Annotated in this window: 84 protein-coding genes, 1 tRNA gene and 1 pseudogene (1 of these 86 only partly in view); 48 read left to right on the top strand and 38 right to left on the bottom strand. The window is 70.6% G+C overall.

The window, feature by feature from the left end:
• A protein-coding gene (locus tag WMF20_RS29865) for a hypothetical protein (protein WP_437605297.1) crosses the window boundary here: on the top strand, positions 1-662 show its 3' portion. It extends 601 nt beyond the left edge of the window; only the last 662 of its 1,263 coding nucleotides appear in the window; its start codon lies beyond the left edge, outside the window; it ends in the stop codon at positions 660-662.
• A 474-nt stretch (positions 663-1,136) separates the two neighbouring features.
• On the opposite strand, the gene WMF20_RS29860 is transcribed toward WMF20_RS29865, so the two are convergent.
• A complete protein-coding gene (locus WMF20_RS29860) occupies positions 1,137-1,277 on the bottom strand; it encodes a hypothetical protein (RefSeq protein WP_437605296.1) in 141 nt (46 codons plus the stop codon).
• On the opposite strand from WMF20_RS29860, the gene WMF20_RS29855 reads away from it, so the two are divergent.
• A complete protein-coding gene (locus WMF20_RS29855; RefSeq protein ID WP_437605295.1) occupies positions 1,276-3,060 on the top strand; it encodes a hypothetical protein in 1,785 nt (594 codons plus the stop codon). The two genes, WMF20_RS29860 and WMF20_RS29855, sit on opposite strands and share 2 nt — an antisense overlap.
• Before the next feature lie 442 nt (positions 3,061-3,502).
• Positions 3,503-4,135 carry a hypothetical protein gene (locus WMF20_RS29850; RefSeq protein WP_437605294.1) on the top strand — a complete coding sequence of 211 codons (633 nt, stop codon included), beginning with the start codon at positions 3,503-3,505 and terminating at the stop codon, positions 4,133-4,135.
• Between the two features lie 58 nt (positions 4,136-4,193).
• Here WMF20_RS29850 and WMF20_RS29845 read toward each other — a convergent pair whose 3' ends face one another.
• The 3 genes from WMF20_RS29845 to WMF20_RS29835 form a co-directional block, all read right to left on the bottom strand.
• Positions 4,194-9,128, bottom strand: coding sequence for a translocation/assembly module TamB domain-containing protein (locus WMF20_RS29845; protein ID WP_437605293.1), 4,935 nt, complete (start codon positions 9,126-9,128; stop codon positions 4,194-4,196).
• A gap of 202 nt (positions 9,129-9,330) precedes the next feature.
• Positions 9,331-9,615 carry a hypothetical protein gene (locus tag WMF20_RS29840; protein WP_437605292.1) on the bottom strand — a complete coding sequence of 95 codons (285 nt, stop codon included), beginning with the start codon at positions 9,613-9,615 and terminating at the stop codon, positions 9,331-9,333.
• A gap of 39 nt (positions 9,616-9,654) precedes the next feature.
• Positions 9,655-9,819: a DUF1328 family protein gene (locus WMF20_RS29835; protein WP_044988936.1), complete on the bottom strand. Its 165-nt coding sequence runs from the start codon at positions 9,817-9,819 to the stop codon at positions 9,655-9,657.
• Positions 9,820-10,191: 372 nt separating this feature from the next.
• Between WMF20_RS29835 and WMF20_RS29830 the strand changes: the two genes are divergently transcribed.
• Together WMF20_RS29830 and WMF20_RS29825 are read left to right on the top strand one after the other, a co-directional pair.
• On the top strand, positions 10,192-11,499 hold the full coding sequence (locus WMF20_RS29830; protein ID WP_437605291.1) for a DUF362 domain-containing protein: 1,308 nt from the start codon (positions 10,192-10,194) through the stop codon (positions 11,497-11,499).
• Between the two features lie 411 nt (positions 11,500-11,910).
• A complete protein-coding gene (locus WMF20_RS29825; RefSeq protein ID WP_129577614.1) occupies positions 11,911-12,273 on the top strand; it encodes a VOC family protein in 363 nt (120 codons plus the stop codon).
• A 15-nt stretch (positions 12,274-12,288) separates the two neighbouring features.
• Here WMF20_RS29825 and WMF20_RS29820 read toward each other — a convergent pair whose 3' ends face one another.
• Positions 12,289-14,340: a B12-binding domain-containing radical SAM protein gene (locus tag WMF20_RS29820; RefSeq protein WP_437605290.1), complete on the bottom strand. Its 2,052-nt coding sequence runs from the start codon at positions 14,338-14,340 to the stop codon at positions 12,289-12,291.
• Positions 14,341-14,438: 98 nt separating this feature from the next.
• Positions 14,439-16,283, bottom strand: a complete 1,845-nt coding sequence (locus WMF20_RS29815) for a glycoside hydrolase family 43 protein (RefSeq protein ID WP_437605289.1) — start codon at positions 16,281-16,283, stop codon at positions 14,439-14,441.
• Between the two features lie 464 nt (positions 16,284-16,747).
• Between WMF20_RS29815 and WMF20_RS29810 the strand changes: the two genes are divergently transcribed.
• From WMF20_RS29810 to WMF20_RS29795, 4 genes are all read left to right on the top strand, one after another.
• On the top strand, positions 16,748-18,490 hold the full coding sequence (locus tag WMF20_RS29810) for a DUF2169 domain-containing protein (protein WP_437605288.1): 1,743 nt from the start codon (positions 16,748-16,750) through the stop codon (positions 18,488-18,490).
• A gap of 201 nt (positions 18,491-18,691) precedes the next feature.
• Positions 18,692-20,830 carry a type VI secretion system Vgr family protein gene (locus WMF20_RS29805; protein ID WP_437605287.1) on the top strand — a complete coding sequence of 713 codons (2,139 nt, stop codon included), beginning with the start codon at positions 18,692-18,694 and terminating at the stop codon, positions 20,828-20,830.
• A gap of 55 nt (positions 20,831-20,885) precedes the next feature.
• The gene (locus WMF20_RS29800; RefSeq protein WP_437605286.1) at positions 20,886-21,521 is read left to right on the top strand and encodes a DUF6484 domain-containing protein; all 636 of its coding nucleotides are present in this window, start codon (positions 20,886-20,888) and stop codon (positions 21,519-21,521) included.
• Positions 21,518-22,762 (top strand): TIGR02270 family protein, encoded by a 1,245-nt coding sequence (locus WMF20_RS29795; RefSeq protein WP_437605285.1) that lies wholly within the window; start codon positions 21,518-21,520, stop codon positions 22,760-22,762. Before WMF20_RS29800 ends, WMF20_RS29795 begins: the two co-directional genes overlap by 4 nt.
• Before the next feature lie 31 nt (positions 22,763-22,793).
• Here the strand turns inward: WMF20_RS29795 and WMF20_RS29790 are convergent, their stop codons facing one another.
• From WMF20_RS29790 to WMF20_RS29755, 8 genes are all read right to left on the bottom strand, one after another.
• Positions 22,794-23,528 (bottom strand): hypothetical protein, encoded by a 735-nt coding sequence (locus tag WMF20_RS29790; protein ID WP_437605284.1) that lies wholly within the window; start codon positions 23,526-23,528, stop codon positions 22,794-22,796.
• An 84-nt stretch (positions 23,529-23,612) separates the two neighbouring features.
• Positions 23,613-24,206 (bottom strand): imm11 family protein, encoded by a 594-nt coding sequence (locus WMF20_RS29785; protein ID WP_437605283.1) that lies wholly within the window; start codon positions 24,204-24,206, stop codon positions 23,613-23,615.
• A gap of 9 nt (positions 24,207-24,215) precedes the next feature.
• Complete coding sequence (locus WMF20_RS29780) at positions 24,216-24,908, bottom strand: AHH domain-containing protein (protein ID WP_437605282.1); 693 nt, start codon at positions 24,906-24,908, stop codon at positions 24,216-24,218.
• Between the two features lies 1 nt (position 24,909).
• Positions 24,910-25,971, bottom strand: coding sequence for a hypothetical protein (locus WMF20_RS29775; RefSeq protein ID WP_437605281.1), 1,062 nt, complete (start codon positions 25,969-25,971; stop codon positions 24,910-24,912).
• 45 nt (positions 25,972-26,016) lie between these two features.
• The gene (locus tag WMF20_RS29770; protein WP_129577603.1) at positions 26,017-26,487 is read right to left on the bottom strand and encodes a DUF4150 domain-containing protein; all 471 of its coding nucleotides are present in this window, start codon (positions 26,485-26,487) and stop codon (positions 26,017-26,019) included.
• A gap of 24 nt (positions 26,488-26,511) precedes the next feature.
• A complete protein-coding gene (locus tag WMF20_RS29765) occupies positions 26,512-27,594 on the bottom strand; it encodes a DUF2169 family type VI secretion system accessory protein (RefSeq protein ID WP_437605280.1) in 1,083 nt (360 codons plus the stop codon).
• A gap of 94 nt (positions 27,595-27,688) precedes the next feature.
• Positions 27,689-28,501 carry a hypothetical protein gene (locus tag WMF20_RS29760; RefSeq protein WP_437605279.1) on the bottom strand — a complete coding sequence of 271 codons (813 nt, stop codon included), beginning with the start codon at positions 28,499-28,501 and terminating at the stop codon, positions 27,689-27,691.
• Positions 28,502-28,575: 74 nt separating this feature from the next.
• Positions 28,576-30,669, bottom strand: a complete 2,094-nt coding sequence (locus WMF20_RS29755) for a hypothetical protein (protein ID WP_437605278.1) — start codon at positions 30,667-30,669, stop codon at positions 28,576-28,578.
• 277 nt (positions 30,670-30,946) lie between these two features.
• Between WMF20_RS29755 and WMF20_RS29750 the strand changes: the two genes are divergently transcribed.
• A complete protein-coding gene (locus tag WMF20_RS29750) occupies positions 30,947-31,978 on the top strand; it encodes a synaptic vesicle VAT-1 family membrane protein (RefSeq protein ID WP_437605277.1) in 1,032 nt (343 codons plus the stop codon).
• A 594-nt stretch (positions 31,979-32,572) separates the two neighbouring features.
• Here WMF20_RS29750 and WMF20_RS29745 read toward each other — a convergent pair.
• Positions 32,573-37,516: an FG-GAP repeat domain-containing protein gene (locus tag WMF20_RS29745; protein WP_437605276.1), complete on the bottom strand. Its 4,944-nt coding sequence runs from the start codon at positions 37,514-37,516 to the stop codon at positions 32,573-32,575.
• 747 nt (positions 37,517-38,263) lie between these two features.
• On the opposite strand from WMF20_RS29745, the gene WMF20_RS29740 reads away from it, so the two are divergent.
• The gene (locus WMF20_RS29740; protein ID WP_437605275.1) at positions 38,264-40,129 is read left to right on the top strand and encodes a hypothetical protein; all 1,866 of its coding nucleotides are present in this window, start codon (positions 38,264-38,266) and stop codon (positions 40,127-40,129) included.
• A gap of 383 nt (positions 40,130-40,512) precedes the next feature.
• Here WMF20_RS29740 and WMF20_RS29735 read toward each other — a convergent pair whose 3' ends face one another.
• A complete protein-coding gene (locus tag WMF20_RS29735; protein WP_437605274.1) occupies positions 40,513-41,442 on the bottom strand; it encodes a trypsin-like serine peptidase in 930 nt (309 codons plus the stop codon).
• Positions 41,443-41,922: 480 nt separating this feature from the next.
• Here WMF20_RS29735 and WMF20_RS29730 point away from each other — a divergent pair, with 480 nt between their 5' ends.
• Positions 41,923-42,222, top strand: a complete 300-nt coding sequence (locus WMF20_RS29730; RefSeq protein ID WP_437605273.1) for a hypothetical protein — start codon at positions 41,923-41,925, stop codon at positions 42,220-42,222.
• A gap of 127 nt (positions 42,223-42,349) precedes the next feature.
• On the opposite strand, the gene WMF20_RS29725 is transcribed toward WMF20_RS29730, so the two are convergent.
• The 3 genes from WMF20_RS29725 to WMF20_RS29715 form a co-directional block, all read right to left on the bottom strand.
• A tRNA-Thr gene (locus tag WMF20_RS29725) sits at positions 42,350-42,424 on the bottom strand.
• A 48-nt stretch (positions 42,425-42,472) separates the two neighbouring features.
• Positions 42,473-43,363, bottom strand: coding sequence for an alpha/beta fold hydrolase (locus WMF20_RS29720; RefSeq protein ID WP_437605272.1), 891 nt, complete (start codon positions 43,361-43,363; stop codon positions 42,473-42,475).
• A 165-nt stretch (positions 43,364-43,528) separates the two neighbouring features.
• Complete coding sequence (locus WMF20_RS29715; protein WP_437605271.1) at positions 43,529-44,266, bottom strand: peroxiredoxin; 738 nt, start codon at positions 44,264-44,266, stop codon at positions 43,529-43,531.
• Between the two features lie 78 nt (positions 44,267-44,344).
• Here WMF20_RS29715 and deoC point away from each other — a divergent pair, with 78 nt between their 5' ends.
• The 3 genes from deoC to WMF20_RS29700 all read left to right on the top strand — a co-directional run bounded on the left by deoC (position 44,345) and on the right by WMF20_RS29700 (position 47,888).
• Positions 44,345-45,298 carry a deoxyribose-phosphate aldolase gene (gene deoC / locus WMF20_RS29710; protein ID WP_437605270.1) on the top strand — a complete coding sequence of 318 codons (954 nt, stop codon included), beginning with the start codon at positions 44,345-44,347 and terminating at the stop codon, positions 45,296-45,298.
• Positions 45,299-45,390: 92 nt separating this feature from the next.
• Positions 45,391-46,926 (top strand): aldehyde dehydrogenase family protein, encoded by a 1,536-nt coding sequence (locus tag WMF20_RS29705; protein ID WP_437605269.1) that lies wholly within the window; start codon positions 45,391-45,393, stop codon positions 46,924-46,926.
• A 122-nt stretch (positions 46,927-47,048) separates the two neighbouring features.
• A complete protein-coding gene (locus WMF20_RS29700) occupies positions 47,049-47,888 on the top strand; it encodes an aldehyde dehydrogenase family protein (protein WP_437617185.1) in 840 nt (279 codons plus the stop codon).
• A 33-nt stretch (positions 47,889-47,921) separates the two neighbouring features.
• Here the strand turns inward: WMF20_RS29700 and fmt are convergent, their stop codons facing one another.
• Both fmt and WMF20_RS29690 read right to left on the bottom strand, forming a co-directional pair.
• Complete coding sequence (gene fmt, locus WMF20_RS29695; protein WP_437605268.1) at positions 47,922-48,857, bottom strand: methionyl-tRNA formyltransferase; 936 nt, start codon at positions 48,855-48,857, stop codon at positions 47,922-47,924.
• Between the two features lie 126 nt (positions 48,858-48,983).
• Entirely contained in the window at positions 48,984-49,802 is an 819-nt protein-coding gene (locus tag WMF20_RS29690; RefSeq protein ID WP_437605267.1) for a formylglycine-generating enzyme family protein, read from the bottom strand.
• Positions 49,803-50,209: 407 nt separating this feature from the next.
• Between WMF20_RS29690 and lon the strand changes: the two genes are divergently transcribed.
• Positions 50,210-52,663 (top strand): endopeptidase La, encoded by a 2,454-nt coding sequence (lon, locus tag WMF20_RS29685; protein WP_129577586.1) that lies wholly within the window; start codon positions 50,210-50,212, stop codon positions 52,661-52,663.
• 229 nt (positions 52,664-52,892) lie between these two features.
• Positions 52,893-54,074, top strand: coding sequence for an FHA domain-containing protein (locus tag WMF20_RS29680; RefSeq protein WP_437605266.1), 1,182 nt, complete (start codon positions 52,893-52,895; stop codon positions 54,072-54,074).
• Between the two features lie 48 nt (positions 54,075-54,122).
• Here the strand turns inward: WMF20_RS29680 and WMF20_RS29675 are convergent, their stop codons facing one another.
• On the bottom strand, positions 54,123-55,232 hold the full coding sequence (locus tag WMF20_RS29675) for a hypothetical protein (RefSeq protein WP_437605265.1): 1,110 nt from the start codon (positions 55,230-55,232) through the stop codon (positions 54,123-54,125).
• 104 nt (positions 55,233-55,336) lie between these two features.
• Positions 55,337-55,960 (bottom strand): hypothetical protein, encoded by a 624-nt coding sequence (locus tag WMF20_RS29670; RefSeq protein ID WP_437605264.1) that lies wholly within the window; start codon positions 55,958-55,960, stop codon positions 55,337-55,339.
• Between the two features lie 228 nt (positions 55,961-56,188).
• On the opposite strand from WMF20_RS29670, the gene WMF20_RS29665 reads away from it, so the two are divergent.
• A complete protein-coding gene (locus tag WMF20_RS29665; protein ID WP_437605263.1) occupies positions 56,189-56,890 on the top strand; it encodes a hypothetical protein in 702 nt (233 codons plus the stop codon).
• A gap of 21 nt (positions 56,891-56,911) precedes the next feature.
• Here WMF20_RS29665 and tssG read toward each other — a convergent pair whose 3' ends face one another.
• The 5 genes from tssG to WMF20_RS29640 form a co-directional block, all read right to left on the bottom strand.
• Positions 56,912-58,045 (bottom strand): type VI secretion system baseplate subunit TssG, encoded by a 1,134-nt coding sequence (gene tssG / locus WMF20_RS29660; RefSeq protein ID WP_437605262.1) that lies wholly within the window; start codon positions 58,043-58,045, stop codon positions 56,912-56,914.
• On the bottom strand, positions 58,009-59,778 hold the full coding sequence (gene tssF, locus WMF20_RS29655; RefSeq protein ID WP_129577580.1) for a type VI secretion system baseplate subunit TssF: 1,770 nt from the start codon (positions 59,776-59,778) through the stop codon (positions 58,009-58,011). The genes tssG and tssF overlap by 37 nt, the downstream gene beginning before the upstream one ends.
• A 73-nt stretch (positions 59,779-59,851) precedes the next feature.
• Complete coding sequence (gene tssE, locus WMF20_RS29650; RefSeq protein ID WP_437605261.1) at positions 59,852-60,274, bottom strand: type VI secretion system baseplate subunit TssE; 423 nt, start codon at positions 60,272-60,274, stop codon at positions 59,852-59,854.
• Between the two features lie 46 nt (positions 60,275-60,320).
• The gene (tssD, locus tag WMF20_RS29645; RefSeq protein WP_129577578.1) at positions 60,321-60,806 is read right to left on the bottom strand and encodes a type VI secretion system tube protein TssD; all 486 of its coding nucleotides are present in this window, start codon (positions 60,804-60,806) and stop codon (positions 60,321-60,323) included.
• Positions 60,807-60,949: 143 nt separating this feature from the next.
• On the bottom strand, positions 60,950-61,459 hold the full coding sequence (locus WMF20_RS29640; RefSeq protein WP_129577577.1) for an Hcp family type VI secretion system effector: 510 nt from the start codon (positions 61,457-61,459) through the stop codon (positions 60,950-60,952).
• Between the two features lie 532 nt (positions 61,460-61,991).
• Here WMF20_RS29640 and WMF20_RS29635 point away from each other — a divergent pair.
• Positions 61,992-62,909: a hypothetical protein gene (locus WMF20_RS29635; RefSeq protein ID WP_129577576.1), complete on the top strand. Its 918-nt coding sequence runs from the start codon at positions 61,992-61,994 to the stop codon at positions 62,907-62,909.
• Between the two features lie 223 nt (positions 62,910-63,132).
• On the opposite strand, the gene WMF20_RS29630 is transcribed toward WMF20_RS29635, so the two are convergent.
• The gene (locus WMF20_RS29630; protein WP_437605260.1) at positions 63,133-63,819 is read right to left on the bottom strand and encodes a hypothetical protein; all 687 of its coding nucleotides are present in this window, start codon (positions 63,817-63,819) and stop codon (positions 63,133-63,135) included.
• Between the two features lie 90 nt (positions 63,820-63,909).
• Positions 63,910-65,202, bottom strand: a complete 1,293-nt coding sequence (locus WMF20_RS29625; protein WP_437605259.1) for a type VI secretion system-associated FHA domain protein — start codon at positions 65,200-65,202, stop codon at positions 63,910-63,912.
• 192 nt (positions 65,203-65,394) lie between these two features.
• On the opposite strand from WMF20_RS29625, the gene WMF20_RS29620 reads away from it, so the two are divergent.
• The 17 genes from WMF20_RS29620 (at position 65,395) to WMF20_RS29540 (ending at position 91,101) form a co-directional block, all read left to right on the top strand.
• The gene (locus WMF20_RS29620; RefSeq protein WP_437605258.1) at positions 65,395-67,251 is read left to right on the top strand and encodes a transglycosylase SLT domain-containing protein; all 1,857 of its coding nucleotides are present in this window, start codon (positions 65,395-65,397) and stop codon (positions 67,249-67,251) included.
• Positions 67,252-67,297: 46 nt separating this feature from the next.
• Entirely contained in the window at positions 67,298-69,994 is a 2,697-nt protein-coding gene (gene tssH, locus WMF20_RS29615; RefSeq protein ID WP_165374276.1) for a type VI secretion system ATPase TssH, read from the top strand.
• Between the two features lie 63 nt (positions 69,995-70,057).
• Complete coding sequence (gene tssJ, locus WMF20_RS29610; protein ID WP_437605257.1) at positions 70,058-70,849, top strand: type VI secretion system lipoprotein TssJ; 792 nt, start codon at positions 70,058-70,060, stop codon at positions 70,847-70,849.
• Positions 70,850-71,033: 184 nt separating this feature from the next.
• Positions 71,034-72,395 (top strand): type VI secretion system baseplate subunit TssK, encoded by a 1,362-nt coding sequence (tssK, locus tag WMF20_RS29605; RefSeq protein ID WP_129577561.1) that lies wholly within the window; start codon positions 71,034-71,036, stop codon positions 72,393-72,395.
• Between the two features lie 34 nt (positions 72,396-72,429).
• Complete coding sequence (locus tag WMF20_RS29600; RefSeq protein WP_020737975.1) at positions 72,430-73,107, top strand: DotU family type IV/VI secretion system protein; 678 nt, start codon at positions 72,430-72,432, stop codon at positions 73,105-73,107.
• A 42-nt stretch (positions 73,108-73,149) separates the two neighbouring features.
• A complete protein-coding gene (tssM, locus tag WMF20_RS29595) occupies positions 73,150-76,860 on the top strand; it encodes a type VI secretion system membrane subunit TssM (protein ID WP_437605256.1) in 3,711 nt (1,236 codons plus the stop codon).
• Between the two features lie 260 nt (positions 76,861-77,120).
• Entirely contained in the window at positions 77,121-78,140 is a 1,020-nt protein-coding gene (tagF, locus tag WMF20_RS29590; RefSeq protein WP_237244220.1) for a type VI secretion system-associated protein TagF, read from the top strand.
• Positions 78,141-78,259: 119 nt separating this feature from the next.
• Positions 78,260-79,957, top strand: a complete 1,698-nt coding sequence (gene tssA / locus WMF20_RS29585) for a type VI secretion system protein TssA (protein ID WP_437605255.1) — start codon at positions 78,260-78,262, stop codon at positions 79,955-79,957.
• Positions 79,958-80,160: 203 nt separating this feature from the next.
• The gene (gene tssB, locus WMF20_RS29580) at positions 80,161-80,652 is read left to right on the top strand and encodes a type VI secretion system contractile sheath small subunit (protein WP_129577558.1); all 492 of its coding nucleotides are present in this window, start codon (positions 80,161-80,163) and stop codon (positions 80,650-80,652) included.
• Between the two features lie 3 nt (positions 80,653-80,655).
• Positions 80,656-82,140 carry a type VI secretion system contractile sheath large subunit gene (tssC, locus tag WMF20_RS29575; RefSeq protein ID WP_129577557.1) on the top strand — a complete coding sequence of 495 codons (1,485 nt, stop codon included), beginning with the start codon at positions 80,656-80,658 and terminating at the stop codon, positions 82,138-82,140.
• Positions 82,141-82,350: 210 nt separating this feature from the next.
• Positions 82,351-82,941: a TIGR00730 family Rossman fold protein gene (locus tag WMF20_RS29570; protein WP_437605254.1), complete on the top strand. Its 591-nt coding sequence runs from the start codon at positions 82,351-82,353 to the stop codon at positions 82,939-82,941.
• A gap of 436 nt (positions 82,942-83,377) precedes the next feature.
• Complete coding sequence (locus WMF20_RS29565; protein ID WP_437605253.1) at positions 83,378-84,532, top strand: glycosyltransferase family 1 protein; 1,155 nt, start codon at positions 83,378-83,380, stop codon at positions 84,530-84,532.
• Complete coding sequence (gene glf / locus WMF20_RS29560; RefSeq protein WP_437605252.1) at positions 84,517-85,641, top strand: UDP-galactopyranose mutase; 1,125 nt, start codon at positions 84,517-84,519, stop codon at positions 85,639-85,641. Before WMF20_RS29565 ends, glf begins: the two co-directional genes overlap by 16 nt.
• 50 nt (positions 85,642-85,691) lie before the next feature.
• A complete protein-coding gene (locus WMF20_RS29555; protein ID WP_437605251.1) occupies positions 85,692-87,581 on the top strand; it encodes a glycoside hydrolase family 2 protein in 1,890 nt (629 codons plus the stop codon).
• Entirely contained in the window at positions 87,578-88,699 is a 1,122-nt protein-coding gene (gene galK, locus WMF20_RS29550; RefSeq protein WP_437605250.1) for a galactokinase, read from the top strand. The genes WMF20_RS29555 and galK overlap by 4 nt, the downstream gene beginning before the upstream one ends.
• Complete coding sequence (locus WMF20_RS29545) at positions 88,696-90,018, top strand: family 1 glycosylhydrolase (RefSeq protein WP_437605249.1); 1,323 nt, start codon at positions 88,696-88,698, stop codon at positions 90,016-90,018. The genes galK and WMF20_RS29545 overlap by 4 nt, the downstream gene beginning before the upstream one ends.
• 60 nt (positions 90,019-90,078) lie before the next feature.
• Positions 90,079-91,101, top strand: a complete 1,023-nt coding sequence (locus tag WMF20_RS29540) for a hypothetical protein (RefSeq protein WP_437605248.1) — start codon at positions 90,079-90,081, stop codon at positions 91,099-91,101.
• Between the two features lie 40 nt (positions 91,102-91,141).
• Here WMF20_RS29540 and WMF20_RS29535 read toward each other — a convergent pair whose 3' ends face one another.
• Positions 91,142-91,702, bottom strand: coding sequence for an XRE family transcriptional regulator (locus tag WMF20_RS29535; protein WP_129577549.1), 561 nt, complete (start codon positions 91,700-91,702; stop codon positions 91,142-91,144).
• Between the two features lie 88 nt (positions 91,703-91,790).
• Here WMF20_RS29535 and WMF20_RS29530 point away from each other — a divergent pair, with 88 nt between their 5' ends.
• The 3 genes from WMF20_RS29530 (at position 91,791) to WMF20_RS29520 (ending at position 94,105) form a co-directional block, all read left to right on the top strand.
• Complete coding sequence (locus WMF20_RS29530) at positions 91,791-92,594, top strand: SDR family NAD(P)-dependent oxidoreductase (RefSeq protein WP_437605247.1); 804 nt, start codon at positions 91,791-91,793, stop codon at positions 92,592-92,594.
• Positions 92,591-93,616 (top strand): S-adenosylmethionine:tRNA ribosyltransferase-isomerase, encoded by a 1,026-nt coding sequence (locus WMF20_RS29525; protein WP_437605246.1) that lies wholly within the window; start codon positions 92,591-92,593, stop codon positions 93,614-93,616. Before WMF20_RS29530 ends, WMF20_RS29525 begins: the two co-directional genes overlap by 4 nt.
• A gap of 267 nt (positions 93,617-93,883) precedes the next feature.
• Entirely contained in the window at positions 93,884-94,105 is a 222-nt protein-coding gene (locus WMF20_RS29520) for a hypothetical protein (RefSeq protein WP_437605245.1), read from the top strand.
• A 224-nt stretch (positions 94,106-94,329) separates the two neighbouring features.
• Here WMF20_RS29520 and WMF20_RS29515 read toward each other — a convergent pair.
• Positions 94,330-94,692 (bottom strand): annotated as a pseudogene (locus tag WMF20_RS29515) (tyrosine-type recombinase/integrase); the annotation flags it as partial.
• 366 nt (positions 94,693-95,058) lie between these two features.
• Between WMF20_RS29515 and WMF20_RS29510 the strand changes: the two are divergent.
• Positions 95,059-95,406 (top strand): hypothetical protein, encoded by a 348-nt coding sequence (locus WMF20_RS29510; RefSeq protein ID WP_437605244.1) that lies wholly within the window; start codon positions 95,059-95,061, stop codon positions 95,404-95,406.
• Between the two features lie 477 nt (positions 95,407-95,883).
• Here WMF20_RS29510 and WMF20_RS29505 read toward each other — a convergent pair whose 3' ends face one another.
• Positions 95,884-97,095, bottom strand: coding sequence for an IS701 family transposase (locus WMF20_RS29505; protein WP_437604873.1), 1,212 nt, complete (start codon positions 97,093-97,095; stop codon positions 95,884-95,886).
• Positions 97,096-97,328: 233 nt separating this feature from the next.
• Here WMF20_RS29505 and WMF20_RS29500 point away from each other — a divergent pair, with 233 nt between their 5' ends.
• The 4 genes from WMF20_RS29500 to WMF20_RS29485 all read left to right on the top strand — a co-directional run bounded on the left by WMF20_RS29500 (position 97,329) and on the right by WMF20_RS29485 (position 104,434).
• A complete protein-coding gene (locus WMF20_RS29500) occupies positions 97,329-97,694 on the top strand; it encodes a hypothetical protein (RefSeq protein ID WP_437605243.1) in 366 nt (121 codons plus the stop codon).
• Positions 97,695-99,848: 2,154 nt separating this feature from the next.
• Positions 99,849-100,436 (top strand): hypothetical protein, encoded by a 588-nt coding sequence (locus tag WMF20_RS29495; protein WP_148314136.1) that lies wholly within the window; start codon positions 99,849-99,851, stop codon positions 100,434-100,436.
• 844 nt (positions 100,437-101,280) lie between these two features.
• Positions 101,281-102,333, top strand: a complete 1,053-nt coding sequence (locus tag WMF20_RS29490; RefSeq protein WP_437597185.1) for an IS110 family transposase — start codon at positions 101,281-101,283, stop codon at positions 102,331-102,333.
• A gap of 1,159 nt (positions 102,334-103,492) precedes the next feature.
• The gene (locus tag WMF20_RS29485; protein WP_148314137.1) at positions 103,493-104,434 is read left to right on the top strand and encodes a poly(ethylene terephthalate) hydrolase family protein; all 942 of its coding nucleotides are present in this window, start codon (positions 103,493-103,495) and stop codon (positions 104,432-104,434) included.
• A gap of 45 nt (positions 104,435-104,479) precedes the next feature.
• On the opposite strand, the gene WMF20_RS29480 is transcribed toward WMF20_RS29485, so the two are convergent.
• The 4 genes from WMF20_RS29480 to WMF20_RS29465 form a co-directional block, all read right to left on the bottom strand.
• Positions 104,480-104,860 (bottom strand): hypothetical protein, encoded by a 381-nt coding sequence (locus WMF20_RS29480; RefSeq protein ID WP_437605242.1) that lies wholly within the window; start codon positions 104,858-104,860, stop codon positions 104,480-104,482.
• Positions 104,861-104,957: 97 nt separating this feature from the next.
• Entirely contained in the window at positions 104,958-106,511 is a 1,554-nt protein-coding gene (locus tag WMF20_RS29475; RefSeq protein ID WP_437605241.1) for a hypothetical protein, read from the bottom strand.
• 36 nt (positions 106,512-106,547) lie between these two features.
• Positions 106,548-108,182, bottom strand: a complete 1,635-nt coding sequence (locus tag WMF20_RS29470; RefSeq protein WP_437617184.1) for a hypothetical protein — start codon at positions 108,180-108,182, stop codon at positions 106,548-106,550.
• A gap of 20 nt (positions 108,183-108,202) precedes the next feature.
• Positions 108,203-109,306: a hypothetical protein gene (locus WMF20_RS29465; protein ID WP_437605240.1), complete on the bottom strand. Its 1,104-nt coding sequence runs from the start codon at positions 109,304-109,306 to the stop codon at positions 108,203-108,205.
• A 223-nt stretch (positions 109,307-109,529) separates the two neighbouring features.
• Here WMF20_RS29465 and WMF20_RS29460 point away from each other — a divergent pair, with 223 nt between their 5' ends.
• The 4 genes from WMF20_RS29460 to WMF20_RS29445 all read left to right on the top strand — a co-directional run bounded on the left by WMF20_RS29460 (position 109,530) and on the right by WMF20_RS29445 (position 112,900).
• Positions 109,530-110,588 (top strand): RNA polymerase sigma factor, encoded by a 1,059-nt coding sequence (locus tag WMF20_RS29460; RefSeq protein WP_437605239.1) that lies wholly within the window; start codon positions 109,530-109,532, stop codon positions 110,586-110,588.
• Positions 110,589-110,621: 33 nt separating this feature from the next.
• Positions 110,622-111,602, top strand: a complete 981-nt coding sequence (locus WMF20_RS29455) for a helix-turn-helix transcriptional regulator (protein WP_437605238.1) — start codon at positions 110,622-110,624, stop codon at positions 111,600-111,602.
• A gap of 85 nt (positions 111,603-111,687) precedes the next feature.
• Complete coding sequence (locus WMF20_RS29450) at positions 111,688-112,227, top strand: RNA polymerase sigma factor (RefSeq protein WP_437605237.1); 540 nt, start codon at positions 111,688-111,690, stop codon at positions 112,225-112,227.
• A 112-nt stretch (positions 112,228-112,339) separates the two neighbouring features.
• Positions 112,340-112,900, top strand: coding sequence for a sigma-70 family RNA polymerase sigma factor (locus tag WMF20_RS29445; protein ID WP_437605236.1), 561 nt, complete (start codon positions 112,340-112,342; stop codon positions 112,898-112,900).
• 711 nt (positions 112,901-113,611) lie between these two features.
• Here WMF20_RS29445 and WMF20_RS29440 read toward each other — a convergent pair.
• The gene (locus WMF20_RS29440) at positions 113,612-114,667 is read right to left on the bottom strand and encodes a hypothetical protein (RefSeq protein WP_437605235.1); all 1,056 of its coding nucleotides are present in this window, start codon (positions 114,665-114,667) and stop codon (positions 113,612-113,614) included.
• Positions 114,668-115,343 lie beyond the last annotated feature (676 nt).

Here is a 115,343-nt window from a genome sequence, read left to right as displayed (position 1 = left end):
CGGCGTCGCTGGCGCAAAAGCCGGCGGCGTACGCCGAGGCGGCGCAGCCGGCCGCAGCGCCGGCGCCGGCCGAGATGGCGCAGCCGATGGCGGCGCCTGCGCCGGCCGAGGCGGCGCGGCCGGCCGCAGCGCCCGCGCCGGCCGAGGCGGCGCGGCCGGAGGCGGACCGGTCGATCGCGCCGGCCAGGCCCCGTACGGCCGCGCCGCCCGCGAGGCCGGACGCGCCGCGGCGGGAGCGCGTCGCCAGCGCGCCGCCCGCGGACGGCGCCGAGACCGCCGAGGCAGCGCCCGCGGAGGCGGAAGTCTCGCCCGCGCCCGACGCGGAAGGCGCGCCCGCGCCGGAAGCCGCAGGCGCCGCCCTCGCGGACGGCGCGGCCAGCCCGGCGGCCTCGCGAGAGAGCCGGCTGCGTGAGGAGCTGACGCTCCTCGCCGACGCGCGCGCGGCGCTCCGGCGCGGCGACGCCGCCGGCGCGCTGCTGATCGCCGAGCAGGCGCGGCTCCGCTTCCCGGGCGGCGCGCTGGCCCAGGAGCGAGAGGCGCTCACCATCGAGGCGCTCTGGCACAGCGGCCAGCGCGCGGCCGCGGCGCAGCGCGCATCGGCGTTCCTCCGCGCCTACCCATCCAGCCCCCACGTCTCCCGCCTCCACTCCTTCACCCAATAGAGGGGGGCGATTCCGCTTCGGATACGGGCCCATCTCGACGTTTTCGGTGCTCGGCGTACTGGAGTACGCCTGTGCGCCGAAAACGCCGATATGGGCCCGTCTCCTGTGCGGAATAGCCCCCCTCTGGACGCGCTGTTCGGAAAGAGGGGAGAGGGGCGGCAGCGCGAGAGCGGGGGCATGGAGGGCGCGGGGGGGTGCGTGCTTAGAGTGTCAGCGATTTGAATTCTTGGATCGTGAGGAGCGATTCTCGCGGAGGGGACGACGTCTCGGGCGCGGGTGGGGGAGGGCGCCGGAGGTTTGTTGAAGGGGAGATACTTTTTGAAATGGGGAGCGGGGCGAGCGTCCCTTCACGCTCTGTCACAGCAGGCTTTCGGCGGCGGCTCTCGAGGCCGCTCATGGAGGAGCCATGTCATCGAGGCTATTGAGGACCGTATCGCCCTTTGTCGTCGTGAGCGCCGTGTCGCTCGCCGCATGTCAGGTGGAGATCTCGCTCGGAGCGGCGAGCACCAGCTCGTCGTCGAGCTCGGGAATCGGCGGCAGCGGCGGAGGCGGCGTCGGCGGGGGCGACGTCGGCGGGGGCTCTACCAGCATCGCCACCAGCACCAGCTCGGGCATGCCAGGCTTCGATTGGCCGGAGTTCACGCCGGACAAGGTCGACCTCCTGTTCGTGATCGACAACTCCGGATCGATGGCGGACAAGCAGCAGATCCTGCGCCTGGCGACCGCCGACCTCGTGTCCAACATCGTCAACCCGATCTGCGTGAACCCGAGCGGCGAGCCGGTGGGCGTCGCCGAGCAGCCCGCGACCGGGTTCGAGGCGTGCCCGGCAGGCACCTCGCGCGTGCGCAACCCGGTGCACGACATGCACATCGGCGTCATCAGCAGCAGCCTCGGCGGCCACGGGTCGGGCGCCTGCCCCGCGACGACGTCGCCCTCGAACGTCGATATGGCCCACCTCCTCGCGCGCTCCAACGAGGCGAGCTCAACGAACGATCTGCCCACCTACCAGGACAAGGGCTTCCTCGTGTGGGATCCGGCCGGAGCCCACGATCCGGCAGGAGACTCCGATATCCCGACGCTCTACAGCAAGCTCAGCGCCATCGTGGACGGGGTCGGGCAAGCGGGGTGCGGCTTCGAGGCGCCGCTGGAGAGCATGTACCGCTTCCTCGCCGATCCCGAGCCCTACGAGCGGATCGAGCTCCAGGGCGATTTCGGCACGCCGGTAGGCGTCGATGAGACGCTCCTGACGCAACGGCGGAACTTCCTCCGGCCGGACTCGCTCCTGCTCATCGTGATGCTCTCCGACGAGAACGATTGCTCGATCAGGGACGAAGGCAGGAACTACCTCGTCGCCGAGACCAGAAATGGCTTCAGGCTCTGGCGGCCGCGGAGCGAGTGCGCCACCGACCCGAACAGCCCGTGCTGCAGGTCCTGCAGCCAGAACCAGGACGGGTGCCCCTTGGACACGGCCTGCACCGGCTCCGACGGGTTCCCCGCCAGGCTCTCCGCGGCCGAGGATCCGGTGAACTCCCGGTGCTGGGACCAGAAGCGCCGCTTCGGGTTCGACTTCCTCTACCCGATCGAGCGGTACACCAACGCGCTCTCGTCGCCATACGTGACCACGCGGGCCGGAGACCTCGTGCCGAACCCGATCTTCACCCACCCCGACGACGGCAACATCCGGACCCGCGGGCCGCAGCACGTCATCTTCACCGGCATCGTCGGGGTGCCGTGGCAGGACCTCGCGCGCCAGAACGCCCTCGGGGCCCCCGACCTCGATGCGGGCCTCGACGAGCAAGGCAATCCCGTCGGCGGGCTCAAGAGCGCCGCCGAGCTCGGCTCCCCGGTGGCCGGCAGCTCCTACAACGTCTGGGACCTCGTCATCGGCAATCCAGTGAACAACGTCCAGCCCGCGGACCCGTTCATGATCGAGTCGATGGCGCCGCGCTCGGGCGCGAACCCGATCACCGGCGACGCGATCGTCCCGCCGTACGCCACGGGGTGGAACGCGATCAACGGCCGCGAGTACACGATCCCGGTGGGGAGCACCGGCGACCTCCAGTACGCTTGCATCTTCGACGTCGAGGAGCGCAGCTGCGAAGGAAACGCCCAGAGCTGCGACTGCAGGGATGTCCAGGGCCAGGTCATCGACAACCCGCTGTGCGCGCCGCAGGAGGGGAACGACCCGGCGGAGGCCAGCGCGCGGACGACGACGCAGGTCAAGGCCAAGGCCTACCCCGGCATCCGCGAGCTGCGGGTGCTCAAGAGCCTCGGGGATCAGGCGATCGCGGGCTCGATCTGCCCGGCGCAGACGAACGATCCCGACAGCGAGCAGGGGGATTTCGGCTACACGCCGGTCATCCGGGCGGTGCTCGAGCGGCTCGACGCGTCGCTCTGACCGCGGCAACGGCCGCGACCGCGTCTCGTGACCCACGCCCGGACGGCGCGCCTCCTGCGCGCGCCGCCCGGGCGCGCCACCCATGCCCCCCAAGGGAAGGGCCTCCGCCCCTGAGGCCCCGAGATCCTCCCGTCAAGCCGTTGGCACAACTGCCACACAGCAAGACATCCCGATCGCGGTGATCGCGCTCGATGCCGGGAGCTCCGCGCGAAATTCAGCGCTTTCCACTGGCACCGAAGCTGCCTCAGGGCGGGCGCATGGTGGGACGCGGCCCCTCGAACGACGCGCTGCTCGAGAGCGCAGACCGCAGCCGCGCTGCAGGTGGCGCGGACGATCACACCGGGGACGTCATCGTCGGCAGCGCCCGCGCGAGAGGCTCGCGGCGCGGCCGCCGCTCTGGTGGCCGCGCCGGATTTCGGACAAGCACAACGCGGAGGTTCTGATGCGCCACATAGGACTGGGGCTCTTGCTGATCGTGATCGGGCTCGTGGGCTGCGACCCAGGGGGAGACGGCGGCGACACCGGAGGAACGACGGACCCGCCCGGCGCTCAGGCGTGCGGCGGGTTCCTCGGGACGGGCTGTCCCGACGGGCTCGAGTGCGTCGATGATCCGGCCGACGACTGCGACCCGGAGCACGGCGGGGCGGATTGCCCCGGCGTGTGCGTCGAGCCGAAGCCGACGGCGCCGGCGTGCGGCGGCTTCGCGGGGCTACCGTGCCCCGAGGGGCTCGTGTGCGTCGACGACCCGAGCGACGACTGCGATCCGGAGCACGGCGGGGCGGACTGCGGCGGCATCTGCGTGGAGCCGAAACCGACGCCGGCGTGCGGCGGCTTCGCCGGGCTGGACTGCCCCGACGGGCTCGTGTGCATCGACGACCCGTCGGACGGCTGCGACCCGGAGCACGGCGGGGCGGATTGCGGCGGCATCTGCGTGGTGCCCGAGCCCAAGCCGGTGGCGTGCGGCGGCATCACGGCGCGCCCGTGCCCCGAGGGGCTCGTGTGCATCGACGACCCGGGCGACGACTGCGATCCGGCGATCGGCGCGGACTGCGGCGGCATCTGCGTGGAGAGGTGAGCCGGCCCGCGCGGGGCGCGCCGCCGTCACGAGGCGCGCGCCCCGCGCCGGATCGCGCTCAGTACCTGTGCTTCCAGAGCAGGTCGAGGGTCGTCGCCGGGCTCTCGCCCGTCGCCATCCCGGCCCGCAACGACCAGTCCCGGCGGAACCGCCACTCGAGGCTCACCTCGGTGCGGGCCCGGGCGGCGGCGGGGCTGCTCGGCGAACCGGCCCCCTGCCCCTCCCCCCCCGTGGGCCCCGCCTCGTAGCTCGCGCTCGCGGTCACCTGCTGCCCGAGCTGATAGCCCACCGTGGTCTTCAGCGCGCCCTGATCGGTCGTGTCCAGCTGCGTCTCGAAATTCTGGAGCGGGCCGATGCTCTGCAAGATCAGGTTGATCTGCGCCGACGCGAGCCCCGTGCCCGCGGCGGCCGCGACCCCGCCGGCCGCGTTGCTGCCGCCGCCGGAGCCGGGCTCCGCGGTGGACGTGCCGCCCGCCAGCGTCCCTTCCGCGTACTGCTTGCCGAGCAGGAGCTCCGCGATCACCTCGTTCTCCGGGCGCGGGGGCTCCGAGCGGAACGTGATCTTCTCCTCGGTGATCGGGTTGAGCTTCCCCTCGTAGTCGATGTAGATGCGGGTCCCCTCCGGCGTGTCGTGGAACGCCGTCACGTTCAGGTACGGGTTTGACGGATCCCCCTGCAGCGCGACGACGCCCGGCTCGATCTCGAACTCCTTGCCGATCACCTCGAGCTTGCCCGAGAGGATCTTCACGTTGCCCTCGATCTGGGTCTCCCCCGCGACCTTGATCCGGATCGGGTGCTCCGGATCCCCGGACAGCGAGGCCTGCACCATGTCGCCCTCGACGCCGATCCTGCCGAGGCGCACATCCATGACGAGCGGCGTGCCGCCCGCGCGCTTCTTCGCCCCCTCGGTCGGCTCGGCCGGCGCCCGCCGCGCTTCGTATTCCTCCCGGCTGAGCGGCGCCGACGTGACGATGTCCTCGTTCTCGCCGAGCGGCTGCACGCTCCGCCCGATCGTGGGCGGCAGCGTCAGGTTGAGCGTGGGCACGTCGACGCGGACGGCGATCTGCTCGTCCCGGCTCTCCGCCGCGACCACCACCCGGCCGCGCGCGTCGCCCATGGGGACGCCCTCCAGCGCGATCGGAAGGTCCCGGCCCTCCGGGATCTCGAGCTCGGCGCGGGCGCTCCGGAACGCGAACCCCTCCATCTGGAGGGTCGCCTTGCCGCGGACCAGGCCGCTGCCGGCCTCGGCGCGGATGTCGTCGATGCGCAGCTCGCCGGAGGGGCTCGCCGTGACGCGGAACGAGGCGTTCTCGAACGGCTGGCCGATCGTGGCCACGTGGACCAGGCCATCGGTGAGCCGCATCTGGCCCGAGAAGCCCGCCTGCGCGCCGAGCCCGAGCCGCACCTCGCCGTCGAGCGTGCCGTCGAGCCGGTTCACCGAGCCCTGGACGAACGGCTCCAGCGCCGCCAGACGGAAGCGATCGACCGCGAGCGACACCTCGGCGTTCTTGTCGTCCGTGAGCGTCGGGATCGCGTTCGCCTCCCACCTCACGGGCGCCTCCGCCTTGGCCTCGAGCCGGCCGCCGTCGCGCCCCACGAGGCGCACGTTCGCCACCGCCGCGGTGCGCCCGGCGTCGCCCGGCGGCGCGATGTCGAGCGACACCTCGGCCGTCTCGTACCGCACGTCGGGGCCCAGCGAGAGACCCGGGAACTGGAGGCGCGCCTCGACCTCGGGGGCGGCCTCGAACAGGCCCCGCACGGCGACCTCGCCGCGCGCCTGACCGCCGATCTGCATGTCGGCGAGGACCGGGATCTCCGCGAGCGGCAGGTCCGCGATTTTCGCCTCGAGGCTCCCCTTGCTGAGGAGCGGACCGCCCCCTGCGCCGCCCAGCAAGGCGCCGGCGTTCGCGCCGACCTTCGCCTTCGCCGTCATGTACGTGCGCGCGCCGCGGAACGCGTACGCGTCGAGCGCGGCGTCGCGCCCGTCGTAGACGAGCAGCGTGTCGAGCCGGAGCTTGCCGAGCGGCGAGCGGTCCCCGGTGCCGCCCACGTTCGTCGCGGTCGCGCGGGTCACGAGCCGGGGATCGGCCATCGTCCCCGCGAAGTACACGTCGAGGCCCGCGGAGCCGGAGAGCACCGGGGTCCTCTTCCCGAAGGCGGCCAGCTCGGCGAGATCGTTGAGCCGGCGGCGCGGCACGCTGAGGTGCGCCGCGACCGGCATCCGCGGGAGCGCCGCGACCGGATCCGAGAGGAGCGCCGGGAGATCGGCGTCGAACCCGGCCGAGAGCTCCGCCACGAGCTGGCGATCGAACACCGACATCGTGACGTGCGCGTCGCCCGTCTTCGCGTCGAGATCGCCGGCGATCCGCGCGTCGAGCTTCCTCGACACCCACGCCGGCGCGCCCGTCGTCTCGTCGATGGGGCCCGCCGCGCGCAGGCCCTCGGTGCGGATCAGGAGGTCCCGCACCGACGGGAGCCGCTCTCCCGCCTCGCGCGCCACCGCGAGGCGCGCGGTGAGCCGGCCCGCGAGCTCGCTCAGGGCGACCGGGACCGGCGACGCCTGGGCCAGGCACCCGAGCTGCCACGCGTCGGCGTCCATGCGCGCCGAGCCGGTGACGGTCTCCCAGGTGCGCCCCGAGAGCAGCGGCCCGCGTAGCGCCTTCGCGTCGCCGTCGATCAGCACCCGCGCGATCGCGCCCTCGCACACCGGGGGCGGCGGCGTCTTCGGCCGCCTCGCCAGGTCGCCGACCGTGGCCGACGGCTCGCCCGGCGTCGCGCCCTGGCGCAGCGCCTCCCGCGAGCGGGCCGGCGGGGGCTCGGGCGGCGCGATCAGCCGGACCAGGCCGTCGGCCTTCAGCGCCTCGCCCTCGACGCGCGCGGTCATGTTCATCGACAGCCGCGGCGCCACGCCCGGGATGGAGCCGTCCTCGAGCTCGATGAGCGCGTGCCCCGCGCGGCGCTTGCCCCGGCCGTGCATCGACACGTCGACGTTGGCGAGGCCCCCGACCCCGAGCGGCACCCCGGCGATCTCGGCGATGCGCTCGAGGTCGATCGCGGTGCCGCGGAGGTCGCCCTCGACCTCGCTCCCGACGAGCGCCAGGTTCCCCTCGAGCTCGCCCACGCCGTCGCCGCGCAGCTCGAGCCCGCGGAGGGCGATCCCGCGGTCCCACGCGACGCGCGCCGCCCGCGCGGTCATCTGGTCCTCGCCGCGCGCCACCTCCACGCGGATCCGCCGCGCCTCGCTCCGCTCGATGTCGAGATCGGCCGAGGCCGCGATCCGGCGCTCCGCGCTGGCCAGCGACGCGCGCACGCGCGGCGCGGTGACGGGCCCCGCCACGCTCGCCGCGACGCTGCTGAACGCGTACTGCTGCGCCCGGAGATCCGCGCCCCGGAGCGTGCCCTCGATCGTGAGCTTGTCGAGCGGTCCTCGGGCCTTGGCCCGGACCTCGCCGCGCCCGAGCCGCAGATCCGACCCGACGCGGAGCCCGGCCACGCGCACGGTCGCCTTGGCGTCGAGCTCGTCGTTCTTGAGCGCGCCCTCGACGTGCAGCGCGGCGCTGCCGTGGATGCCGCTCGGGACGTGCTGCACGGCGCCGAGGGACGGGATCTCGCTCTGCGCCTCGAACTGGATCTCCCCTTCCTTGGAGAGGGCGACGGTGGCCTCGATGGGCGCGCCGGGCTCGTGGATCGTCGCGGCGGCGCGCAGCGCGCCGCGCTCGAAGGTCGCGCGCGCCTCGGTCGCCGGCACGCGCTGCCCCACGACGAGGAACGGCTCCGTCTTCGCCTCGGCGACCACGCGCGGGCCGCCCTCGTCGTCGAGGTGGATCTCCCCGCGGGCCTCCGCGCTCACCCGCGCGGCCGGGGCCGCCCCGGCGAAGGCGCGCGGGTCGAGCTCGGCGATCCGGATCTCGGCCGTGATCCGCTTCGGATCGAGCGCGTCCAGCCGGGCGCGGGCGGTGATCTCGCCGGTCACCGCGTCGTCGGTGACGAGCGGATCGAGGACCGCGACGCGCGCCGTCACGGCGAGGTCCGAGAGCGCTCCGTCCGCCGTGACCAGGACCGAGATCGGCCGCGCGAGCGGCGCGCTCGGGTCGATCGCGAGGACCGCCTCGGGCGTCACGCGCGGCGACGCGACCCGCGCCGAGAGGCGCTCGTCCTTCAGCGTCCCCTCGGCCGTGAGCGGGATCGCGCCGACGTTCCCCTCGAGCTTCGCGGTGAGCGCCATGGGCGCGTCCGTGGGGACGTCGACGTCCCCGGAGACGCGGGTCACCTCGAGCGGGACCGGCAGGAGCCGCCGCTCGGCGATGCGCACGCGCTCGAGCGCGTACCGGCTCCGGTCCGCGACGACGATGCCGCCGGCGAAGTCCTCGATGGTCGCGTCGATCGGGCGCTCGGGGGCGAGCGTGCCGTGGACCGAGGCGCGATCGAGGACGACGCGCGAGAGCTCGAGGCGGAGCGGCCGCCCCTCCTCGGCGGGCGGCTCCTCGGACGGCTTCGGCGTGAACGCCTCGGCGAGGGTGAGCGCGCCCTGCTCGTCCTGCTCGAGCAGGACGTCCGCGTCGGCGACGCGGACGAGCGGGATCGTGATGGCGAGGTCGCCGTCGCCGAGCAGGAGCTCTCTCACGATCGAGAGCGCGTTGAACTCGGCGTGGACGCCGCCGACGCGCAGGAGCTCGGTCCCGCTGGGGTGGCGCACCGTCACCGTGGAGACGTCGGTCGCGAAGAGGCCGAGGCGGTCGATCCGCGCGATCTCGATCTGCCCCTCCAGGCTCGAGCGCAGGACGTCGTTGACGAGCTGCCGTGTCAGGTTGCGCGCCCCGGCGGTGTTCAGGTGAACGACCGCGCCGACCCCCACCGCCGCGACGAAGACGCCCCCCAGGCCGATCACGCTGGCCGTCACGGAGGCCGCGCGGGCGAGCGCCCGGCGGAAGCGGCCCTGCCGGTGCGGGGCGGCTGCGCTGGGCACGGGAGGATGGGGGGGCGGTTCGGACATGGGGATCAGCTAGGGATGGACCGCGGGACCGCAGCTCTGGGAGGCCGACGAACCGACAAATCCGGGGAGACCCGACGGCCTCATGCAGATCTCCCCGAGATCGCGACGGCCGTCCAGCCGGTGGCGGGCGAGGCGCGTCTCTGCCGTGCGCGCGCCCGCCACCGGCTGGACGGCGGGCGCCTGCGGCCTGCTGCGGCCCGTCCTACGCGCGCGGGAAGTCGTGGCGCGGGACCTCGTAGGGCGACGGGTCGGGGATCTCGGGCGTGGGCGTGGGCACCGGCACCTCGGGCTGATGCGTCCTCGGCCCCGGATCCCCGCCGGGCCGCTCCGTCCCGGGGAGCTGGATTTCGCGGTCCGGCGAGGTGTGACCAGGCGAGCCTGGGTTCTCCGCCTTCTCGCCGGGAGGGCTCACCATCGGCTGCGGCACGCCGGGCCGGACGGGCTCACCGTTCAGCTCTCCGTTTGATTGCTGCGACGCGTTCTTCATGGCTCCACCTTTCCTTGGATCACGCCGGGACGCGGCGGATCACGACGGGACGCGGCGCCCCAGCGCGAGCGAGATGACGGCGAGCACCAGGAACGCGACGAACAGGATCTTCGCGATGGACGCGGCGCTCGCGGCGATACCGCCGAACCCGAAGATGGCAGCGATGATCGCGATGATGAAGAAGGTGACAGTCCAGCCGAGCATGATGTCCTCCAAGGGGTCTCAGGGGGTCGATCCGTTGTCTTCGTGGGGACGACCTCAACGTGGTTCTGTTTGCAGCTGATTGCAGCCCCCGTGCCGACGGGCGGCAGCGACCGGTCCGAGGCGTGTTTTCGCGGCCTCTGCGCGCGCGCGGCGGCGCGGCGTCGAGCTCGGCGCCGCCGCTTCCGTCCGGGGGCCGGCGCGGCTGCCTCTGCCGTGGGGCATGATGCCCCGACCGTGACACCTGTGCGGGCGCGGTCCGGGCGCGCGCCGCGCCGCGCAGCTCCGCGCCGGCCGCGCTGCACGGAGGCTCCACACGGATCCCCCGCAACTTCCCGGATCGGGCGACTCGGGACGAGCTATAACGACCCGGCCATGCCGAAATCCAAGGTTGCTGTGATCCGCACGTCCCCTGCGACGGTGCTATCGGACTACCACCGGCTGATGAACTTGGCCGGTTACCAGGATGTGATCGCCAAGGACGCCGACACGGCGCTCAAGGTGAACATCTCGTGGCACTTCTTCTACCCGAGCTCGTCCACGACGCCCTGGCAGCTGGAGGGCGTCATCCGGGCGATGACGAAGGACGGGTACTCGAAGGACCTGATCCACGCCTGCCACAACCGCACGGTCGTGATCGACGCCCACCTCGGCGAGCGCGAGAACAAGCAGGTCGACGTGGTGCAGGCGCACGGCCTGCGCAACGTCCACCTCTACGAGGGGGAGGAGTGGATCCCGATCGGGGACGCGGTCGGGGATCTCCGGAAGAAGTTCCTCTGTCTGAACGAGGTGTACCCGAAGGGGTTCTCGATCCCGAAGCGCTTCATCGGGGAGAACATCATCCACCTGCCCACGGTGAAGACGCACATCTTCACGACGACCACGGGCGCGATGAAGAACGCGTTCGGCGGCCTGCTGAACGAGCACCGGCACTGGACGCACCCGGTGATCCACGAGACGCTCGTGGACCTCTTGATGATCCAGAAGAAGATCCACCGCGGTGTCTTCGCGGTGATGGATGGCACCTTCGCGGGCGACGGCCCCGGGCCGCGCTGCATGGTGCCGCATGTGAAGAACGTGCTGCTCGCGTCGGCGGACCAGGTGGCGATCGACGCGGTGGCGGCGAAGCTGATGGGGTTCGACCCGATGCGCGACTGCAAGTTCGTGCGGCTCGCGCACGATCTCGGCCTCGGGACGGGCGACGTGCGCGACATCGAGCTCGTGGGCGACCTGGACGCGGCGAACGAGAACTGGAACTTCGACGGGCCGTTCAAGGAGATGACGTTCGCCTCGCGCAACCAGCACCGCATCTACTGGGGACCGCTGAAGAAGCCGGTGGAGTGGTCGCTCAAGACCTGGCTCGCGCCGTGGGCCTACGTGGCGTCGGTCACGTACCACGACATGTTCTGGTACCCGCGGTACGCGAAGGAGAAGATGGCGCCCGTGCTGGAGAGCCCGTGGGGGCGGCTGTTCGCGAACTGGGGCAAGGTGCAGCCGGACGCGGAGGGGCGCGGGTATCCCGAGGTCGGGTCGTCGAGCCCGGATCTGGTCCGCACCGGGGTGCGGCACTTCCTCGAGGGCATGCGCCTCGTGGGGATGGCGGTGGCGGAGTCGCCGGAGATCCAGGTCCGCAAGCGGGCGCGCGCGCAGGCGGCCGGCGGGGGCGGGGCGGCGGCGGTGTAGCCCCTCGGGGCCGGGTCCCGAGCGCAGCGCTCGCCGGGGGCGGTACCTTTCATCCTCCTGCACGGAAGCCCGGCGCCGGCACACTCCGGCGCTGAGCTTTCGCGCAGGAGGGCTCCGTCTCTTTTCGCCGCGCGGCTTGACGCTCCCGTCCGCCCGCGCTTTCATAGGGGTGTCGAAAAAGGCGGACCGGTTCGGTGAGCCCGGTCGCTTCCCGCAAGGGAGCTCTGTCCGACGCACAAGCGCCAGGACCCACGACGAGCAGGACGCAGTCTGCGCTGCGCCTGGTCGGGGCATCCATGGGCGAGCACATCCATCACCAGCATCCTGCGGGAACGCCCGCCGGCACACGCCGGCGCCGGACGGGTCGCGCATGGTGGGTCCCGACCTTTCAACCCCCTGAAAGGACCCGACATGCATCTCAACCACCTCGATCTGTGCGTACCCGACGTCCGGGAGACCAGCGAGTTCTTCGAGCGGTTCTTCGGCTTCCGATGCCAGCGAGAGAAGGGGCGCGACGCCCTCGCCATCCTGCAGGACGAGGCCGGCTTCACGCTCGTGATCAGCCGGCTGCGCGCCGGGGACCCGACCAGCTATCCGGCCCAGTTCCACGTGGGCTTCCTGCTCGAGAGCGAGGCGGCGGTCCAGGAGGCGTATGACCGGATGAGGGAGGCGAACGCGGAGAACGTGTCCCCGCTGCGGGACGTCCGCGGCGGGCCGGTGTTCTACACGCGCGCTCCCGGCGGCGTGCTCGTCGAGGTCAGCCACCGCGGCTGACCGCCCGACCGGCGCTCAGCGCGCCGCGCTCGCCGCGTGCGACGGGCGCCGCCCCGACGTCACGGCCGGCGCGGCGCCCGCGACGAACCTGACGCGCACCGGCTTCGGCCGGAGCGGCGGCAGCGAGCGCGCGAGCCGCTCGTAGGCGTCGCGCCCCACGCGCCGCTCCTCGTGCACGAGCGTCGCCCAGATCTCCGCCTCGCGCGCCTCCGCCTGCTCGGCCGCGCGCGGATCGAAGCGCAGCCCGCGCTCGATGGCCGTCGCGCCGGGCACGCCGCCCTCGGCGCGCCGCGCCGCCCGCTCCCGGAAGACGCCCGGCCCGAAGCGGTCGTACTGGAGGATCGTGTGCGCCGTCGACACCGCGCCGGCCCACGGATAGCTGCGCAGCGTCCAGCCGCGCGACAGGTCGGCGAGCCGCTCGTCGACGTCGGCGCGCTCGGCGTCGGTCTTCCACGGCTCCCGCGGGACGAAGAACAGGCCGAGCCCGAGCTCGTCGCCCTGGAGCTCGAACACCTCGTCGATGCCGAACCGCTCGGGCGCCTGCGCGACCAGCGAGCCGTGCGTCAGCCCGAACTCGCCGACGATGTACACGGCGAGCGCCTCGCGCCGCTCGCGCAGGAAATCGAGCGTCGCCACGGCCTCGGCGTGCGTCTCGGTGGGGAAGTCCGTGAAGCACATCGCCTCGGCGGCCACGCCCGCGGACGCGAGGTGATCGATGACGTCGGAGACGACCTCGACCGGCGCGCCCTTGTCGATGAGGCCGAGGACCCGCGGCGACGCCGACTCGACGCCGAGCGCGCACGCGACGGCGCCCGCGCGGCGCAGCACGTCCGCGCGCTCCCGCGTGAGGTACTTCTCCGGCTTGAGGTCGGTCGTCCACCGCACGTCCAGGCCGGCGTCGAGGATCGCCTGCGCCATCTTCACGAGCGTCTTCGGCGCGACCGAGTCCTGCGACAGGTAGAAGTGGCGGGTGCCGTGCCGCGCGGCGAGCGCCCCGAGGTGCGCCACGATCGTCTCGACGGCGCGCTCGCGGTACGCCGCGGTGCCGACCTCCGCGAGCCCGTAATGGCAGAACGTGCACTTGCCCCAGTAGCAGCCCCGCGTCGGGTCGTACGGGAGCACCAGCGCCGGCGCGAGGTACGCCCCGAGCGGGAGCCCATCGAAGTCGGGCGCCGGGAGCGCCTTCAGGTCCTCCATGCCGTGGCCGGGCGTCCAGCGCGCGCCCATGAGCCGGTCGCGCGCCACGACGTTCGGCACGTCCCGCAGCGGCCGGCCCTCGTCGAGCGCGCGCGCGAGCGCGAGCAGGGTGTGCTCGCCCTCGAAGAGGCACGCCGAGTCGAACGGGCCGAGGGCGCGCGCGAGCCGCTCGCCCGAGAGCCGGAGGAGCAGCTGCGTGACGCCGGGGCCGCCGCACGTGACGTGCGCGCCGGGCAGCGCCTCCTTGATCTTGCGCGCGAACGCGTAGGCGGGCTGGAGCTGGCCCGGGAAGCACACGGAGAGGCCGACGACGTCGGCGCGCGCGTCGCGGAGCCGGGGCACCAGCGCCTGCTGCACCCAGGCGTCGAACGGATCGTGCTCCGGGCGGCTCGACCGGGCGATCTCGTCCATCGACATCAGGCCGAACGGCGTCCGGTACGCCGTGAAGTCGAGCTTGAGGGGGTGGTGCGTGGCGGACACGACGCCGAGCGCCGCCTCGATCGTCGCGACCGCGCGGGCGTAGGCGTCCGGGTCGTAGAAGCCGCCTTCGGCGCGGAGCGTGGCCTTGGCGGCGTCGACCGCGCCCGGGACGGCGTGCGCGTCGCCGCGCGCGCGGGCGAGGGCCAGGTACTCGAGCTGCTCGGCGTGCGGGAGCGCGGCGCGCCGGTCGAGCTCGCCGAGGCGCGCCTCGAGCCGGTCGAGGAGCCCCGCCATGCGGTCCTGGGTGAGGAGCGCGTCGAACGCCTCGACGTTCGCGTCGACGGGCAGCACCTCCACGCCGTTCGCGCGGAGGAAGCCGGTCAGCATCGGCACCGCGAGGTACGGCGCCGTGGGGTCGCAGGTCGGCGGGTAGACGAGCGCGATGCGCATGGGGGGCGGCGGTCTAGCACAGGCCCGGAGGAGCGTCCGGGCCGGTCGACCTCGTCACCCGTTCAATCGGTTCAAAGGCAGAGCTCGCGCCGATCGGCTCACGGCTGCTCCGTGTAGGCATAAAGGCCGATGTAGGTCCCGACGAAGCCGCCGGCCTGCTGCGTGCTCAGGATCTTCCCGTCGACCTCTTCCAGGAGGCTGACCCACGCCCCGGGCTCACGCGCGTAGGAGAAGCTGTAGGCGGCGCCCTGCGCCTCGATCTTGAGGTGGATGGGCGCGCCTGCGGAGAGATCGAGCGGAGCCGAGGCGATCACCTGGGGTTCGCCGCTCGCGCTGCTCCCGGCCTTCTTCTGCAGCTGGATGACCGGCTTGCCGTCCGCCAGCGTGACGCCCAGGAAGTAATAGAAGTCGTCGTTCTGGAACGCGACCAGCCCCGCCGCGTCCCCGGGCGCTGACGGCAGGTACTTCATGGCCGTGGAGGCGGAGGCCCAGCCGTGCTGCTGCCGCCGGCCGACGAACGACGGTTGCTCGCGCCGCCCGAGGTGGGCAGCGCGCGCCTTCAAGGTCAGCCACCCGGGCGACGCGGTGAGATCGTGCCATTGCTCGACGGGCGTGCGGATGAAGTTCCAGGCCGGGGCGAGCTCGTCGCCGTCGAAGTCGTCCCGGTACGTGAAGTTGCCGCTCCTCGGGGTGGCCGGCGTCGGCTGCGGCGGCAGGGCTGGGGCGTCGTGCACGTAGGGCACCGTCTCGGTGCCCGCCGTGATGACCGGCCAGCCGTCGACCCACCGGACCGGCATCAGGAACGTCTCGCGGCCCGTGTTGTAGAGATCGCCCTCGTAGGGCCGGGTGCCCAGAAAGACGGACCACCAGTCGCCGTTCGGCAGCTGAACGAAGTCGGCGTGGCCGGTGGAGGTCACCGGGAAAGGCCGGTTGCGATCGAGGTGGCGCTGCGTGAGGATCGGATTGCCCGCGTAGGGCTCATACGGGCCGGTCGCCGACGCGCTGCGGAACACCACCTCGGAGTGCTGATCGCCTGTGCCGCCCTCGGCGGCGATCAGGTAGTAGGTTCCATCCACCTTGAAGATGTGGGGGCCCTCGATCCAGATCGGCTTCTTCGAGATGTCGACGCCGCCGTCGACGATCACCGATCGCGGGCCGACCATCTTCTGCGTCGCCACGTCGAACTCCTGGATCCAGAGCGCTCGGTGGCCGTCGTAGAGCGACGCGCCAGCCGGCGGGCCGTTGTTGACGACGTAGGCCTTGCCGTTGTCGTCGAAGAAGAAGGAGGGGTCGATCCCGTCGACGCTGTTGAGCCAGATGGGGTCCGACCATGGCCCCGCCGGGTCGGTGGCGGTCACGAAGAAGTTGCCGCCACCGCCGATGAGCGTGGTGACCATGTAGAACACGCCGTCGTGGTACCTGATCGACGGCGCGAAGATGCCCTCGGAGATCGCCTGGCTGTCGAGGTCGAGCTGCGAGGGGCGGTCGAGCACGTGCCCGAGCTGCGTCCAGTGGACGAGATCGCGGCTGTGGAAGATCGGGACGCCGGGGAAGTAGGAGAACGACGAGTTGACGAGGTAGTAGTCCTCCCCGACCCGGCAGAGGCTGGGATCAGGGTAGAACCCTGCGAGGATCGGGTTCGAGTACTCGCCTTCCCCCGCCGTGAACTCCTGATAGACCGGGTCCTTGCCCTCGTACTCGAACCAGCGGAACTGCGGGTTCTTGTTGGGGGCCACCGAGCTATCCGGGTCGGTGCCGCCGGCGCCGCCGTCGCCGCCGGCGCCGCCGTCGCCACCGGTGCCGCCGGTGCCGCCGTCACCGCCGTCGCCGCCGGTGCCGCCGTCGCCGCCGGTGCCGCCGTCACCGCCGGTGCCGCCGGTGCCCGAGCCGGGGCCTTGATCGCCGCTCGTAGGGGGTGCGTCCTCGCTGGTGCACCCGCTCACGAGGAGCGCCAGCAGAGCGAAGGCGACGCGCGCAGCGCGCCGATGGGAGCGCCCCGCCAGCCGTCGGCCTCCATCGACGGACACGAGCTTGCCAGAAACCCCGGACGACCGGGCCTGACTCGGCTCGCTCTCATGACCAACCAGCGCATCCCCGCGCCTCCATTCACTTCCAGGAGGGGCACCGATCGCGGACAAGCTCTTCATGAAGAACACCTCGCTGGTCAGGCTGGACCCGACCACGTCAAGAACATCGGCGAGCCTCGGGACTCGCCGGCAACGACCAAAGGTCGCCCGGAGAGTACTGAAACCTCCGCATGAGTAAACCCTATGAATCAGCTCGAGCCAGGGTCGGATCACCCGGCGGCCCGAGCAGCCGGCAGATCGCCTCGTGAACGACCCGGGCGGGGGCGCGACTCGTCGCTGGATGCCCGGGGGGGTCGTGAGGCATGCTGCGTCGAGCTTCGATGAGCCCATCCACGCAGCACGTCGCGATCACCCCCCTCGGTCCTGCCGAGGCTGCGGCGGTCACCTGGCTCCTGCGCGGCCAGCTCCATGTCACCATCGTCGTGAAGGCGACGTTCGCGCTCGTCCCCGAGGGGCGCATGTCCCTCATGAAGCCGGAGCCCGTCGCGCCGGACGAGCAGCCGGATCCGTCGGGTCGGTGGCTTCGCACCGCGGGCGACCTCGCGCCGTACCGCGCGCAGTGTGACGTCGTGGTGACCGGCCACGCGGAGCTGCCGCCGGGCTTCTCGTCGCCGGAGGTGATGGTCCGGCTCACGGTGGTGCAGGGCGGCCAGGTCCGCATCGACAAGCAAGCGCAGCTCGACGGCTCCGTGCGCGTCGGCGCGGGTCGCTCCCATGTTCGCATCGACGGCATGGGGCCGCTCTCCCGCGCGTCGCCGCCGCGCAGTCGGCTGCTCGGCGGCGTCGACGCGCGCCGCCTCGCGGGCCTCTGGCTCGACATCCCCGAGGGGCTCGACGGGAGCTACTTCCAGGCGGCGCCGGCCGATCAGCGCCTCGGCGCGCTGCGCGGCGACGAGTGGATCGTGCTCGGCGGCATGATCGCGCAGCGGCCGAAGCTCCGGACGCAGCTGCCGGAGGCCCGCGGCGCCGCGCGGCTCTACCGGAGGCACGGCGCGGCGCCGCGGGCTGGAGAGCCGATCGCGCTCCGCGCCGATACCGTGCACGTCGACGTGGATCGGCGCTGCTGCTCCGTGGTGTGGCGTGGCCATCGGCCCGTGGAGGCCGCGGAGCTCGCGTCGCTGCGCGTGCTCGCGGGCGTGGAGCTCCCGGGGCAGCCGGCGGCGTGGGCCGATCCGTTCGGCGCCGGCGGCGCGTCCGCCGCGGGCGCCGCGCCGCCCGAGGCGGCGTCGCGGCGAGGCGACAGGGGCGGCGCGCTGCAGGGCACGAGCCACCTGAGCCTCGAGGAGGCGGCCAGGGTGGTCGCGGCGCCGGTGACGCCGTTCGATCCGTGGCGCGCTCCGGCCCGCGCGGCGCGCTCGAGCGCCGCGCCGCCGGCTGCGCCCGCTGCCGCTGCCGCGCATCGCTCCGAGGGGCCCGCGCCGCGCGCCCGCGAGAGCGATGCGCCGGCGGAAGCGGCCCCGGTCGCGGGGGCTGCTCCGCGCGGGGAGCGCGCGCCGCGTGGTGAGGCTACGCCTCGTGGCGAGACCGCGCCGCCCGGCGAGACCGCCGTGCTCGGGGAGACCAGCCAGCTCAGCCTCGAGGAGGCGGCCAGGGCGGCCGCCTCCTCCTCGACGCCGTTCGGCGCGCGCCGCGCGCCAGCCGCGCCTGCGCGCGCGGCTGCGCCTCGCCCCGCTGCGCCGGCGGCGTCGCACCCGGCCGCCGCCCCGCGCGCAGCGGCGTCCTCGCCCGCGCGGCACGGCGCCCGCGAGCTGCTCGGAGAGACGAGCGCGCTCAGCGTCGAGGAGGCGGCGAAGGCCATCGCCTTCGCGGCGACGCCGTTCGACGCCCGGCGAGCGCCGGCCGCCGCCGCTGCCGAGCCCGCGCGCCGCCCCGCCTCATCGAGCGCGCCTCCGGCCCCGCCCGCGCCCCTCGCGCCGGCGCCTCCCGCCGTGGCGCCGGCCCAGGCGGCGCCGCCCCTCGTTCAGCCACCCGGCCTCGGCGTCGGCGATGCGCGCGGTCTGCCGAAGGGGCTCGGCGCGCAGTTCCTCGCCGCGATGGCCGACGTCGATCTGGCTTCCATCTAACGGGACCGGAAATGGCGGCGCGGCGCCGTCCCGGCGCGCGGCTCGACGGCGCGCCCTAGGTCATCGCGGCGTCTCGCCGGCGTCGAGGGCCGTCGTCCATTGCGGTCGAGCGGGCGTCGCACGTAGGATGGCATCCGGCTGAATGCTGCCCGCGGTCCGTCCGCGCATCCGCTCGGCTCGAGTCTGCTCAAGGGAGAGTCCATGCACTTGTTTCAGGTCGACGGACTGGAGCACGAGCTCCGTGTGACGCAGTTCGAGGGGCGCGAGGGCATCTCCGAGCTCTTCCACTTCGATGTCCTCGTCGCCTCGCCGGAGAAGGACATCGCGTTCACGGACGTCGTGGGCAAGCCGGCGCTGCTCACCTTTCAGATCGGCGAGCAGCCCCGGTTCGTCCACGGCGTGGTCGCGAGCTTCGAGCAGGGCGAGGAGGGGAAGCGGCTCACGGCCTATCACGCCACGATCGTGCCCGACGTCGCGCGCCTCAAGCACCGCCGGAACAGCCGGATCTACCAGGCGCTCACCGCCCCGGAGATCATCGAGAAGGTGCTGCGCGCGGCCGGGATCCCGGGCGAGGGCTACCGCTTCTTGCTGAGCGGGGTTTACCGCGCGCGGGAGTACTGCGTGCAGTACCGGGAGAGCGACTTCGCCTTCGTCTCGCGGCTGCTCGAGGAGGAGGGCATCTGTTACTACTTCGAGCACGGCGAGGGCGGCCACGTGCTCGTGTTCGCCGACAGCCCCTCTGCGCACGGGCCGATCGCGGGGGCGGGCACCGTCGTGTTCCGGCCGCAGCTCGGCGCGCTGTTCCAGGGCGAGCACGTCTCCCGTTTCCGGTACGTCGAGCGGGTGCGGTCGGGGAAGGTGACGCTGCGCGACTACAACTTCAAGAAGCCCGGCCTGTCGCTCGAGAGCAACGCCCAGGCGGACGCGGACGACGACCTCGAGGTCTACGATTATCCGGGCGACTACGACGCGCCCGGCGCGGGCTCGAGCCTCGCCAAGATCCGGCTCGAGCAGCTCCAGACCTCGCGCAGGACGGGCAGCGGCGAGAGCGTCTGTCCGCGCTTCGTCCCGGGCCAGACCTTCACGCTCGCGGAGCACGGCCGCGACGCCTTCAACCGCGAGTATCTGCTCGTCTCCGTGCACCATCACGGCCACGAGCCGGTGGTGGACGCCGTCACCGACAGCGACGTCCCGGCGTACGGGAACCGGTTTCAGGTCATCCCTTCCGACGTCCCTTACCGTCCGCCGTCGGTGACGCCGTGGCCGACGATCAAGGGGATCCAGACGGCGATCGTGGTCGGTCCTCCTGGCGAGGAGGTCTATACGGACGAGCACGGCCGCATCAAGGTCCAGTTCCACTGGGACCGGGAGGGCAAGAAGGACGGCCAGAGCTCGTGCTGGATCCGCGTGAGCCAGGTCTGGGCCGGCGCCGCGTGGGGCGCGGTGTTTCTGCCGCGGATCGGCCATGAGGTGGTGGTCGATTTCCTGGAGGGCGATCCGGACCGGCCGCTCGTGGTGGGGAGCGTCTATCACGGCACCAACGTGCCGCCGTACGCGCTCCCTGCGGAGAAGACGAAGAGCACCCTCAAGTCGAACAGCTCGACGGGGGGCGGCGGGTTCAACGAGCTCCGGTTCGAGGACAAGAAGGGCTCAGAGGAGATCTTCCTGCACGGCCAGAAGGACTGGAACATCGCGATCGAGCACGACAAGAAGCAGTGGATCGGGAACGACGAGATGCTCGATGTCGCCCACGACCGGAGCAAGGTGGTGGGGAACGATCAGAGCGAGGAGATCGGCGGCCACAAGAGCATCGACGTCGCGAAGACCCACACCGAGACGATCGGCGAGGACGAGACCCTCTCGGTCGGCGGCGACAGGGCCGTGAGCGTGGGCGGGGATCACACGGAGTCGGTGTCGGGGAGCCAGTCGATCGACGTGGGCAAGGGCCAGAGCGCGTCGATCGGCGAGAACAAGAGCGAGTCCGTGGGGGGATCGAGCTCGGAGAGCGTCGCCAAGGGCAAGTCGACGAGCGTGGACGAGGGCTACACCCTGACGGTGGGCAAGGACATGACGGTGACCATCGGGAAGAGCGCGAAGGAGGACGTGAAGGAGAAGAAGACGATGATCATCGGCGAGAAGCTCGCGATCCAGTGCGGGGACGCCACGATCACGATCGAGAAGAACGGCAACGTCACCGTGCAGGGGAAGAAGATCACGGTGAAGGGCGAGGGCCCGGTCCGGGTCGAGGGGAAGAAGCTCGACGTGAAGAGCGAGGGGGCCGTGAACGTCGAGGCCTCGGGGAACGTGAAGATCAAGGGGAGCAACGTCGGGGTGAACTGAGGCGGGCAAGGGATCGCGGGCGCTTCGAGGCGAGCGGGAGCGGAGGAGCAGGGCGATGAGGGACGATGGGCGGGCGCCGGCGGCGGAGCAGGGCGGCGAGGTGATCCTGATCGAGGAGGAGGGCGGCGAGGCGGCGGCCTCCGGCGAGGCGGGGGCGGACGGGGCGGCGGGTGAGGCGGACGCGCTCGAGGGCGCGGAGGGGCTGCTCGAGCTCGTTGTCGCGGCGCACGAGGAGCGCGCCGCGGCGGAGGCCGCGAAGGCCGGGCCGATCGACGGGGTCGTGGTGGGGCGGATCGTGGGGTTCGGGCAGAACGGCGATCCGCTCGTCGAGGCGGCCGTCCTGGGAGGCGGCGGGGGCGTCCCTGCGCGCTCGATGACGGCGCTCGGGCCGGAGGACGAGGGGCGGGAGGTCGCGCTGCTGTTCGAGGGCGGTCGGCGCGACAGGCCGGTGGTGATGGGGCGGATGCACGCGGCGGGGGACGGCGCGAGCGCGGCGAGGCGCGACGGCGCGACGGCGACGGCGGACGGCGAGCGGCTGGTGCTCACCGCGGAGAAGGAGATCGTGCTCCAGTGCGGGAAGGCCAGCATCACGCTGACGCGGGCCGGCAAGATCCTGATTCGCGGCGCTTATTTGCTCACGCGGTCCTCCGGGGTGAACCGGATCCAGGGCGGCTCGGTGCAGATCAATTGATCTCGACGATCGACGCCGACGTTGTCGAGCAGCACGCCTCCGAGGCGGCGTTCCTGTGGTCGTACCGGGACGCGGCGGTGCTGGACCCGCTGTATGATCTCGAGAGCCTCGGTGAGCTCGACGAGCGCCTGGAGGCGCACGTCGATGGCCTCCGGCTCGCGGGCGACGCGGGGTGGGAGATCTGCAGGGCGGCCATCGACGAGGAGGAGCCGGGGAGCCTGTTCGCGCCCATGGTGCTCGCGGTCGAGCGGCGGGATCTGAAGGGCATCGCCGAGGTGCTCGACGTGGGCGGGGCCGCTCCGGCGCTCGCGCGGGCGCTGGTGTCGGCGCTCGGCTGGGTGTCGTTCTCGAAGGCGCGGTCGATCCTTCCGGGGCTTTTGTCTCACCGGGTCGGGCCGGAGCTGTACGCGATCGGGATCGCGGCGTGCGCGGTGCAGCGGCAGGATCCCGGGGCGGCGCTGGGATACGCGGTGACGTCGAGCGATCTGCGCCTCAGGGCCAGGGCGCTGCGCGCCGTGGGCGAGCTCGGGCGGGCGGATCTCCTGGACGAGGTGCGGGGCGCGCTGGGCAGCGAGGACGAGGCGTGCCGCTTCGCGGCGGCGTGGTCGGCGGCGGTGCTCGGCGACGCGGCGGCGCCGCGGGTGCTCGGGGCCATCGTGGATCGCGGCGGGCCGTTCGCGGAGCGGGCGTGCGCGATGACGATGCGGCGGATGGATCCGGCGGTGGCGTCGACGTGGCTGCGCGCGCTCGCCGGGGCGCCGCGGGGGGCGCGCGCGGCGCTCGCGGGGGCGGCGGCGCTCGGGGATCCCGCGCTGATGCCGTGGGTCCTCGAGTGCATGGGGACGCCGGAGCTCGCGCGGATGGCGGGCGGGGCGTTCACGATGATCACCGGCGTTGGGCTCGAGGAGGCGAAGCTGCGGGGGGCGCCGCCGGCGGGGTTCCGGAGCGGGCCGAGCGACGATCCGGACGACGAGGACGTCGCGATGGATCCGGACGAGAGCTTGCCGTGGCCGGATCGGGAGAAGATCGCGGCGTGGTGGGGGGGCCGGGGGAGGGAGCTGAAGCGGGGGACGCGGTACCTCTTGGGGAGGCCGATGGAGGTGGCGTGGCTCGAGGAAGTGCTGAAGCGGGGGAGCCAGCCGGCGAGGGCGGCGGCGGCGGTGGAGCTCGGCCTGCGCGGCGCGCGGCGAGGCGTGCAGGAGGTGAGGGCGCCCGCGTGGCACGAGCTCCATCGTCGATGAGGGGCGCTGGAGCGATCTCGGCGCGTTCTCTTCAGCTCCGCGCGATGCGCGGGATGAAGCGGTACTCTCGCCGCGTCTCGAGGCCGACCGTCTCAGCCAGGACCAAGAGCGCCGCCCCTTCCAGGAAGATGTGCCGCTCGGTCGCGTAGCCCATCGCATCGCGCACGAGCGTCCCCCGCTTGCGTTCGAAGGTCTCTCCGCGCTCTTCGATCATCTGCTCGATCCCTGCATCGAAGCATCCCTGATCCCGGCCCGAGAGCCCCCTGAGCGCCAGCAGGCGCGGAGCGAGCAGCCCCTCCAGCGCTCCCTCGAACCGCTCGATCGCGGCGGGGAGCTCGCTCGCCGCCCCGCGCACCAGGCCGTGCAGGGCGTGGGCGTACCAGAAATCGTCCTCGTACTCTTCGCCTTCGATCGGCTGCTGCGGTGCGAGCTCCGCGATGCGTCGCGCCACGTCCGTGGCGCCGATGGCGACGCAGCCGAAGAGCGGATCCAGCAGGCTGGCGCAGCGGAGGCGATGCCGGCGGAGCGCCTGCTGTCGAGCCAACGCAAGCAGCTGCGCGCGCGCCTCGCCAGCCTGGAGCAGCCGATCCCGGAACTCGCGCGTGTCCGCCTCCGACAGCAGGCTGCTCAATGCGGCGAGGAGGTGGAGCCGCGAGGCCTCATGGAGCAGCTCCAGCGTGACCGCCGGCGGGTTTTCGAGCGCCAGCCGCTCCGAAGCCTCATCGAGCAGGAACAGCGCGTTTTCTCTGACCAGGCGTACCCGCATGTGTCTGGTTCCGATCTCGGCGCCAGGAGGACCGATCCGCTCACGGCCCGCCTGGATCGGCAGGTCCCCCTGTCTCGGAGGAAGCTAGAGGTCCCTGTACTCGCTCCCGTAGTCCTCGACGCGCTGGAACGTCATGCCGGTGCACATCGCGGCCTGGATCTCGGCCGCCAGGTCTTCGCGGATGAGGACGAGATCCGGCATGTCGGCCAGGCGGAACAGCTTTGCGTGAGGGCCGATCCGGGCCTCGTCCAGCACCAGCGTCCTGAAGCGCGCCACTTGGTCCTTCACGATATGGCTCGCGTCGAAATCGGAGCGAGACCTGTCCAGGCACGCGACGCTCCCCAGCAGGTTCATGACCTGGTACGTCCGCTTGTCGGGCCGCCGCTTCTTGTCGAGGATCCTCACGGGCAGGAACTCGATCGACGCCCCGGAGCGCTCATCCAGGGTCTTGCGGAGCTTGTCGGAGACCACATGGATCAGGGCGGTGTTCGGGATGGCGTCCGGCAGCTTGATGCCGTACTCGTCGGAGATCCCGAGCGCCGCGTCCGCGGGGAACCAGCCAGCGCACGGCGCCCCCTCGTTCAGCAGGTAGCCTTTCTCGGCGATGCCGTCGGGGAGCTCGTCGATCCACGCGAGCGAAGGGTCGGCTTCCGAATAGGTCCAGACGTAGAAGCGCATCTCCGGCGCTCAGCTCCCCGCGCTCGGAGCGAGCTTTCCTTTCTCGAGCTCGTTGATGTTCGAGAGGCCGACCCCGACCATCCGCACCGTGAGGTTCCAGAGCGACTTTTGCAGGCTCTTGAGCTCAGCGGGGATGTCTTCGGGCGGGTTCCACTCCGTGTGGTCCTTGTCCTTGTCGATCGCCTTTTGCAGCCGCTGCCGGAGCCTCGCCGCCTCGGTCTTGACGACCCGGTTGTAGACGGGGTGCGACCCGCAGTGGTTGGGCAGCCGGTGGATGACGACCTTGCCCGCGTGCTCCGGCAAGAAGATGATGTTCTCGCCGTTGTTGATGTCGTAGTCGACCTTCTGCATGACGGCGAGCTCGTCCGCGCCGATGCTCTTGACGCTGAAGAACTCGACCGGAATCATGTGCTGCGCCTGGTTCCTGTAGGGCGTATTGGCGCCAGCGGCCTTGAAATGCTTGAAGGTGTACCCCTCCGCGTGCTGGTCGCTCCACGGCTGCACGCTCTTGTCCTTGGGCACGATCGGCTTCGGTTTGTGCATCCTCAGCCCGCGCCGGATCGTCATCAGATCGTCGTAGACCGCGCGCTTGCCGCCGTTGCCGCTGATGTGGCTGTGGCCGTTCTCCCGGTGCTTGTTCCCCTGGCGACCGAGGACGGCCTTGTTCTTGGCGAGTTTGTCCGCGTGTGCGTCTTGGCTCATGTCAGCGCGTCTCCGGAACCAACATCCGTACTGCAGCGCAGCCCTCGCGGTCCGAGAGGACGACGAGCGCCTGCCGCCCTGCGTAGCCGCGGGAGAGCCCGCGGCCAGCCACGCACGTCGCGAGCGCCCCTGCCGCCGCGCCCGTCTCCCCGAACGACGCCGCCGGGAAGACGTGCCGCCATGCGTGCAGCGCCGAGCGCCCGTGGAGGCGCGCCAGCGCGTGGCCCCACTCCGCGGCGCGGGGCTCCTCACCGTTGAGATCGACGTAGGCGGTCCCCGTTCGGGCCTCCTCGCCTCCCTCGTCTCCCAGGGCAGCGGTCAGCGCCCGCGCGAGCGCGACCCCGACCGCGGCGTCCGCCCTCTCGGCGAACGAGGGGGGGAGCAGCAGCGACTCAGGCGGCCGCCCGCGCGGGCTCGCCGTGGCGCGCTCGATGAGCAGAAAGACGGCCGCCTCGCCGGGCGCGTAGCCGGCCGGGTTGTCGGCCGTCTTGATCCGGCCTGAGCTCAGGCCTGCATCGATGCGGTCCGGATCGAGCTCGCTGTCGCACGCCCCCACCAGGCAATGATCCAGCCGCTGTCCGCGGAGCGCGTCGATGGCCGCGGCGAGGGCGCGGGCGAAGCCGTACCGCCCGGCGAAGTAGCTCCGCTGCTCGGGGGCCGCCGGGATGCCGCTCTGCTCGCAGCAACGCTGCGCGAAGCGCTCCGCCCATGACGCGAAGGCGGATGTGGGCTCCTCTCCATCGTCGTCCAGCCCGCGCTCCGCGGCCGCGTCGCGGGGGGCGAGCGCGACGAAGAGGCCGGAGCGGCGCGAGGAGAGGCCTCGCTCCTCGAGGAGCGGGCGAAGGTCCATGAGCGCGGCGGCGCCCAGGCGGACGAGCCGGCCGAGCCCCTCGAATCCGTCGGTGACCCCGGAGGCGGGATGGCCGACGAGGAGAGCTTCCGTGTTGGTCGCGTCGTCGTTGTAGGGCCAGTCCGGCATCTCGTGGCCGCGGTTGATCGCGGCCCGCATCGCTGCGGCCGCGCGCTCCGCGCCGCCCAGCGAGGTGCACGCTCCGGAACCCATGATCGCCGCCGCGGCGTGGTACCCCATCGGTCGCCGATCCCTGTCTCAGTATTCCTTCTCGCACACGGCGCACTCCCGCTTCGGCGACTGCCCCGCCGGCAGGACCACCACCACGGGCCCCTGCACCACCGGGAACGGCGGCGTGTTCTTGTCGTTGTGCAGCATCAGGTCGAGCGCCCGCGCCACGTTCTTCCCCTCGAACTTCACGTCGAACGAGAAGTTCACGAACTCCGCCTTCCCCTTGGTCTTGCCCGACACGATCCCGCCGAGCGAGCCGGCCTCGTCGCCGGTGCTCGTGCTGAAGTTCGAGTCCTTGACGCAGACCGACTCCCCGTCGCACTTCACCTTCTTCGTGCCCTTGGACGTGTCGCCGCTCTTGGCGACGTTCGGGTAAGGGATCGGCACGGGCGGCGCTGGCGGCGCCGGGGTCTTGCACACGTCCGGGAACGCCATCGTGATCCCGCTGCTCTTCGCGTGGACCACCGACATCATGTTCACGCCGACCGTCACGCCCATCGCCATCTCCTCACGACGAAAGCCTCACTGAGGCCGCGCCCGCTCTCTGGACCACCCCGAGGGGACCTGTCGCCGGACGATGCCCAGATCTTCCTCGATCGCGATCGCGCGCACGTCGTGCGGCCCGTCCTGCAGCGCGACGTGCCCTCGGTACTGCAGCAGCACGCGATCGACATCCGTGTCCACGATCACCGTGTCCAGCCGGAGCTCCACCTGCGCATCGTCCCGCCGCGCGAGCCCCACCCGGCACCCGGGCGCGACGAGCCCTGGCAGCCGGAACGAGAGCCTCCCGAGCGGCGACGCGTTCTCCACCAGCACCGGCTCGTCGCCCCTCAGGTACCCCGGCGCGACGAGCCCCTTCGATGCCGCATTGAAGAACCGACGATCGAAGTCCCTGGGCAGGAGCGGCATCCGCTCCTTCGACCACGCCTCGTCGTAGGTGCCGGCCAGCGCGGCCCGGGGCTGCCAGTCCGGCGAGACGAACCCCACGCCCGCCGGCGCGACCGCCTGACCGTAGCGCTGCAGGGGCTCGTCCGGATCCTCGATGTTCGGCAGGCGGAGCCCCTCCTCGACGGCCGCGTCCGGCGCGCGGAAGCCCATCCCGACGGGGTTCCGCGGCTCGAACGCGCGCCTCTCCGCATCGGGGTGGCCAACGTCCCAGCCGCCGAAGGCGTGCTCGTAGCTGAGCGGGATCCGGTCGAACGGCCGCGGTCGCGACGCGACCAGCGCTCCACCGCTCCGAACCCACGCCCGATCCCCGAACACCCGCACCGCCTTCCCGACCGGGCCGACGCGGAACACCACCTGGAGCTCCGGGACGGCATGGCGCGGCGCCTGCGCGTGGCCGACCAGGACCACATCCGTGGCGGGCTTGAAGAAGGCGAACGCCGGTTCGAACCGGTAGCTCGACGTGGCGGCGTCTGCGCCCCAGAGCTCCCCGGCGAGGCTCGGCGGCGGCTGCTGCTCGGCGCGCTCGAGGCCGCGCACGGCGTGCAGCGTGAACGTCGCCTGGACCAGCACGACGAGCAGCGGGCGGCCCTCCTCGTCGGCGAGGAAGAGGGGCTCCATGGCCCACGGCGTCTGGTTGTCGACCGCGGGATGCCCCATCAGACGGCAGGATCTCCGATCGGCCGGAACGGCGCAATAGCCTCAGCGCGCGCCTGCCGCCGCTCGCCTCGACGCGCGCTCGCCCCCGCTGTTCTCACCGCACCACCCGCAGCGCGCCGCCGCGGCTGCCGACCACGATCGGTATCTGCAACGTGCTCTCGTCCGCGTCCGGCGGCGTCTCCAGCAGCGGCTCCCCTCCGGGCCGCCGCAGCTCGCAGAGCCTCTCCCCCGCGCAGGGCGCGAGCTCCACGTCCTCGCGCTCGAAGTCCGTCACGAACCCCCGCGGCGCGTAGTCGGCCTGCAGGACGCCGCGCAGGCTCGCCCGGATGGCGCCCGCGTCGTCGTCGTAAGCCGCCGCGTACGCCCGCACCTTCGGCTCCATCTCGGCCACGAGCCCGTCCACGTCGCCCGCGCGCGCGAGGTCGCGCAGCCGGATCGCATAGTCGCGCAGCGCCTCCTCGTCCGGCACGGGCTCGCCGCCGGTCAGCTCGGCCGTGAAGTCCGGCCCCGCGCCGTCGAACGCGAAGCGGAACGCCTGCGGGATCGGAAGCTCCTCGCCGCGCTCGTCCGCGGTCTGCATCCGCCGGGTGAGCTCGCGCATCACGGCGATCTCGAGCACCACCGGCCCCTCGCCCGGCGCCACCGCGTCGCCCTTGCCGTAGACGCGCACCGCGCCCTCGAGCTCCACGCCCCGGAGGTCGCCGGGGGAGCCGTCGTCGCGCGGCAGCGGAGAGACCTCCACGTCGAGCCGGTTCGCGCCCGCGACGAGGTACAGGTTGATCGGCGGCGCGAACCACTCGGGCTGCTCGCCCTCGGCCGTGAGCTCCACGACGGGCACGTCGTTCAGCCGCACGCGCACCCGGCACCGCTCCGCCTTCGTCTCGAGGTGGTAGATGGGAAAGCTCATCGTTAGTTAGGTTAACTTATCGTTCGAACGGGCCTCTACCGCGTCGTGCCCTGTCGCCCCGCGCCCCGGCGGGCTCAGCCGGCGAGCTTCCGGAGCGGGCTCGCGCCGTCGTCCAGGTGCTTCTGGAGGCTGCGGCCGTCGATCGCGCCATCGAGGTACGCCTTGAACCGATCGGCCTCGATCCAGTCGCGCCCCCAGCGGTCGCCGAGCGCGTCGAGATCCTGGCGGACGGCGTTCGCGAGCGCGTCGACCATCTCGGGCGTGCGGTGGAACGCGCGGTCGCGCTCGACGCGCGCCGCGAGCGCGCCGGCGATCTCGTCGACGGTCCACGCCTTGTCCGCGACGAACGCGCTCCCGGACGGCGTGAAGACCCGGATATCCCAGCTGTTCGAGAGCACCTTGGCCAGCACCGCCTTGATCGCGTCGCGGCTCATGAACGGCGGCTTGTACTCCTTCGGGCTGGGCCACTCGACGTGGAGCCGCTCGCTCTTCGGGACCAGCGTGCCCTTCCACTTCTTTGTGCCGCCGATGCCCCACATCCCGACCGAGCCCGTCGCGGTGCACTCGATGCCCGTCCACACGAACCCGCCGTCGATGCTGACGATCTGCGAGCGGTTCGGCTGGTTGATGCCGAGCGTCAGATCGACCTCGAGCGCGGTCTCCATCTTCGCGTTGAACTTGAAGAAATAGCCCGCCTCCGCCCGCGCGCCGAGGGCGCCGCCGATGCTGCCCTTGCCCTGCAGCGCGGCCCCCGGCGCGCCGTCGGGCTTGTACCGGGTGCCGCTCACCTCGACCCCGAGCGAGCCCGAGACCTGGCCGAAGACCTGGAGCTTGAAGCTGTAGGCGCTGACGCCCACGCCGATCTCGAACGTGATGCTGAAGATGTCGAGCGCGGCCTTGACGTCGATGTAGCGGAAGACGCGGTGATCCTGCCACTCCTGCCAATACCACTCCGCCGCGAGCCCGCCCTGCATCACCTGGATCTCGAGATCGACATACCAGCCGACCTGCGGCGCGTAGCTCTTGATCGTCTTGATGATGCCGAGCCCCTCCTTGATGAACTCGAGGAGGCTCCCCACGACCTTCGCGGCGTCGATCGACAGCGCCCCGCCGTCGCGGCTCAGCACGATCGCGTCGGCGAGCTTCGTGCTCGTCTCGGACTCGGGCTCGTGCTTCTGCGTCGTCTTCCCGCCGGTCGTGGTCGTGGTGTGCGACGACGAGCTCGAGGCGATCTTCAAGGTCGACGGCTTCCAGCCCTCCGCGCTGACCTCGAGCTTCTCCTTGACCGTCTTCTTCTTGGTCATCAAGAGCTTCGACAGCGAATCTCCCTCGATCGACCGCGACGAGGCGGTGTACTTGTAGCCTGCCTTGAAGCTCTCCAGCGGAGGGAACTTGAGCTCCAGCTTGAACTGCCGCGGATTGTAGACCTCGACGCTGACCGGCCGCGGCCCCGCCCCGAACGTGTACGACGTCTTCTCGTTCAGCGCCCGCCAGAAGGGGGGGAAGGGGAAGCGCAGCTCGTTCAGCTCGCCGAGGTACGCGACCTCGCCCTTGTACGCCGTGTACCCCGCGCTCGCGCCGGACTGGCTCGCCTTGGCCTCCGGGTGTCCGGACGTGGTGAGCGGGAGCGAGGGGGGCATGCTGCCGAGGTAGTCGTCGCGCCAGTGGACCGTGACCGAATCCTTGGTCTTGCCCTTGTCGGGGACGACCTGGATCAGCGCGCCGCGCTCGAAGAAGGGGCGAGAGCCGGCCGCGTGGTGCTTGCACTCGATCTTCCAGTCGCGGACCTTGGCCTCGGCCTCCTTCGGCTTCGCCTCGGGCGGCTTCTCCTCCGTGGCCGCCTGGCGCTCGCCGTTCTGGGCCGGCGACGAGTCGAGGCGCGCGATCTCGCGTGAGAGCTCGCGCCGGCGGACCAGGACCAGCGTGCCCATCGACAGGCGCCGCGTCACCAGCAGGCAGAGCTGGTGATCGTCGGGCGGGAAGGCGAGCTCCAGCGCGTCGTCCTCGAGCGCGCGCAGCAGCCGGTAGCGGTTGGAGGGGTCCTCGAGGAGCAGCCGCACGTGCCGTTCGATCGCGTCGGGATCGGTCACGGCGAGGCCGTCGCCGAGGTCCGTCGCGCCGAGCGCCGAGCGCAGCTCGAGCGGCTCGTGGAAGGAAGCGAGGAACATGCGGCTCAAGGGTTCACCTGGGGGTGCGCGCGACGTGGCCATCGGCCAGGAGAGCCAGGCGACCTCGGCCTGTCAAGCAGAACCCGCGAGACCAGGGGCGGGCCGCTCTCGTGCGAGTATTGAGCGCGTCTCGAGCCGTGCGGCGCGCGTCGCGAGCGCGTCCGCTGCGCCTTTCCTTCTCGAACCCGATCGGTGTACTACCGCGGCCGCCGTTTCCGTCGCCGTCCCTTTCGCCGTCGCGATCCGTGGTGAGACCACGGCAGCCCAGCAGGTGCCCATGCGCAAGATCGTCGTCCACGAGCCCGGCAGCCACGACAAGCTCCGCGTCGAGGAGCACCCCGACCCGGTCCCCGGGCGCGGCGAGGTTCTCGTCGACGTGCAGGCGGCGGGCGTCAACTACGCGGATTGCGTCGTTCGTATGGGCCTCTACGAGTCGGCGAAGAAGTACGTCGGCTGGCCCATCACGCCCGGCTTCGAGGTCGCGGGCACGGTCGCCGCGCTCGGCGAGGGCGTCTCGGATCTCGCGCCGGGGGCGTCCGTCATCGGCGTGGTCCGCTTCGGCGGCTACGCCTCGCGCGTCGTGGTCCCGCGCCACCAGGTCTTCCCGCTGCCGTCGCGGCTCACGCCGGAGCAGGCGGCGGGCTTCCCGGCGGTGTTCATGACGGCGTACTACGCGCTGTTCGAGCTGGTGCGGCTGCGGCCGGGCATGGTCTTGCTGGTGCACTCGGCCGCCGGCGGCGTGGGCAGCGCGCTGGTGCAGCTCGGCAAGATCGCCGGCTGCCGCGTGGTCGGCGTGGTGGGCGCGGCGCACAAGGTCGAGCCGGCGAGGCGCCTCGGCGCCGACGCGGTGATCGACAAGAGCAGCGAGCCGCTCTGGGCGGCGGCGGAGCGGCACGCGCCCGAGGGCTACGACGTGGTCCTCGACGCGAACGGGGTCGAGACGCTGCGGCAGAGCTACCGGCACCTGGCATCGGCGGGGAAGCTCGTCGTGTACGGCTTCCACACGATGCTGCCGCGGCAGGGCGGCCGCCCGAATTACCCGAAGCTCGCGGTCGACTTCCTCCGGATGCCGCGCTTCAACCCGCTCGATCTCTGCAACGACAACAAGAGCGTGCTGGCCTTCAACCTGTCGTACCTGTTCCACAAGGCGGAGATCCTGCGCGAGGCGATGGACCGGCTCGCGGGCTGGCTGGAAGAGGGTCGCCTGTCGGCGCCGCTGGTGACGGCGTTCCCGCTGGATCGGGCCGCGGACGCGCACCGGGCGATCGAGTCGGGCAAGACGGTGGGCAAGCTGGTGCTGACGATGTAGCCGGCGGCTGTCGAGAGGCTTCGGGGAGAATTGATTTTCAGCCCGGAGGGTGTCGAGAGGCTCCGGGGAGAATTGATTTTCACCCCGGCGGCTGTCGAGAGGCTCCGGGGAGAATTGAAATTCAACCTGGAGGCTGTCGAGAGGGTGGTGGCCTAATTTGAACATGAAGGCGGGAAGGCGGGAAGAAAAGATCAATGATCTTCCCGCCTTCCCGCCTTCATGTGAATCACTCCGGGGCAAATTAGGCCACCACCCACGGCAGCAGGCGAGCGATTGGCGAGGACGGAGCCCTGGAAAGAGGCGAGGGGTGGCGCTGGCGTGATGACAGCGCGCGCGATGCCTTCGCGGAAGCGCTGGGGGATCGTCGTGGTCGGGGTGCTGGTGCTTTGTCTGGCGGCGCTTCTTGCCGTCGCGGTGGTTGGGACCGTGAGGGGGTAAGGCGCCGTCGGGATCAGCCTACAGCTTCGCCGGCCAGCCGCAGCACGCTGACGCGCTGGTAACTCCAGGTGAATGACGCGTGGGGATGGCCTCGCCGGCCAGCGCGCGAGGCGGGCAGGGCCGCGCGGGGTCGCGCGGCCCTGCGGGGCGGTGCTGTCAGAAGGCGAAGCGCAGGTTGTCGAGCACGTAGGTGCCTGCGTTGGTGGGGGCGTTGAGCACGAGCCGGAGCTGGCACTCGTTGTCCTGGGCGAGGAGCGCGAGACCCGCCGGAGGCACGACGAAGTTGACGACGTGGGCGCCCGAGCCCTGCGGGAGCGGGACGGTGTTCGTCGCGACCTCCTGGTGCGACATGTTCGCGCCCATGCACGCCAGGAACAGCGTGGAATCGCCCGACCAGCCGGGGTTGACCGGCGGCGGCGACACCACGTCGAGCTTCAGCGTCGGCCCGAACGTGAAGAGCTCGCTCGTCGGGAACGACGTGCTCTCGATGACGGTGTAGTTCGACACCGGGAGCGAAAGCGCGTTCGTTTCCGGATTCGTCGGCGACTCGACGAGGCTCACCGTGGTCCCCTGCACGACGTGCCAGGCGTCCTCGGTCTCGAAGCCGAGCACGCGCTCGGCGGTGGTGACCGGCACGAACGGCCCGTCGTCCACGCCGGGGCTCGCCGCCCCGTTCCACTGGAGCTCCCCCATGAACCGCACGTTGTCGAACTGGAAGCAGTCGCCGTTCGCCGCGTCGGCCATGAGCGAGATCTGCAGGGTGGAGCCGCGGTCGGTCTCCTGAAGGGCCTCGAAGATCGGCTCGGGCAGCGTGAAGTGCGCCGTGACCCACTCGCCCGCCGGGTAGCCGGTCAGGTCGAACTGCCCGGCGAACTGGGCAACGGTGTCCTCAGGGCGATCATGGTAGTAGAGCTGCACGGAGCCCTGCCATGCCGGGTTCGGCAGCCCGGTGGGGATCCGGACGTCGAGCGCGAGGTGGCGAGAGATCCAGGTGAAGTCCTTCGGGGTGAAGGGCGGGCTCTCGAGCGTGCGGGAGCCCGAGGAGCACACCCGCTGCGACGTCTCGCCCACGGTCGCGACCGCGTTCATCGAGTTGCTGGCCGTGGTGGTCCAGGGGTCGTCCCAGGTGCCGACCAGGGCCTGGCCGCGCGGCGTGGAGCGGTACGTGGTGGCCCGCAGCGACTTGACGTGCACGGTGGCGCCGGCGGCGCCCGCGACGTCGATGGCGATGTTGACGAAATCCTGCGTCTGCTGGAGCGCCTCCAGGGCGGCGACAGGGACGTTGAAGAGCACGTCCGTCTCGCCCGCCGCAAGGACGTCGGCGAGCACGACGGTCGAGCCGAGCTGGACGGTGCCGGTCGAGGGGGACTCGAGGGTGACCTTGAGCCGGGCGCTGCGGGTCGGGGTGCCGGTGACCGCGACGGAGAACGACACCGACCCCGGCGTCCAGGTCGTCCCTGTGCGCTGGTACTCGCGGTCGATGCGGGCGTTGCCAGCGCCGTCCGGGGTGATGATGAAGCCGCTGCCGTTGGCGTTTTGCTCGGCGGAGCCGGCATCGGGGAACAACCAGCCCTCGTCGAACCGGATCTGGCTCGGGGGATCCGTGGCCGCGTCCCCTTCAGCGATGCGGGTCGGGTTGTGGTGGTCCCGCGAGTCGAGGATCAACTTCGAGTTCAGGTGCGGGTTGTGGATCGTGACGAGCCCGTCGCCCATGGCGCGCACGTACTCGACCCCCGTGAACTGGTAGTCCGCGTCGACCTGCTGGACCAAGAGCAGCGGGAAATCGATGATGGCCTGCGGCTCCTGCGGGTCGAACGCGCCCGCGGGGGCGTTATCGATCTTGTCGATCCACAATAGGGACTCCTCCTCCGAGAAGCCGATGTCGAGTTGCTCTTCGCTCACCACCGTCCGGTAGGGGAACACGACGCCCTGCGCCGTCAGGCCGGCGTTCCTGGACACGACCGCGCTCAGGACCTCCGCGGCCGGGACGCCCTGCTCCTCGGTGCCTGAGCCCCAATGACCAGGGACGACCTCCCACAGACCGCCATGCATGACGGGGAAGGAGACCACGACGAGGTGCAGGTCGCCGCCCGGCTTGGTGATCACCTTGGCCCTCGACCCGTTGTCCAGCATGACGACGTCGCTCTGGCCCCAGCCATCCGGAGTCCGCGTCGGCCAATCTTCATGGGGATCGAAGCCGAGCGTGACGTTCTTGTACACGGGCCCGTTGTTCGAGCCGTAGCCGCTCCCCCTCATGATCGGGGTGACGCGCTGGGCCTCGGTCACGCCCCAGTTGCCCTGATCACCGGGGAGCAACAGCACGCTCGGCTTCGCGAGGAAGTCGTGCGCGTTCTTCTTGTCCTCAGGCTCGAAGATCTGCTCGTGAGGCCACACCCCCGCGTGGATGAAGCGCCCGTACCTGCCGCCTGAGCTGTTCAGGAAGTCGCTGGTGGAGAAGTAGTGCTCGGCCGCGGGCTCGTATCGCCATGACCCGGTCGTCCCGGGGACCGACTCTGACGGGTTGTTGTTCAGATCACGCGCGATGGCGTCGAGGTCCTCGTCGCCCATCACGTTGGGCGCCGGGTAGTACGCTGCCCCGTGAACCCGATACATCTCCGTGGAGTAGCGCGACCCGGCGCGCGTGTATGCGCCGAACCCGGGCTGTTCGTTGTCCGGCTTCAGCATGAAGTGGTGGATCAGCTCCGGCACCTGGTAGCCGCTGAGCACGGCGTCGAGGGCGAACCCTCTGTACTGGTCTCCGCCGCTCCACCACATGCAGTTGCGAGCGGTTTCTGGACAATTCGGATCATCATTGAACGAATACGCGCCCGTCAGGATGCCGAACATGATGGGCGGGTAATCGGAGGTGTACAGCTCCAGGACGTTGTTGTACTCCCAGCGACGCCGCATCGGTGCGTAGCGCTTGCCGTGGTAGGACTGGAAGGCGACCATGGCGGCGGTGTAATCGACGGCGTTGCGCGCGGCGGTCCGCACCTTCTCGCCTTCGGCATGGCTCGCGAGCTGCATCAAGGCGCGCAGCGTGAAGCCCTGGTATGGCCGCGCGTTGGTCTCGAAGTAGCCGTTCTTCGTGACCCGGCCGATGATGGCGAGCAGCGCTTGCTCGAGCTCCGTGCCGTCGTTGACGTACTTCTCGGGGCTCCGGTCGTGAAGGGCCTGGAGCTGCGGGTCGTTTCGTGGGTTGTTGCGGATCCACTGATTCGCCAGGTAAATCCAGGCGTTGATCATCAGGACGTGGTTCTCCGTCTCCGGGACTGTTACCCAGAAGGTCGGGTATTCCAGCTTGCGCACCTTATCTCCGGCGTAAAGGGCGAAGGGGGTGCACTCCCACTTGTAGAGAAAGTCATCGTGTGGCAGGTCCATGTCGGCGCACTCTGGCCGAGTACTCCTTGGGTACAAGAGCAGCGCGTTGACGGCCTTGTCTGTGAGCAGCGGCTCCGAGCCCGCAGGCGTGTTCCCGAACGCGTTCAGCAGCGTCATCGCGTTCATGAGATAGAAATCGAAGTCCGCCTCCGAGCCGACGTCAGCGCTGAAATGCGCGTTGTTGATGAGCCAGTCCTCGACGATCTGCGGGAATTCCTCCGGCGGCCTGAGCTCGTCGGCTTCGTCCAGGTGGACGAGCGCCGCGAGCCCCGCGGAGATGCGGCGGAAGCTCGCGGTCCCCGCGTTTTCCCAGGTCCCGATGTCGGTGAAGTCGCCCTTGAATGTGTGCATCCACACCTTCAAGAGGCGCTCCACGCGGTCGGCGTACTCGGCGTTGGCGTCCGCGACCGAGTCGGGGATGGGGTGCGGATCGCCGTGGATGACGCACATCTTGTCGCCGACGGCGATGTCGGTGACGTAGTAGCCCTCGTCCCAGTCGGTGGTCCCCCCTTTCCGGTAGGCGACGCCTGTGAGCAGGTCGTCGTAGACGCCCCACCTCGGGTTCGGGCTCTCGGTGCGGCCGAACAGGAGCTCGCCCCGGCCATCCAGATCCGTGTCGGCGATGGCGACCGCGCTCGCGCCGACGTCTTCGCCCCAGTCCTGGCCACGGGTGGTCTCGGAGATGCTCCCGTCGGCGTTCTTGCTGTAGATCACGAGCTTCGAGCGCTTGTCACCCCCGCTCCGCCCGACCACCAGCTCTTCCCTTCCATCCCCGTTCATGTCCCCGGAGCTGATGGAGATGGCCTGGAGGTCGCCGTCCCAGTTGTCGCTGCCGGGGTCGAAAGGAGCCCCGAAGGCGATCTCCCTGGTGAAGAAATCGTGCGTGCCGGGGAAGACGAACACGCGCGGGTCGCCGTGATCTCCTTCGGCGATCGCCGCGAGATCCCCATTGCCGTCGCCGTCGAAATCGAGGAGCTTGACCCCGAACACGACGGGATCGTCGCCGAACACGCCATCGCCCGCGCTGAAGATGGTGGTGAGATCGCCGCTGCCATTCAGGCTCGCGACCTCGATGCGGCGCCCGATGCCGCTGCACCCGAGGCCGCACTGCCTGTCCCTGGAGATGGCGACCTCGTCGCGACCGTCTCCGTTGATGTCGCGCACGTCGAGCCCCGTCACGTAGTAGTCCGGTCCCCATTCCGGGTTCGAGCGCTGCTCGAGGATCGTCTGGAAACGGGTGTTCTCGCCGTCATGGATGAAGTCATCCAGGATCAGCACCCTGGCCGCCAGCGCATCGGTGCTTTCGTTCAAGCCGACGACGACCTCGTCGACGCCATCACCGTCCAGATCGCCCGCCGCCAGGGCCTGCACGCCCTTGCCCGTGCCCCAGTCGCCCAGCGTCGCGATCTGCTTGAAATGGGTGTTTTTATCGTCGTAGATGACCAGGCGCGGCACGACGTCGCAGTTCACGCAGTTGCGCCAGTTGCGCCCCGCGATGAGCTCGAGGTCCGGATCGCCGTCGATGTTGGCGAACGTGATGGCCGTGGCGTAATGGGGCTCGCCGTAGTTGTCGCCGCGCACGGTGAAGACGTGGTCGCCGTCGTACACGTAGATCGACGGGAGGTCCTCGGTGTCACGGTACCGCGAGACGGCAAAGATCTGAGCTTCGCCTCGGCATTCGGTCTGCGCATCGGCGGTGATCGGAACGCCGATCAGCACGATGGATCCAAGCAATGTTAACCAGTGACGCATCGATCTCCTTCTCTGGGCCTGCAGGCTGGCTGTTGCGTGAAGGCGGCCCACTCGCAGCAGCGCACCGCGAAGGCAGCGACCGTGCCACTGCACGGGCGCCTCCCCGCAGAGCGCGGTGCGGTGGCCGGGGAGCCGAAGCGGCCCGCGCTCTCGTAACCCCGCACCCCGCGCGCATGGCGGCGCGTGGCACGTGCCACGTGGCACAAGGCATGTGGTCGGCGGCCGCGTGCCACCAGGTGGCGGGCGCGCAGGTTTCCTGCGTGGGGAGGGGGCGACACCACGTCGAGGTTCAGCGTCGGCCCGAACGAGGCGAGCTCGCTGGTCGGGAACGACGTGCTCTCGACGACGGTGTAGTTCGAGACCGCGACCGAGAGCGCGTTCGCTTCCGCTGCCATCGGTGCGAGCTCGCGCTCCGCACGCGTCGGCCGGCCACCCCGCCGACCTCGAGCGCGGCGCGGCGCTCATGGGCGACGCCGCGTGGCGCACGCCCGGGAAACCCCGGCATTTCGGGGACGTCAGGCCCTGCCCGCGGGACCTGCCCCGGGTCGGCAGAGCGCGCTCAGGCGCTTGCGGCGCTGGGGGAGCTCCGGCTAGATTCGCGCGCGCCAGAGCGCTCTCCGCCGCTGGCGCTCATCGCGCGCGAGGCGCGCTCACCGCGGACGCGCTCAATCACCCGCTTTTCTGGACGGGCATCACAGGTCAGGGGAGAACATCTTGTTTTCGTTCATCGCCGCCTTCAACATGCCGGACGCGAGCGACCGCGATCCCGCCGCGTTTCTCCGACGCACGGCGCTCCTCATCGGCGAGCGGATGCCCTCCGTGGGCCCGGAGCCCCGGATCGCGGTGGAGGTCTTGCCGGAGGTGGGCGGCGGGTGGGCGCTCCTCGCGCCGGAGCCGCGGCCGCGGCTCGACCTGCTCGATCAGGTGGTCACCGACACGCACGCTGTGCTGGTGTTCGGCGAGCTGCAAGGCGAGTTTAGGGAGTCGCCCGCGAGCGCCGTCCTCCGCGCCTATAGGTCGGGCGGCGGGGCCTCGGTGGCTGCGCTCGACGGCAACTTCTCCGCCGTCGTCGTGGACCGCGCGGAGCGCACGGTCGCGGTGATCTCGGACCTGCTCGGCCGCCGGGCGCTGCGCACCCTGCACGCGGGCGGGGCCCTCTACGTCTCTCCCCACGACATCGCGCTCGTGGCGACCGGGGCGTGCCCCGTCGAGATCGATCACGCCTCGGCGTGCTCGATCGTCGCCGCCGACTGGTCCATCGGCGGGCGGCCGCTGCTCGCGCACGTCGAGCCGTGCGAGCCTTCGCACTGGCTGCGCCTGCGGGGCGGCCGCCTGGAGCGGCTCGCCGCGCCGCTCGGGCTGTTCGAGGGCCGCGTCGATGCCCGCGACGCGGCCGCGGTCAGCGAGCGAATCGACCAGATCGTCGACAGGATGCGCGACAACACGCGCTTCGCCGCGGCGGGCTTCGACACGGTCCGGGCCGACCTGACCGCGGGCATCGACAGCCGCGCCGTCTTCGCGCTGGTCGCGTCGGTCGTGCCGGCGGAGCGCATCGTCGCCAAGACGTCCGGCGCGCCCGACAGCCTCGACGTGCGCGTGGCCAGGCGCATCGCCGCCCTCTCGGGCGTGCGGCACGAGCACCGCGAGCTGGATCTGCCCATCCATGATGATTTCAGCCGTCACGCGGATCTCATCGCGTTCCACATGAACGGCGACTCCAGCGCCAAGCGCGCCATCGACAGGTATCCGAGCTGGGACGACGAGCGCCCCCTGGGCTTCGACGGGGGAGGGGGCGAGATCTTCCGTGGCTATTACTATGCTCGCCCCGGCCAGTACCGGCGGGTGGCCGGCGCCGGCGCCGGCGACGTCGCGGCCTTCCTCGCCCGGAAGTGGCGCCGCCTGGCCGCGCCAGGCTTCCGCTCGCCCGAGCATCCGGCCGCCGTCCGCGAGCGCACGCAGGCGGTGGTCGAGGCGATGTTCCGGCGCTCGCCCGACGTGCACGACGTGCTCGATCAGTTCTACCTCTTCGAGCGGTATGGCCGCTGGGGCGCGCTCACGTCGCGCTTCTCCTGGTGGAGGAGCTTCAGCCCGTACGCGAGCCCGTCCGTCGTGCGGCTGGCGTTCAGCCTGCCCTCCCCGATAGGCATGCACGCGGGCTTGCACGACGCCATCGTGCGCCGCTTCTTGCCGCCCGCGCGCGGCATCCTCGTGAACGACAACGCCCTGCTCCGGCTCCAGGGGCCCGGGCTCGGGCGCATGCTCGCGCGCGATCTGCTCTATGTCACGAGCGAGCTCTGGCGAGCGGCGACCGCGTGGCGGGGCCGCTCGGCCAAGCAGCGCCGCTCGGTGGACGCCATGCGCGCCGACATGGTCGCGGGGCCGCTCCACGACTACGCGCGCGACGTCCTCCTCTCGCGAGACAGCATCGCCGTGGATCTGCTCGGGCACGAGCTCGCCGCCCGCCTGCTGGACGAGAACAGGGCGCGCCGGCAGCACCTGGAGACGCTGTGCAACCTCCTCGGCATCGAGCATTTCCGGCGGCTCGCCACGTCCACCGCCGCGGCCGCGGCCGGGCGTTGAACCGGGTCGCCCGCGGCCGTCCCCGGTTGCGCGGGACGAAGCCGCTCGGTGCTTTTCGACGGCGAGCCCGCCGACCCGGAATCTCGCTCCGGGCTGGTGGGCTCCTTGTCCGCCGCGCGCAACGCGGGCAGCTCCGTGGCTCCGGGCGCGGCTCTCCGTCGACGCCTGTGGGGGCGCTTCCAGCGCGCGTCGAGGCGCACGAGCGGCGTCGCGCCCGTCGCGATGTTGCTGATCCTGTGCTGGAGGTGAGGGCGAGAGGCTGCGCGAGGCGGCGCGCGGCGCTGACGTGAGCTCGTCGGGCTCACCCCGGGGCGTGGACGGCAGACCCGAAGCGGCGCCGCGCGATCCGGATATCGGCGCGGAAGCGCTACGTCAGCGAGCGCTCACTGGCAGACCCAGTAGTCAGGGAATGAGCTCGATTGCGGCGTGCACGCCGGAAGCCCTTTGAGGCTGCGGAAGTTGTTGATCTGGCTCATCCGGGTGCTGGAGATCCGCATGCCCCGCGCCTTGCCGCCGACCTCGGCGCAATGATCGTCACCCGGCTTCTCCGAGTTGGAATGGATGCCGAAGATCCAGTTGGTGTTCCTGAGGAAATAGGGGCCGCCCGAGTCGCCTTCGCAGACTCGGATGCCGTCCGCGTCCGTGACGAAGTGCTCGGCACCTACCCAGTTCAACGAATCATTCATGAAGCGCATGACGTCTTGGCCCGTGCCATTGTAGTGGTAGTAGCCCCGCCCGTAGAACGTATAGGGCTCCGTGGAGCCGAGGTACCCTGCGTAGATGCCATCGGCGGCGTCGCTGGCCGTCACGTTGTCGAACGCGCCGCCCGCAGCCAGGAAGACGACGGCCATGTCGGCTTGCGCGTCCCATCCGTCCTGCAGGCGTCGCACCGAGACACTGCGGTTCGTCGAGCATTTGCCGTTCGAGGGGGTGCCTGTCATGCAGCTCCAGGTGGTCCCGGTGCGCGCGTAGGATACCGAGACGCTCACAGACCCCGTCAGCGCCGTGCCGAGCAGATGGTCAAAGCAGTGAGCCGCGGTGAGGACCATGTGTCGACCGATCAGCGTTCCCGTGCAGAATCCTTCAATCCCGTTTCCGATCTCTACGGCGCCGACTCCGCCGCCCTCCGTGCCGGCGCGGATCTCTTCCGCGTGGGTCCCGAGCGGCTCGTCGGAGAGGTCATCGCTCGGATCTGCGGCGACGCACGCCGAGCCTGCCAGAGCGAGCAGCGCGCCGGCTGCGCCCGTGCGAGCCCATACGAGCCCAGCTCCTACCATCCCGCGGCAACCTTTCGAATCCTTGATGTTCGTCATTGGGGTCCTCGCCTGCGTCCTGAGTGGTTGTTCTTCTTCTCCGCTGCTCGCGGCGCGCAGAGCGACACACAGGGCTCGTCACCGAAGCCCGTGGGCCAGACCGCTGGCCTTCGAACGCGGCCACATCGATGCTCCCGACATGCTCGGTCGGAGGGAGCCTCCGCCTGCAGCATCGGGTTCATCGCGGGATACGCTTTATCCGGGACCGCCCGTCTTCCGCTGGATCACGATCCAGCCATGCAGCGGGTCAGATAAAGAGTACCGCTCAGGGGGCAGTGCAACGAGCGCGCCAGCTCAAACGCACGACGGATCCGGGAGCGCTGGCAGGTTTTGGCGGTGATTCCGCCCTGCGCGCCGTGACATGTCACGGCGCAGCCCGTGACATGTCGCCCTGCGCATCGTGACATGTCGCCCTGCACACCGTGACATGTCACGGTGGAGCGGGCCGCACGTCACGGCGGGAGGCTCATTGTCCGGCGCGTGGACGCGACACCCCTCCTGAAGGGGGACGTGGCCGAGGCCTCCCGGATCTCCGCCGACGCCGCCGGAGCGTCTCCGACGCGCGTCGCGTCGGATGAGCAGGATCGCGCCCGGCGCGGTAGCGAGCACCGCTCGGTGGACGCCGTGCGCGCCGACACGGGCGCTGCGCCGCTCCACGCCCGCGACGTGCTGCTTTCGCGAGAGAGCATCGCCGTGGATTTGCGCGGGCACGAGCGCGTCGCGCAGCCGTTACAAGGCCATCGGGGGCTCGCGGACTACGACGACCTCAACGACCCTTGAGGGTGAGCTTCGTCACGCCGCGCGACGCGCTCTCTCGAGATGTTACCCAGAGCGCCCTGCGCCGGCGACATCCGGCTGGTCAACGAGCCACATCCGCAGGGAAGCGGGGATGCTCGCCGTTCTTTTCTGGAGCCACCTTCGGGACTTGAACCCGAGACCTACGGTTTACGAAACCGTTGCTCTACCACTGAGCTAAGGTGGCACGCCTCTCGTTGAGGAGGCGCGCAGATTACCCACTCGCCCCGCCGAGTCAAGCTCTTTTATTCACCCCCCCGACCGGCCTCTCCGTCTCCGCGGCCGGCTCCGCGGCCGGCGCGGCCTCCGCGGCCTGCCTCGCTTCCCCGCTCGTCGGGCCCGCCGCGTCGCCGGCGCTCCCTCTCGCGAAGAACTCGCCCAGCCGCTCGGCCAGCTCCGCCGCCGCCGACCAGTGCATCATGTGCCCGGCGTCCGGCAGCTCGACGTGCTCCGCGCGCGCGAGCTTCGCCACCCGCGCCGCCTCGTCCGGCGGGCGCCACCCGGTCGGCCCGCCGCTCACGACCAGCGTCGGGCACGCGATGCGCTCCAGGAACGCCGTGAACGCCTCCACCTGGAACCAGAGCGGCGACGTCGTCCGGTGCATCGGATCGTACGCCCACGCGAGCCCGCCGCCGGGCTCCTCGCGCGTGAGCAGCGGCGCGCGCGTCGCCAGCACGTCGCGCGGCACGCGCGGGTGATGCGCGGCGAGCCGCGCGATCGCGTCCTGCATCGACGCGAGCCGCCGTGGCGCCCGATCGAGCCCCTTCATCTCGCGCAGCCACGTCTCCATGCGCGCGACGGCGACCTCGGGCCCGCGCGCCGGCGGCCCCAGGCCCTCGAGCAGCGCCAGGCGCTCGACGCGGCCTGGGCTCGCGCCCGCGTAGTACACCGCGACCGCGCCGCCCATCGAGTGGCCCACCACGCCGAGCCGCGCCGGCGCGAGCGCGTCGACGAGCGCCGCGACGTCGGCGATGTAGTCGGGGAAGTAGTAGTAGCCGCTCGCGCCGACGCGGCCGCTCCGGCCGAAGCCGCGGAGGTCGGGCGCGATCACGTCGTGCCCCGCCCTCGCGAGCGGCTCGGCCACGAGATCCCACGTGCTCCCCGCGTCGAGGAAGCCGTGGAGCAAGAGCAGCGTGAGGCCGGACGGCCGCGCGCCGTCGTCGCGAAAGCGATGGACGCACAGATCCAGACCGTTGGCCTTCCAAGTTTCCGACGTCTTACGCACCACGCGCGTGCTCTCGCGTGCAGGCGTTCACGTGGGCCCCCCGCGCGCGCCGCGCGCCCGACGCCGTCACCGCTTCGCCGGAGGCGCCGCGGGAGCCGCCGGGGGGAGCATCGATCCGGTCGCCACCGGCACGGCCGATCCCGTCGGCGCCGCCCCCGCAGGCGGCGCGCCCGCACCGCCCGGCGCCGCGGCGTCGGGCCCCGCCGGCGCGGCGTTCCCCGACGCCGCAGGCGCCGCCGGGAGCGCCGCGCCCGTGAGCTGCGCGGCGTCCTTCAGCACCTCGTCGGCGTGTACGCCGGGATCCACGTCCGGGTAGACCTTCGCCACCTTGCCGTCGGGATCGATCAGGAACGTCACGCGCGCCATCGACCCGAGCCGCGTCGGCACGCCGAACGCGTTGGCCCACGTCTGGTCGGTGTCGACGAGGATGGGGAACGGCAGCCGGTGCTCGGTCGCGAACGCCTCGTGCGACTCGCGCGTGTCGGGGGAGACACCGAAGACCTGCACGTTGGCCTGCTTGAAGCGATCCCACGCGTCGCGGAACGCGCACGCCTCCTCCGTGCAGCCCGGCGTCCCGTCCTTCGGATAGAAGTACACGACCACGGCGCGACCCCGCTGGTCGGACAGCCGCTGGATCGCGCCGTTCTGATCGGCGGCGAACACGTCGGGCGCCGTCGCGCCGACCGGGAGGAGCCCCTGTCCACCGTCGGGTCGCTCGGCCGCGCCACACGCGAGCAGCGAGACAAAGGCAAAGACGACAGCAACTACGACAAAAACGAGGGCAGTCGGGAAGCGTCTCTTCATCAGAGCGCCACGTTAGCACGCACTCGGTAGGATCGATCCGACGCTTCTGGTACGTTGCGCCGGCAGGAGACCAGGCCGATGGCGATCTACGGAAACGGCAGCGGCGCCGCCCCCGGCGCGGTGCGCCAGGGCAGGGGAATCACCTACCCCGATTTCTCTTCGCCTACCGTGGATAAGGTCATGGTGGAAGAGCGGGCAGCCGGGCTCGGCAAACGGAGCATCAAGGGCCCGGCCAAGGTCGCCGGCCTCAAGCTCGCCATCTCCATGATGGACCTCACCACCCTCGAGGGAAAAGACTCGCCCGGAAAAGTCGAGCAGCTCTGCCAGAAGGCGCTTCGCCCTCACGAGCGCGCGGACATCTCTCCGTGTGCGGCGGTGTGCGTCTATCCGAAGCTCGTGCCCGTCGCCAGGCGAGCGGTCGCGGGCTCGACCGTCAAGGTCGCGAGTGTGGCGACCGCCTTCCCGAGCGGGCTGTCCACGCTCGAGGTCAAGCTCGCCGACGTGCGCCAGGCGGTCGAGCTCGGCGCCGACGAGATCGACATGGTGATCGACCGCGGCGCGATGCTCGCCGGCGAGGTCAACGCCGTGTACGACGAGATCGCCGCGACAAAGGAGGCGTGCGGGCGCGCGCACCTCAAGGTGATCCTGGAGACCGGCGAGCTCGGGAGCTACGACCGCGTCCGCAAGGCGAGCCGCATCGCGATGCTCGCCGGCGCCGACTTCATCAAGACGTCGACCGGGAAGGTCACCCCGGCGGCCACGCCCGCGGTGACGCTGGTGATGCTCGAGGCGATCCGCGATCACGCGCACGCGACCGGCCAGCGCATCGGGATGAAGCCGGCCGGCGGCATCCGGACGGCGAAGCAGGCGCTCCACTACCTCGTGCTGGTCAAGGAGACCCTCGGCGACGCCTGGCTCACGAGCGACCTGTTCCGCTTCGGCGCGTCCACGCTCCTCAACGACGTGCTCATGCAGCTCGAGAAGGAGCGGACCGGCGCCTACCAGGGCGGCGACTATTTCAGCAAGGACTGACCGCGCGCGGTGGGGCGCGCGCGCGGCGCGGCGTCGCGCGGCGTGGCCGGGTCCGATGTTCAACGCGCGGCCGCCGGCGTAGAGTGCGCGGCATGAGCGACAGGAGCACCGCCGCGGCAGGCGGCGACGGGGGCTCGCCCCGGGAATCTGGCGCCGCGAGCGCCGCGCGCGAGGCGGCCGTCGTGTTCGGCGACGCGTGGCGCTACGCGCCGGCGCCCGAGGGGCGCGACCACGTGAAGATCGCGCCGCGGTACGACCTCTTCATCGGCGGCGCGTGGCGCGCCCCGGAGTCAGGCCGCTACCTCGACAGCATCAGCCCGTCGACCGAGGAGAAGCTCTGCGAGTTCGCCGAGGCGTCGGAGCGCGACGTCGACCTCGCCGTGCAGGCGGCCCGGGCCGCGTACGAGAAGCGCTGGTCGCGCCTGCGCCCGCTCGATCGCGGCAAGTACATCTACCGCATCGCCCGCGCCCTCCAGGAGAAGTCGCGCGAGCTCGCGGTCGTCGAGTCGCTCGACGGCGGCAAGCCCATCAAGGAGTCCCGCGACGTCGACCTCCCGCTCGCGGCCGCGCACTTCTTCTACTACGCGGGCTGGGCCGACAAGCTCGAGCACGCCTTCCCCGGGCGCGATCCGCGGCCGCTCGGCGTCGCGGGGCAGGTGATCCCGTGGAACTTCCCGCTCCTCATGGCGGCGTGGAAGCTCGCGCCCGCGCTCGCGGCGGGCAACACGTGCGTCCTCAAGCCCGCCGAGACGACGCCGCTCACGTCGCTGCTCCTCGCGAAGATCATCGAGGAGGCGGACCTGCCGCCCGGCGTCGTCAACGTGGTCACGGGCGCGGGCGCGACGGGCGCCGCGGTCGTCGGCCACCCCGGCGTCGACAAGGTCGCGTTCACCGGCTCGACCGAGGTCGGCAAGCGCATCCAGCGCGCGCTCGCCGGCACCGGCAAGCGGCTCACGCTGGAGCTCGGCGGCAAGGCCGCGAACATCGTCTTCGAGGACGCGCCGCTCGATCAGGCGGTCGAGGGCATCATCGGCGGCATCTTCTTCAACCAGGGCCACGTCTGCTGCGCGGGCTCGCGCCTGCTCGTCGAGGAGAGCGTCCACGACGCCCTGCTCGTCAAGCTGCGCGAGCGCATGGCGACCCTGCGCGTCGGCGATCCGCTCGACAAGAACACGGACGTGGGCGCCATCAACTCGCGGGCGCAGCTCGAGAAGATCCGGGAGCTCGTGGCCGCGGGCGAGCGCGAGGGGGCCGCGCGCTTCTCGGTGAGCTGCGCGCTCCCGGATCGCGGCTACTGGTTCGCGCCGACGCTCTTCACGGGCGTCGCGCAGTCGCACCGGATCGCGCGCGAGGAGATCTTCGGCCCGGTGCTCTCGGTCCTGACCTTCCGCACGCCGGAGGAGGCGATCGAGAAGGCGAACAACACGATGTACGGGTTGTCCGCCGGCGTCTGGACCAGCAAGGGCTCGAAGAGCTTCTGGGTCGCAGAGCGGCTCCGCGCCGGCGTCGTCTGGGCGAACACCTTCAACAAGTTCGACCCCAGCTCCCCGTTCGGCGGCTACAAGGAGAGCGGCTTCGGCCGCGAGGGCGGGCGCCAGGGGCTGCTCGCCTACCTCGAGGTGGACTGATGGCGCTCGGCAACCAGGACGGCGGCGGCGACGAGGGGCGCGCGCAAGCCGGCGCGGGCGCAGGCGCGGCCGCGCCGGCGGGCGAGGCGGGCGCGCGCGTCGGCGTGCGCAAGGCGTACAAGATGTTCGTGGGCGGCGCGTTCGTGCGCTCGGAGTCGGGGAGGTACACGCAGGTGCGCGATCACGGCGGCGCGGGCGCGGTCGAGAACATCCCGCGCGCCTCGCGCAAGGACGGGCGCGACGCGGTGCTCGCGGCGGCCGGCGCGCTCGGCGGCTGGTCGTCGCGCTCGGCCTACAACCGCGGGCAGATCCTCTACCGCCTCGCCGAGATGCTCGAGGCGCGGCGCGCGGAGCTCGCGGCCTCGCTCGAGCGCGGCGGCCTGGGCGCCGGCGCCGCCGAGCGCGAGGTCCTCGCGTCGATCGATCGCGCCGTCGCCTACGCGGGCTGGGCCGACAAGTACCAGAGCCTCTTCGCGAGCCTGAACCCCGTGTCCGGCCCGCACTTCACCTTCACGGTGCCCGAGCCGATGGGGGTCGTCGTCATCGCGGCGCCGCCGCGCCCCGCGCTCCTCGGCCTCGCGGGCGCGCTCCTGCCGGTGATCGCCGCCGGCAACACCTGCGTCGTGCTCGCCAGCGAGGCGGATCCGCGCACCGCCCTCGTCTTCGGCGAGGCGCTCGCCACGAGCGACCTCCCGGGCGGCGTCGTCAACCTCCTCACCGGCCAGCCCGCGGAGGTGCTGCCGCACCTCGCCGCGCACATGGAGGTCGCCGCGCTCGATCTGCACGGCGTGGACGCGGCCCTGGCGAAGCGCCTCGAGGAGGCGGCCGCCGCCAGCGTCAAGCGGGTGCGGTCCCGCGCGCTCGGCGAGGCGGAGTGGTTCGACGAGCGGGCGGCGACGTCCCCGCGCTGGATCGAGCGGTTCGTCGAGCTGAAGACGATCTGGCACCCGGCCGGGCCGTAGCGCGGGCGAGGTGCGCTGCGCGCCGCGCGCCGCTCAGCGGCCGAGCACCATCCCCGTCTGCAGCGTCCGCCCGGCCACGAGATCCGCGGCCGCGAGCGGCTTCCGCCCCTCGGCCTGCGCCCGCAGGAGCTGGATCGCGCCCTCGCCGCAGGCGACGATCACGACGTTGCGGCTGGCCATCACCACGGTCCCCGGCGGCGCCCCGCCGGGCTCGGCCTCGCGCTCGACGCGCGCTGCGAGCACCTTGAGCGCCTTGCCCTCGATCGTCGTGAAGGCGCCAGGCCACGAGGTCATCCCCCGGATGTGGTCGTGGATCTGCCGGGCGCTCCGGTCCCAGCGGATGCGCCCGTCCTCCTTCTTGAGGAGCGCCGCGTGCGTCGCCGCCTCGTGGTCCTGCGGCGTCGCCTCGAGCTCGCCGTCCACGGCGCGGCGGAGGTCCTCGCGCACCACGCGCGCCGCCAGCGCCCCGAGATCGACCGCGAGCTCGTCGGCGGTCGTGTCGGGGCCGATCGGGATGCGATGGATCGCGTAGACCGGCCCGGTGTCCATGCCCTCGTCCATCTGCATCAGCGAGACGCCCGTCTCGGCCTCGCCCCCGGCGATCGCCCAGGTGATCGGCGCGGCGCCGCGGTAGCGCGGCAGGATCGACGCGTGCAGGTTCATGCAGCCGCGCCGCGGCGCATCGAGCACCGCCTTCGGCAGGATGCGGCCGTAGGCGATCACGAGCGCGACGTCGGCCGCGGCGTCCTTCACCCACGCGGCGAACTCGGGCGTGCGGATCTTCTCGGGCTGCACCACCGGCAGGCCGAGCTCGCCGGCCTTCACCTTGACCGGCGGCGCCTTGAGCTCGAGCCCGCGACCGGCCGGCCGGTCGGGCTGGCAGACGACGCCGACGACGTCCGCGATCGACGCGAGCGCCTCGAGCGAGGGCACGGCGATGGCGGGGGTACCGAAGAAGAGCGCGCGCACGCCTAGCTTCTAGCAGGAGCGGCGCCCGGCACGGCGCCTTCTTCCATCGCGGCAGGCACGGCCGCGACCTTCCATTCCATCGCGGCGGGCTCCGCCGCGGCGGCCCCGGCGCAGGGCAGCGCCGCCTCAGGGCAGCGCCGCCGGCCGCCCGCCCTGCTCGCCGTCGTCCTTCCCGCCCGCTGCTGCGCCGCGCGGATCGGCGCAGCAGCGGAAGCCGGTCTCGTAGAACACGAACTTCGGGTCGTGCGCGTCGTTCGTCCCGCGGCAGCCCGTCCACGGCTTGGCCCAGAAGCCTCCCATGAGCGCGCCCGGCCACCGCCGGCCGCGGCGCGACGCGACCCACTCCTCGACGTTGCCCATCATGTCGAAGATGCCGAACGACGAGGCGCACCCGGGGTACGAGCCGCTCGGGGCGCCTTGCCAGAGCCGCTCCACCTCGCGCTGCGCGACCTCGCCGGAGGCGCCGAGCTTCCGCTCGTCGACCGGCCGCCACGCCCTGCCGCTGTTGCAGACGGTCCTGTCCACGCGCCAGCCGTAGGCGAGGGGGCGCCGCTCGGCGCCCTCGCACGCGAGCTCCCACTCCTGCTCGGCGCACACCCGCTTGCCGCGCGCCGCGCACCACGCGGTCGCCATCTCGAACGACTGCATGACGAGCGGCTTCGCCCCCCGCTGGTTCGGCGCCTCGAACTGATCCATGCACACCGCGATCTCGGTCGTCGGCCCCTCCTCCGCGGTGATGTCCTCCCAGTAAGCGAAGCAGTGGGTCGCCTTGCCGCTCTTCACCGGCTCGACGCAGACGTGCTGCACCTCGTCATGGTGCGTGCCGGTGACGAGCCGCATGTCCGGCGGGCACGCCGGGCTGGGCCCTGGATCGAGGGACGGCGCCGCTGGCAGGCTGAGCATCGCGAGCGCGAGCGCGCCGAGGCCGAGCAGGGGATCGATCATCGTTCAGCGAGGGCTCCGGTGTCGCTCCGCGCCGGGCGTCGCCGCGGCGGGCGGCGGCAGGCGGAAGATGCGCCTCTCGTCCGCCGCGGTGGCGCCGCGGTGGACCCTGCGCCGCGTCGCCGCGCCGCCCGACAAGCGAGCGCTGCAGGTCGGAGCTGACCCGCAGAATATCCCCATTCAAAAAAATGGCCAGGGCTGTGGCACGCGGCATGCGCCGTGTCTATGGTGAGTTCCCGTAGCCTCGCGGGCTGTCTTCCACCAGAGCTGCCAGCAGGGCTCCGCGTCGCACCATTCGCATCCGTCTGGATGCAAGCCAGGATGACCGGGGCGCGCGCCCGCCGCGCGACCCGGCCTCAGGTTGATGAAGGGGTTTACCTCCCCCGGTCGGGTGCCTAGAGGAGATCGCCATGTCCGAGAAAAAGAACCCGCCGATGCCGCCGCGCTCCGAGGAAGAGGTCGTCTTCGGCGACGAGCTGCCGGTTCTGCCGATCCGCAATGCGGTCCTGTTCCCGGGCGCCGTTGCGCCCTTCGATGTCGGCCGCGAGAAGTCGGTCGCGCTGGTCGAGGATGTCGACAACCTTCCCGGCCCGGTCATCGCGATCTTTGCCCAGCGCGATCCGTCGACCGACGATCCCGGCGCCGAGGATCTGTACCCCATGGGCTGCGCGGCGCGCGTGCTGAAGGCGCTCAAGCACAGCTCGGGCAACTACTCGCTGATCCTGCAGGGCCTCACGCGGATCCGGCTCGACAGCGTCACGGCGCACACGCCGTACCTGCGCGCCAAGATCCGCCGCATGGACGAGCCGGCGACGGAGGACGTCGAGGCGGAGGCGCTCGCGATGAGCCTGCGCGACATCGCGAAGCAGGTCATCCAGCTGATGCCCGAGCTCCCGCGCGAGGCGGGCTCGCTGATCGACTCGATCCAGGCGCCGGGCGCGCTCGCCGACCTCGTCGCGGCGAACCTCGACGCGCCGGTCGAGGAGAAGGCGCAGCTCATCGAGACGATCGACGTGAAGGAGCGCATCCGCAAGGTGCTCCGGCTGCTCACGCGGCAGCTGGAGATCCTGAAGATGCGCGAGCGCATCAACTCCCAGATCAAGGAGGAGATGGGCAAGAACCAGCGCGAGTACGTGCTCCGCCAGCAGCTCAAGGCCATCAAGGAGGAGCTCGGCGAGGACGACGGCGACCAGGGCGATCTCGACGGGCTCGAGGATCGCATCGCGAAGGCGAACCTGCCGACCGAGGCGGAGACGGTCGCGAAGAAGCAGCTGAAGCGGCTGCGGACGATGCAGGTCGGGTCGGCCGAGTACACGGTGGTGCGGACATACCTCGACTGGATCCTGGACGTGCCCTGGACGCAGTCGACGCAGGACAACCTGGACATCGGGAGCGTCCGCAAGGTGCTCGACGAGGACCACTACGGCCTGGAGAAGGTCAAGAAGCGCATCCTCGAGTACCTCGCGGTCCGCAAGCTGAAGCAGGACAAGAAGGGCCCGATCCTCTGCCTGCTCGGGCCGCCCGGCGTCGGCAAGACGTCGCTCGGCCGGAGCATCGCGCGCGCCCTCGGCCGCAAGTTCCACCGCGTCTCGCTCGGCGGCGTGCACGACGAGGCGGCGATCCGCGGCCACCGGCGCACCTACGTCGGCGCGCTGCCCGGCCAGATCATCCAGGGCATGAAGAAGTCGGGGACGATCAACCCGGTCTTCATGATGGACGAGGTCGACAAGATCGGGCACGACTTCCGGGGCGACCCCTCGGCGGCGCTGCTCGAGGTGCTCGACCCGGAGCAGAACAACACGTTCGCGGATCACTACCTGGAGATCCCGTACGACCTGTCGCACGTGATGTTCGTCGCGACCGCGAACGTGGCCGATCCGATCCCGCCGCCCCTCCGCGATCGCATGGAGATCCTCGAGATCCCGGGCTACACGCGGAAGGAGAAGCTCGCGATCGCGCGGCAGCACCTGCTCCCGAAGCAGCTGTCCGAGCACGGGCTGACGACCGAGCAGCTCGAGGTCACCGACAAGGCGCTGGAGGAGATCATCGATCACTACACGCGCGAGGCCGGCGTCCGCTCGCTCGAGCGGCAGATCGCGGGCGTCATCCGCGGCGTGGCGGTGAAGGTCGCGGAGGGCGACACGCAGAAGCGGCGCGTCGACAACGAGGACGACCTGCACGAGTTCCTCGGCCCGGCGAAGTACACGAGCGAGGTCGCCGAGCGCACCGCCGAGAGCGGCGTCGCGACGGGCCTCGCGTGGACGAGCGTCGGCGGCGAGATCCTCTTCATCGAGGCGACGAGGATGTACGGCACGGGCAAGCTCCAGCTGACCGGCCAGCTCGGCGACGTGATGAAGGAGTCCGCGCAGGCGGCGCTGTCCTTCGTGCGCAGCAACGCGGCGAGGTACGGCATCGCGAAGGACTTCCTGGAGAAGAGCGACCTGCACATCCACATCCCCGCCGGCGCGATGCCCAAGGACGGGCCGAGCGCGGGCGTGACGATGTTCACGGCGCTCGTCTCGCTCCTCACCGGGATCAAGGTCCGCCACGACGTCGCGATGACGGGCGAGATCACGCTCCGCGGTCGGGTGCTCCCGATCGGCGGCCTGAAGGAGAAGGTGCTGGCGGCGCACCGCGCCGGCATCAAGCGCATCATCGTCCCCGAGCGCAACCGGGCGGATCTCGAGGAGGTCCCGAAGGAGGTCGTGGACGAGCTGCAGTTCTTCTTCGTCAGCCGGATGGAGCAGGTCCTGGAGGCCGCGCTCGAGCGGATGCCCGAGCCCGCGCCCGCGACCGAGGAGTCGAAGGACGGCGAGAAGAAGGAGCTGGAGAAGTCGGAGAAGAGCTCGATCGCGAGCAACTGATCCAGGGGCGATCGGTCTGCGAGGCGCCGCGCGGCTTGGACGCGCGGCGCCTTTTTCGTCAAGAGGGGCGAGCGGCGGCGACCGTCGCGCTCCGCGAGGCGCTCACCTCGCGGGGCCGGGCCTCATCGAACGACGCCCTGCGTCCGCGCGGCGCGCCGCGGGCGTGCGCGCGCTTGCCGCCGGCTTTCGTCTCGACGGAAGTCAAGCGAATCGGTAGCCTCGTCCTCGCATGAGGCCGTGCCCGAACTGCGCGTGGATGCTCAAGGAAACCGACGCTGCCTGCACGATGTGCGGCGCGAGCGTGGCGGGTGCAGCGCCTTCAGCCTCCGGCCCGGTCGCGCCTCCGCCGCCGGTGCAGGGGGGCGCGGGCGCCTACGCTCCGCCTGGCCCGCCGGGCTATCCGGGGCAATCGGTCGCCTCCGGCTACGGCGGCGCGGTGCCGCAGGGGTACGGCGCGGTGGGCGGCGCGCAAGGGGCCTACCCGCCTCCTCCTCAGGTCGGGGTGGGGGGTGGTCTCGCGGCGTCGCCGGGAGGCGTCCCTTTCTCGAGCGGCGCGGACTCTCCGTTCCCGGTCTCTCCGTGGGCGCGTGCGGCTCCTTCGGCGGGGCTCACGTCGCAGCCGTCGTCGCCTCCGATGAACCAGCCGGGCGTCACGCCCGCCCAGCCGCCGCTGGCGTCGCCGATCCCGGGCATCGTGCCCGGCGCGCCGATGGGCGGCGCGATGGGGCAGCCGGCCGGGGCGCCGTCGCCGGTCTTCGGCACGCCCCCGCAGATGGTCGCGCAGCCGCCGATGGTCGTGCCCACGGCGGCGCCGGGGATGGTGGCGCCGCCGCCGATGGTGCAGGGCGGGGCGGTGGCGCCGCCGCCGCTGGTGCAGGGCGGGGCGGTGGCGCCGCCGCCGCTGGTGCAGGGAGGAGCGGTGGCGCCGCCGCCGCTGGTGCAGGGCGGGGCGGTGGCGCCGCCGCCGATGGTGCAGGGCGGGGTGCCCGCGGCGGCGCAGGGCAGGGCGCCGGCGATCGTCGCGCCGCCGATGGTGCAGGGCGCGGTGCCGGCCGCGGTGCAGCCGGTCCCGGGGCAGCCGTCACGCGTGCTCGTCGGCTTCCTCGTGACCTTCCAGAACGACCCGGGGGGCAGCTTCTGGCCCATCTACAGCGGGCGCACCCAGGTGGGGCGCGCCGGGGCGGACCCGGCGACGGAGATCGGGCTCCCCGACGCGAGCGCCTCGTCGCGGCACGCGTCGCTCCACGCCGACCCGACGACGGGCCAGGTCTTCATCGAGGACGACGGCTCGCGCAACGGCACCTTCGTCAACGAGCAGCGCCTCGGGCAGGGCGAGCGCCGTCAGCTGCGCGACAACGACCGGCTGCGGCTCGGGAGCACGACGTTCGTGGTGAAGGTGCTGGTGGCGTGAGCGGAGAGCGGCTGGGCGCTGCGTCGCAGGCCCAGGCCTCCACCGAGCTTACTGTCCGCCGGTGCCGCCTGCCCCGCCGGTGCCGCCTGCGCCGCCTTCACCCTCGCCCTCGGCAGCCTGGCATGTCTTGAAGCCGGTCGAGGGGTCGACTTCACATCTCCGGGACGTGCAGTCGTTAGGGGTGACGCAGGCCTGCCCATCCCCGCAGTCCCTATCGCAAAGCGTGCCGCCGCAGTCGATGTCGGTTTCCAGGCCATCCTTCTCGCCGTTGAAGCAGAGCGGCGCAGCCGGCGGAATCACGCAATTGAAGTACTCGACCACCGCGGCGGGGGTCTCCTTCACGATACCCTCGCTGTCGGTCGGCGCATCGATCGGCGGGTAGTGGACGCGGAAGCTGATGAATCCGGCGTATTTTTTGACCTCCGCTTCGTCCGTCAGGTCGGCTTTGGGCGGAGGCTGAAGGCCAGCGCTCGACTCGAGCACCGCCCTCGGCAGCAGCTGGTCGAAGCCGCCACACTCCCGTTCGGCGGCGTCGATCCGGTTGAAATGGTGCGAAGTCCCGTCGGCGCAGCTCACATCGAGGATGTCCCGGCCCTCCGGTGTCGTGATGGCGACCGCCCCGCCGTTCACGCTGACGACCTCAGCGCTGCTGCCGCCGCCGCTTCCGCCGGCGCCGCTGCCGCCGCCACCCTCGTCGCCGCTGCCATCGTCGCATTGCGGGAGCATGACGCCGGCGCCCCCGGCGCCGCCAGCGTTCTCGGGCTCACCGCAAGGATTGATCGTCACGGAGTAGGTGAACTCCCCCGCGTACGTGAACGAGCCGCACTCCTGCGCCTGGGCGTCGATGCGCTTGAACGAGACGCTCGTCGGGGGGAACGCCGCGATGTCGAGCGGCGGATCGAAGATGACCTGCCCGCCACCCTCGAGGAAGCACACGTCGAGCTTCTCACGGGTCGCGAAGCTGCCTTTCGGCCCATTCCCTGCGCCCGGAGCGCCGCACCTGTCGTTGATGTCGTCGTGAAAGGTCGCGTAGCAGCTGTTCGGATCCCTGAGGAACGCGCAGATGTTCTCGAACTCCTCGCCGCAGCCGGGCACGGTGACGGCGGCGGCCACGAGGATCGGAGCGACGGCGGCGGCGAACATGACGTAACGGCGCATGGGCGCAGTCTACGCGGACTCCCCGCAGCTGGGCCAGACCCGCCGAGGCCGCCAAGCCGCGCGGCGCCGGGGTGCGCCTCGGCCTCACGCGCGGGCGGCTCGCCTCAGAGCTCCGCGTAGGGCCCGGGGACGACGTACGCGTCGTCGTTGCCCGCGTACGTGAACACCCCCCAGCAGACGAGCTTGTACTTGATCGCGAACGCCATCGCCTCCCGCAGGCTCGCCTTCGGCGCCAGCACCGCGAGGTTCGAGCGGCGGACGCCCCACCAGCCCGGCCCGTGCTGCAGCACCGCATCGTGGAGATCCTTCGTCGCGTGCTCCGAATCCTCGAGCACCGCGAGGCGCAGCCGGACGAACGACTTGTCGCTCGCAGGGAAGTCGAACCAGTACAGGTTCGACCTCGCCTGCTTCGGGGCGATGCTCCCGGCGCCCTGCGCCGACAGGAAGCGCGCGAGGTCGTCGGGCGCGAGCTTCTGCGTCACCGGGTGCGTGTCGACGCCCTGGCACGCCTCGGGGCCCACCTTGAACTCCCCGAACGCGAGCGACGGCTCGCGGCCGTTCTCCGGCGTCAAGAGGAACCTGTCGATCTCGGGCAGATCGTTCGGGTACTCCACACCGGCGTCGATGCCGCTGCACGCCGGGACCGCCAGCGAGAGCGCGAACGCCGCCGCGAGCGCGGGGCGCCCTGGCGCGCGGCTCGGCGCCGGACGTCCGCGGGCGGGGCTCATGCTGCAGGGGGGGCTCGACGCGCTCGCCGCCGGTGCTCCGGCGGGCGCGCCCTTGCGGCTCGGTTTGCTTTCGTTCGACATGGCTCTCTCGCGGCACCTGGGGCGTCGCCTCGATCGGCGGGCGCAGCGCTGCCCGGGCCGGGCAATCATTCAATGCCGGACGCCCCGAGGGCAAACTCCTCTGCGAACATTTGGCTGGCGCGCCCCCGCTGGCCTAAAGTTCGGCCGATGAGGCACCTCGGAATGCCGATGCTCGCGCACGTCCCCGCCCTCCGCGCAGGGCTCGCGGCCGCCGCGGGGCGCGCCGGCGCGGCCTGCGCCGCCGCGGCCGCGATCGCGCTGCTCGCCGGCTGCGGCGGGTCGCCCACCGCCCCCAAGCAGGACGAAGTCTTCTATCTCCACGGCGCCAGCGGGCTGCTGAGCAAGGACCAGAGCTTCGAGGTGTACTTCCCGCCGCTCGACGCCCCGGCCACCGACCGGGTGCCGCGCCGGATCGGCGTGGGCCTCATGAACGGCGACGTCCGCATGAGCCGCCCGATGGACTGGAACGTCGGCGGCGCCGACTACACGCCCGAGCGCCGCTTCATCACGTACCAGTCCCCGCGCCAGTTCCTGTTCTCGATCTACGAGCGCATCGACAGCCCCGAGGACCCGTGGCCCGACGTGCTCAAGCGCTACGAGGCCGACCTGGAGGAGCAGGGCGCGGAGATCCTCTCCGGCCGCGCCCCGGTGGCCACCGCGAACACGCAGGGGCGCAGCTACCTCGTCAAGGCGAAGATCCCCTCGAAGCCCGTGTCCGAGGCGTTCGCCCACGAGATCCTCGTCCGGAGCCCCCGCCGCGTCCTGCTCGTGCAGATCGTGCACCACGAGAACATCGACGCGAACGCCGACGAGATCACGGCCGCGCTGCAGAGCCTCACCGTGTACTGAGCGCGCGGCGCGCGCCTCCCGTCACATCGGCGGGGGCTCGCCCCGATCCTCCTCGTCCTCCTCGTCGCCGCCCGCGAGGTGCTTGTCGTCGAGGGGGATCGTGATCACGAGCCGCTCCGCCGCGGAGCCGCCGATCCACGCGGTGCGCTTGAGCGTCGAGGCGCGCGGCGAGCCGAGCTGGAACCGCGGCGCCTCCTCCGTGTCCACGTGGATCTCGAGCATCACGTCGTGGATGCCCGGCGTGAACGTCTCGATGATGCCGCGGACGAGCTCCTGACGCTGGCCGCCGGGCAGGAACGAGAGGTACTCGTCGTAGCCGACCGGACCGAGCACGACCTTGTAGCGCCCCGACCCGTCGAACACGTAGCGCCCCAGCGTCAGGCTCTCGCCGAGCTGGTGGTTCATCACGCCGAGCTTGTTCCTGAACGGCTTCTCGATCTTCGTCCAGTGGCCGACGAACTGCTCGATCTTCACGCCGATACGCCCGAGCATCTCGGAGAGCACCGTCTCGAGGTTCCGCGCCGAGCGCGACTTCGAGGCGAGGATCGGCGCGTAGCGGAGGAAGAAGAAGCGATCGAGCGGCGTCTCGTAGTCGCGGAACCCGTCGAGCCCGACCGCGCAGAGCATTCGGCGCGAGAACGGATCGGCGCCCTGCTTGCGGTACGTGACGGGCAGCCGGTACTTGGTCCACGCGCGGTAGAGCAGCGACAGGAGCCGGTGGTGGAAGACGTCGAGCAGCTCGCGGACCGGCTGCGGCCCGCCCTGGTAGTCGGCCAGCGCGATCTGCTCGATGAAGTACGCCGGCAGCGGCGACACCGAGCCGTACAGGCCGAGGAACGTGGTCGAGACGCGCGCCCGCTCGATGCCGTCCGGGCCCTTGACCGGCGCGAGCTCGCTCACGTCGCTCGACGCGAAGATGAGCGACGGATCGCCGCGCAGCCGGATGCGCTCGTCCTGCACGGGCCCGAGCTGGCCGACCGGCGGCGCGGCGGGGGAGAGCCGCTCGAGCAGGTAGACGAGGCGGTAGTACGAGAAGCGCGGCGCCGTCTCCGCGAAGCGCCGGAGCGCCTCCAGCGCCGCGGGGTCGGCGGCCGCGGCGCCCTTCGGCGCGGCCGGCCTCAGATCAGCGTCAGGCTGCCGCTCTTCGGGTCCCATTTGTGCACCACGCGTGTGTTCGTGCCGGTGACCGTCAGCTGCGTGAACGAGTTCAACGAGACGTAGGACCCGAGCATCTCGTTGAGGATGCTCGCGAACAGGTACATCTCGCCCTCGCCGACGAACCCGCCCTCGTCGAGCTCGATGTCGACCGCGACGCCGCGCACCGGCGCGCCCCGGTACAGCCGGTCGGTCGGCCGCACCCGGATCGACTTGATCGCGGCCAGGCGGAGCTGGTTCGCGCGCGCCGCCTGGCGATCGACGATCGCCTGGAAGTTGTAGAGATCGACGGTCGCCCGGAGCACCTCGAGCTCGGTGATCGAGCGGTAGCTCATCGCCATGTGGGCCAGCACGCGCCACTGCAGCTCGCGCCCGATCGGCGGCGGGAGCGGCGCGGTGACGCCCGTGAGGTTGGTGAAGCTCGCCACCGCGGGGGAGGTCGCCGTCGGCACCCGCAGATCGCCGAGCTTCAGCTGCGCCGGCAGGCGGCGGTTCGTGCTCGTCGCCTCGATGCTGATCACGTCGAACTCGGGGAGCGCCCCCGCGTCCTGCGGCGAGCCGAACGACAGGTACATGTCGATGCCGTCGCCGATCGCGGCCGGGCGGAGGTGCGTCTGGTAGAAGATCGTCCGCGCGGCGGCCTCGGGATCGAGCTCGTGCTGGAAGCTGAAGAACGAGGGGATCTCGACGCGCTGGCTCGTGCGGCGGGCGATGCCGACGACCTTGTCGATGCTGTGGATCTCGAAGGCCGCGGGCGTCGCGCCCGCCGGGCGGCACAGGTACTCGTGCTTGGTGGCCTCCGGCTTGATCGGATCGCTCGTGTGCTCGAACAGGTTCACGACCGGCGAGCAGAACAGCCGGAGGTTCTCCCGGCTGACCCGGGTCCCCGGCGGGAGCCCATCCCTGAACTGCAGCAGGATCGCGAACCGGTCGGAGATCCGCTCCGCCGAGAGCGCCTGGAGGCCGGTCACCTCGAAGAACGCGAACTTCTGCGGGAGCGTGAAGAACTCCTGCAGGAGCCGGAAGCCCGGGTAGACCGTCTTCGGATACGGGATCAGCGCCTCTTCGTCGGTGAAGCCGGTGAGCCGCACGGCGCGCGCCGGGAGCGACGCGATCGTCGTGTCGCGCCCGGACGCGTCCACGGCGGCGAGCGCGACGGTGTCGACGTGCGCGCCGACCCAGAGGCGGAGGTCGTCCTGGAGCCGGCGCTCGCCGTGGATGTAGAAGCGCAGCGACGAGAGCGACAGGCCCGCGAGCGCGGCGCCCCCGGTCAGGCGGAGCTCGATGCGGAGCGTCTGCGCGAGCTGCGCGCCCGTGTCGACGCGCACGTCCTCCACCGCGAGCGGGACGAGCTCGACGTCCTGCGTCGTGCGGAACCTGCACGAGACGCCGTCGACCGGCACCGACCCGACCTCCGCGTGCCGGGCCACGACGAGCTTCTCGCGCACGACGTTCGGGAGCGGCGTGAACTCGATGATCGACGTCGCCGGGATCTGGCGGAGGTAGTGCGGAAAGAGCAGCGACGCGACCGAGTGGATCACCTCGGGGAGCTCGTCGTCGAGCTTCTGCCGGATCTTGCCGGTCAGGAAGGCGACGCCCTCGAGCAGGCGCTCGACGTCGGGGTCGCCGCCGCGCTCCGCGAGCATGGGCGCGATCCCGGGGTAGGCCGCGGCGAACTCCCGCCCCAGGTCCCTCAGGTAGGTGAGCTCGTCCTGGTAGTACTTGTTGAACATCCTCTCGCCACCGCCAGTCGACCGCCTGGGCCGGAGCGTGTCAACCGCCGTGAGCTCGGCCGCCGCGCAGACGCTACGTCATCCGGACGTTGCCGCTCTGGTCCACCGCGGCGCCGAGCCGGAGCGCCTGGCGCCGGCCGTCGGGGAACTGGATCTGCGCGGTGATCTCGAACTCGAGGACCATCGACTGCAGCACCGAGTCGCTGCGCACGTGCCGGACCTGCACGTTCTTCAGCCGCGGCTCGTAGGTCTGGATGCAGTTCTTGAGCGAGCGCTGCACCAGGCCGATCGCCTCCGGGAACTCGTGCAGCACCTCGGAGACCTCCATGAGGCCGTAGTCAGGGCAGGTCAGCGAGCTGCCCTGGCGGGTGTTCAGCATGTGCCCGAGGTGCATCAGGATGGCCGACTCGAGGTCGTGATCCCGGTAGGTGTGCCGCTCCGTCGAGTGCGGGTCGGCCGCGTGCTGGATGCGGGTGAGGAGCGATGCGCCGGCCACGGCGCGGATCGTAGATCAGCTCGCGCCTCGAGCGGAAGCCCGGCGTTCAGCGCGGGGTGAGCCAGTCGTCCTCGGCCGAGATGCCCCCGTCGTTCCAGGTCCAGAGCACCTTCTGGTACGTGAACGCGACCTCTTCCTGCTCGGGCACGCGCGCCAGCGACGGGTGCCGCACGTTGAGCATGTGGAACTGGATGCTCGAGATGTTCGCGTTCGTGAGCTGGACCGTGAAGACCGGCTTCTCGACGCCGATCGCGACCGACCGATAGAACTGGAGCTCCCAGCGGGGGATGCTCTCGTTGTGGCTGAGCATGCTCAGGAGGAGCGGGGTGGACCGGTCGAGGTCCTTCGTGACGATGAAGGGCTTGTGCATCCGCTTGCCCGTCGGGCGACCGGTCACCGGATCGCGCGGCCCCACCAGCGAGTGGAACACCTCGGTGACCAGGATGCTACCTTCTCGCCCCTTCTGGGTGACGGAGCCCCTGACTTCCCCTTGTTTTGCGCCGACGAGTCTGAGGTAGGCGTTGAGGGGCATGCCGACATTCTGATCCTAGGACGCGGTATCGCCACGCCTGAATTCGAGCGACCTCTCGGCCGGCTCGGATCCATGACGACAAACGCGACCGGGCGACCCGAAGGCCGCCCGGCGCGACGAGACCCGAAGCTAGGGGCTAGGGGCTACTGGTTCGGCGCCTCCCAGTCGTCGTCCGCCTGGCGGGCGCCGTCGCCGTCGTCATAGGACCACTCGATCTTCTGGTACGTGAAGGCGATCTTCTCGTACTCCGGGATGTCCCGCTGATCCGGGCGGCGGGTATTCTCCATGTGGAAGTCGATGCTGGCGACCGTCGCGTTCGTGAGCTTGACGGTGTAGTGGTTCTGCTCCTTGCCGACGTTCTTCGACGCCGCGGTGCCCGGCGTGAAGAACTTGAGCGTCCACTCCGAGATGCTCTCGTTGTTGACCAGGGCGTTGTAGAGAAGGGGGGTCGCCTTGTCGAGCTCCTTCGTGATCACGAAGGGCTTGTGCTGGCGCTTCCCGCTGGGCATCCCGGTCGCCGGGTCACGCGGGCTCACGATCTGATGCTGCACCGAGATGACAGCGATGGACTTCTCGCGACCCTTCTGGGTGACCGAGCCGTCGATGGGGCCCTGGGTAACACCCTTCAACGTGAGATGAGCTTGCAACGCCATGATCAATTGCCTCTTCCTTCGAGGTCTCGCCGCCTGGGCTCAGTCTACGCCCCATTGCGCGCTGGCAGACGGCTCGTCCCCTCGGGAGTAGGAGTCTGGATACCCAGAGATACGACTCTCATCGTATCTCTATCCCTGAACAGCGCAGGGAGCCCAGAAGGTAACTCCCTATATGGGAGCGTCAAGACTTTTGTGTCCCAGGGCAGCCGGCGCCTGTAGCTCCCTCTGTCTCCGATGGCCGCAATATTCCGTCCGCTGGCCCACCGCTGCGGTCCTGCGGCGCTCGTGTGGCGAGCGCGTTGCAGACGCTGTAGGCGACGCGACGATGCGCGGCGCGACGATGCGCGGCGCGACGGCGCGATCCGAGGGTGGGCACGACCGCCGACATGGAGAACAAGGTGGCCTGGCCGGCCAAGGGGGCTGGCCGGCCAAGGGGGCTGGCCGGCCAAGGGGGCTGGCCGGCCAGCGTGGCCGGCCAGGGGCTTCGGTCGCGAACTCGCCTCGGCGGCGCCTTGCATGATACGAAGGACGCGTGAGCATCGTTCGCTTCGGCTTCGTCGTCGGCCTGGGGCTCGCCGCCGCCCTCGCGGGCTGCGGAGCGTACCCCGAGCAGCCGCACGGCGAGCTGCAGACACGCAAGCAGAACCCGATTCCGGTCTGCACGACCCAGCTCCCGCCCGCGCGGCGCGCGGCGGGCACCAAGGCGGCCGTCCGCACCCTCGATCCCGACCAGTGGCTGGGGGTCGTCGTCCCCAGCTACAGCGAGGAGCGCGGGCTCGGGCCGACCGACGTCGACTGCACCGGGCACTACGTGTTCGCCAACGAGACGCTGCGCGGCGGCGTCTCCAAGTCCGGCTGGCCGCGCAAGATCGATCCGGACGAGGTCGAGATCCGCTCCGGGCCGGAGGGGCTGCGCGCCATCTGGGTGCGCGCCCTCAAGTTCGAGAACGGCGACGAGGGCGGCCTCGTGGCGCTCGTGCGCGCGGCGGGCGACCGGGCCGACGTCTACGGGATCGGCAGCTTCCGCGCGCCCGCCAAGGGGACCAAGCTGTCCCCGGTGCGCCTCGGCAACGACAACCTCGTCGTCGCCGAGACGAAGAGCTGCCCGGATCCCGACGACTGCCGGCAACGGGCCCACTTCTACCTGGCGCGACGAGGACGCCTGATCGAGGCGGCCTCCGTCGACCTGGAACGGACCGCGGTGGTGCCCTCCGTCACCGAACGCGGGCTCTACGCGCGCTACGTGCTGCGCACCGACGTGTCCTACAAACCGAACGGCATCCAGCTGCTCGAGCAGGTGCGCGTGAAGATCGTGAAGTACGACGACGGCAACCGCGACAGCGACCGCGAGCTCCGCCGCGTCGAGTTCCAGCGGTTCCTCCGGGTGGAGCGGGATACGCTCTTCTCGTCGAATGATCCGCTCTGGGAGCGCGTCGTCGGACAGGACTAGAACTGCAGCGGCGGCGCTGGCCCCAGCGCCGCCTCAGCGGACGACGAAGGAGAGGGGGACACGTCGCGGACGCGACGGTGAACCGCCCGGCGCTGGAGGAGGGGGGGCGCCGGAGAGGAAGGCCGCCGCCGCGAGAGCGAGAGGATGGTCGGAGAGGAAAGTTGCCGTCACGCCGGCGAGGAAGGCTCGCCGGCGAGGGGGACACGCCGGCGAGCTGCGGCGGCTACCAGCAGAACAGCGCGTTGCCGTAACCGCAGTTCGGACGCTGGAACATCGCGTAGGCGGTGCCGACGGCGAGGCCGCTCAGGAAGCCGGTGACGCCGCCGATCGCGATCTGACCGGCGTTCTCGTGCGGCCGCGTGCCTTCCGGGGCGACGCCGCGGGCGATCGTGGTCACGACCGAGGCGGTGAGGGGGAAGGCGACATTGCCGATGAAACCGCCGGCGTTGAAGCGGCCCGACGAGTACCGGAACGTGTCGACCAGGAAGATGCCCGTGCCCGCGCCCGTCGCACCCCACGAGGCGAACGCGTGCGTCGAAGGGCCGCCGAAGGACTCGCAGCCCGAGTCCGGCAGCGCCGTCTTCGTCTCCTCGATCCCGCATCCGGGGCGCGTCGACTCGATCGCGTCCTTGATCGGCAGATCCACGAGCAGCGTCAGCGCGGTCATCGTCATCGCGGGCGCCAGGACCGAGAAATGCCAGCGCCCCTTCCAGCCGACCGTGGCCTCGGGATCGCTGTAGTAAACGCGCGGCATCAGGAAGACGACCGAGGAGCCCAGCACGAGGCTCACGTCCGAGACCGTGGCCCAGCCCTTATCGCGCACCGCCTCCGCGGCCGCCTCGCGCGGGGCGAGGAGGCACGCGGCGACCGAAAGACAACCTGCTGCTACGACTTTCTCCCTGATTCGCATGAACGGCGCCTCGCGTTCGGCCGCGCCACCGGAGAAGGGCGGCGAGCTCGAGGCGCGGCGCGCCGCGCGAAGCCCCGCCGTTTTGGGGCGCTACCGTTTGTTCGTATTCCCAGAGACGGGGAAGCGGACGATGCTCCTGCCTCCCGACTCGCCGGATGACCCGTAGTCCTCTCCGGCGGTCGCAGCGTACGCCCGAGAGAACTGCTCGCCAAATATTTCCCTAAACGTCTCCTTGTCCTCCCCCGAGTAGTCGCCGTGGCGGCGCTCGTAGAGCTTCCAGAGCTCCTCGTACTTGCTGGAGAACAGCCCGCCTTTCTTGCCCTCGCGCTCGAGCTTCTCTTCGAGCGTCTTCGGCGCGAGCTTCACGAGCAGCGACCTCACGCCCCCCATCACGCCGTTCAGGAGCGCGATCTGGTGGCTCATGACATCGACGAAGATCTCGTGGAGGTGCCGCGCGGCCTCCGGCCCGCCGACCGGCGTGAGCAGGACCGTGCCGAGCTCCTTCGCGTCCTTCGCGTTCGCGACCTTGTCCGTCTCCGCAGAGCGATCGCGGGCCAGCACCTCGGCCTCGAACTCCTGGTAGCCGTCGCGCAAGCTCACGAAGCACTTCAGGAAGACCTCCATCGTGTCGCGGAGCCGCCGCGCGAAGTTGACGATGCTCGCCACGTCGTCCGGGGGCTTCGCGCCGGGCGCGAGGGCGCCCGCCAGCTCGGACAGCGCGGCGAACGCGGCGTTCGCCGGCGCCAGCTCGCCGAGCGTGCGGTAGTCCACGCCGTAGTACTGGGAGATCTTCTGGAAATCCCGCTCCGCGAGCACGCTCGGGTGCTCCTCGCCCAGCCGGCGCAGGTAGCTCTGGCGCGCGTCGGGCGGGAGGCGCGCGAGGTGATCCCAGATCATCCGGTACACCGCGGCCCACGCGGTCCGGTACGCCTCCAGGTACGGCACCACCTGGCGCAGGTACGGGTCCTCGCCGCCGGGCGCGGCGCGCTTCTGCGGGTGGAGCAGCGCGGAGAGGTTCTCGCCGCCCGTGCCGAGCAGCGTGCCGTCGCTCGGGCTCTCCGACTTCAGCGGCGCCTCGACGATCGCGAGCCGGATCTGGATCGGGCCGATCGTGATCTCCGGCTGGCTGCTCACGTCCACCGAGGTGTCGCGCGCCAGCCGGTGCCCGGCGAACATCGTCCCGTTGGTCGAGCCGAGATCGCGGACGAGGATCCGGCGATCGCGCACGTCCACCGCCGCATGGAACTGGGAGATGTACGGCCGGTCGATGTGAAGGTCGTTCAGCTGGTTCCTGCCGATCCGGACAGGGAAGCGCTCGAACGAAGCTTCGAAGCTTTGGTTGGCCTGGGTGTCGGACACGCGGGCCGAGAGCGCCGCCGGCATGGGTGCAGACTAGCAGACCCGCTCCGCCGCACGGGAGTGCCTGACGCCCCTCCGCTCCGGCAATGCCGCCGATGCGCGGTCCGCCCACCGGGCGCAGCGCACGGCGAACGCGAGCCGATCGCTTTCTTGACCAGTTTGCCTACATGGTGCGACCTTAAACCACACATGAGCCTCGTCCATAAGATCCCTCCCATGGTCTCGGCCCTGGCGTTTGGCTACGGGGTCGGGATGGCGGCGCCCCAGTCGGCGATCTCGTCGGTCCAGTCGGCGGTGTCGACCTACCAGCTGGGCGGAGCGCGGGCCGGGGCGCCGGTCGCGGCGCTCGCCGCCGCGCCGGTGATCGCCGCGCCGGCGCCGTTCGCGCCGCCGGCGCGCGGGGTCGGCGCGCCGGCGCTGCCGGCGGGGAGCGAGTCGCGGGAGCTGCTCCGGCTGCGCGACGCCGCGGGGCGCGACGCGCGGGAGGGCGCGTCCTGCGAGGTGGATCGGCCGAGCTTCTCGCGGCCGCCGCGCGCGTTCTCCGCGGAGGGCAGCTACGCCGACGACGTGGACGACCTCGACTCGGCCGGCGCCGAGGCGCTCTCGAAGCTGCAGCTGCCGGACCTCCGGCTCGCCGTGTCGCGCCGCACCCTGAAGTACGTCCGCTTCTTCACGCGGACCGACCGCGGCCGGGCGATGTTCGAGACGTGGCTGAAGCGGAGCGGGCGCTACCAGGAGATGGTCCAGGCCGAGCTCCGGGACCGGCGGCTGCCGGAAGATCTCATCTGGGTCGCCATGATCGAGAGCGGCTTCGACCCGCGGGCGAAGTCGCCGGCGGGCGCCGTCGGGCTCTGGCAGTTCATGCCCGCCACGGGGGCGGTGTACGGGCTGCAGCAGACGCGGCACCTCGACCAGCGCAAGAACCCGCGCCTCGCCACGCAGGCCGCGGCCCACCACCTGCGCGATCTCTACATGCGCTTCGGCAGCTGGGATCTCGCGCTCGCGGCCTACAACATGGGCTACGAGCAGCTGCTCGACCGCATCGATCGGTACGGCACGTCCGACTTCAACGAGCTGGCGCGCCAGGAGGCGATCCCCTCGGAGACGGCCGCCTACGTGCCGAAGATCGGGGCGGCGGCGATCGTGGCGAACAACCTGGAGCGGTTCGGGTTCGACCAGGTCGCGGTGAGCCGGCCGCTCGACGCCGCCGAGATCGCGGCGCCCCCGGGGACGCCGCTGAAGACCCTGGCGAAGGCCGCGGGCGTGGCGACGTCGACGCTGCGGACGCTGAACCCCGACATCCTCGGGGACCGCGTGCCGCCCGGCCGGGGGGACTTCATCGTGATGCTCCCGTCGGACACGCTGGCGCGGGCGCAGGCGGCCCTGCCCGCGATGCTCTCCGCGGAGCAGCTCGCCACGGACGACGCGTCGATCCTCGATCCGGTCGACCTGCTCGGCGGGCGCGACTTCGCGCCGCGGCGGAGGAGCCTCGACGACGACAGCCTGCTCTCGCTGCTCCCGAAGCCCGCGCGGCGGCGGGCGGCGGACCCGGCGGACGACGACGACCGGCCCGCGAGCGGCAAGCGGCGCGCGATGCGCGACCCCGTGGCCTCGCTCGACGACGGCGCGGAGAGCCCGTCCGACGACGCGGCGTACGCCCCGACGCGATCGCGGGCCCCGCGCGCGGCGCGATCCGGGCGCGAGGTGATGCTCTACCGCGTCGGGCCCGGCGATACGCTGATCGGCGTGGCGCGGCAGTTCGTCATCGACGTCGAGGACGTCGCGCGCGATAACGGGATTGACCCGGGCCAGAAGCTCCGCGTCGGCGCCCTGCTGAAGCTGCGGATACGGCCCGACATGGTGGACCGCGTCGCCTCGAGCGAGGCGGCCGTCGCGCAGGCGAAGGACGAGAGGGCCGAAGACGGCGCGGCGCCGGCGTCGCGCGGCGCCGCGCCGCGCGTCGAGGCGGCCCGCGGCGGGGCGAGGCCGCCCGCGCGGGACCGCGGAGAGGCCGGCGGGGGCGCGGGCCGCGCTCCGGAGGCCGCGGAGAAGAAGCCCAAGGGGCGCGGCTGACGACGGCGCTTTCGGACGAGGGCGCGCCTCGGTTAGCATACCGCGCATGCAGCTCGTCGACACCAAGGCCATCGTCAAGCGACTCACCAAGAACTGCACCTCTGCCCTCGAGGCGGCGATTGGCCAGTGTGTCAACGCGCGCCACTACGAGGTCACGCTCGAGCACCTGCTCCTCGCGCTGCTCGACGACGCGAACTCCGACATCGCGTTTCTCGTATCCCACTATGATCTCGACCCGTCGCACCTCCGCGCCGCGCTCCAGCGCAGCCTGGAGGAGCTGAGGAAGGGCAACGCCGGGCGGCCGGTGCTCTCTCCGACGATGCTCGAGTGGATGCAGGACGCCTATCTCGTCGGATCCATGGAGTACGGCTACCAGCGGGTGCGCAGCGGCGTGCTCTTCCAGCGCCTCGTCCAGCAGCCGACCCGGTACTCGGTGAGCGGCATCGGCGCTTACCTCGAGGGCATCTCGAAAGACGATCTCAAGTCGAACCTCTCCAAGATCGTCTCCGGCTCGAAGGAAGAGGCCGAGGCCGCCGCGGCGTCGGCGGGCGCGGGCGCGCCCGGGGCGGGGAAGCTGCCGGCCGGGATGGCGAGCGCCGGGCCCGACTCGGCCCTGGCGAAGTTCTGCGTCGACTACACCGGCAAGGCGCGCGCGGGGCAGATCGATCCGATCTTCGGCCGCGAGCGGGAGATCCGGCAGGTCATCGACATCCTCGCGCGGCGCCGCAAGAATAACCCGATCATCGTCGGCGACGCGGGCGTCGGCAAGACAGCGCTCGTCGAGGGGCTCGCGCTGCTCATCGTCGAGAGCACGCCGGAGAACCCGAAGGTGCCGCCGCTCCTGCAAGGGGTCGAGATCCTCGGGCTCGACATGGGCCTGCTCCAGGCGGGCGCCGGCGTGAAGGGCGAGTTCGAGAACCGCATGAAGCAGGTGATCGCCGAGGTGAAGGGGTCGCCGAAGCCGATCATCCTGTTCATCGACGAGGCGCACACGCTGATCGGCGCGGGCGGCCAGCAGGGCGGCGGCGACGCGGCCAACCTGCTCAAGCCGGCGCTCGCCCGCGGCGAGCTCCGCACGATCGCGGCCACGACGTGGAGCGAGTACAAGAAGTACTTCGAGAAGGACGCGGCGCTGGAGCGGCGCTTCCAGCCCGTCAAGGTCGACGAGCCGAGCGAGCCGGCCGCCGTCGTGATGCTCCGCGGGCTCCGGCCGAAGTTCGAGCAGGCCCACAACGTCATCATCCAGGACGAGGCGGTGACCGCCGCGGTGCGGCTCTCGGCGCGTTACCTGACCGGCAGGCAGCTGCCGGACAAGGCGGTCGACCTGCTCGACACGTGCGCGGCGCGGGTGAAGGTCGCGCTGCAGCAGCGCCCCGCCGCGGTCGAGGACGCCGAGATCCTCATCGTGAACACCGAGACCGAGCTCAAGGCGCTCGAGCGCGATCGGGACAAGGGCGTGCACATCGACGCCGAGCGGGTCGCCGAGCTCAAGGACCGGCTCTCCAAGGCGAAGGCCGAGCTCGAGGCGGTGCGCGCCGCCTACGCGAAGGAGACGGCCGGCACGCAGAAGGTCATCGACGCCCGCAAGAAGATGGACGAGGCGAAGTCGAACGAGGAGCGCGACGCCGCCCGCCGCGAGGTCGTGAAGGCCCTCGACGAGCTCAAGCAGAGCCAGGGCGAGGTGCCGCTGATCCGGCCGGACGTCGACGAGGCCATGGTGGCGAGCGTCGTGGCGGCGTGGACGGGCATCCCCGTCGGCAAGATGGTCCAGGACGACGTGAAGGCGCTCCTCGAGATGGAGGACCGGCTGACCCGGCGGATCAAGGGGCAGACGCACGGCATCGTGACCATCTCGAAGGAGCTCCGGAGCGCGCGCGCGGGCCTGAAGCCGCTGAGCACGCCGCAGGGCGTGTTCCTGCTCGTCGGGCCGAGCGGCGTCGGCAAGACGGAGACCGCGCTCGGGATCGCCGACCTCATGTTCGGCGGCGAGCGGATGATGACCGTCATCAACATGTCCGAGTTCCAGGAGAAGCACACGGTCTCCCGGCTCATCGGCTCGCCGCCCGGCTACGTCGGCTACGGCGAGGGCGGCATGCTCACCGAGGCCGTGCGCCAGCGGCCCTACACGGTCGTGCTCCTCGACGAGGTCGAGAAGGCCGATCCCGACGTGATGAACCTGTTCTACCAGGTGTTCGACAAGGGCATGCTGAGCGACGGCGAGGGGCGGCTCGTCGACTTCAAGAACACGGTCATCATCCTGACGAGCAACCTCGCGACCGACAAGATCACGAACATGACGATCGCCGCGCGGGAAGAGGACCCGACGCGGCGGCTCGACGCCGACGGCGAGTTCATCAAGGAGGTGGTCGAGGCGATCAAGCCGACGCTCTCGGCGCACTTCAAGCCGGCGCTGCTCGCCCGCATGACGACGGTGCCGTACCTGCCGATCTCGCCCGACGCGCTCGGCGAGATCACGCGGCTCAAGCTGGACGCGCTCGTCGATCGCCTGCGCAAGAGCCAGCGGATCGAGGCGTCGTACTCGGACGCGCTCGTCGACACGATCGCGGCGCGCTGCACCGAGGTCGACACGGGCGCGCGCAACATCGATCACATCCTCCGGGCGTCGCTCCTGCCGCAGCTCTCGGTCGCCGTCCTCGAGAAGATGGCGGAGGGGCCGCTCCCGAAGCGGCTCCAGATCGGGGTCGACGCCGAGAAGAACTTCACCGTCTCGTTCTCGGACTAATCGACCGCGCCCGCGCACCGAAAGTTGTACGGGCCGCGAGACTCCGCATAAATTGGGCGGAGCATGGTCGCGTTCGCCAAGCTCCTACAGCGTTCGATGTGGCTCGGGGAGCCGCGTTCGCCCTCCCCCGCGGGGGAGGGCCCGCCGCGCGCGCCGGCGCCCCGACCCGGGCCCACGTCGCTCCTCCGCGGGGCGGCCTCGGGGAAGGTCGCCGCTGCGGTCGCGGCGGCGACGCTCTCCGCCGCCGCGTTCGCCGGCCTGTCCGCCGCGGTGGCGGGGTGCGCGTCCCCCGCGCCGCCGCCCGCAGCCCCCGAGCCGTGCGACGTCCAGATCGTGACGCTGTCGATCTTCGCGTCCGACAACATCAACCCCAACGAGAACGGCAACCCGCGGCCCGTCGTCGTGCGGCTCTACCAGCTGAAGAGCAGCGCGCGCATGGAGAACGCGACGTACGATCAGATCCTGCTCCGGGACAAGGAGACGCTCGAGGACGACCTCGCCAAGGTCGACGAGGTCGAGGTCTTCCCGAACGACCTCGTCGAGGTGAAGTTCGAGCGCCTGCCGGACGCGAGCCACCTCGTCGGCGCCGCCCTGTTCCACAGCCCGAAGGGGAGCAGCTGGAAGACGTTCTACGAGTTCCCGCTGCCGCCCGGCGAGGCCCAGTGCGGCGGGCGCGAGAGCGACGCGGGGCCGCCCGTGGCCGACCCGCGGGTCGCGTTCTTCATCGACTCGACCAAGATCGACAACGGGGTCGAGATGGACGAGTCGATGTTCCCCAACGCGACCGCCGTCCGGCGGCTCAACCTGCCGAAGAAGGTGGCCGCCCCGGAGGCGCCGGCCGCTCCGAGGAAGTAGCGTCGATGGTGCGCCCCGGTCGTCCTCGATGCGGTGCTCGATCGCTCGCGGGAGCGGTGAGCGGCACGACGCGCGCAGCCTCGCGTCGCGGCGCGACGCGCGCAGCCCTGCGTCGCGGCGCCCTGCGCGCGGCCAGCTTTCGCGCCGCGCTGCGCGGCACATCTGATAAGACTGGACGGGCGACATGATCCACCCGCGTAAGCCTGTCTGGACCGAGGGGCTCTTCATGACCCCTCAGCATCTGCAGCAGTCGGACGTCTACCACGAGACGCTGCTCCACGCGCGTCTCCACGCGGTCGCGGGCTACGACTGGGGCATCACGTCCGCGCAGTTCGACGAGCGAGCGCTCTCCGCCGGGCAGTTCAAGGTGGTCAAGTGCCACGGCATCTTCCCCGACGGGACGCCGTTCTTCATCGGCGATCGCGGCGAGGACCAGGTCGAGGCGCGGCCGCTCGAGGGCGCCTTCCCGGCCGCGCTGCAGGATCTCGACGTTTACCTCGGCATCCCGAACCTGCGCGAGACCGCGGCGAACATCAGCCTCGACCCGGCGAAGGCGGGGCCGGCCCAGCGGTTCGTGGCGGCCCAGGCGACGGTCCCGGACGTGAACTCCGGGCGCAACGACACGTCGGTCACCTGGGCCCGCACCAACCTGCGGCTCATCTTCGGCACCGAGCCGCGCGACGCCTACCAGACCGTGCGCATCGCGCAGCTCACCCGCGACCGCTCCGGCGCCATCGTCCTCCGGAAGAGCTTCATCCCGTCGGTCCTCCGCATCAGCTCGTCCGACCACATCATGTCCGGCCTCCGGCGGGTGCTGTCGGCGCTGGTCGGCAAGCAGAAGTCGCTCGTCGAGGGGCGGCGCATGCGCACCGCGGCCTCGGTCGACTTCCAGGCCTCCGACCTCACGAAGTTCTGGCTGCTCCACACCCTGAACTCGTACATCCCGGTCGTGTCGCACCTCGTCGACCACGGCCGCGCGCACCCGGAGCAGTGCTTCGTCGTCATCGGCTCGCTCATCGGCGAGCTCTGCACCTTCTCGGCGTCGGACAGCGATCCGACGACGCTCCCCAAGTTCAACTACCTCGAGCTCGAGGGCGTCCTCGACCCGATGTTCGACCGGGCGGTCGCGCTCATCAGCGGGGTCGCCACGGACCAGTTCGTCATCGTGCCGCTCGAGAAGCGCGAGGACGGCATGTACCTCGGCAGGTTCGAGGACCCGAAGCTGCCGCGCACCCACGAGATGTTCCTCGAGGCGAAGGGCACGGACGAGGCCACGCTGCGCGAGCGGCTCCCGCGCCTGCTCAAGATCGGGTCGTGGACGCAGATCGGGCACATCCTGCACTCCGCGACGCCCGGCGTGAACGTCGCCATCGAGTACCGGCCGCCGGGCGCGATCCCGATCAAGCCGGGGCTCGTCTATCTCCGCGTGAACCAGTCCGGCGATTACTGGAACGACATCCTCGGCTCTGGCACGATCGCCATCTACCAGCCCATCGAACCGCAGAAGGTCGACCTCCGGCTGATCGGGGTCCCGACGGGGAAGTGATCGTGCCTGGCCGCCCCATCCGGGTGAGGAGCCCATGAGCCTCTCGCAGACGATGTACTTTGTTTGCTCCGACGTGCTGTCGCTGATCCTGCAGCTCAGGAACTCGCGCGACCTGCCGGCGCCGGACATCCTCCAGCGGCGCGTGCTCGGCCTGTTCGACACGATGATGCAGAACGGGCGGGAGGCCCGCATCCCCGAGCAGGACATGATCGACGCGAAGTTCGCGCTCGCGGCCTTCGCCGACGAGGTGATCTTCAACTCGAACTGGCCCGGCAGGACGCAGTGGCTCCAGAACCCGCTGCAGTTCCAGTTCTTCCAGCTGAACACGGCCGGCGACGGGTTCTTCACGAACCTCGACAACCTCTACGGCCAGCGCGGCAGAAACCACGTCGCGCAAATCTACTTCCTGTGCTTGGCCCTCGGCTTCCAGGGGAAATATCGTCTCCGGCAGCAGGAGGGGCTCGGTGCGGTCATCGAGGGGGTGGGCAACTACGTCGCCGTCGCCGAGGGCGGCGGGGACGTCCTCGCGCCGAACGCCGAGCGCAAGGACGGGGGCGCCGGCGCGGTGCGCCGCGAGCTGCCCTATCTGGCGATCGCGCTCGGCCTGCTCGTGCTGGCCGTCCTCGTGGTCATCGTGCTCCGGCTCGTCGTGGCCTCGGACGCGGAGGGCGTGGCCGACCAGATCAAGAAGCTGATCAGCACAGGGACCTAGGCGACTCCGCCCGTCCTCTGTTGTTCTCGAGGGAGACTTCCGATGTGGCTGTGGATCCTGAGCGCCCTGTTCCTCGCCGCCGTGTGGGGAGTATGGTTCATGCTGCGCCCCGCGGGAGGGGAGGGGGCCGAGGTGCTGCCGATCGAGATCCCGATCGCGGCGACGGCGGCCGTCCTCTTGCTGATCGCGGGGCTCGCGATCTACCGGCGGATCCGGGCGGCGCGCGCCGCGCGGGCGCTCGAGAAGGCGATCGCGCAGCAGGCGCAGGAGCAGGTGATCAACGCGAAGCCGGAGCGGCGCGCGGAGATCCAGGAGCTGAGCCGGCAGATGCAGGAGGGCATCGCCGCGCTGAAGGCGTCGAAGCTCGGCGGCGGCCGGCGGGGCGCCGACGCGCTCTATGTCCTGCCCTGGTACGTGATGGTCGGCCCGCCCGGCGCCGGCAAGACCACGGCGCTCCGCCACTCGGGCCTCGTGTTCCCGTACATCGACCCGGAGCGCACCGGCGTGCGCGGCGTCGGCGGCACCCGGAACTGCGAGTGGTGGTTCACGAACGAGGCGATCCTCCTCGACACCGCCGGCCGGTACACGACCGAGAGCGACGACCACGACGAGTGGATGACGTTCCTCGAGCTCCTGCTCCAGTACCGCGAGCACAAGCCGCTCAACGGCGTCGTCGTCGCGGTGAGCATGAGCGAGCTGCTCGACGCGAGCGACGACCAGATCGACCAGACCGGCAAGAAGATCCGCGCGCGCATCGACGAGATGCAGCGGACGCTGCACATGACCCTGCCGGTCTACGTGCTCTTCACGAAGACCGACCTCGTGGCGGGCTTCACCGAGTACTTCGGCGACCTGAAGAAGAGCGAGCGCGCCCAGGCCTGGGGCGCCACCGTGCGGCTCGACGAGAACAAGTCCGAGCCCGGCAAGATCTTCGATCGCGAGTTCGACGTGCTCATCGAGCGGCTCCACGCGCGCCTGACGAAGCGGCTCATCGGCGAGCGGAACCGCGACGTGAAGGAGAGGGCCTACCAGTTCCCGCTCGAGTTCGCGGCGGTGAAGCGCAACCTCTCGGACTTCATCGCGGCGGCGTTCGCGCCCGGAGCCGGCGCGGCCCCCGCGCCGGTCCTGCGCGGGTTCTACTTCACGAGCGGCGTCCAGGAGGGGCGGCCGCTCGATCGCGTGGTCGGGGCGATGGGGCGGGCGTTCGGGCTGCGCGCGGCGCTCGGCGAGGGCGAGGAGGAGGCGGCGCTCCCGAAGGAGTCGAAGAGCTTCTTCCTGCACGACGTCTTCACGAACGTCGTCTTCCCCGATCAGGATCTCGCGGCGCGCAGCGAGGCCGAGCTCCGGCGGCGCCGGATACAGCGGATCCTGGTGGCGGCGGCGGCGGCGCTCGTCGCCCTCCTGTTCCTGCTCCCGGCGGTGATCTCGTACTTCAACAACAAGGCGCTCGTCGCCGAGACGAGGCGCATCTCGGACGAGATCGCGTTCGTGGACTGGTCCGGGCGGAGCGGCGCCCCGCCGAACGTGCCCGCGAACATCGACAAGCTCGACCGGCTGCAGGGGCACGTGGGGAAGCTCGATCAGTACGTCGAGAGCACGCCGCTCGATCACGGCTGGTTCATGTTCCAGGGGGACAAGCTCTTCCCCCCGACGCTGGGGCAGTACATCAAGAGCCTGAAGCAGGGGTTCGTCGGGCCGGCGAAGGCGCAGCTCGAGGCGAAGCTCGAGCGGGTGCGCGACGGGGAGTTCCTGGACGGCTACAACGCCCTGCGCAGCTACCTCCTGCTCGGCAAGGGCTTCCAGGAGCACATGGATGAGCAGGCGGCGCGGTGGCAGACCGGCCGGCTCGTCCAGGTCTGGGCCGACATCCTGAAGCCGTTCACCGACATGCCCGAGAGCGACCTCAAGGAGCGGCTCACGCCGCACGTCGCCTATTACATCGACCTCGTGAGGCGCAACAAGCTCGAGGCCGAGGAGCTGAACGCGCCGCTCATCGCGAGGGCGCGGGCCGACCTCCTGCGGGTCGACCCGACGAAGCGCTACTACGACCAGTTCGTGACGAGCCTGATCGACCAGAAGTACGACGAGTCTGGGCCGAACACGCCGGAGAACCTGAAGTACCCGCCGGTGTCCCTGGACGAGATGTTCGCGGACCGGCCCGAGGTGCTGACCGTCATCCACAGCGCGCAGAAGAACCGGGGCGGGCCCTGGTTCAAGGTGGAGGGGCCCTACACGGCCAAGGGGCACGCGCAGGTGCTCGAGTCGCTCAAGGAGGGGAGGAAGAAGCTCGAGCGCGAGCTCTGGGTGCTCCCGCTGTCGACCGACGAGAAGCGGAGCGGCGACCAGATCCAGAAGGAGCTCGATCGCGTCCGGCAGGACTACGACAACGCGTACATCGCGCAGTGGGAGGCGTTCTTCCGCGACATCCAGGTCGACATCCCGAAGACGAACCGGGACGCGATCCACGAGTTCCGGGTCCTCTCCACGCCCGACTGGCCCTACCGGCGGCTGCTCCAGCGGCTCCACGACGAGACGCAGTTCCCGGTGGACAAGCCGAACGTGCTCACCGCGGACGGCGGCCTGATCGACAGGGCCAAGGAGGTGATCGCGCAGCGGGTCGACCGTCGGACGGGCGTGCGGATCGACAACATCCTCCCGGGGCAGGGCGGGCGCGAGCACTACGACCCGGTGCCCGACAAGTTCGAGTCGATGGCGGGCTTCGGCGTGTCGGCGCCGGCGGCCGAAGGGCAGCCCCCGCCGCCCGCGCCCAAGCTGGGCCAGTACGTCAGCCACCTCGAGCGGCTCGCCGGGGAGATGAGCGTCGTCGAGGACGGGCCGCCGGACACGGACACCTCGAGGGCCACGGAGGCGTTCCAGGACGCGGTGAAAGAGAGCCAGACGCTCCTGCTCTCGATGGACCAGACCGGGCAGCGGCTGATGGAGCCGCTCCTCATGAACCCCCTCCGGCAGGCGTACAAGGCGGTCGTGCGGCGCGCCGGCGGCGCGGCGAGCGGCATCTGGGAGGTCGAGGTCTGGCCGCACTACCGCGACAAGATCAAGGACCGGTACCCGTTCAACCTCGCCTCCTCGCGCGACGCCTCGCTCGAGGACGCGATGGCCTTCTTCAAGCCGAAGGACGGCGTGCTCTGGGGCTTCTACGAGACGTACCTGAAGGGCTTCCACTACCAGGTCGGGCACGAGTACTTCCCGAAATCGCACCTGTCGGGGCAGCCGCAGGCGGCGAAGCCGTTCACGCCGTTCAACGCGAACCTGTACAACTGCCTGAGGCGCTCGGACGAGATCTCCGACGCGCTCTTCGGGGGCGGCGGCGAGGGACCCAAGGTCGTCTTCCACATCAACATGAAGACGGTCAGCCCCATCGTGAGCGAGGTGGTGTTCGAGGTCGACGGCCAGAAGAGGCTCTATCGCAACGAGAAGGAGTTCTGGCACACCTTCAACTGGCCAGGAGAGGGCGCGAAGGGCGCGAGGATCCAGGTGCGCGGCGCAGGCGGGCTCGACGAAGAGCTCGTGCGCGAAGGGCCCTGGGGGATCTTCCGGCTGTTCGAGGCCGGGACCACGACCGCCCAGAAAGACAACGACGCGCTCTTCACGGTGACCTGGCAGATGACCGCTCCGCCAGTGACCGTCACCATGGAGATCCGGCCGACCCGCGGGAACCATCCGTTCCCGGCGAGCTTCTTCCGGGCGACCAACTGCCCGCCCAGCATCGGTGATCGCTTCGGCAAGGGGTGAGCCGAGCAGCAACGGAGCCGGCGGGGGAGGGGGTGTCGTGCGGGGGGCCGGCGGGGGTCCCTCCCGCGAACTCGCGCCTTTTGGCGGCTATGGCCATGGGAACGGGGGAGCTGGGCTACGAGGTGGTCGCTGCGATGCGGGCCGGCGCTCGGATTCGCGGGGCCCTACCCCGCCGGCCCCCCGCACGACACCCCCTCCCCCGCCGGCTCTTTGTGACGCCTCCCCGCACGCTCCCGCTGCGACCACGAGCAGCCGGGAAGGTGGTAGCGCTCGGTGAGCAGTTCGTGGTTCACTCCCAGGCCGTCATGTTCTGGCGCCGCAAGAAGGGCCCTGCCGCTCCGCCGCAGATCGGCTGCTTCGGCAAGCTGCCCGCCACGGGCGACTTCATCCGGCTGAACGCAGGAGGCGAAGAGCTCGCCGCCTTCGACCGATGGCTGGGCGCGTCGATCGATTTCGCCCGGCGCGCCATGGGCCCCCACTTCGATGCGTATTACCAGCAGGCGCTGGGCCTCTTCGTCTTCCACGGCGACCCGAAGGGCGACGAGCCGCCCGCCCGCGGGCTCGTGGGCGCATGGGCCGCGAGCGGCGACAACGCCGGCCGGCTCTACCCGATCGTCGTGTTCGGCTCGTACGACTACGACCAGCTCCTCGCCGCAGGGCCGTCGCTCCCCATCACCCTGTTCCCGCTCCTCGCCGCCGCCCACGACGCCGCGGCGAACGGCCGGGCCATGCCCGTCGACGCGTTCCTCCACCGCGTCTCCCAGATCGCGCCGCCGTCGCTCGACGACCCCGACGCGTCGAACGCCGCCTACCGCGCCTGGCTCAAGACCCAGCCGATGAAGGCGCTCTGGGACGCAGGCTTCGGCACCGACGCGAGCCGCTTCTGGGTGCTGCAGAACATCCTCGACTCGGTGATGCCGTTCCGCGGCCAGGAGCTCCCCAAGACAGGGCTCGCGCTCCGGCTGCCGCTCGGCGCCGGCGACGCCTACGCCGCCGCCGTGTGGATGGACATGACCCTCCGCCTGTCGAAATGGGGACGCACGCTGATGAACGCGTTCTGGACACCCCAGCGCACCCTGCTCCTCCACCTCGGCTCCCCCCACGTGGGCTCGTTCCGCGAGATGATCGCCCCGACCACCCAGGCCGAGCACATCGCCGACCTCTGCGGACCCCCGCCGGTCGAAGAGCACGTTTCCCGACACGCGCTCGGGCCGGAGCTCGACGCCCTCGTCGCCCGGACCGACCTGTCGCTCGACAGCTTCCTGGAGGCCCTCGGCTGAGCCCGTGCCCGAGCCCACGACCCCCGATCCGCCGCATGCGCCGCCGCTCCGGCGCGCCTCCATCGCCCCCCTCCGATTCGCCGTCCACGCCAGGGACGTCTTGATATCCTTCGCGCCCCATGGCCGCTGAAGACGCCATCCAGCAATCCAAAGCGCGGATCGAGACGCTGTTCGCTCCCATCGACGGCGGCGTCGGCGCCGACGTCACCTACGACGAGGCGTTCGAGTCCCTCAAGAACGAGGTCGACAAGCTGCAGTCGCTCGCGGGCGGCAAGGTCGACTGGTCGCGCATCTCCACCGGCGCCGACGAGATCCTGAGCGAGAAGTCCAAGGACTTCCGCGTCGCGCTCTACTACGCGGCGGCGAAGGCGCAGCTCGACAGGCTCCCCGGCCTGCTCGACGGGCTCGTGCTCGTGCAGGAGCTGAACAACGCGTTCTGGGACACGATGTACCCCGCGCTCCGGCGGCCCAAGGCGCGCGGCAACCTGTGCGCCTGGTTCGGCGATCTCGCGGCCTCGACGCTCGCCGGCGTGACGCCCTCCGCCGCGGAGCGCGACGTGGTGAACGCCCTCGACCAGGTGAGCCGCGCCGTCGACGTCGACCTCAGCGACCGGCTCGGCGACGCGTACGGCGGCCTCGGCCAGCTCCGGAGCGCGATCCGCAGCCTCGTCGCAAGCCTCCCCGCCGAGGCGCCGCCGCCTCCTCCTCCGCCGCCACCACCACCTCCTCCTCCGCCGAAGGCCGCGCCGCCGCCGAAGGCCGCCGAGGCGGCGCTGGTCCAGGCGCCCGCGGCGACCGCGGTGGTCGTCACCCCGCCGCCGCCCCCGCCGCAGGTCATCGCCACGACCGACCCGGCGCTCAGCGTCGAGGCGATCGTCGACGAGGACTCCGCGCTCACCGCCCTTGGCCGCTGCGCGCCGCTGATCGCGCGCGCGGGCGACGCGCTCCGGGCCGCGGATCCGAAGCGCGCGGCCGCGTACCGCATCCTCCGCGTCGGGCTCTGGGTCGACCTGCTCGACGACCCCGGGGCCGCGTCCCAGAACGGCACCACGGCGATCCCGCCGCCGCCCGAGCACGTGCTGCGCACGCTCCCGGCGCTGACGAGCCAGGGGGCGTTCGCCGACCTCCTGCCGGTCGCCGACGAGTACGCCCAGAACTACCCCCTGTGGCTCGATCCGCACCGGTACGCGGCGAACGCGCTCGAGCAGCTCGGCGACGACTACGCCGAGGCCCGGCGCGCCGTGCTCGTCGAGGTGGGCGCGCTCATGCTCCGCGCGCCGCTCCTCTCCAACCTCAAGTTCAGGGACGGCACGCCGTTCGCGGACGCCGACACGCAGGCCTGGCTCGCGAACGAGGTGGCGGCCGCCCTCGGCGGCTCGGGCGGAAACGGCGCCGGGGCCGCGGCGAAACCGCGGAGTTACCTCGACAAGCCGCTCTCCGAGGCCCGCGGGCTCGTCGCGAACGAGCAGCCCGTCGACGCGATGGTCCTCCTCGAGAAGGCCGCGGCCGCCGCTCCGTCGGCGCTGGACCGCTTCCGCGTGCGGCTCGCGATGGCGCAGATCAACATCGATCTGTCCCAGTTCCTCGTGGCGCGCGCGCAGCTCGAGGCGCTGGAGCAGATCGTCGAGCACCACCGACTCACCACCTGGCAGCCGGATCTCTGCGCGGAGCTCTACGCCGCGCTCCATACATGCTACCGGGCGCTGAACGACGGCTACGACGCCACCCCCGAGGCCAAGGCGAAGGAGGCGCTCTGCTTCGAGCGCGTCTGCCAGCTCGACGCTGCGCTCGCCCTGAAACTTTCGCTGGGGGCATGAGGGGACCGGCGGGGGTGCGCGAGGACGGGGTGCGCGAGGACGGGGTGCGCGAGGACCGGGTGCGCGAGGACCGGGTGCGCGAGGACGAGGACAGGGCGGATGCGCGTCGCGCTGAGAAGCTTGCCCGGGGGGCGGGGGTTTTGGTCTATGCTCGTGCGGCCTGCGGGCGCTCCGCCCGCTGCTGACGGGGAAAGGAGCCTGCGATGAAAGAGGGATCGGTCGCGCCGAAGGAGCGCGTGAACATCACGTACAAGCCGGCCACGGGGAACGCGAAGGAGGACGTCGAGCTGCCGCTGAAGATGCTGATGCTCGGCGACTACACGCAGCGTCCGGATCCGCGGCCCCTCGAGGACCGCAAGCCGATCAACGTGGACAAGGACAACTTCCAGAAGGTCATGAGCGAGCAGAAGCTCGCGCTCACCTTCAACGTCAAGGACGTCCTCTCCGAGCAGGAGAACAGCGAGCTCACGGTCAACCTCAAGTTCCGCCGGCTGAGCGACATGGAGCCCGAGGCGATCGCGAACCAGGTGCCGGAGCTCAAGAAGCTGCTCGACCTGCGCGCCGCGCTGACGGCCCTCAAGGGGCCGCTCGGGAACGAGAAGGCGTTCCGCAACAAGATTCAGCAGATCCTGAGCGACCCGGCTCAGCGCAACAAGATCGTGAGCGAGCTCGGTCTCGACAAGGAAGGGGAGTGAGCGATGGCGACAGAGACACAGGCCGCGGGGCGCGCAGGCGTCCAGACCCTGGAGGGAGGGTCCCTGCTCGACGAGATCCTCGCCGAGACGAAGATGACGCCCGGCGACGAGGGGTACGAGATCGCCAAGCGGGGCGTGCAGGCCTTCATCTCGGAGCTCGTCGCCCCGCGGCGCGAGGGCGAGAAGGTCGACAAGGCCTTCGTCGACGCGCTGATCGCGGAGATCGACGTCAAGCTCTCGCGGCAGATCGACGAGATCCTCCACCACCCCAGCTTCCAGAAGCTCGAGTCCGCCTGGCGCGGCCTCAAGTTCGTCATCGACCGCTGCGATTTTCGCGAGAACATCAAGGTCGAGATGCTCAACTGCTCCAAGGAGGACCTCCTCGCCGATTTCGAGGACGCCCCCGAGGTGCCGAAGAGCGGCCTGTACAAGCTCGTCTACTCGGCGGAGTTCGGCCAGTTCGGCGGCAAGCCGGTCGGCGCGATCATCGCGAACTACGAGTTCGGGCCCGGCCCCCAGGACATCGCGCTGCTCCAGAAGTGCGCCGCCGTGGCGGCGATGTCGCACGCGCCGTTCATCGCGGCGGCCGGCCCGCAGTTCTTCGGCCTCAAGGACTTCATCGGGCTGCCCAACCTGAAGGACCTGAAGGCGCTCCTCGAGGGGCCGCAGTACACGAAGTGGAACGCGTTCCGCGAGACCGAGGACGCGCGCTACGTCGGGCTCGTGATGCCGCGCTTCCTGCTCCGCCTGCCCTTCGGCGCCAACACCGTCCCGGTGAAGGCGTTCAACTACGACGAGGACGTGGTCGGCAAGCACGACGCGTACTGCTGGGGCAACGCGACATACGCCTTCGCCACCCGGCTCGCCGACAGCTTCGCCAAGTACCGCTGGTGTCCGAACATCATCGGCCCGCAGGCGGGCGGCGCGGTGGAGAACCTGCCGCTCCACCAGTACGAGGCGATGGGCGAGATCCAGACGAAGATCCCGACCGAGATCATGCTGACCGAGCGGCGCGAGTTCGAGCTGTCCGAGGAGGGCTTCATCGGGCTCACGTTCCGCAAGGACTCGGACAACGCCTGCTTCTTCTCGGCCAACTCGGCGCAGAAGGCCAAGTTCTACGGGCAGAGCGAGGAGGGCAGGGCGGCCGAGATGAACTACCGGCTCGGGACGCAGCTGCCGTACATGTTCATCATGTGCCGCATCGCGCACTATCTGAAGGTGCTGCAGCGCGAGCAGATCGGGACGTGGAAGGAGCGCGCCGATCTCGAGAAGGAGCTGAACGACTGGATCGGCCAGTACGTCGCCGATCAGGACGTCGTCTCCGCGGCGACCCGCGGGCGCCGGCCGCTCCGCAAGGCGAGGATCATCGTGACCGAGGTGCCGGGGAACGCCGGCTGGTACAAGGTCGACATGCAGGTGCGCCCGCACTTCAAGTACATGGGCGCGTTCTTCACGCTGAGCCTCGTCGGCAAGCTCGACAAGGAGTGAGCGGCCGGCCCCGGCACCGCGCTGCCCGCGCGGTGCCAGGCCGACCGCGCTGCGCGCGCGGCGCCAGGCCGCGCAGCGCAGGCCGCGCCGCGCAGCGGGCGAAAGGTCCGCAGCGGGCCGGGGGCGCACGCATCGCGGGCGACGGCGCGGCCCCGGCCGCCTCCCGGATCGCCGCTGGAACGAGCCCGCCCGCCGGCGTAGGCTCGGACGATGAGGAAACTCTCAAGGATCTGCGTATATTGCGGGTCGAGCCCCGGCGCGTCGCCGGCCTACCGCGCGGCGGCCGTTCAGGTCGGGGAGCTCCTGGCCGCGCGAGGGATCGGGCTCGTGTACGGGGGCGGCCACGTGGGGCTCATGGGCGCGATCGCCGACGCGGTGCTCGCGGCCGGCGGGGAGGCGATCGGCGTCATTCCCCGCTTCCTCAACCAGCGAGAGATCGAGCACCGGGGCCTGACGGAGCTCCACGTCGTCGAGACGATGCACGAGCGCAAGGCGAAGATGGCCGCGCTCTCCGACGCCTTCATCGCCCTGCCGGGGGGCATCGGGACGCTGGAGGAGCTGTTCGAGGTGTGGACCTGGACGCAGCTCGGCTCTCAGGAGAAGCCGGTCGGGTTGCTCGACATCGCCGGGTATTACCGGCCGCTGATCGCCTTTCTGGATCACGTGGTGGCCGAGCAGTTCCTCAAGCCGGGCCACCGCGCGATGCTCCAGGTCGAAGGTGACGCCGAGGCGCTCCTGGGGCTGCTCGCCGCCTGGCGCCCGAGCGTCGAGCACAAGTGGATGGCGCCCGACGAACGGTAGGCGCGTCGCTCGACTCGACATCAGGAGCGAGGTTCATTCCGTCGACTCGAGCGCTTTTCTCATCCGCTGGACGGATCCCCGCGTCGTCGCGGGCGTGAATCGTCGGCGCCCGGAGGCGCATCGAAGGGCGCGGCGCAGATTGCATCTTTTGTGAAGGGCCCGCAGGAAGCGCCCGAACGCGGCGCATTTTGCCTCATCTGTGGCAAGTTCGCTCGGTCTCGCGTCCAGCGACCATGGCGCCGGCGAGCGTACTTCGATGTTCAGCGCTCTGCCCAGCCCATGTAGCGGATTGCCGCGCGTTTTCACGGCGCCCGTCCGGCCTGGCCGCGATGTCCCCGTCAAGGGCTTCATCCCGTCGTCGGCCCGTAAATTGCTAAACTAAAAGCGCTAAAAAACGGCGCGGTACATTCCCAATTTCACAGAAATCGGAGACAAGATGAAGCAGGCCGGGCCCGATCTCATCTGTTTGTCGCACCTGCGCTGGAACTTCGTCTTCCAGCGGCCGAACCACTTGATGAGCCGCTTCGCGCAGGAGAGGCGGGTTTATTTCGTCGAAGAGCCCGTGTTCGAGGACGGGCCCCCGAGGCTCGAGGCGAGACACATCGAGGCCAATCTCACCATCGTCGTCCCCCACCTCCCCCACCGCACCGAGCAGGAGGAGGCCCTCACGCAGCAGCGCCGCCTGCTCAACGCCTTCGTGCGGGAGCAGGACATCCGGCAGCCGATCCTGTGGTTCTACACGCCGATCTCGCTGCCGATCGCCGCCGACGTGGAGCCGTCGCTCGTCGTCTACGACTGCATGGATGAGCTCTCTGCCTTCCGCGGCGCCCCGCCGCTCCTCCGGGAGCGGGAGCGCGAGCTCTTCGCGCGCGCCGATCTCGTGTTCACCGGCGGCCAGAGCCTCTACGAGGCGAAGCGCGCCCACCACCCGTCGGTGCACGCCTTCCCGAGCAGCGTCGACGCGGCCCACTTCGCGAAGGCGCGCGCGCAGGCCGAGGACCCGGACGACCAGCGCGACATCCCGAGGCCGCGACTCGGGTTCTTCGGCGTCATCGACGAGCGGCTCGACGTCGAGCTCGTCGCCCGCGTGGCCAAGGAGCGCCCCGACTTCCAGCTCGTGATGCTCGGGCCGGTCGTGAAGATCGACCCGGCCACGCTGCCCCGGCGGCCGAACATCCACTGGCTCGGCCAGAAGTCCTATCAGGATCTTCCGGCCTACCTCGGCGGCTGGGACGTCGCGCTCATGCCGTTCGCGCTCAACGAGGCGACCCGGTTCATCAGCCCGACGAAGACGCTCGAGTACCTCGCCGCGGGCAAGCCGGTCGTCTCCACCGCCATCCGTGACGTGATCACGCCCTACGGCGAGAAGAGGGCGGTGCACATCGCCGACGCCTCCACGTTCGTCGCCGCGGTGGAGGCGGCGCTGGCAGGTCCGCGAGAGGAGCACATCGCGATCGCGGACGAGATGGTGAGCGCGACGTCATGGGACAAGACGTGGCGCGCGATGTCGAAGCTCATCGCTGACGCACTCCAATCCAAGCGTCCGGCGGCCGTCCGGGCGGAGGGGAACGTACCGTGTTCGACGCTCTGATCGTAGGTGCTGGGTTCGCTGGCAGCGTGCTCGCGGAGCGCCTTGCCTCGCAGATGAACAAATCGGTCCTCCTGTGCGACAAGCGGCCGCACATCGGCGGCAACGCGTACGATTACTACGATGACGCCGGGGTCCTCATCCACAAGTACGGCCCCCACATCTTCCACACCGCGTCGCCGCGCATCTTCCGCTACCTGTCGCAGTTCACGGAGTGGCGCCCGTACGAGCACCGCGTGCTCGCGCACGTCGACGACAAGCTCGTCCCGTTCCCGATCAACGTGGATACGGTCAACGCCCTCTACGGGACCAGCTACTCGCCCGCCGAGGTCGAGGCGTTCTTCACCCGCGTCGCCGAGCCGATCAAGCACTGCCGCACCTCCGAGGACGCGGTCGTCAGCAAGGTGGGCCGGGAGCTCTACGAGAAGTTCTTCCGCAACTACACGCGCAAGCAGTGGGGGCTCGACCCGTCGGAGCTCGACGCCTCGGTCGCCTCGCGCGTGCCGGCGCGCACGAGCTACGACTCCCGGTACTTCACGGACGAGTTCCAGGCGATGCCGCTGCGCGGCTACACGCGGATGTTCGAGAACATGCTGGATCACAAGAAGATTCGGATTCTCCTGAACACGGATTACCGCGATGTCATGAACGAGGTGAGCTTCAGGGAGATGATCTACACCGGGCCGGTAGACGCGTTCTTCGACTTCCGCTACGGGAAGCTTCCCTACCGCTCCCTGGAGTTCAAGTTCGAGACGCATGACACGGAGACCTTCCAGCCGGGCGCGGTCGTCAATTACCCGAACGAGCACGCGTATACCCGCATCACGGAGTTCAAGTACCTCACGGGGCAGCAGCACCCGAGGACGAGCGTCGTGTACGAGTTCCCGAGGGCCGAGGGCGACCCCTATTACCCGGTGCCGCGGCCCGAGAACGCGGAGCTCTACCGGAAGTACAAGGCCCTCGCCGACGCGACGCCGAACGTGCGCTTCGTCGGGCGGCTCGCGACGTACCGGTACTACAACATGGACCAGGTCGTGGGTCAGGCGCTCGCCACCTTCGACCACATCCGCGAAGCCAAGCTCGACGGAGCAGCGGTGACCGTCGCTGCCTGAACGGACCCATGCCTCGACAGCACCTTGCACAGATCGGTATCCCAGGTTCGGTGCCGCCGCCGGCGGACAGCGGCGGCGCCCGCGGCTATCCGCGCCCGCTGCTCCGGCGAGAAGGCTGGACCTCGCTGAACGGAGCGTGGGAGTTCGCCCTCGATCCCCGGGCGGAGTGGAGCTCCCCGGCCGACGCGCGCTTCGACAGGACGATCGAGGTGCCGTTCGCCCCGGAGACGCCGCGCAGCGGGGTCGGCGAGACCGGCTTCTTCAAGGCCTGCTGGTACAGGCGGCAGGTCAAGGTGCCGGAGCTCGACCCCTCCGAGCGGCTCATCCTGCACTTCGGCGCCCTGGACTACCTGGCCAGGGTGTGGATCGAGGGCAGCTTCGCCGGCGAGCACGAGGGCGGCTACACGCCGTTCGAGCTCGACATCACCGAGCACGTGAAGGGGCGCGAGAGCGTCACGATCGTGGTGCAGGCCCACGACGATCCGAACGACCTCGCGAAACCTCGCGGCAAGCAGGACTGGAAGCTCGAGCCTCACTCGATCTGGTACCCGCGGACGACGGGGATCTGGCAGGCGGTGTGGCTCGAGCGCGTGCCGCGCATGCGCGTCGAGTACCTCCGGTGGACCCCGAACCTCGAGCGCTGGGAGATCGCGGTCGAGGTCCGCGTGGCCAACGCGCCGGTGGAGGGCGCGCGCGTCGGCGTGCGGCTGCGCGTCGGCGACATGACGATCGCGAACGACCAGTACACGGTCGTGGCCGGGGAGGTCCACCGGCGCATCACGCTCTCCGACCCCGGCATCGACGACTTCCGCAACGAGCTCCTGTGGTGCCCCGAGCGCCCGACGCTGATCGACGCCGACATCGTCCTCTACGACCAGTCCGGGATGACGATCGACCGCGTGAAGAGCTACACGGCGCTGCGCTCGGTGGCCGTCCGCGGGGACCGCTTCCTCCTGAACGGGCGGGCGTACGTCCTCAGGATGGTGCTCGATCAGGGCTACTGGGAGGGCACCGGGATCACCGCGCCCGACGACGAGGCGCTGCGCCGCGACGTCGAGCTCACGAAGCAGATGGGCTTCAACGGCGCCCGGAAGCACCAGAAGATCGAGGATCCGCGGTACCTCTACTGGGCGGACAAGCTCGGGCTGCTCGTCTGGGAGGAGATGCCGAGCGCCTACCGGCACACGCGCAAGTCGATCGAGCGGCTCGCGCGGCAGTGGCTGGAGGCGATCCGGCGGGACATCAGCCACCCGTGCATCGTCGCGTGGGTGCCGTTCAACGAGTCGTGGGGCGTCCCGAACCTGCCGGACAACCCGAACGAGCGGCACTACGTGCAGGCGCTCTATCACCTCACGAGGTCGATGGACTACACGAGGCCGGTCATCGGCAACGACGGGTGGGAGAGCGTGGCGACCGACATCATCGGGATCCACGACTACGATCCGTCGCCCGAGCGCATCGCGCGCCGCTACTTCGCGCACGACGTCGTGCCCAAGCTGCTGAAGCGGGAGAGGCCCGGGGGCCGCGCCCTCGTGCTCGACCCGTCGGTCAGCCACGAGACCGCGATCGTGCTGTCGGAGTTCGGCGGGATCGCGGTCGCGCCCGGCAACGGCGACGGCGGCACGTGGGGGTACTCCGCGTGCAGGACGCCGGAGGAGTTCGCCGAGCGTTATACGAAGCTGATGAAGGTGATAAACTCCCTCGAGCTGCTCGCCGGCTTCTGTTACACGCAGTTCGCCGACACGTACCAGGAGGCGAACGGCCTCCTCCGCGCCGACCGCACGCCGAAGTTCCCGCTGCACAAGATGGCGGCGGCGACGCAGGGGTTCCCGTTCGTCGGCCCGAACGAGACGCCCTCGACGTTGAGCGACGGGGGGCTCGCGGACATGCCGGCCCTGGCGGACATGCCCGGGCTCGTGGACATGGGTGCGCCGCGATGACCGCGCGCGGGCAGGGCTTCGAGGCCGTCTTCGGCCGCCCGGCGAAGCTCCTGGCCGAGGCGCCTGGGCGCGTGAACCTGATCGGCGAGCACACCGATTACAACGGCGGGTACGTGCTGCCGACGGCGATCCCGCAGAAGACGCGCGTCGAGATCGCGCCTCGGGACGACGGGCTCATCCAGGTCGTGACGGAGAACGTCGACGGCGGCGCCCAGCTCTCGTTCCGCGCCGGCGAGGAGGCGCGCCGCGGCCTGTGGCTCGACTACGTGCAGGGCATCACCGCGGTCCTGCGCGGCCGGGGCGTGTCGATCCCCGGCTTCGACGCGAGGATCGCGTCGTCGGTGCCGCTCGGCAGCGGCCTGTCGTCGAGCGCCTCGCTGCTCGTGGCGCTCGCCCGCGCCCTGCGGGCGATGCTCGACCTGTCCATCGACGACGTGGAGATCGCCCGGATCGCGCACGCGGCGGAGCACGACTTCGTGGGCGCGCCCGTCGGGACGATGGATCAGATGGCCGCGAGCCTCGCCGACGAGCGCACGGCGCTGTTCCTCGACACGAGGACGCTCGCGTTCGAGCGCATCCCGCTGCCCGCCGAGGCCGAGCTGCTCGTCGTGAACTCGGGGGTGGCGCACCAGCACGCGAGCGGCGACTACAAGACGCGTCGCGCGGAGTGCGAGCGCGCCGCCGCGCTGCTCGGGGTGCCGCAGCTCCGTGACGTCGACGCGGCGGCCGAGCAGCGCATCGCGTCGCTGCCGGCGCCGCTCGACCGGCGCGCGCGCCACGTCGTGACCGAGAACGCCCGGGTGCTCGCCGCCGTGGCCGCGCTCCGCGCCGGGGATCTCGGCCGCCTGGGCGAGCTCTTCGACGCGTCGCACCGGTCGATGCGCGACGACTTCGAGGTGTCGGTGCCGGCGGTCGACGCGCTGGTGGAGAGCGCGCGGGCGCAGCCGGACGTCTTCGGCGCCCGGCTGACCGGCGGCGGCTTCGGCGGCTCGATCGTGGCCCTGGTGAAGCGCGGCTGCGCGGCACAGGTGGGCCGGGCCGTCGTCGAGGCCTACGCGCGAGCGCCGGCCGCACAGGGCCGACGCGCGACGGTGCTCGTGGGAGGGGCGGCCCCGTGAGCGGGCGCTCCGGGATCGCGCTCTGGGCCGGCGTCGAGTGCACGGTCAACCGCGTCGGCGACCGGTACTTCGACCAGCTGGAGCGCACGGGCCACCACGGCCGCATCGCCGACCTGGACCTGCTCGCGGAGCTCGGCGTCAAGGCCGTCCGGTACCCGGTCCTGTGGGAGCGCACGGCGCCGGACGGCCCGCGGAGCGCCGATTTTTCGTGGGCAGACGAGCGCCTCCACCGGCTGCGGGAGCTCGGCATCGACGTGATCGTCGGGCTGGTCCACCACGGCAGCGGGCCGCCGTGGACCAGCCTGATGGAGGACAGCTTCGCGACCGGCCTCGCGGAGTTCGCCGGCGCCATGGCGGAGCGCTACCCGTGGGTGCGCGACTTCACGCCGGTGAACGAGCCGCTCACGACCGCGCGCTTCAGCGCGCTCTACGGGCACTGGTACCCGCACCGCCGGGACTCGGCCTCCCTCATGCGCGCGCTGCTCGTGCAGACGCGCGCCACCGCGGCCGCGATGCGCGCGATCCGGCGGGTGCGCCCGGACGCGCGGCTCGTGCAGACGGAGGACTTCGGCGCGATCGCCAGCGCGCCCCGGCTCGCCTACCAGGCGGCGTTCGAGAACCACCGGCGCTGGCTGAGCCTCGATCTGCTGTACGGGCGCGTGGACGTCGCGCACCCGCTCCACCAGCACCTCCTCGACTGCGGCGTGCCCGACGAGGAGCTCGCGCGGCTCGCGGCGGAGCCGTGCCCGCCGGACGTGATCGGCGTGAACTACTACCTGACGAGCGATCGGTTCCTCGATCACCGCCTCGATCGCTACCCCGCGTGGACGCACGGCGGCAACGGGCGCGACGCGTACGCCGACGTGGAGGCGGTGCGCGTCCGGGAGGCGGGGATCGTCGGCCACCGCGAGGTGCTGCGCGACGTGTGGCGGCGGTACGCGACGCCGATCGCGATCACCGAGGTCCACCTCGGGTGCACGCCGGAGGAGCAGATCCGCTGGCTGGTCGAGGCCTGGGAGGGCGCGCGCGCGGCCCGGGCGGAGGGCGCCGACGTGCGGGCGGTGACGCTGTGGTCCGCCTTCGGGGCCTACGACTGGGACAGCCTGGTCACCCAGCCGCGCGGCCATTATGAACCGGGGGTCTTCGACGTGCGCGGGCCCGCGCCGCGGCCCACGGCGCTCGCGGTGGTCGCGCAGGAGCTCGCGTCCACCGGCCGCACGGAGCACCCGCTCGCCGGGGCGCCGGGCTGGTGGCGGCGCGACGAGCGGGTGCTCTACGGGGCGCCGCGATCGACGGAAGCGGCGCTGGCGGGCGGGTAGGCCGGCGTTCCAGCCGTGCTCTCCGCTCCGGGGGGAGCGGCGGGGCGATACCCTGGCGTCATGAGCCATGGTTCGTGGACTGCTGGGATGATCGCGGCGCTGGCCTTTCCCCTGGCGATGGAGGCGAGCGCGGACGCGTGCGGCATGCCGTATCCCGGCCTGACGGAGGTCTTTCCGGAGAGCGGCGGGTCCACCCCGGGGAACGCCGCGCTCTTCTTCGCCGGCCACGCCCTCTCGCTGGACGCCGTGTCGGTGACCGTCGACGGCGAGCCGGCGAGCCTCGTGGCCGCGCCGGACGTGCCCGCGGCGGGCTACGACCTCGTCGCGCGGATCGAGCCGCCGCCCGGCGAGGGGCAGGCGATCGTGATCGAGGGCAGCTTCTGCCCGGACGAGGGGTGCGAGGCGACGCGGATCGAGCTCACGGCCGGCGCCGCGGACACCGAGGCTCCGCCGGCGCCGAGCGGGCTCTCGTTCGACCTCTACGACTATGCCGACTCCAGGCCGAGCAGCGGGAGCTGCGCGTCGCACAGCGATCTCGCGTGGTGGGTCACGGCCGAGGGCGAGGCCGCGGGGCCCGGCGCGTCCCCCGTGATCTACACGGTCGAGGCGTTCCGCGACGTCAGGTTCACGGAGCCGGTGTTCTCGACGAGCCAGCTCACGACCGCCGCGTCGGTGACCATGGCCATCCATCGGACCGTGGACGTGCTCGCCGGCATCGACGCCCCGACGGCGCTCTGCTTCCGGGCCACGGCGATGGATGCGGCCGGGAACGCCGCCGGCGAGGCCGTGCACGCCTGCAGGCCTTGCTTCTACAGGAAGGACCCGGAGACGGCGCAGGCGAGCTCCTCGCGGCCGTCCGAGCCGGCGTGGACGGAGGAGGACGTCTATCCCGGCGGAACGTGCGATTCAGGGACGGAGCCGGGCAGCGGCGGCGGCGATGGCGGCGGGGACGAGGACGCCGCGGTGCGCGGCTGCAGCTGCCGCGCCGCCGGCGAGCGCGGCCCGGGCGGCGAGGGGGCGCTCGGGGGCGCGGCGCTCGCGCTGCTCGCGTGCGCGACGCGGGCCCGGCGCAGGAAGCGCTGACGGCGAGCGCCCGTGCGCGCTCAGGGCGAGCGCCCGCCGCTCAGAGCACCCGCGCGAGCACCACGACCGAGTAGCCGACCGCCGGCTGCTTGCCGGGGTTGTTGTACGAGTGGCGCTGATCGCCGCGGAACACCGCGACGTCGCCGGCGCCGAGCGTGAACCGCTCGCCGCTGACCACGAGCTGGAGCTCCCCCGACTCGCACGTCAGGTACTCGCGGGTGCCCGGGGTGTGCGGGACGCCCGTCATGCGCCCGCCCGGCGGGAGCGCGATGCGATCCATCTCCATGCCCGGGATCGGATCCGGCAGGAGCTTGCGGACGAGCGCCTGGCCGGGGGAGCGCGTGGGCAGCGTGTCGCGCGCGTAGAGCTGGCACGTGGCGCGGGGCGCGGAGAGCATCTCCTCGATCGAGACCTGGAGCGCGGCGGCGGCGCGGTGGAGCACGCCGAGCGTCGGGTTCGCCGCGCCGGACTCGAGGTGCGCCCAGGTCGCCCGGGGCACGCCGGCGAGCTTGGCCAGCTGCTGCTGCGTGAGCCCGCGCGCCTCGCGCAGCTGCTTGATGTTCTTCGAGAGCCGCCCCGCGAGCTCCGCGTCGTGATCCATGACCGGAGATTAGCACGATTCCAAGATACTGGAGGTAGCTCCAAGCTATGAGCCAGCGCGGATTAGGCTCTCGTCGAGGAGGAAGCACATGAACGACGAATCGACCGGAAGCGAGTCGTTGATCCAGGCCGGAGGCATCTCTCAGGCGCGCGCGGCGCGGGGCGCGCCGTTCGCGCCGCGCGCGGCGCTGGTCACCGGGGCGAGCCGCGGGCTCGGCGCCGCGCTCGCGCGGGAGCTCGCCCGGAGGGGCGCGGCGGTGGTCCTTGTCGCGCGCGAGCGCGCGCCGCTCGAGGCCGTGGCGGCCGAGATCACCGCGCAGGGCGGGGTGGCGCACGCGCTCGCGGCGGACATCGGCGACAAGGGCCAGACCCACGCGATCGCCGGGGCGGCGGCGGCGCTGGTCGGTCCCATCGATCTGCTCATCCACAACGCGAGCACGCTCGGCAGGACGCCGCTGCCGATCCTGCTCGACACCGAGTGCGAGGATCTCGGCCGCGTGCTCGAGGTCAACGTGGTCGGCCCGTTCCGCCTCACCAAGGTGATCGCGGGCGCGATGGCGCTGCGGCGGCGCGGGGTCGTCGTCCACATCAGCTCGGACGCGGCCGTGAACGCCTATCCGCGGTGGGGCGCGTACGGCGCCTCGAAGGCGGCGCTCGATCACCTCAGCCGCACCTGGGCCGCCGAGCTCGAGGGCACGGGCGTCGCGTTCTACGCGGTGGATCCCGGCGAGATGAACACGCGGATGCACGCCGAGGCGATCCCCGACGCCGATCCGAGCGCGCTGGCCGATCCCGCGGACGTGGCGAGGCGCATCGTCGCCCTCGTCGGCCGCGCCGGCGAGGTGCCGAGCGGCGCGCGCGTCGAGGCGGCGCGCTTCGAGGAGGCGCCATGAGCCCCGCCGCCTGGCCTCGCGAGAACCCCCTCGAGGAGCGGCTCCTCCACGTGGATCCGCGCCTCGGGCGCCTGCGCGACGGGCGCATCGCGGATCTTCCCGCGCTCCTCGAGCCGGGCGATCTCCTGGTCGTGAACGACGGCGCCACGCTGCCGGCGTCGCTCCACGGCGCGACCGGGGGCGGCGCGGCGGTGGAGGTGCGCCTCATCGGCGAGCTGTCCGAGGGGCGCTACGCGGCCCTCTTGTTCGGCGCGGGCTCCTTTCGCACGCGCACCGAGGATCGCCCGCCGCCGCCCGCGCTCGGCCCGGGCGACGCGGTGACGTTCGGCGACGACCTGTCGGCCGCGGTCGAGCGCGTGTCGCCGGCCTCGCCGCGCCTCGTCGAGATCGCCTTCCGCGAGCGGGGCGCGCCGCTCTGGTCGGCGCTCTACCGGAGGGGGCGGCCGATCCAGTATGCCTATGTCGCGGCGCCGCTCGAGATCTGGCACACGCAGACGCGCTACGCGAGCCGGCCGCGCTGCGCCGAGCTCCCCTCGGCCGGACGGCCGCTCGTGTGGGGGCTCTTGCTCGAGCTGATCCGCCGCGGCGTGCGCGTCGCCTCGTTGACGCACGCGGCCGGGATCTCGTCGACCGGCGAGCCGGCGCTCGACGCCCTGCTCCCGTTGCCGGAGCGCTTCGAGATCCCGGAGGAGACGGTGGCGGCGGTGCGCGAGGCCAAGGCGAGTGGGCGCCGGGTCGTCGCGGTGGGCACGACGGTGACGCGCGCCCTGGAGGGCTGCGCCGCCGAGAGCGGCGGTGAGCTTCGGGCCGGCGTGGGCGTCACGGATCTGGTCCTCCACCCCGGCTTCCGGCCGCGGGTCGTGGACGGGCTCCTGACCGGCGTGCACGACCCGACCGAGAGCCATTTCCGCCTGCTCGAGGCGTTCGCGCCGGCCCCGCTGCTCCACCGCGCCAACGCGTACGCCGAGCGGGCGGGGTATCTTTGCCACGAGTTCGGCGACTCGTACCTGGTCCTCGGCTGATTTCCGGGTGACGGAAGATCATCAGAACATCGTACGAGGAAACCATAGCGAAACGCCCGCCCGCGCGTCGTCGGCCACGATGGATGGCAGCGGCGGCCCATCTCCGGAGATGCGAGCACAGCTGATTGCGCCGGTGGGCCGTCGTGCCGTGGCGTGGGGCGTGGTCGCCGCCCGTTCCGCCATGGCGCCGCCACCCCTGAGCTGCCCCTCTCCTCGGGTTTTCCCGTGGTTTCGTGTCGGCATGTCGTGTGCTCGAGGCCGAGCGTCATGCCGACGCTCGAGCACAACGCCCTCGTCGAGATGTTCCGTGAGGACATCTCCGGCGCCGAGGCGTCAGCGGCAGAAATATCTATTATTTCAATTGGTTCCGACTGCCGCGTGGCCGAGCCCTCTTCCGGCGTGGCCCAACGCGGGCCCAACGAACCGCCTGTGAAGGCGCCAGCGTCCGCCGTGGCGGGGGCGGGGACGTCGTCCGGGGGCGCCGTCTGACCGGGCGGCGCGCCGGAGGCGGAAGCTTCGGCGCTCGCCGAGCCCATGCCTGCTCCAGCGGACGCGGGTTGGCCTCCTCCTACCGAGCCGCCCTTTCCTCTCAGCTCGGGGATCGCCTCGTCCAGGGGGGCAAAGTCGCCCAGCCCAAGCTCGGCGATCTTGCGCGCGGCGCGCTTGTAGTGGTGGATCTGGCCGCTCGACTTGTGTCCGGTTCGGTCGGAGATCCACGTCTCCGTGCGACCATTCGCGAGCTTGATGGTAATGAAGGTCGCTCGAGTGTCGTGCAATCGGATGTTCAGCCTCGACTCCGTGGTCTCGAACAGCTCGGGTCGATCGACTCCCGCGCGTTGGAGGTGTTCTCTGAAGCGTTCCGCCCCGTGACAACCCGGCAAGGGGTCACACTTTGGCCCGACGAAGACACGCCGATTGTCCGGCCAGAGCTCGCGATAAGCACGAAGCGCGCGCACCACATCAGGCGATAGTGCCCAGGCACGGGGGTCATCGGTCTTGTTCTCATCGAGAACAACGGCTCCCCGGTCAAGGTCGACATCCGACCATTCGAGAGTTCCGGCCTCGTCGGCTCGCATTCCCTCGCGCGTGAGGAAGCCGTAGTAGATCCGGAAGCACAGCGGGACCAACTGACTCCTCATGAGGCGTTGATCCTCGTCGGGGTACAAGTAACCCTTTGCCTTGTTATTCTCTATCTTCGGAATCCACCCGCGTGGCAGCGGGTTGTGCGCGATGATGCGCGCGGGGTAGGCAGCCAGTGCCAGTAGCCGATGGATGACAATCGCAATAATTCGGCGCGATCCGGGCTCCAGGTGCACCGGCAACCGTGACATCGCGTGGTCAGCATGGTCGAGTGTGAAGCGCACGAGGGGAACAGGGCCTAGCACGTCGAGCACGTGGCCCAGCCTCTGCTCATATTTATCGGCTGTCCGAATCGCCTTCACATGATCCGGATACTGCTCGGCAAGCTTTCCAGAAAGAACCCGCTCAGCGAACTCGGCGAACGTGGTTTCCCCGGAGGCACGGGCGCGCGCTTCGCCCCTGCACAGGTGGTTGATCGCGATCCGGACGTCACGGAGCGCGCTGCCCTCGCGCGCGGCAGCCTGCTCCAGCAGCGGCAGGCCGAGCACGATCTGCCCAGCAGCGAGCAGGTGCCTGCTGAGATCGGCCAACACTTCCAGCCGCGCGTTGGCGTCGTGCTCGGTCCGACACGTCGGCAGGCTGAACGTGCGTCGCCCCGCCTCGCCGAGGCTCAGACGCGCGGTCCACGTGTTCCTGCGCAGCCGGACTGACCCGGAGCCGTTGGCGCGCTTGTCGCCTGCCGCTGATGGCGCGGTGCCCTGCCGGCGCTCCGCAGAGCTCGACACTCCCGGTAGGCTCGCACCGGGCGCGGCTCCCGCCTCTGGCGGCGAGGCGCGCCCGCCAGGGCGGCTCGCACGTGCGCGGCGCTCGGTCGATCCGGCTGAAGGAACGGACGAGGTAGCGACTGCAGGCGAGCGCTTGGCGCGCGCCCGCCGCTGCGGTACGTCGGTCATGGGTCGGTCTCCGGGAAAGCGGGGGTCGATCAAGGGCCCGTCCGGCGTTGGTAGCGCCGAGCGGGCCCGCTCTACTTCAGCGCCAGCCTAGCACCACTGTGTCACAGCCGGAGGGACTGGAGCCTGGGGACCTCGGCGTGTCGACGGTGGCAGCTGGGACACCGGGGCAGCCAGCGGGTCAGCACGCGGGCGATGGCAAGACGGCAGGTGGCGAAGGAGTCGCTAACATGGCGCTCAGGCCGCGAGTGGGAACGGCGTGGGGAAACGCGTTCGTTCGGCCGAGGGGGGAAAATGCCGCGCGCGTTCGGCGACAACGAACGCGTAGCAGCTGAGGGCGACGGTCACATGGTGGTGCCAGCCGGGAAAGCGCCGGCCTTCGAAGTGATCCAGGCCGAGCTCGCCCTTCAGCTCCTCGTAGACCTTCTCGGTACGGTAGCGCTCCTTGTAGAGGCGCACGATCTCCCTCCGGGACATCCGGGCCGGCAGTGTCGTGAGGGCAAACTTCGTCGGCTGACGTTCTCCGTCGAGCCATTCGATCAGCAGCCAGACCGGCTCGTGCTGCGCGACCGGAATGCCATCGCGGCTCGCTACGCGCACGCGCCGCAGCGCGAAGCGCGACGAGAGCGTGCGTCCGGTCCCTTCGCGCCAGGCAATCCGCCGAAAGCCCCGACGGCCGAGACGTCGCCCCAGCTCGCCCACGCTCATCGGGGTGCAGCGCTCGGAGTCGCTTCCGCTGAGCAGCAGGACTTTGGTGGGCGCTTCGATCCCCACGGCGTAGTCGAACCCCAGCAGGCGCACCGTCTCCCGGAACTCATGGGCGTTGCCGTAGAGGGCGTCGGCGAGCACGATGTCACCGGGGATCCCTTCGCGCACGGCGCGCTCGATCATGCCGAGCGCCAAGTCGACCTTGCTCTTGTACTGCACGGACGCAGGTATGCGGGCTTCGCGCCGTCGCGCCGGATCCTCGGCCCAGCTCCGAGGCAGGTACAGCTCGAAATCGATGGGCACGTGGTGGTAGCGCGTCGCCACGCTCAGGCTGAGGCCGATCTGGCAGTTGGTGATCTTGCCGGCGGAGCCGGTGTACTGCCGTTGAACCCCCACCGAGTGCTCGCCCTTCTTCAAAAAGCCCGTGTCGTCGATGAGCCACGCCGAGACCGGAGCGTGCTCAGCCATCGCCGCGATGGCGTAGCGGGCCGCGTACCGGCGCACGGCGTGATCGTCCCAGTGCGCGTTCGAGATGAAATGCTGCAGGCTCTGGTGCGCCGCCTGCACGCGCGCCGGGTCGGGGCAGGCTCGGGCAGCGAGCGGCTCAATGCTCTTGCGTTCCGCCTCGCCGAGCAGCCCCATCGCATAGATCGCGAACGACTCGCGCCGCAGCGGATGGGCAAGGATGTCCCCGATGTCCGAGAAGTAGGCGTCCAGCCGCCGCTGGGCGGCGGCGTTCATTGTGTACTCCACGACACATCAGGCTGTGTCGCCCCTGCAGGGCGGCAAGCTCCGGTCCGCAGAAAGGCTCCAGCCTTCCGGGAGATTCCTGCGGGGAGCGTCGGCTCACCCCGCCCGGTCGCGACACAGTGGTGCTAGCACGCCTCGCATCTGCATGACGGGCGCTCGCTCGGCCGGTGGGCGGCTGCGGAACAGGTTCGAGCCCGGCAGAGGCCAGCACGGCGGCAACCCGCGTGTTCTCATCCGCCTCGGCGGTGCGACGCGACGCCGGCTCACTGGCCAGCGCCCGCAGGTACGCAACGAACGACTCGCGCTGGACCAAGCGCAACTTGCCGAGTTTGGTGATCAGCAGGGGAAAGCCCGGCGCGCGGATCGTGTCGAGGAAGACGCGCGCCGGGATACCGGTGACCGACTCGACGTTCTTCTGCGAGAGCATCTCCGGCTGCGGCGCCGTGATCGTCAGCCCATCCAGCGGGATCGCGAGCGTTGCGGTTGCCGTCGCCGTCGCTGGCTGGCCGATCACCTTCGGGCTGGACCATCCGCCGGCGGGCGTCTCCAGGCTCTCTCTGTCGATGGCGAGCGTGCCGTTACCAGCCTGACGAAGAGCAAGCGGTGCCGATACACGCGCGAGAGCCGCTCGTGTCATACTATACCTCCATTCGTGTTGGGTTCGTGCGCGACCGTGACCGCCGCTTCTGAAAGGAGCACGAAACGGTAATTCCGTGTCGCCGGTGATTCGACATGAATTGCCCGGAGACCTGCCTGGGGAAAACACCCTGTTGCATCGCGGGGTTGGGTGTTCTGGAAAGCCCTGCCGAGGGGCAGAAAATGGGGGCTTGCGAAGGAATCGATTTGGTAATTCGCGCGCTCCGGCGACGCCGCGCGTGGAGGCGACGTAGAGCCACCCATCGGGCCTTGTCCACCCCGGGCGGGCGCGACGCCGTCGCAGAGATCGAGGCGGACGTCGGCGAACGTTGCGCCGTCGGCCTCGTCCATCGGGCCGAGCGCGGCGCCGTACCGGCGCCGTGGCAGCACTCCTTGACGCACCTGGAGCTGCACGACGTCGCGCGTGCGCCAGCGTCGCCTGCTCCCTGAATTAGGATCGGCGAGCGGGCGCGATCGGCACGCACGGGAGAGGTACGCGGCGAAAGTCCAACGCGACGCCGCTTCATGTGCTCGACTGGCGCGCTTCCCGGCGGGTAGCTCTGCACCGCAGACTAGCATGCCGATCGCTCGGACGTGGGCTTGAGACCGCGGGCGTCCCGCGCTCTGCCGCCTCCCACGCTGCTCGCAGGCTGCTTGCAAGTCTTCCTCCCCCCTCCATCGGCGGTCCCATTCGCTTCAGCGCCTCCAGGCGCGCAGCCTCCAGCCTCGACCGGCGTGGCGCCGTCGCCCGGCGCTTCTCCACGAGCTCACCGAGCACCTGCGCCGCGCGCTCCCACTGCTCCGCCGCCCCCGGCGCGTGCGCGATCCTTCGCACGGCGTTCCAGGGCGCTTCAAGCTGATCACACAGGTTGCCGATCTCGGGGTGCAGCCGTGCGATCGCGCGCAGGTGGCACCGGGTCTGCTTGTTCATCTGGAAACACTCTTCCAGGACGTGGCTCGGCGCGCGGACAACTCCGCACGCGAGCTCGTACCAGCGCCGCGAGCTCATGCGTCTACAAAAGCACCGAACCACAAACCTGCCAGGGCGAAGCCTTCATTTTTCCGTTCAACTTTAAAGAGCGTTAAAGCACAGTACAAGAGTCGGCGCCTGGCGAGGGTGACGGCATTAAAGTCTGATGTAACGTGCGACCAAGAGGACGCCGGTTCTCACGTGGCACCGTGACCTGACTGGCATTCGCTGGGGCCCGATCAGGTGACCTCGGTGTGCGGGGTGACCCCTCCGGCGATCCCACCGCCCGGCCGTCGAGCGGGGCCAGCCCTCCCGGCGCCGCGTCCGCCGGCCGCGCGTACGTCCACCTGGACGAGCTCCGCCTGCCGTCAGCCTCCCGTGTGGACGAGCTCCGCGGCCCCGTGCGCCGAGTTCGCGCCCCGCCGCGTGCTCGCGTCCAGGCGCCAGCCCCAGGCCGCCCCGGCGTCCGCCAGGACGAGCTCGCGCAGCGCCGCTCGGGCCGGCCCGCGGTTGTGCCCGGCGCGCGCCGCCCTGTCGCATGCGACAAAACGGAGGTCGGCGGCTCGCCGGAGACGCGCAGCCGACCCCGCGCGAAATTACCAAATCGACCCCTTCGCGCCCCTCCAAAATCGGCCCCTCGGGCGCTCTCTCGAAACGGCCTAACTGCGCGTCATCAGAGCGGGTTCCCCGCCTGACTAGATCCCGGTAACTCGCGACGAGTTACCGGATCGTCAGAATTACCATTTCGGGCCGCCTCACGCGCGCTCGTTCAGGCTCTGTCCCGAACCCGAAACGCCACAACAACGGAGGTTCGGATGTGGCAGGAGTAGCTACCCTCGCGCGGTCGGCGGCTCCAGGCGCGCGGTCGGCGGGCCGCGCTGGCGGGCGACGCTGCTGCACGGGCGGCATCGTGTGCAGCCCCAAGCGTTCGGCAGTCAGCGCGCCGTGACCGCGACCTTCCCGACGGCGCGCTCCGACGAGCCGCCCGCGCGCGAATGAGAACCGTCAGGGAGATGGAGGGGGCTGGGGCCCATCCTGATCAACTTGTTTGAGGGGCGCACAAGGAAGCCCCCTCACTGAACTTGGTGAAGTTCGTCCGAGGGGGCTCCCCTCCGGGTTTCAGGACCGGAGGTAGACCATGCTGGACGACCCCCATCTTGGGCGCGGGTTCTTCAGGGTGCTGGTGGAGGTGGACGAGGCGGTGACGCGCCGGGTCGCGGCCGAGGGCTGCCCCGTGTGCGACGGGCCGCTGCACCGGTGCGACTGCGACCGCAAGCCGCGTGGGGCCCTCGTCGCGCCAGCGGGCGAGGCGTTCGCCCGTCGGTTCAGCTTGTGCTGCCGGCGCGAGGGCTGTCGGAAGCGCGCGATGCCGCCGTCGGTGCGCTTCCTCGGGCCGCGGGTCTATTGGGGGGCGGTGGTGATCCTGGCGACCATCGTCGCGCTCGCCCTCCGCGCGGCTGCGAAGATCCGGCGGCGGACTGGGGTGCCGGCGCGCACGACGCGCCGATGGCTCGGCTGGTGGCAGGGCCCCTTCCTGCGCACGGGGGTGTTCGTCTCGATCTGCGCGCGACTCATCGGCGCCGACGTCGGGCGCGTGCCGGCTTCGATCGTCGATCGGCTCGAGGGTACGCAGACGCAGCAGGTGAGGACGATGCTCGAGCTGCTGGCGCCGCTCACGACGATCTCGGTGCCCTACGGATCACGTTTCTTGAGGGGGAGCGCCTGAGCCTCGCGCCCCGCAGAGGAGGTGATCTCCGCGGGGATTCCGCGGCAATGTAGGGTCGAACACTCGAGCGACGACGAGACGTCGCTCGTGAAGGAGGCCCTCATGAGCCAAGACCCGCGGGCGGCGGCGCGCCCGCCACGGGCCGGTCCGTGTCCGTCGAGGAGCTGCGCCGTCCCCATGTCCGCGTTGGCGCCGCCGCGAAGGAGGCGCCGATGAGCCACCCGATGAAGCCCGACGACGGGGCACCGGCGCGCGTGCGCTGGGCACGTCTGCGTTTCTCGATCACTCGAGGCTGCCGGCAACCCGAGCCTCATGACCACCGAGCTCAAGGCCACGCTCGCCGATTACGCCGCCGGCAACTACCGTGGAGGAGCCGTCGGCGATCGTCGCTATCCTGCGGCATCTGGGTCTGCCGACGGAGGCTCCTCCGCTCGCGCGGGCGCGGCGGATAGGCATGTTGGGAACGTGGCGTCCGCAGCCCCGTGCCCGCAGATCCCCGCATGCGCCGACGGCGCCGGTCCGACCGGCGACGTGGGCGCATCTTCGCCGTCGCCTGGGGACGGTGGCACCGTGCTCGCTCGTGTCCAGGCGCATCGCCCCGCTGCGCGGGCGCCTGCGGCGGCCCGGACACGAGCTGCGCGCGGTGCCTCACGCGAACCGTGGGCGACGGCGGAGGGGCGCTCCGCTGGGGGCTCGAGCTCGGGGCAGGTGGGGCTGACTGGCCGCGAGGGTGGCGTCGAGGCGAGCGAGCCCATGACAGCGAGCCTGCGGAAGGGCTGGCGCCCTCCGTTCGTCGAGGCCAGCGCTGGTTTGCAGGTCCACGCAGCTGCGAAAGGGGGCGCCAGTGCAGAAGTATATCGGTCTGGATGTTCACGCCGCAAGCAGGACGTTTGCGGTGATTGGGGAGAGCGGCAAGCGGCAGGGGTCGCACGTGGTCGAGACGAACGGCCAAGCGCTCGTGGAGCAACTCAAGACTATCACCGGCAAGAGGCACGTGGTGTTCGAGGAAGGGACGCAAAGCAGGTGGCTCTACGAGATCCTCTCGCCGCACGCGGAGGAGATCGTGGTGGCGATGGTCTCGGAGAGCCGAGGCCAGAAGAGCGACGAGCGCGACGCGTTCCGGCTGGCCGAGCAACTGCGCACGGGAGCGATCAAGACGCGCGTGTTCAAGGAGGTGGGCGAGTACAAGACGCTGGGCGAACTGGGCCGCACCCACGCGATGATCGTGCAGGACGTGGTGCGGGTGCAGAACCGGATCAAAGCGTTGCTTCGGTCGCGCGGCGTGGCCGTGGCGGGCAAGAGCGTGTACTCGGAGCAGGGCCGCGGGGAGTTTTTGGAGAAGCTGCCCAACGCGAGCCGTGCGGCGGCGACGATGCTCTACGCGCAGTACGATGCGGTGGAAGCGGTGCGGCGGCGAGCGGAGAAGGGCCTCGTCGCCGAAGCGCACCGACACCCGATGAGCCGGGTGCTCGAGTCGTGCCCTGGGCTGGGGCCGATCCGGGTGGCGCAGATGATGCCCATCGTCGTGTCGCCGGCGCGGTTCCGGACCAAGCGGCAGTTCTGGTCGTATTGCGGCCTCGGGATCGTGATGCGCTCGACGTCGGACTGGATCCAGAACAAAGAAGGCGGCTGGAGGCGGGCCGAGGTACAGAAGACGCGCGGCTTGAACCTGAATCACAACCGCACGCTGAAGAACGTCTTCAAGGGCGCGGCGACGACGGTGATCACGCAGCTGCCGAACGAGCCGTTGCAACAGGACTACCAGCGGCTGATCGATGCGGGCACGAAGCCGAACCTGGCGAAGCTGACGATCGCCCGCAAGATCGCCGCAATCGCTCTTTCGATGTGGAAGAGCAAGGAGAAGTACGACCTGACGAAGCATCGCAAGCAAGGCTAAAGACTCGTCTCACGTGTGGATTTATCAATCCCCAGCAGCGGTGTAATCGCCGGCGCAGCAGCTGGAGACGAGCAAGGTTCGAGGGTGAGTATCCATGCTTGTCCTGGCCCAGGCGCAGTCGACCTGAGGTCCCTCGGATAGGCTATGCCCCCTCGGAGTACCGAAAGAAGCCATGGTCAGAAGAGGCCCAGATAGAAGGATGGTTCCCGCTCCGTGCGCGAGAACAACAGGGCTTCGATCTCGTCGAGGATGCCAGCGAAAACACCCCAGAAAGGGAGCTACCGTCATCCTCCGTATTGGCCAGCGGTTCCAACGCCAATCGCGGACGCGTGACCGACCGGGAAGCGCTCAAGGCTCGCCGCGCTTGCCAGCTGAACGCGGGCAAGCCCCGTCGCAAAAGCCAGCCGAACCCGGACAAGCCACGCCGCACGTGCCGACTGGGAGCGGACGCCTCCGTTGAAGAGGACGGTCGGCGATCGGGAGGGATCTGGCTTGACACTACGTTCCATAGAAGGACAAGCAAACGCGTTCCGCAAAGCAAGATTCTCGGAGCCGTTGCTGGCTCGTGCAGTCCGACTGTACGAGTTTGTCGACAGAACGGGCCTTATGCGATCAGACAGGCCTTCCACTCGTGAACCGCCTGCGATTACCGCGACGTCGCACCAAGCGGAAGGCATCCTACCGTATAGCTGTACACTACTGGCACCAAGCGGAAGGCATCCTACCGTATAGCTGTACACTACTGGTCGACCCCATTGGCGTCAACCTCCGGCATGGGAAAGTCGGTCGGCTCGGTCAGGCTCACGAGGTGACGATACTCCCGCCGTCGGGCGCTAGAGCCGTCCGGCCGAAGTCCTCGAGTTTAGCGCGGTTTGAACAATCGCGCGGCAGCGGAATAGGTGGACTTCGTAGCGGAATCGGGCCATGTGTGCGCTCACATCGCAGCCGCCGCACAGCAGCGAGTCGTTCGGATTTTTCCGCTCCGGTAGCAGGTTGGCCTGAGGGCCGTCGTCAAGAAAGCGCGCTCGGAGCTCCGAGGTATCCCATGAGGCAACTAGCTCCTTCTGTTCTCATTCTAGTTCTTGCTTGCTCGAGCGAGTCCGCTCCCGGCGACGGCTACAGCCCAGGGGCGAGCGGTTCGAGCTCGGGTGCCGCGGGCTTGGGCGGAACCGATACCAGCTCTGGCGGCGGCGCTGACCCCGCCGGAGCGGGCGGCACGGGCGAGGCCGCTGGCAACAGCTCGGGTGGTACCACTGCGGGGTCCGCAGGCACCGGCACGAGCTCCGGAGGCAGCGACTCGGGCGCGGGCGGTAGCGGCGGCCAGGTCAATCGGCCCGAAGTGGTGCTGGCGGGTGACAATGTGAACGCTAACGGACCGCTCGAGACGACGGTTCAGGACCTCTCGTTCAGCGGCGGTGGCCACATTCTCGTCAGGCCGACGACGCTCACCACCGAGCCCAACAAGAAGCACCCGGTGGCCATTTGGGGTCCGGGCGGAGGTACCCCTCCTCGCGACTACCTACAGCTGCTGACGCGCATGGCCTCGCACGGCTTCGTCCTCGTCGGTATTCGAGAGTCGACGGGCGACGCCGTGCTCATGTCGGCGGCGATCGATTGGCTGGAGGCTCAGGACGCCGATCAGAACAGCCCCATGTACGGCCGCTTGATCCTCGACCGCGTTGGTGTGTTCGGGCACTCGATGGGCGGGCTGTCGTCGGAAGCGGCTGCTCAAACCGATAAGCGCGTCTCCACCGCGTTGCTCAACAACAGCGGCTCCTTCGAGCACAACGCCCTCGTCAATCTCAAGATCCCTGTCGGCATCATCTACGGTGAAACGGGTCAAGAGGCGCCCAACGCCGAGGGTGACTTCAACAACGCCGGCAACAAGGGGCCAGTCTGGCTCGGCAAGATGAAGGGCGGTGGTCACGGCTCGGGGCCTTGGGACGGCGCCGGAGCGAACGTTGCTTGGATGCGTTGGCACCTCGGCGGGGAGAACTCCCGCAAGGACGCGTTCCTCAAAGACGGTGGCGACTACAACAACACGGGCGTGTGGCAGACTCAGTCCAAGAATTGGAACGAGTGGAAGAACTGGAACGAGTGACAGGCGGTACACCGAGCAGACGTTCGTGCTCGGCAGCATCACGTTTCAGGACGGGCTCGTGACATGAGCCCGGCTGGCTGCGTCTGGCGCGCCCTGTTCTTCGAGGATGTCGCAACCTAGCAGGCGATCGAGCGGCACGTAGGTGTCCGGCTTGCCCGCTTCGCCGGCGACTCGCACGCCGACCGTGCTGGGCATGTAGTGGCCTTGTCGCTCGCGACGCCATAGCTTGCGCGCCGGCTTGTAGCTGGAGCTCACCTCCGCGCGCGCGAGCACGCCGTTCCAGTAGACTCGCCGCCGCCGCTCCTCTGGAATGACGCTGCGCGGGAACGCGCTCAGCAGGCTCTCGTCGACGTGCGCCGCTTGAAAGCCATGGGCTCGGCACCGCGGCCTGGCGTGAGATTCCTGGAGCTCGGCGCGACCGTCCATCTTGCTGACATCAGGCTCACGTGCGCTGTCGCGTGGGCCCGGGCGCGTCGCCGCTAACGCGCTATCGGTACCGGTTCACAGAGCCTCCCCGTCGACCCTACTCAGGGAAGCGCAGCGTCTCGACAGCGATGCCGTCCTCCCCCGTGATCTCCTCGCCAGACCAATCCCAGCTCGTTCCGCCTGGGCCCGGCAGCCCGATCTCGAAGGTGACCCCCTCCAGCGTGAGCTGGTCCTCGTCGAGGTAGGCGATGGCGATCGAGTCGCCGCCGCGCCCGGGACCGCCGTAGCCGCCGTCGCCTCCGAGGCCGCCGCTGCCACCCTGGCAGGACCACATGCCGTCCCCGAAGGCGCCTCCTGGTGCGCCACGCCCGCCAGGGCCGCCTTCCTCCGGCTCCCCGCCGTCGCCGCCTTTGCCCCCGTCGCGGGCGGTGATGATGCTATCGCGCACCGTCACCTTCGCGTGGAGCGCCACCATCGCGATGCTCGGCTGCCCGTTCTCGCCGCCTCTGCCGCCCCGCCCCCCGCAGCCGCCCGCGCCTCCGGAGCCGCCACCGGCGCCGCCCTTGGTGGCCACGCCGCACGCCGCGAGCCCACCGCGACGCCCGCCGCCCCCGCCGCCGCCTTGGCCCGGCATCCCCCGCGCGCCGTCGCCGGCCCTGTCGGGGTGCCATCCGGTCTCATCGATCCGCCCGCGGCCCTTGCCCGGTGCGCCGGCGGCACCCCACATACCGCTTTTCCCGGCGACGCCGCTGCTACAACCACCGTCTGCCCGGTTCCCGCGTCCTCCTTCCCCATCGTGGTTGGGGTTCGGCTGAGGTACGGGCTCGCCGTCTTCCCCATCTCCAGCGCCGTCCGCGAGCCCGTCGCCTCCTTTGCCACCGACGCTCGGGACCCCTCCCTCGCAAGAGTTCACCGCCGGAGCCCCACCCGGGACCGTCGCTGCGGAGCACGCGTCTCCCCCATACTGCCCGTCCGGCCCCGACGCTGCCCGGCCCGGCCATTTCTCCCCATGGCGGCCCCTCAATCCCTGCTCGGCTTCGATCCAGCTTCCGATGATCTCTACCTCGCTGCCCGAACGAACGATCATTCCGATATGCCTTGGGCTGCGGACGAACACGTGATCGATGATCGAGACGCCATCCGCAGCCCCCGTGTCGCCAGCCCGTGCCGGCTCGACGGTCAGCGGGATGTGCCCAACCGGGGCACTGAGCTTGGCCATGCCGTACACCGGCTCTTCAACCTCCCGCAGCCGTTCCCATTCCAAGAAGTCGAAGCCTCCATAGATATCCACCCCGGAGGGCAGCGTGATGGACTCCACGAAAGCATTGCGGGTGAGGAACACCCGACCGCGCCCGGTGCGCGCCAGCTCGATGGCGCGCGGCAGGGAAGTGACGGGCCTGTCTTTCGTGCCGGCGTTCGCGTCGTCACCGCCGAGAACCGGATCGTTGACGAACACGCCGCAGCCGTCCATCGCCCGCCCCGCCGCGAGATGCTCTAGGCAAACCGACTCAGGGATCGGATCACCTGCGCACGTCGATGGACCGCCGCACGGCGGCGCACCGTCAGGGTCGTTCACCCCCGGCGCCGTGCCACAACCGGCCGCGGCGAGCGGCAGAAGAAAGACCAAGAGGATTGCGGTATTCAGGCGCATCGGTATCCCTCGCTGGCAGCGTCTCGCGAACGCGAGTCAATGGGGCGGCTCGCTTGCCGCACCGAAACGATAGAGCTCCCCCCACGGGCCGTCCGCCCCTTTGCCCACCTCGTCCTCCGGGCCGGCGTTCCCCGCGAGGCCACCATTACCGGCGGGTCCGGGAACAATGGTGGTCCCGGGTCGAATGGCGAAGTTGGGCACCACGTAGGCGATGCCGACGGATGCGCCGCCGAGCCCGCCCCCGGCATCGCCTCCGCGACCGCCGTTGCCTCCCCAACCGCCAGGGCACCCCGTCCACATGCCAGCGTCAGAAGTCCCGCCCCCATTACCACCAGACCAACCCACCCCCCCCGGTTGGCCCGTCCCGCCCACGCCGCCTTGGCCGCCCTGGCCCGTAAACACGTCGCTGGCCGCGACCGTGAGCTCCGTGCCGTCCAGCGCAACGATCCCGATGCTCGCGCCGCCATAGCCGCCGCCAAAGCCGCCCTGACCGCCACAGCCGCCGCTTCCTCCCGAGCCGCCGGCGGCCCCCCCCTGGGGGCCGCCTGCCCGGCAAGCGACCATGGGCCCGCGCGACTTGCTGCCGCCGCCGCCGCCGCCCCCCTGGCCGGTGCCGCCTCGCTTCCCGTCCCCGCCACGGACACCGATCCAGCCATCGCCGCTGAGGATGCCTGACCCAAAGGCACCACGCGCGCGACCGGCGTCTGCGCCGTCTGCGCCATCGCCCCCTTCGCTGCATCGCCCGAGATCCGCGCCGAGCCCGGCGTGGCCGTCGCGCTCGGAATCCTCCGCAGGGACCGGCTGTCCCGGTGCGCCATCGCCACCGACGTCGAGTCCGCCGTCACCGCCATAGCCGCCCGTCGACTCGATGCCGTCGTCGCACACGGTGACCACCGGAAGGGCGCCCGTCGGGGAGTCCGCGGTGCAGGCTGACGCGCCGTCGTTCCCCTCAAGGCCATCCGTCGCTCGATAGCTCGGCGCGTCCCCGCCCGGCTCCCCGTCTTTGCCGTTGCCCGCGACGATCACGCTGTCCTGCACGATCGCCCTGGCCCCCGTGCTCAGAACCATCGCGATCGACGACTTGCGATCGGGCGCCGAGGCGTTCGCCGCGACAACTCGCACGCCGGCGATCACCGACGTCGTGTCGTCCCGCGCGAGCACCGTCCCCTCCTCCCCGAGGACCCGCAGCGGGATCCCTCCCGGCGGAGCGATGATCGTCGGGTGCTCCGGCCCACCGAACGACCCTTGATATGACCAATCCCCGCCGTCACATAGACGCCCGCCCCAGAGGTCGACCCCCGAGGGCAACGAGATCGTCTCCGCGAACTCCCCGCCGCACGCGTACACGCGCCGGGTCGCTGCCTCGCCGTAGCTTCGCCCATGCGCGGCGAGCCCGATCGCGTGTTGCAACGTCCTCACCGGCGCGCCCTTCGTTCCGGGGCTGTTGTCGTCGCCCTGCTCGCTAACGAACACCCCGCATTCATCCAGCGCCGGCGCCGTGCCGGGCTCTCCCTCGCACGGACCGGGCGGAGGCACCGGATCGGGTTCGCACGCCTCCACCTCCCAGCAAGGGTCGGAGTACGGGCACCCTGTCAGCGTGCTCGCGCCGCACATGAAGATCGCGACGGCGACGACGGACGTCGCCACGCGCCGGCCCTCCTTCGAACGCATCTGCTCGGCCCCCGATGTCCTCACCACAGCCCCTCGATCATCACGCCGATCTCTCGCCCGGTCGCCACGGGCGAGGCGTGGATCCGATCCTCAGCCGGCGTGAGCCCCAGGAAGGAGAAGTCCGTGAAAAACGACGCGGCGGTCGCTGCCCCGATCACACCGCCGGCGATGAGCATGGCCGTGCCCACGCCCGCGGACAGGTTGCGCTCGTCTCGGAGGCGGAGCAGGTCAGCGCACGCCGGGCGGTCCGCCGCTCGCCAGCACCTGGACCCGCTCGCCGCCGTACCGCCGTTGAGCCCGTCGCGCCGTTCGCTCAGATCGCCGTCAAGACTGGTGGCCCGGATCATGAGCAGGCTGCCCGCGGACAGGGTGGCCGTCGTGACGGCGGTCCCGGCGATTCGCAGCGTCGTCGGCCACGACGCCGGCTGCCCGGGAGCCTGCGGGCGCGAAGCGGGCGATGCGCTCGCGGTTTTCGGTACCGCGGGCGCGCCCTCCTTGGCGCTGCTCACGGCCGCGCGCGGCAACTGTATCGTCATGGTCGGCTCCGTCGCCGCCTGCGCGTCCAGCGTCTGGGATCCTTCCTCACGGCCCGGTGCTCGGGCCCGCACCATGTGCTTGCCAGGCTCGAAGAACAGGGTGTAGGTGCGCCTGGGTCGGCCGATGGGCTTGCCGTCGATGAGCACCTCGGCATCCGGCGGATCTACCGACAGATAGAGCGTCGCGACGAACTGAACGGCCTTGGCCAGTCCGTCCGCGAATCTTTTTTGCTGTTCAGGAGAAAGGGCCTTGCGCCGCTCAAGGCTCCAAGCCAGGTGCTCCGCTGCGTCACGAAACTTGCGTAACTTGAGCTCGCAGAGGCCCAGCTCTCCAGCGACCTCAGCGGATTCTCTCTCTGTAACAGATGTCGAGTCGATCGCCTCGAATGCTGCCTTGTAAGCGGCGTGCGCCTCGGTCCACTTTCCCGATGCCCGAGCTCGTCGGGCGCGGCGAAGCTGATCCTTTACGATCGAGCCGTCACTTCGTGCGGAGGCCGGATTGCGTTCCTCGGCACGGACCGGATGCGTGGTGCCGATCGCGACGCCAAGCATCAGGCATATCCAGAGCGATTGCGCAACGAAACGCATGCATCGACAGTACTTACGCCAGCCGTGGCGCGTCAACGGCGCTGAAACTGGCAGGACCAGGACGATCGGACGAGAAAAAACTCGCCCGAACAGGGAATGCGGCCATCGCTGCTCGTGCAGTCGCGCACCCCGTAGACCTACATGTCGTACTTTGCCCGACCAACCCTGGAGCCGCCCTGCATTTTCTTGAAGCCCTGCAGGCGGCTCAGGTGTTCTACCGGTCATGGGCGAGCCAGGCAGCACCCCTACCGGCTTCGAGTTCTTCCGGCGCCTCGCGCGGCGTTTCGGGGTCCCTGCGCGGCACGCGGAGGACCTCGCGCAGGACGCCTTGCTGCGGAGACTCGAAGCGGATCTGCGGGTCGAGCTCGGGGAGGCCCGAGCGTCGTACGGTGCCACCATCGTCCTGAACCAGGCGCGGAACCACGTCCGGAACGAACGCCGTCGGGGGGAAGTCCTGACCTCGTTCGACGACCACGACTTTCGGGCGGAGTGCCCGACTCCGGAAGAGATGCTCCGCAGGCAGCAGCGGGAGGAGCTCATCCGCGACCTGATCAACCAGGTCGACCCCAAGTACCGCGACATCTTGATCAAGCACGGGATCGAGGAGGTGCCGCTCGTCGAGATCGCCTCCGAGCTGGGGCTCAAGCCGAAGACGGTGAGGACACACTACCGCCGAGCGCTCGAGGACCTCGCCGCGGCCGTGGAACGCTGGAGGGCGCGGCAACGCTCGCGCGGATGGGACGACGCTCCATGCGTCCCGTTCGCCTTCGATCTGCGCGGCCGCGAGGGGTGGCTGAGCAAGCTAGGCCGTCTGGGCATCAAGATCCTGGTGCAGGGGGCGGTAGTCGTGCTGACCGGCGCCGTCATCGCGACGTTGCCGGACTCGTTCAGCCCGGAGTCGTGGTTGCGGGCGGCGGTGGTGCGCGCTCCTGCGCCCGCACCGGCCGTGGAGGAGATCGTGCAGCCACCGGCCCAACTCCCGATGCGCGCGGCGGCCGCGACGGCCGCGCAGGATACGGCGCAGCCGGCGCAGGCCCGAGACGCACGAGCACCGGTCCCGTCAGGCGCGTCGGTTCGTCGTACCTCGCTCCCCGTCCGCGCCGTGGTCCCAGCCGTCACCGAGCGCGAGCAGGGCCTCATCGACGAGGCCCGAAGGGCCATCGAGGCCCATAGCGCAGTCGCAGATGCCGAGGCGCGACGATTGCTCGAGACGCATGCACGGGAGTTCCCGCAAGGGCAGCTCGCTGCGGAGCGTGAAGCGCTCCTGATACAAATTCGCTGACTCGTCGGCTGTCCATCGAGAGCTGAGCAAGCGGTGAGGACGGTGCTGTCGTCGGGCGGCAAGGCTGAGATCCGCCTTGCGTCGAACAGGAATGCTCACGTCGAGGAGGAGAAACTTATGGAGGACATGCTAGCTGCGATGTGGCTCGTCTCGCCGCTCGGGCTCGCGATGATATCCTGCGTCGCGATCGGCTTCGCGATCACGGCGCGCGAAGCGCTGGGACGCGAACGCGGGCTTCGCGAGGCGCGCGAGCACGCGCATGATGACGAGACGTCGGCCCTCACGGATGCGAAGGAGCAGGCAGCGGAGGAGCGGGACCGATACCGGCGCCTTCTGGATTGTCATGTCGACGCCGCGCTCGCAGAGCTGACAGACGCCCGCGCGCGCCCGGTCCCCTGGCCAGGCAGGGTCCTCGAATCGTTCTGCGCGACGATTCCTTCGTGGAAGCGAAAACTGGCCGAGAGCACAGGGCTGGAGCCGAGGGAGGTGGAGCGGCTGCTGCGGAGCGACGTGTCGATAACGCCCGGCCTCGCGCGGCAGCTGGAAGCCTTCACGGGGGCGCCGGCGCGGTACTGGGAGCGCCTGTGGCGGTTGCACGACGCCTACCGGGCGGACGCAGAGGAGACCGTGGTAATCCAGCTCGGCGAGCCCGTCACCAAGCGCGAGAGCTCGGCGCGTCCAGCGTCGTCACCGGCGCCGAGCCCGGTGCCGCCGACTCCGCCTACGATACCCCCTCGCGCGCTCGACGTTCCTCCGCCCGTGGTGCCGTCTCCCGAGCTTGCGGCCAGGAGCCCACGGGCGAAGCTCCCGCCGCCTCCACAGCCGCGGCTGCGGTCGCCGCTGCCTGCTCGCGCCGAGGCGGGCGCCGAGCTCGCCCGTCGCGCTGCCACGCTGACGAGCTCCCCGCTACGGCGCGACGAAGGTGGGTCCAGTCCGGTACGCGGATCGGATTGGGAGGACGTTGAGCGCTCGTCGCTGAACACGACACTTCCAGGAGTAGGGAGCCATGGGTGAGCGCGGCCGCCCCTCGCGTTCAGAGCAAATGGGCAGTCGCTCCGAGACACGAGTTCCATTCGAGGCCATCGTGCGAAACAGTTCCATGATCAAGGACAACCTGCGTCGACTCAAGGTTCCAGAGTGCGACCGTTCAGACGTGATGCAGGAGATTCTTCTATCCGCTTGGCGAACCGTCGAGGCAGGCGGGTTCCATGCGAGCGAGCGTCTGTCGGTAGAGAAGGCGGTGAGGCGCTGGCTGTTCGTCGTCACGTGGCACCACACAACGCACTACAGGGAACACCAGCACCAGTGGGAAAAAGGCCGCGCCTCGTACACGCATCCGGCGATGGATGGCTACATGCCGCCGCCATCCGAGCAGGTGGAGGCGCTGCTCAGCCTACGCGGCTTGGAACGGCTCAGTCCGTCTCTGCGCGACGCCGTGGCGAATTCCGCTTTGGGGTACACCGCTGAGGAGATCGCGGCCGAGCATGGCCAGAATCCCAACACAATCCAGAATCGCTTGCAGCGTGGAAGAAAGCAACTGCGAAGAGCGCTCCGCTTGAAGGATGCTCCGACGCTGCTCGCCCTTAGGAGCATGTTGGCGAGGATGGCACCGCCCCGGCAGCTGAATAGCTGCGGCTAACGCCTCCGTTTGTTAGCGGACCATCTGCAGGGAGGACCGCTGACCGGTGCCGCATATGTGCGCTGGCGAGCCATCATCATAGGACGGGAGATTGCCCGGGGGGAATGGAGCTATGTGTGGTCCGTCGAATGAAGACGAGTGCGCTGCCGCGCACGCGCGCCTGTTTTCCCCGACGCTGGTTCGTGCCGTGCTGCGCTGGCTGGGGAGGCTGGGGGTACCGCTGTGCCATCGTGGCGACGTCGCAGGTCAAGTTTGGCTCGACGCCTGGGAGAGCTGGCCCAGGTTCGATCCGAAGCGCGGCAGGCCGGAGCGCTGGTTGAACGCGATCACCGTACACGTCGCCTCGCACTACCACGAGCGGGCGCAGCACCGCAGGGAGGAGTTGGTCGATCTGATCGAAGCGCTCGATCCAGCGCCGGACGCTGCTGATGTGATGGAGTGCGACAACATCAGGACCAGCACCATCGACGCAGTGAACGAGCTCGATCCGGAGCTGCGATTTGTGCTCGTAGCACACGACCTGAACGGAGTCTCTATGGCCAAGATAGCCGAAGACGCAGGGCTCCCTCTCTCTACGCTCTACAAGCGACGTGCAAAGGCCATCGATGCGCTACGTGACGCTATTAGGCTTCGGGAAGCCAGAGAAATCTCCGCGTACGGAGTGACGCTGTGATGAGCGTCAAAGGCCTGGTTGTGCACTTCCGGCGCGACTTGGACGACCATGAGGTAGAGCGGATGCTTGGCGCTCTTATGATGTTCAAAGGGGTCACCAAGGTGTCGCCCGTCGGAGCAGGCACCGCCAGCGGGTCAAGCGAGAGCTGCTCGGCAACATCCTCGCGCTTCGGGGCGAAGAAGAGGCGCCGAGCTCGGCGCGAACTCCACCGAGCTCGCGTCGGTGCAGCGCGGCCGGGCGATGACGGAACCCGCCGACCTGGGCGAGCGGCCCCCGCGTCTCTGCCGTAGTAGGCGTCGAACTCGCGCTCGAGTGCTGCGCCCGCCAGCGCGACGCGCCCGTACTCCGCCCGTGCCAGCGCTCTGCCTCGGGCGCGTCGATGCCTTCGAGCATGCTGACGATCGAAAGGGGGCAGGACAGGTGTGCTTGTCCGCCTGCCTGGTTGCCGGCTCGGCGTTATCCCCGAGTGAGACGAGCCGGTCGGGGGGGCCCATCGGTGCGGGCTCGATCTCGTCGCTGGTCGCCAGCGGCAGGACGAGCAGCCGACCGAGCGGCGCCTAAATGACGCCAACCCCTACCTCATCGTCAATGGAGACGGCGCGGGTCAGGATGCTGGCGAGTGTGACGAGTGGAGCGGAGCTCGCCGAGGCACTGACCAAGATGGACGACCGCGGCATGTAACGCAGGCGTGCCGAAGCCGCGGCCCGCCCATCATGGAAGGACATACCCGAGGATGCCCTCGTATGCCCAACAATGTCCGTAGCAGAAACCGTCCGGATGATAGGCCTTCGTGTAGAAGTGATCGCCGGCGCTCGCAGACCAATAGCGATGAAGCGGCACCGTGCCGGCATACTGCTCGGGAAGAATGTATCCGGTTATACCCTCGTACCCATAGCCCAATCCGCCCCCTCCCAACTCACCCCAGTTTGTCGTGTAGAAATGGTCGCCGATGGTCGGATTCCAGTATTGATAAATCGGAACGGTCCCATCTTCGGCATTGCGCAGGATCGTTCCTTCTGACGTCTCGAAGCTGTATCCGAAGAAGGCGGCACCGGAATCGTCTCGACTGGCCGTGTAGAAGTGATCGAGATTCGTTCCGTTCCAGTACCTGCAGAGCGGCGTTAAGCTGATGTCTGGCGTCTGCTCGTCGTCGTATACAGCCGCGCTCGCGACGGCACCGTTCGCAGGGATCCACTCGCTGCATCCTTCTTGCTGGGTGCACACGCGGAAGCGCTTCAAGTTGTCGCGGCTCAGAGAACGGACCATGATGCAGCCCTGGCTAGGCGCCCATTCCGTTTGCACTACTCCGGGCTGGCGCAGGCTCGCCAGCTCGTACCAAGCGCGAACCTTGTTGCCGTCGATCTGGCTGTCGCACCACCAGAAGCGAGTGCTATTGGCACACGCCTTGCCATTTCGCCCGTGCTTGACGCATCGACGCCCCCTCTGGACGCACGCCTCGCTGCAAGCCACCGTTGTCGCCAGGCCGCATGCGAGGGCGCCGGCGACTCCGAAGGGCAGGCAAGCTCGCGCGATAGCGGGCACGGCGCCGACCGCAGCACCGCAGACGTCGGAGCAGCCCAGTCTCACAGCCTCCTGCGATTCGGCTACGGGTTCGCCGCCGACCGACCCCACAACGGCCGACGGAACGCTGTCGTCACCAATGCCCGTTCCGTCCAGGGGAAAGCCGTGGTCGCCCGCGCCTTTGCCGTCGTCCTGAGCGCCGCACGCCGAGACGCTTACAGCCGCCATTAGAATGATCTTCTTCACACGAACCTCCTCGTAGCTTTGTGGCGGACGAGGAGCGCAAACGCAAAAACAAAAACGGATGCCTCATTGTCGAGCTCGCGTCTGACGCCGCGCTGGAAGCCCTCGGCGAGCTCGGCCGAACCGCGACGCTTAGACACCTCGCGCCGCCGAAATCAGGTGTCCGGTCCCGCCGCGCAAGCGCGGCGCAGGCGGCGAGCGCTACCAGGCCGGAATGCCGCTCGGCTGGACAACGTACCTCCCGAGGCGGACACGCCGCGCGCGCTCACCCCGCCGCGACCGCTGCTCGAGGGATCTGCTCGAGGTAGCTGCGCGGCTGGACTACCGGCCGATCGGCGGCCGGCCTCCGGGGCGTTCGCGCCCGACGACGGGCTCTCCATGAGCCTGTCCCTCCTCGAGCCCCGAGCCGGGACAGACGCGCTGGATCGCCTTGGAGCTCCTGAGCACCCCGCACCCGGACGCGTGGTGGTGCTGTCGTCGACACAGCACTACCGCGGCACGCTGGTGATTCCGGCGCCCGCCACGAACGCCACCACCTTGCTCACAGCTCGCTCCCTCGGCGGCTCGCCATCGATCGCTGTCTCGGCATCGAGGAACGTGTAACGCCCGTCCGGCCGGTCCCACGGCAGCGCCGACTCTCGCGCTGGCCGGCTGGACGGCGGCGTCGGTGCCCGCGGCA

The organism is Sorangium sp. So ce834 (assembly GCF_051521425.1).
GTDB lineage: Bacteria > Myxococcota_A > Polyangia > Polyangiales > Polyangiaceae > Sorangium > Sorangium cellulosum_D.
Note: the sequence above shows the minus strand (reverse complement) of the source record. Positions and strands in the feature narration are given on the sequence as shown.

Coding starts and splice junctions, on each gene's coding strand:
- WMF20_RS29840 (WP_437605292.1), bottom strand. CDS start 9,615: ATGAAGAACGCGTCGCAGCAATCAAACGGAGAGCTGAACGGTGAGCCC.
- WMF20_RS29640 (WP_129577577.1), bottom strand. CDS start 61,459: ATGGCGTTGCAAGCTCATCTCACGTTGAAGGGTGTTACCCAGGGCCCC.
- WMF20_RS29630 (WP_437605260.1), bottom strand. CDS start 63,819: ATGCGAATCAGGGAGAAAGTCGTAGCAGCAGGTTGTCTTTCGGTCGCC.
- tssC (WP_129577557.1), top strand. CDS start 80,656: ATGGCGACAGAGACACAGGCCGCGGGGCGCGCAGGCGTCCAGACCCTG.
- tssJ (WP_437605257.1), top strand. CDS start 70,058: ATGGTCGCGTTCGCCAAGCTCCTACAGCGTTCGATGTGGCTCGGGGAG.
- WMF20_RS29510 (WP_437605244.1), top strand. CDS start 95,059: ATGATCCGGATACTGCTCGGCAAGCTTTCCAGAAAGAACCCGCTCAGC.
- WMF20_RS29760 (WP_437605279.1), bottom strand. CDS start 28,501: ATGAGCTTTCCCATCTACCACCTCGAGACGAAGGCGGAGCGGTGCCGG.
- WMF20_RS29755 (WP_437605278.1), bottom strand. CDS start 30,669: ATGTTCCTCGCTTCCTTCCACGAGCCGCTCGAGCTGCGCTCGGCGCTC.
- tssA (WP_437605255.1), top strand. CDS start 78,260: ATGGCCGCTGAAGACGCCATCCAGCAATCCAAAGCGCGGATCGAGACG.
- WMF20_RS29785 (WP_437605283.1), bottom strand. CDS start 24,206: ATGCGCTTCTACGTCTGGACCTATTCGGAAGCCGACCCTTCGCTCGCG.
- WMF20_RS29465 (WP_437605240.1), bottom strand. CDS start 109,306: ATGCGTTTCGTTGCGCAATCGCTCTGGATATGCCTGATGCTTGGCGTC.
- WMF20_RS29480 (WP_437605242.1), bottom strand. CDS start 104,860: ATGGACGGTCGCGCCGAGCTCCAGGAATCTCACGCCAGGCCGCGGTGC.
- WMF20_RS29830 (WP_437605291.1), top strand. CDS start 10,192: ATGCCGAAATCCAAGGTTGCTGTGATCCGCACGTCCCCTGCGACGGTG.
- WMF20_RS29700 (WP_437617185.1), top strand. CDS start 47,049: ATGTTCGTGGGCGGCGCGTTCGTGCGCTCGGAGTCGGGGAGGTACACG.
- tssB (WP_129577558.1), top strand. CDS start 80,161: ATGAAAGAGGGATCGGTCGCGCCGAAGGAGCGCGTGAACATCACGTAC.
- tssG (WP_437605262.1), bottom strand. CDS start 58,045: ATGGGACCCGAAGAGCGGCAGCCTGACGCTGATCTGAGGCCGGCCGCG.
- tssK (WP_129577561.1), top strand. CDS start 71,034: ATGATCCACCCGCGTAAGCCTGTCTGGACCGAGGGGCTCTTCATGACC.
- WMF20_RS29670 (WP_437605264.1), bottom strand. CDS start 55,960: ATGAGCCCCGCCCGCGGACGTCCGGCGCCGAGCCGCGCGCCAGGGCGC.
- WMF20_RS29775 (WP_437605281.1), bottom strand. CDS start 25,971: ATGGGTTCCGGAGCGTGCACCTCGCTGGGCGGCGCGGAGCGCGCGGCC.
- galK (WP_437605250.1), top strand. CDS start 87,578: ATGACCGCGCGCGGGCAGGGCTTCGAGGCCGTCTTCGGCCGCCCGGCG.
- WMF20_RS29460 (WP_437605239.1), top strand. CDS start 109,530: ATGGGCGAGCCAGGCAGCACCCCTACCGGCTTCGAGTTCTTCCGGCGC.
- WMF20_RS29475 (WP_437605241.1), bottom strand. CDS start 106,511: ATGCGCCTGAATACCGCAATCCTCTTGGTCTTTCTTCTGCCGCTCGCC.
- WMF20_RS29765 (WP_437605280.1), bottom strand. CDS start 27,594: ATGGGGCATCCCGCGGTCGACAACCAGACGCCGTGGGCCATGGAGCCC.
- lon (WP_129577586.1), top strand. CDS start 50,210: ATGTCCGAGAAAAAGAACCCGCCGATGCCGCCGCGCTCCGAGGAAGAG.
- WMF20_RS29495 (WP_148314136.1), top strand. CDS start 99,849: ATGCTGGACGACCCCCATCTTGGGCGCGGGTTCTTCAGGGTGCTGGTG.
- WMF20_RS29780 (WP_437605282.1), bottom strand. CDS start 24,908: ATGAGCCAAGACGCACACGCGGACAAACTCGCCAAGAACAAGGCCGTC.
- WMF20_RS29860 (WP_437605296.1), bottom strand. CDS start 1,277: ATGCCCGAGCTGGTGCTGGTGGCGATGCTGGTAGAGCCCCCGCCGACG.
- WMF20_RS29835 (WP_044988936.1), bottom strand. CDS start 9,819: ATGCTCGGCTGGACTGTCACCTTCTTCATCATCGCGATCATCGCTGCC.
- WMF20_RS29855 (WP_437605295.1), top strand. CDS start 1,276: ATGCCAGGCTTCGATTGGCCGGAGTTCACGCCGGACAAGGTCGACCTC.
- WMF20_RS29850 (WP_437605294.1), top strand. CDS start 3,503: ATGCGCCACATAGGACTGGGGCTCTTGCTGATCGTGATCGGGCTCGTG.
- WMF20_RS29535 (WP_129577549.1), bottom strand. CDS start 91,702: ATGGATCACGACGCGGAGCTCGCGGGGCGGCTCTCGAAGAACATCAAG.
- WMF20_RS29820 (WP_437605290.1), bottom strand. CDS start 14,340: ATGCGCATCGCGCTCGTCTACCCGCCGACCTGCGACCCCACGGCGCCG.
- WMF20_RS29665 (WP_437605263.1), top strand. CDS start 56,189: ATGAGGCACCTCGGAATGCCGATGCTCGCGCACGTCCCCGCCCTCCGC.
- WMF20_RS29525 (WP_437605246.1), top strand. CDS start 92,591: ATGAGCCCCGCCGCCTGGCCTCGCGAGAACCCCCTCGAGGAGCGGCTC.
- WMF20_RS29530 (WP_437605247.1), top strand. CDS start 91,791: ATGAACGACGAATCGACCGGAAGCGAGTCGTTGATCCAGGCCGGAGGC.
- WMF20_RS29750 (WP_437605277.1), top strand. CDS start 30,947: ATGCGCAAGATCGTCGTCCACGAGCCCGGCAGCCACGACAAGCTCCGC.
- tssM (WP_437605256.1), top strand. CDS start 73,150: ATGTGGCTGTGGATCCTGAGCGCCCTGTTCCTCGCCGCCGTGTGGGGA.
- tssD (WP_129577578.1), bottom strand. CDS start 60,806: ATGCCCCTCAACGCCTACCTCAGACTCGTCGGCGCAAAACAAGGGGAA.
- deoC (WP_437605270.1), top strand. CDS start 44,345: ATGGCGATCTACGGAAACGGCAGCGGCGCCGCCCCCGGCGCGGTGCGC.
- WMF20_RS29800 (WP_437605286.1), top strand. CDS start 20,886: ATGAGGGACGATGGGCGGGCGCCGGCGGCGGAGCAGGGCGGCGAGGTG.
- WMF20_RS29680 (WP_437605266.1), top strand. CDS start 52,893: ATGAGGCCGTGCCCGAACTGCGCGTGGATGCTCAAGGAAACCGACGCT.
- WMF20_RS29625 (WP_437605259.1), bottom strand. CDS start 65,202: ATGCCGGCGGCGCTCTCGGCCCGCGTGTCCGACACCCAGGCCAACCAA.
- WMF20_RS29445 (WP_437605236.1), top strand. CDS start 112,340: ATGTGTGGTCCGTCGAATGAAGACGAGTGCGCTGCCGCGCACGCGCGC.
- WMF20_RS29505 (WP_437604873.1), bottom strand. CDS start 97,095: ATGAACGCCGCCGCCCAGCGGCGGCTGGACGCCTACTTCTCGGACATC.
- WMF20_RS29845 (WP_437605293.1), bottom strand. CDS start 9,128: ATGTCCGAACCGCCCCCCCATCCTCCCGTGCCCAGCGCAGCCGCCCCG.
- WMF20_RS29735 (WP_437605274.1), bottom strand. CDS start 41,442: ATGACGAACATCAAGGATTCGAAAGGTTGCCGCGGGATGGTAGGAGCT.
- tssH (WP_165374276.1), top strand. CDS start 67,298: ATGCAGCTCGTCGACACCAAGGCCATCGTCAAGCGACTCACCAAGAAC.
- WMF20_RS29705 (WP_437605269.1), top strand. CDS start 45,391: ATGAGCGACAGGAGCACCGCCGCGGCAGGCGGCGACGGGGGCTCGCCC.
- WMF20_RS29770 (WP_129577603.1), bottom strand. CDS start 26,487: ATGGGCGTGACGGTCGGCGTGAACATGATGTCGGTGGTCCACGCGAAG.
- WMF20_RS29715 (WP_437605271.1), bottom strand. CDS start 44,266: ATGAAGAGACGCTTCCCGACTGCCCTCGTTTTTGTCGTAGTTGCTGTC.
- WMF20_RS29675 (WP_437605265.1), bottom strand. CDS start 55,232: ATGCGCCGTTACGTCATGTTCGCCGCCGCCGTCGCTCCGATCCTCGTG.
- WMF20_RS29450 (WP_437605237.1), top strand. CDS start 111,688: ATGATCAAGGACAACCTGCGTCGACTCAAGGTTCCAGAGTGCGACCGT.
- WMF20_RS29600 (WP_020737975.1), top strand. CDS start 72,430: ATGAGCCTCTCGCAGACGATGTACTTTGTTTGCTCCGACGTGCTGTCG.
- WMF20_RS29620 (WP_437605258.1), top strand. CDS start 65,395: ATGGTCTCGGCCCTGGCGTTTGGCTACGGGGTCGGGATGGCGGCGCCC.
- WMF20_RS29470 (WP_437617184.1), bottom strand. CDS start 108,182: ATGCGTTCGAAGGAGGGCCGGCGCGTGGCGACGTCCGTCGTCGCCGTC.
- WMF20_RS29690 (WP_437605267.1), bottom strand. CDS start 49,802: ATGATCGATCCCCTGCTCGGCCTCGGCGCGCTCGCGCTCGCGATGCTC.
- WMF20_RS29520 (WP_437605245.1), top strand. CDS start 93,884: ATGCCGACGCTCGAGCACAACGCCCTCGTCGAGATGTTCCGTGAGGAC.
- WMF20_RS29570 (WP_437605254.1), top strand. CDS start 82,351: ATGAGGAAACTCTCAAGGATCTGCGTATATTGCGGGTCGAGCCCCGGC.
- WMF20_RS29540 (WP_437605248.1), top strand. CDS start 90,079: ATGAGCCATGGTTCGTGGACTGCTGGGATGATCGCGGCGCTGGCCTTT.
- WMF20_RS29805 (WP_437605287.1), top strand. CDS start 18,692: ATGCACTTGTTTCAGGTCGACGGACTGGAGCACGAGCTCCGTGTGACG.
- WMF20_RS29810 (WP_437605288.1), top strand. CDS start 16,748: ATGAGCCCATCCACGCAGCACGTCGCGATCACCCCCCTCGGTCCTGCC.
- WMF20_RS29790 (WP_437605284.1), bottom strand. CDS start 23,528: ATGCGGGTACGCCTGGTCAGAGAAAACGCGCTGTTCCTGCTCGATGAG.
- WMF20_RS29825 (WP_129577614.1), top strand. CDS start 11,911: ATGCATCTCAACCACCTCGATCTGTGCGTACCCGACGTCCGGGAGACC.
- tssF (WP_129577580.1), bottom strand. CDS start 59,778: ATGTTCAACAAGTACTACCAGGACGAGCTCACCTACCTGAGGGACCTG.
- WMF20_RS29565 (WP_437605253.1), top strand. CDS start 83,378: ATGAAGCAGGCCGGGCCCGATCTCATCTGTTTGTCGCACCTGCGCTGG.